The following is a 115,343-nucleotide window of genomic DNA, read 5'->3' as shown; positions in this document are numbered from 1 at the left end:
TACCATATAATAGCCCTGCTGGAACATAATTTTCATTCCACCAGGGCTATTACATCTTTAATACTTCCCATTCACAACAAAAGAAATTGGGTAAAATATAGTATTACTTTTATTCTTTGAATTCTGTTCGCAATATATTCATACCAATTAATTGAAAAAAAAAGAAAGGAAGAATCCTTCCTTTCTCCTATAACCTTCTACATTTAGCGAGTATATCCGCCACCAAGCTGTTGTTCTGCCATCGCTACTAGGCGTTTTGTGATTTCACCGCCTACAGAACCGTTTGCACGTGAAGAAGTATCAGCTCCAAGTTGTACACCGAACTCTTGTGCAATTTCATACTTCATTTGATCTAAAGCTGCTTGTGCTCCATGTGATGCTAATTGATTAGAATTACGATTTCTAGCCATTACCAATCACCTCCTTATTTATATATAAATTGTGTTAAATTCAAATTAAAATACATGGAAATTTTTGGTTATTTTTTACCATAAAAAAGAGCCTCTAAAACGAGACTCTCACATCATTTCACATTACGAACTTACTACTTCTAATTTTCTATTTATTAATACTTTCATTTCTTCTTTTAATATCTCTTTTGAATTATGTCCAAACCATTCTAAGGAAGCAAAAAGATCCGTACCTCTCACTTCCTGAATAATCTCATCATAATTTACAATACCTTCAAATAACGGAACCATACCAATACGACTTCCTGCTGCAGCATATACATTATTAGGTTCAAACACATGCAAATAATCCGCTGAAGATATATTCTTAAAATGGTAATGTAGTGTCCACGGCTTTAATCGATGGAAACTGTCTATTGGATCTGCGCCAGACTCCCATATATGAAGAAAATCAAGATTTATTTTTAAATTCGGATGGTTTACTTCTTCTAATAGTTCTATAGTAGAAGGCAATGTGTCCGTTAGTGTATTGGGATGTGTTTCTAACAGCACATACATATTGTGCTGAGCAAATACATCACAAATCTTACGTATTCGCTTTACATACTCTTTTCTCTCTTGTTCCGAGAAGTCCTTGCTCCCTTTTTGCCCAGCAAACGTGCGAATTTTATTCGTATTAAACCAATTAGCTAGTACTACAAGTTGTTCACTTTTCTCTATCGTTTTTTCAAAATCTGCTGATAATGATATATCTAAGTAATCACTTATCATCGTAATTTCTAAGTTTTTATCCTTTAGAAAATTCAATTCTCGTTCTGTCGTTTCACGTTCTTGCATGTACAAATTTTGTGCATGCGTCCCCCATAATTCAATTCCTTCAAAACCGTTTTCATATGCAAATTGAAGAATATCAGTAAATGAAATTAATTGATGACGAAATGAAATGGTACATAGCGAATATTTCATAGCATTAAACTCCCCTATCTTAAATTCAGTTAGCTTATTAAAGAGTTGCGACAGATTGATTTGTTTTCATACCTTTCCATGATAGAAACTGTCTCTCTAATTCCTTCTTAATTTGCAGTTCAATTGCATTCATTTCATCCAGTTTTTCAATAATCGATACTAGCATACCTTTATTATTCGTCATTGCCATTTTAATTGCACGATACTGTACATTTGTAAATCCTTGTACAATATCCTCTACCCGATCACACCAATAATCAAATTCTTGCTCCGAATATTGCAACGTTTCACGGAAGTATGCAAAGGCATGCTCATAACTATATTTACGAATTGCAAGTACTGGTATTTGTTTTACTGCTGCTACAAGTCCAGAAAGCGCATATCCTTCTTCCTCATTTGCCATTTTTACAATTAAATTTTTCAGTTCCATAGTCAGTTCATTTTCGTTCTTTTTGAATGTTTCTGTGAAATAACTAGCTACTGTTTCTTGCGTTGGCTCCCCAATTCCTTCTATATCAATGAAATAACCTCCACCAAATGGGTTATCTTGAATAGAGTGAAGTACTTTTTCTCTTTCCATATTTCCTTCCCAACGAAAATCAGGATCTAGCATGAACCACTCTTCTTCTTTCTCTGTTTTTGATATCATTAAATAATGTGGAAACGGTTTTTGATGAAATTTATTTTCCCTCTCTGGTAATAGAGACATATCAACCATTACAATGACATAACGATTTTCCGGCTTGTTTTCTACTAATTCTAAAAACGTTTCTACATTGCTATCTTTATCTTTTGCATGATCATACCATTCGTTTACTTTAATACCGTACAATTTTTCAAACCAAAGTAAATAATGATCATGGTTAATGTTTTCAGAGTGATATGAAATAATTCCGCCTTGTGTTATATCAAAATCTCCATCCCATAGTCCAAAATAAAATGGACGAAAATCAATGTCGCTACGCCTTTTTATAATTTCACAAAAACAACTCACTAAACAGTGCACTTTAATTGAAGTCATACTCTCATCCACTTTCCTAAAGGTTAGTTATTCACATTTACTTCCTGTAACGGCTCTAACTCTTCCATAAAATCAAGCAAAGATCCTACAGTAAGAAATGCCTTTGGGTCTACCTCATCCTCTGGAACGCATAGCTTTACATCCATTTCTATGTATACAATAAGCTGTAACATCATTACCGAATCTATATATAAATCTTGATTTAAGCGCATCGTTTCTTCTAAATGCGGTACATTTTTCAGTTCCATTTTTTCTATCATAATTTTTAACACGGCATTCTTTAACGCTTCCCGTCTCATGTTGTAACCTCTCCCATCTCTAGTAACTTTCTACTTACTTTTCCAGTTTTATTTTTAGGAATTTCATTTACACTTTCAATTTCATGCGGAACTTTATAAGAAGGTAAGTGCTGAATACACCATTCTCTTATTTTCACTGGATCAACATGAGAGATCACTTTCGCTTTAACTATTTCGCCCATCACAGGATGTTTCCCCCGATATACAATTGCCTCTTGCACACCTTCCAATCGAAGCATCGTTTCTTCTACCTCTATAGGAAAGACTTTTAATCCTGAGACATTAATTACATCGTCCATACGCCCCATAAAATGAATGCCACGCTCAGATTTATACCCTAAATCCTTCGTGAAAATTTCCTTATCATTCATTTTCACGACGATTTCTTCCGGTGCATTTTCATCTGAACCTATGCTTATACTTGCATGAGGTAGAGGGTTTCCTAAATCTAAATGGCTTTTCATATCATGACATATACTAATACAACCTGCTTCAGAACAACCGTATTGCTGCATCATATATGTTGTCATTTTTTTTAGTTTATAAAATAGTGCTTCTGGCAAAGGCGATCCTGATGTCATAATTTTATGAAACTGGAACGTTCCTAATGGAAAACTCCCCATAATGTGTAACATAAGTGGTACTGCATATATAATATGTTTTTCTGTATTGCGAACTATATTTAATGCGAATTTAGGATTTTTGTTCGTAATGATTACAGGCTTGCTCCCCCTCGTAATTGCTGATAACGTACCACATATTAGTCCGTATGAATGTGAAACAGGAGCCATAACGATTGGCACTTCATCTACTTCACAGTTTAAAGCTTCATTATAGGCAGTAATTTCTGTATCAACTTCCGTCCATGCTCTACGAATCAGTTTCGGTTCTCCCGTAGTTCCCGAACTATATTGCAATAAAGAAGGCTCTTCTAGTAAAAAGTTCCCTACTTCTAATTTTGTAAAATCGCCATATTCTCCATATAAAATCCCTACACAATTCGCACGCTTTGCCATTTCAATAGCCGTTTCTTTTGGCGTATCTTCATGTATAAGTAATACTGATGATTTCTTTTCTTTTAAGAAAAACACAAGCGTAATAATATCGAATGGATCTTTCAGACAAAGTGCAAATCTATTTCCTTCTGCTTTTTGAAATTGTTCCATTTCCTCATAAACTTGTAATCTCAATTCAAAATCACTTTTGCTATACTCTTGTTTATTAACGATTAGCATAATTTCCCCCTGTAACAGCTGATTTTTGTTTCATAAGTTGTCTTACTCTATACAATGGATTTGGAACTTCATGAACAAGCGATTCCACATCCATATATAATCGACGTTTCGTTAATTGTTCAGCATAGAATGTAGGTGCATATAATTGAATATTTTCAAATCTACCTTTCAAATGTGGATATATTCTTAAATGATTTTCAATTTCTTCAACAACCATCATCCAAAAATGTTCTTCTTTCAATCCATACTCATCCGCAAGTACGAATGCTAATTCTCCTAAATTAAACAGAAATAGTGCATCTAACACCATCTCTTGCAAACATTCAATGCGATCCATTTCAAAGAAATCATTCATTTTTCCATTCGCATATGTTTTATGCATTTTAGTAAAGTCGGGACATTTGTCAACTTCTTTCAAATATGGACGATAAAACTCAAGCCCTTCATGAAAATCCTTTAACGCAATACGAACAGGCACCCCTTCTTTATGGACTAGAATCATATTTTGTCCATGTGATTCCAGTGCGATGCCATGCTCTACAACAAGATGTATAACTGGTATTATCGCTTTTTGAATAAGTAATTGTAGCCAATCCTTCATTCCATATTTATTCAACCACGCATCAATAATTGGTGTACCATCTTTCTCTTTAGCGTATAAACCATTAAAAGGAATTGCATCCTCTTGTGCATCTAAATACTTGTGAACGCTTTCGCGCCAAATGCATCCTAATGAACCATATATAGCTTTCTTATTCGTGTCATACGTTACACTTGAAAACTCACTTAACAAGATTAAACGTGCTTCATCCATTAAATAGGCGTCATTACTTACAACATCATTTAACCAATTTGATATTACTGGTGCACTTACAACAGAGTATGGTTTCAGCGTACGAAGTGTTGAAGTGTTGAGTAAATTCATCGATAATTTAACGTACGGTTTCTTTGGACTCGTAATATTTCTTAACGTTCTCATTGACTGTTGCGCGCAATAATCGTCCTCTGATGTTCCTAAATAAATAATAAATTTACCCTGTATATGATCCGCATAATTTGAAATGATGAAATTCTCCCACTGCCATGGGTGAACAGGTATAAACACGTACTGTTTTGGATTACATCCCTTATTACGAATTCGTTCCATAAACTCTTCTAATTTACGATCGCCAATCTCCTCTTTTAAAATGTTGTTATACATCACTTCATTCTCATAACCTACAGTCGCATAATTCTTATGTGCTGCAATCCATATGAGTTTTATTGGCTGCATAAATTCATAACCATATTGAAAATTGTCACGATATTGAAATCCAACACGTGCTTTATAACTAGGATGATATGGATGGCCATCTATTAATTGGCTTTCAAACTCATCGTAAGATTTTTGAGTATATTCTCTCTTATTATTTCTTTCATATTGTGCAATCGTGTCTTTAAATATTGTTTGTTCTAATTCGTGCATAAAAGAATCTAATTTAGCTTGTTCTACACTAGTAACCCGAAAAACTTCTTCTAGAAATTGCGAGACAGACTGTATTTCTTGCTGTTCATCTTGGACTCTTACTATTAATGAGTCTAAAGAAATACGTCCAAATGTCATCCGTTCCCTGCCATAGCATTTGTACGTGACACTTTTGTCTTCTTCATCAAGTCCTTGTATTAGAAAAAGAATTTGTTCTTCTTTTTCTATGCGAACCGGCGTAATAATCCCCTCATAAATTAACGATTCTACTAATTGACGTAGCACTCTTCTTCGTACTGAAATGCAATCTTCTGATTCGAGCGCCTTCAATACTTTCGTATGATACATGTCCACTCTCATAAAACCCTCCACCTTATGACAAAATACCATTATTTGTATTACGTGAAATTTTAACGCTATTTATGAACGAACAGCCACTTCTCTAACGAGCGGATTATGTACTTGCACATAAATTGCTTGCTCTAATGGATTACTTAACTCATCGACATCGAAAAATCTCGTTAGTAAATTTGCTTTACACGCTAACTTATCTTCGTCCAATAATTCTCTTAAAAATGTTGAAGGTTCCCGGTTAGACGGAAGGAATGATTCAAGTACAGACCTTAATTCCGAGAGAAGAATTTCCTCCTTAATTAATCCTGCTGTGCCAAAACCATTAATGAGGCCAAACATATGATTGAAAATTAAGTAGTAACGAAATCTCTCATCCACAATATAGTCGTCATATAAATTTCCAGTACGTTCTCCAATACCAGCTAATTCATTATTAAGCTTTTCTTTCATTGAATTACAGAAATAAAATCCTTGATTATCACGGAAATAATATTTGACCGGATAACCATCTTTTAGCTGAACAACGCTATTTTGCTGATGAGCTTCTAATGCAACACCATACTGTAAATACATCCATACCATTGGCTTTAAAGAAATATTCATATATCGTCTAAACCACTCTAAGCTTACTTCTTCACAGCTTTTACTTTCTAAATCTGCTAGACGATGAATAATATTCGATAACCGCGTACGCTCTCCAGGTATAGCGTCTTGAACTAGCCCAGCAATTAATGTTGCGTCGTTTGCATGTTCACTATAAAAAGGATTCTCACGAATAATTACTTCAAATCCAGATTCTTGTGTTCCATAATTTAATGTAATAAAGGCTGGATCACAAATAAAATCAAATCCTGGAAATCTTTCTCGTACTTCACCAATAGCCGTATTTAACATTTCCTTCCCTTCAAGACCACTCTCAAGTTCTTTCAGTTTATTAATACGCATTGAATTCGTTACTTTCACCGGAAATGAAAACTTAAGCATATACTTCGAATCGGGATGATACAGTGTCCTTAGTGATGATGTTGCCATATAATACTTACCTACAGGTCCAATATACTCAAGCAATTCTTGAACTATCCAATCTTGTACGTAAGCTTGATGCAAGAGCCATTCTGCCTGAAGCGGATGAATTGGAATTAATGCATATTGATCTTCCTTACAGTACTTCGCTATAAATTCCTTACTAACCGTCTCATCATTGCTTAATTCTTCTTTTATAATCATTGTTGTAGAATCTGATAATAATGATTTTTCATTTACTATACTTTTATGTGCCCGAAAATAATGAAGCTGACATTCTCCTTTTAATTCTGGAGAATACATTGCACTTTTCCAATCCAATATCCCCTGTCTACTCTTTGGTGTAGGATGAGTTAAATGCCCAAATAATAAAGACTGCTCCGCTTCTATAAAAGTTGTATGGAAACCGTATAATGCGGATTTATCTTCTATTCTCTCTTTTGTAAATTCCTCAATATTTTGACAACTACGAATGACTCGAAGCATAAGTTCCGCAGGATTCGTTCCTTCTCCGTAGTTGATAGACATCTCTTTTATTAAAAATGTAATAACTGTAACGTAATCTGCTGTAATAACAGAATTACTATCTCCAATTTGATAATAAAATTGTTCTCCAAACAAATGGCGATCTGTTGATGATTTATATATAACTTCTCCATACAAAGTAACGTTCTGTGCCGATAGCCGACAACATAAATATGTGGGGACTGTATCTCTATTCAACGTATTACTGAAGATACTCTTCATTCTTTCATCCTCTGTAATCCATTCTCCACTCCCTGTTTCTCTTAAATAACAGTTTAAAAAGCTTTGTAATGTTGCATGTTCTGCGATTTGTTTCGCATGCTGCATGTTGGTCCTCCTCTTTATATTAACGCTATGAGAATTTCATATTACAATTGATAATTGAATATCGTTATCAACTATGATTCTAATTGATAATGATATTCAATTCAATAGTATATTTCAGAATTTTTTTATCAAATTAAATTTTTCTTTTTTTCTTTCTTTTCTTTAATCTAGTTAAAAGTACACTAGAAAAATTCTTGCTTTCAAACTAATTACCTACTATTTTTTATTAATCCACCTTTTGATGGATTAATAAAAAGGTACACCAAATGAGGTATACCTTTCTATACGATATGTTTACATAATATTATTATATGCATCAATCTATATAGCTGTTTGTTTTTGTAACAAATTCAAATCTCTCCAACAATACGCTGTTTCTTCTACCCTTACTCTCTCTAAAAATTTCGTATCAATTTTTTCAGGGTTGAATTTTTCATAAAACTTTTTAGAAGGATTATTCGTAACAACCCAAACTAAAAGTGATTGCATATCATTATTTATACAATCCGATAATAAAGCTTGAAATAACTTTTGTCCTATTTTCATTCCTTGATACTCTTGTAAAAGGTAGATTGCATATAATTCTCCATCACAATTATATGTACCAGTTCTTTCTACTCCCCCATCGATGAATCCAACTATTTCTCCATTTAAATTCTCTGCTACAAATCTAAATTGATGATTACCCTCTTTTTGAAAAATATCTTCCCATTGTTTTTCTCGTTTCTCATATGCTATATTATCTAGAATTTCGTCAGCAAATATCCCTTTATACGTTGCTTTCCAACTATCGACATGCACCTTTGCTATACCTTGTATATCATCCTTTATTGCTCTTCTAATATGTATTCCCATCATTTCTCCCCCTTTATTACTCATCATTATATTAATTTCATTCCTTAAAAATCCAAATAAAAAAGAGTGAATTCACTTCACTCTTTTTTATCACAATTATCTACTTTCCACTTCAACTGAAACTACTCGATCAATCTCTTTCAGGGAACTATATAATTCTGTTGTATATAAATCTTCTGGAGCTAAAATAACCATCTCTAGTTGCTGAAATGCTCCACTATCTATATCTTTAATTTTCACGCGTTTCACATGCATGCCTAAATTTTTAATTTGCTTAAATATACCATCTAACTCATGATGCTCTTTAACAGTAATTTTTATAGATAAATCCTTTTGTCTTAATGAATACGGTCCTGCAATTTTCACAAGTTGCGGAAGTACATTAATCGCTAAAATAATTAAAACCATAGCAACTGTCGCTTGTAAATAAAATCCCGCACCAATTGCGATTCCTAAAGCTGAAGCAGCCCACACCATAGAAGCTGTTGTTAATCCAGAAATAACGTCATTACTTCTTCGTAAAATGACACCTGCGCCAAGAAAACCAATTCCACTAACAATTTGAGCGGCCAGTCGCATCGGATCCATATTTGTATGTCCTGGAACAGAATATACATGCACAGATTCAATTGAAACCATCGTAATTAAACAACTTGCTACAGAAATAACCATACTTGTTTTCACACCAAGTGGTTTATTCTTTAGCTGCCTATCTATCCCGATGAATAATCCTAAAAAGAGTGCTAAACCTAATTTGAGTAAAAATTCATATGACATATTCCTATTCTCCTTACTTTACAATGTTTCCCTTAGAATAACTCACTATAACTCTTTTATGATATCAATTCCAGTCTTTTCTATTCATTTAACGTAAAAAACCGAAAAAACATTTATAACGATGTTTCTCCGGCTTTTTATTACACTTTAGATTCTTCTTTATTTCTGATCTTTAATCTTAATTTCTGCACCTTTGTAGAATGCTAATTTACTGTCATTATACTCTTTTGTAAATTTGTTAAACTGCTCTTTCGACTTTTGTGCTTCCACATTTAATTCATTAACAGTTTTAACTTTTTCACCGATTTCTTTTAATTTCGTTTCTTTTACTTTTAATTTTTCATACAGTTCTTTTTCAGTCGCTAACACTTTCGTGTAATTTTCATTCATCTTTTGGAATGCATCATAACGATTCTTATACGACTCTTCTACTGCTTTTGCTTGTTTTTGTAACTTCTTATCTTCAATCTTCTCTATATTACTTTGAACAGATTTCGTTTCCTTCTGTGCTTTTTCTAGCATTTCTTTCTCACTTTTCAATACTTTTTCACGATCATCTACATTTGCAGTAGCTTGCTCTATTTTCTTCACAACTGCTTCATTATGATCTTTACCTTCTTGCAAAATTTGAGCATATAATTCTTGCCCTTGTTTCTCTAACTGCTCTAATTTTTTTGCTTCATCCACTAAAGATTTTTCTTGTGTTGCTGCTGTTTCAAAAGCTGTATATAGATTTTCTTCTGGCTTTTCACCGAAACAACCTGTTAAAAGTCCTACTGATAATGCTCCAACTACTGCTACTTTTCCATACTTCAACGTTCATTCCTCCATTACATACGGTTATCATGCCAGAAGTTCACTGGGAAGTGACTCTCTTCATGATAAGCTTCAAACTCATAACCTTTTTCTTTTAGCCCCTTTAAAATTGCTGGCACAGCAGCAACTGATTGCGGGTGAATATCATGCATTAAAATTACTTCTTGTGGTTTTGTTGCGTTTGTTAATACGTTTTGAGCAATTTGTGCTGCAGCTGCATCAACTGGCATTTTATTGTATCTCCAATCTAATGAATCAATTGTCCAATCCCATACTTTAAATCCGCCTTCTACCACTTTATTTCGGAGACCTTCATTCAATCCAGGCATCGAACCATATGGAGGACGTGTTAATTTAGGTGATTTCCCAATAATATTAGCGATTAAACCTTGATCTTCTTTCATCTCATTTACATACTCGCCATTTTTATATAACTTTGCGAAATTATGTGTCATACTATGCATGCCTACATAATGACCCTCAGCATTTTCACGTTTCACTAAATCAGGAAATTCTTTTACATTCGCTCCAATTAAAAAGAACGTCGCCTTCGCATCATGTTGTTTTAGCGTATTTAATAATTCAGCCGTATATTTCCCTGGCCCATCGTCAAATGTAAGATAAGCAACTTTTCTTTCTTTTCCATTAAAACGACTTGGTGCCGTTTTATTCATTTCAACTTTCGGCTGTTCACTTGCAAGCTGCACTACATTTTCTTGTTTCGCAACAGCTTTTGCTGGTGAAGTAATTGATTGAAACATGTAATACCCAATAGCTACTGCGGCAATCGCTATTAAAACGACTACTATTTGTTTAATTTTTAAAGCTTTTTCCATTCTATCGAATTCCTCTCCCTATTAATCTTATATATAAATCGCCCAATATAATTATACATCTATTTATTTTTATTTCACCATATAAATAGATTTTATTTGTATTATAATGGGAGTTTTATCAAAATTGTTGTTCCTATTCCTTCTTTGCTTGTAACACTAAGCACACCGCCATGAAGCTCTACCATTTTTTTAACGATAGCTAAACCAATACCTGCACCTGCAGCATGATTATTAATTTGGTAAAATGATTGCTCAATATATGGTAAATGTTCTTTAGCAATTCCAATCCCTTCGTCTCTTACCTTAATCACTGCTTGTCCTTCTATTTTAGTCGCTTCAATGTGTATTGTACTTTTTTTATGTGAATACTTAATTGCATTTTGAACAATATTCAAGAAAACTTGCTTTAACCTATTTCGATCTCCCATCAATTCAATTCGGTCTATAGTAGTAATAAATCGAATTTCCTTCTCTTCCGATTTAGGAGTTAATTGCCAAATCGTCTCCTCTAGTATATCGTACAACTGCACCTTTTGTTTATATAAATTAAAATGATTTGATTGTAATCTTGAAAAATCTAGCAATTCTTCTACTAAATGAATCAATCTATCTGTCTCACCTGAAATAATGCCCATACCTTGCTTTATTTCTTCTTCTGTTAAATGATCTACTGTTTTTAACGTCTCACTCCAACCTTTAATTCCTGTTAAAGGCGTTCGTATTTCGTGCGAAATAGAAGCAATGAATTCATTTTTCATCTGCTCAGCCTTATCTATTTTATAGGCCATATAATTTAAACTATGTGCCAATTCACCTAATTCTCCAGGATAATCTTCTTTAATTTTTTGCTTTAATGTGCCTTCTGCAATTTGTGAAGAGGCTTGAATAATGGATTCAATTGGCTCAACAAATGAATTTGCCAAACGTCTACTAATTAAGAAGGCGACTCCCGAAATAACAATACCTACAGAAATAGTAAACGTAATAATTTCAATAATCTTTTTATTTACATTTGTTAAAACAGTCGTATATTTTAAAACACCAATAGTTTGTCCTTGATGTATAAGTGGGCTTAGCACCTCTAGTTGTTTTTTATTACCTTTCGTAGTAACTTGATTATACATTTCACCTTCTAATAATGATGGTGGAATATTCACTTTACCTTTTACCTTTTCACCACTTGAAGATTGTATAACCGAGCCGTGACGATCAATTAACTGTAATTCTGTTCCTTCTAATTGAAAGCTACTAATTATGTCACCACTATATTCTTGTAATCGAATAAAGTATAGTGAATTGTATTCTGAAAAAAAACGTGTACTCGTTTTCGCATGAGACTCTATATATTGCACAATACCATTATAATAGTATCGATAAATTGAGACTGAAAATACAACTTCAAATAATACAAGCATAAGTGTAATGACCGTCATAAAATATAAAGTCACTTTCCGTTTCATCTTATACTTTCCTTCCACACATATCCTTTTCCCCACACCGTAAGAATAAATTCAGGTTCTGATGGATTACATTCTATCTTTTGACGTAACCGTCTCATATTTACATCTACTACTTTCGTCTCACCTACGTAATTGGTTCCCCAAATCATATTTAAAATTTCATCACGCGAAACTGGCTTTGAAGCCTGATTCATTAAATACTGTAATATCATATACTCTGTAGGTGTTAAATCGACTAATTGTCCATCTTTATACAATCTTTCTTCTATAATATTTAACGAAAATGGACCTGACGTAACAATATTCGTTTTTTCTTCATGTACTTCTATTCTTCTTAATAAAGACTGTATACGTGCAGTTAATACTACTGGACTAAACGGTTTTGCAATATAATCATCTGCACCTATTCCTAGTCCTTGCACCTTATCTTCATCTTGTACACGTGCGGTTAACATAATAATACCCATTTTTTCATTTTCTTTCCTGATAGCCTTACAAACTTCTAAACCATCAATCCCCGGTAACATTACATCCAGCAGTGCTATATCAACAGTTTGTTCACTCAAAATTTGTAACGCTTCTTCTCCAGTAGTAGCTTCTATTACATAAAATCCAGCACGTTTTAAATTTAAAACAATAAAGCTACGGATCGTTAATTCATCTTCTAAAACTAAAATTTTTGACATAATTCCCACCTCCTACTCTTGTTGATAATCCGCTAGCGGTTTTATATATGCTTTCACTTTTTCAAATTCCGATTGCTTCGGTACTGCATATACGTGAGAAGCCGTTTTAATTGCTGCGCTGTAGCCTTTTATATTGAACCATTCTTTCCGCTTAAAAATATGAACTTCAAGCCATATTTTATTTGTTCTTGTATCCAAAAACTTTTGAGAATTTGATTCTTTTTGCTGATCTGGTATTGTAATTTTCCCTATTAACTCTTTAGGAATTTTCACATAATACCCTTTTTCTATATCTATATATCGTTCTTCAATTGGTTTAATTCCAGATTCACTCCACTGTATGTAACGTTCAAAAAGCGGACTATCACCATGTGATTTATCTTCCCAACCTTTTGGGCGTACAGTACGAACAAATTCAATAATGCCGTCTTCATTAACATCTTTACTTTCTACAACATATTCATTAAATAAATCTTCTTTCCCATCTATAGGTAATACTTCATAATGATCCTGATCAAATTTTGCTACATAAGTTATACCTGAATGAGCCCCTGTTCCCGCATCGATTACAACTGCCTTTAATGATTTAGAAATACGACCCATTTGTATTCTTTGAATACTATTTATATACGGATCAAATGTAACCTCTGACAATACCTTAAACTTTTCAATGAACTGAACCTTCAACTGTTCATCTTTCATATGCGAAACAAGGCTTATGTCTTTAAAACCATTTTTGTTTAAATCATCTATAAATAACTTTGTATACTTCTGTCTATAAAATTCCTTTATATCGTCACTCTCATCGGAAAAAACATACATTGTGTTTTCTAATAAATCACGATTGGTAGTTATTCCTATCAATAGTTCCCTTTTCCCACTCCCTGTGAAATCTCCTACCTCAACAATATCTACTTCTTCCCCATCAAATGTATAGGTTGACTTCATATTCCATCCATTATTTTTCTTCTCATATACGGCTAAATATATATGATAATCTTCATTAGGTATTTTATATACGATGACAGCTTCTTTTTTATTATCTCGCTCGAAATTCATTGACCATGTCGTCTGTTTATCTCTATTAGACATTGGAGTAAGTAAGCGATAATTAACAGGTAAATCTTTATCAATTTGTTCCTTTAATTCATCAATCCATTTTTCATTTGTAGGAGCTTCCATTAGACTTGTTGGAGCTTCAGACATTTTACATCCAGTCAATATAAAGATAATTCCCATCATACTTAACCATTTCTGCATATGATATCTTTCCTTACCACAAATTTTGAATATGTCCTTTTACTTTTTTACCTATCCATTATACTCATACATATGAGTATAATTTTTCTAAACTAAAAAATCGTTACAGAAAAGTTACAAATACATTCCAAAAAAAAAGATTGGCAAAAGCCAATCTTTTTTTATTATTCATTTCGGACTGATTTTGGCGTTACACCTAAATGATCATTTAATTTTTTTGAAATATCTTTTACATTTTTTTCATTTGGAATGTAATAATAAATACCACCGATACGTTTATCTGTGCCTTCTATTTGCAATTTTTCCATTTCCAAATTAGATCCTGCCATATTTTTTGTGATGGCAAGCATATCGTCAAATGTTAAGTTCGTTTTCATATTTTTATCAACCGCATCTAGTAAAGAGCCCATTTTGCTAATTGATTGAACAGACATCGCTTTTTTGGCAATTGCTTCTATTACAAGTTGCTGTCTCTGTCCACGCATTGCGTCACTATCAATTTTACGCGTTCTTGCAAGTGCAAGTGCTTGTTCTCCATTTAAATGTTGGTAACCTTTTTCTAAATGGATCATACCAGCTTGGTCTTTACTATCTTGTTCAGTGAAAGTAACTGGTACATCAATATCAATACCACCAATTGAATCGACAATTTGTACGAATGATTCAAAGTTAAACTTCACATAATAATCAACAGGGACATTTAAGAATCTTTCCACCGTATCGCGTGTGCTTTCTACGCCACCAAATACGTGAGCATGAGTAATTTTATCTAATTTTTTTCTAGTTGGAATATAAACACGTGAATCACGTGGAATACTTACTAGCTTAACAGACTTATCATCTTTATTAATTGTTGCTAATAAAAGTGCATCTGTTCGAACTGCTTCGCCATATTGGCTTTTTCTCATTTCACTTCCATCTACACCCATGATTAATATTGAAATATTATCCTTTAAAGGTTCAACTTCTTTATCACGCTTTGATGACTTTTCAATTTTCGCATACGCATCATTTACAACAGCTTTTGCTTTATTATATATAAACGAACCATATCCTACTCCTCCAAAAATAAGTAGGAAAAATGGAATTAATATGAACCATTTTATTGACTTTCTTTTAGAACGCTTTTTATTACTTCTCGTATTTTGTTCTAATTCAGAGCTCATACCCATTCGCCTCTCTTTCTCTTTACCAAGTATAATGTAAGTCTATTTATCTTCATATTGAATTTCCTTTCAGTAACCTTACAATTTTGTAAGGTTACTACTAAAACCCAATATGTATTCCATTTCACATTATACTCTCGTACTTATTTTTGGCAAGTCACTATTTACCAATTTCAAAAATTTAGCACTTCGCAACATGCAAATTTATAAATTCATTAACTCTTTCATTTTAAATTAGGATATCTTTTTCCAGATAAACGATATGAATAAAGAGTCCAGCTAATGATAAAACCTCTATGAATACAGTATATTTCACGTTATTATTTCTCAAACGGCGTATACATGCTTTTCTTCCCCTGATTATCAATAAAAGCCGACTTTGCTTTTATTTTCGTTTTTTCTACTTCCATGTCTTCATTTGAGAAGTTCACAATGATTTTAATATTTTTTCCATAAGAAACAGATTGTACTAGCTTATCTTCTGACAAATACGCAAAATTCGTCATCTCTTCTTTTACTGCTTTTTCATGAACTTCATTCCAAACTTTTAGATGCTCTGTAATTTCTTTTTTATGTTTATTCCACTCTACTTCATCTAAATGGTACAACGGAGGAACATTATACAATAATTCAGACAGCATTCGATTTCCAACTTCATCTTTTACCTTTAAACTTCCCCATTCCCAATGGTGCGTTGTAATAACGGAATCATTGTATACTAATTTATATAATGGTACCGAATATACTGGGTTTAAATACACTTGTTTATATTCTTCTTTCAATGGTACTTGTTTTGCATATTTTTCGGGAACATTTTGATTTGGTGACCAATATCCACCGACATAATACGGACTTGTTTTATTTTTCCGCATATCTTCATCGTCCCATTTAATAACAGGTGTTTCAATTCCGTGTGCAAATGCAATCGTACTACTAGCAAAATCATTTCCACCTTCAGAACCAACGACCATACCCTTTTCTTGCGCAATGTAGTCCATTCGTTTTAAACGTGCTTTTAAATCTTGCTCTTGTGTCGTTATATGTTTCGCTGAATAGTCATCGTAAATTTCACCTGTCGCATCACAATCAATAAACCATGAATTATATTTAGGACCATTTTGTAATATATCATTCATGCGTTCCTTTACACTAGGCAGCGATAAAGTCGGGTTTAACTTGCGACCTCTGCCTAAAAAGCCTTGCACCTTTTCTCCGTTTTTCTTCGTTACAGTAGCCTCTTCATATAATGATGGGTCATTAAAGGATGCTGTGTTCCAATTTTTATCACTTTTTTCGTGAATGGAATGATATGAATCATACGGACCAACTAAATACCCCATTTCCTTCGCTTTTGTCACGAAATTAGGTTGCATAAATCCTTGTTCCCAGTTCGGCAGACCAATCCACGCTTTTTCTATTCCTACCTCTTTCATTTCCTTTAGTATGTCCGTTCCATCTGCATTACCCCATTTACTTACCTCTTCAACCGCATCACCAAGTAGCGACTTTAATAAATGCTTATTTAAGCTATACAATTCTGTGTTCGTTAAGTGACCTACACCTTTCTTTAATAGCACACTAGCTTCCTGATCAACGTTTTGAAAAATATCCTCTTTATAAAATTCCTTCATGGATAATACTTCGTTTATATAACGTAAAATAACATTTTTTTGATACTTATCAATGAAATCTTGTTTACTTACTTGATCTAATACATTCAGTTCCCCAGGCTCTGAACTATTCTTTTGAATAAGTTCTTTTATATGACTAAACAGCGGGCTATTTATTTGCTCCCTTAGTTTTGGCCAATTTATATTATTTTCTGATAGACCATTTTGATTCCAAAAATAAAAATGCGCCGCTCCATATAACTTTTCGATTTCTTTATTTTTTCTAGCCTTTTCTTGTAATGTTTTAAATTCACCTTTTCGAACAATATCATCCTTATACAGTTTAGCAATGCTTACCGCATCATTATTTGTCACATATAATTGAAATCCATATGTTTTATTTTTATTTATGCTCGGAAATTCATGTGTAAAATCAAATCCTATTTTCGGATCCGAATGAAACTTCAATTCATTATTAAACATATTGTTTGCAATATATACAATTGAATATTTCGAACCATTTAATGCGAAAAACTTCATAGAAAATGATTCAGCAAATGAATATGCATCATCCTTTAAAAACTTCTTCCAATTCTCATCATTGCTCGGAATTTGCTTACCCTCCCATAACGGAAGTGTATAATTTTCAGCTTCTACTTTCGGCCATGTAAAGCTTTCTGCACCAGTCGATTCCACTTCAATGTTTAAGTGGTCTTTTTTCTTTTCTAATTTTATTTTTACTTTTTGATCTGGATATTCCCACGATGTACGATCCTTTTCTTTTTTTACATTCGATACCTTCATTTTCGGTAGGGGTCGTGATGCCTGTTCCTTTACCCCCTCATGTTCTACAGTTAATGTGAATGTTTCTGGATTTACATCATAAGTAAAATCTTTATACGTCGATTTCTTTATTTTAGACTCTTGTACAGCATTACTACCTTTTACGTCACAACCGACTAAAGTCGAAAATGGCATAGTTGTTAGAAGACATATCGCTATCATTTTTTTCATCCTCTGCACCTCCACCAATGAATATACAGGTGGTTTGTTACAGGAATGTGGCAAAAAATAATAGAGCTAGCATTTTGCTAGCTCTATTTGGAGTATTAAAAGTTGATATGAACAACTATAACTTGCTTAGAAGATATGTAATACAGTAACTGCGTTTTTTTCTCAATAATTATGAAACTAAACAAATCAAAATTTTAACAAGCATTCTTCAACTGAAAAAATAAGTGTATACAATGTATCCTAAAAATAGTACTAAAATGATTATTCCTGTGCCTTTCCAATTCATACCGCCTGCTATATCAACTGGACTACCTGTTTCCGCTCTATTGAGTCCGTCATGTAAAGAACCCGTAGGATTACTTTTTAATTCACTTTGTCTCATACGCTCTCTTTTTTCTTCTGGTGACTCTTTATTCATTTAATCACCTCCAAAATGAATGCACTCTTTACTTACATTATTCAAAATCAACATTTGTTTTATATTTTTTTCCGAAAAAAACCTAATTTAAAATAGGTTTGCAACGTAAAGAAAGCTAGCCATGCCAGCTTTCTTTACGATCCAATATGCTCTTCCTTATTTACAATAATACCTTTATGGTCGATTTCAAGCTCACATACTTTCATATCTGTAAATACTCTCGCTAATTGCTCAGCGATTTCTTGACGTTTCTCATATGGCGTTAATATAAAAATAGATGGTCCCGCACCGCTAAGTGCTGTACCGTACGCACCAAATTCTTTTGCGCATTTACGAATAGATGGTAATAACGGTACGAGTTCTAAACGATATGGTTCGTGAAAATGGTCTCTCTCCATCATTTCACCTACAACTTCCCACCGCTTTTGACATAATGCAGCTACTAATACGTTACTTATCGCACTAGCTTTAACTGCCTCATGAAACGGAAACATCTTTGGTAATACAGATCGACTTTCATCTGTATTTAATTCTGCATTCGGAATGAGAGAAATTACACCCAATTCCTTGCTCTCAATTCTTACGACGGAAACATCCTTTCCATCAAGTGCTCCAATTACAGTTCCACCTAATATAGAAGCAGCAACATTATCAGGATGTCCTTCAAAATTTGTAGCAATTTGAACTTTTTGATCAGCAGTTAAGTTCAAATTGCCTAGTTGATTCGCAAGCTCTATCCCAGCTACAATCGCTGATGCACTACTTCCTAGCCCTCTCGTTAATGGGATATTACTAGTAACTTCTATTATATGGGGTGATATAGAAGGACATACTTTACATGCCGTGCTAACGATTAAATTTTTATCGTCTGTCGGAATTGATTCTTCAAAGGAATGGATTACTTGCCATTTATCAGCTTTTTCTTTAACCACCACACCTAAATACAATGACAAAGCTATTCCAACTGAATCAAATCCAGGACCAACATTCGCCGTACTAGCAGGGACACGAACGCTAAATGGTATCACGACATAATCACCCCTTTAATATGATCTTTAATTTGTTCTATATCATTTGACACACTTGCGATGTCTAGTTGATTTGAAGAAATAGCGGTATCAGGATCCTTCAAACCATTTCCAGTTAATACCGCAACAACTGTTTCTCCCTTTTTGATTTTCCCAGATTGAACATGTTTAATTACGCCGGCTAATGAAGCATTTGATCCTGGTTCAGCGAAAACTCCTTCAGTTTTTGCTAATAACCTATACGCATGTAAAATTTCTTCATCTGATACCATATCTATTTCACCACGAGACTGCTCGGCAGCCTCTACTGCATACGACCAACTTGCTGGGTTACCGATGCGAATCGCTGTTGCAATTGTTTCAGGCTCTTCAATTACATGCCCTTTTACAATTGCAGCTGCTCCTTCCGCTTCAAAGCCATGAATTCTTGGCTTTTTATAACCTTTTTCTTTCTCATATTCACAGAAGCCTTTCCAATACGCTGTAATATTCCCTGCATTCCCAACAGGGATAGCTAGAACATCTGGTGCATTTTGCAATTGGTCACAAATTTCAAACGCTGCTGTTTTTTGCCCTTCAATTCGATAAGGATTTACTGAGTTTACTAACGTAATCGGCTCTTCTGCAGCAATATTTCTTACAGCCTTAAGTGCATCATCGAAATTCCCTTCTATTGAAATAATTTCAGCTCCATAAGCGACCGCTTGCGCTAATTTTCCATGTGCAATCTTTCCTTCTGGTATTACGATAATGCATTTCATCCCAAGACGTGCCGCATATGCTGCAGCTGACGCTGATGTATTACCTGTTGATGCACAAATGATTGCTTCTGAACCTTCTTCTTTCGCCTTAGCAACTGCCATGACCATACCACGATCTTTAAAAGAACCTGTCGGATTCGCTCCTTCGTACTTACCATATAGCTGAATCCCTAATTGTTTTGATATATTTAATAATGGAATAAGTGGTGTGTTTCCTTCCATTAAGCTGACATCAGGTGTATTTTCATTCACCGGTAAATAAGACGCATATTGTTTTAATAGTCCTTTATACATATTGTTTTTCCTCCTCAATAATGTAGTAACTGTTTATTTCACTTGCGACAGCTTCTATCGCTTCTAAAACTCGTTCAAATTGATACTTGGAAGTTCGATGTGTCACAACAACGACTTCTGCCAGTTCACGGTTTAAAGGTAATTGAATAACCTCTTTTAAACTTACAGAATAATTAACGAAACATTCTGTTATTTTTTGTAACATCCCAGGCTCATCTTGTAATGAAATGCGTAAGAAATATTTCGAAACTACTTCTTCATCACCTTGTAATTCATAAGGAACTGGTTCTTTTAACGCACTTTTATTTTTCGGAACTTGATTCATATTTTTAACGATTGAAATAATATCACTTACTACAGCAGAACCAGTTGGCAACTTTCCAGCTCCGGGTCCATAAAACATCACTTCTCCTACCGCTTGGCCATGGACATACACCGCATTAAATTCATTATTCACATTTGATAATGGATGCTGGCTCGGTAAAAGCGTCGGTTCTACACTTAAATGAATGGCTGGTCCTTGTTTTTCAGCTTTCCCAATTAACTTCATAGTAAATCCTAACTTTTCAGCCATTTGTAAATCTTCTTTTTCGACCTTTCGAATCCCTCTTACTTGCACATCATCTAATGAAACATTCATCGAAAAACCTAAGTTTGCAAGAATTGCTACCTTTCTCGCCGCATCTAGTCCATCTACATCTGCTGTCGGATCCGATTCTGCAAAACCTAATTTTTGCGCTTCCTGTAAAGCCTCTTCATAAGACCACCCATTTTGACTCATTTTTGTTAACATATAATTTGTTGTACCATTTACAATTCCCATTATTTTTTCAATTTGATCTGATGCTAGCCCGTCAGTTAGTCCTCTTAACACTGGAATACCGCCTGCTACGCTCGCTTCATAACATAAATCACAATCATTATCGTTCGCCAGTTGAAGAAGCTCTGCACCGTATACAGCCATTAAATCTTTATTTGCTGTCACGACATGTTTCTTATTTCGTAAAGCCTTAACAATATGCTGCTTCGCTTCTTCAATTCCGCCCATTACCTCTACTACAATATCAATATTCGAATCATTTAGAACTTCATCTGCATGACTTGTTACTGCAATCCCGTCAATACAAACATCGCGTTCTTTTTCCAAATCACGTACAACGACTGTTTTCACTTTCACTTCGTATCCTGTATCAAGAGCGATTTTTTTATAATGTTCTTTCAAAATATGAACAACACCACTTCCGACCGTACCTAAACCTAATACTCCAACATTTATAACGTTATTCATCTTCTAATCTCCTCCTAAAAGTTTAATTGTTACACCTATAAATCACCTTATTCTGCTTTTTTGTCATGCAGGTGGTGGTTATTTCCGTACTTATAAATCGTTTCATGTTACCGCACCTCCCTTCAAAGTAATAAAAAAAACACACCCATCCCTAGGAAAGGGACGAATGTGTTTTCGTGGTTCCACCCTTGTTCCAATCTAGACGTATTTCTCCCTAGATTGCTCAAGTTCAGATAACGGCTGATACCGTCAATAATTACTAGATTACTCGTTCACTATTGAAGTTCAAAGGTGGTAAAATCATTTCTCGTGTTAGGAAGCTCACACCCTTGGCTTCCCTCTCTGTAAACCGTAAAAATGATTTCTTGTCCTTATCGTTACTTTTTCGTTCATGTTTATTTGTTAACTCATTATACTCGCATAAAAAACAAAATCAATACTATTTTTAAATTATTTTAAATTTTCAATCTCTAAATCCGTAAAAAAACACACTCATCCCTAGGAAAGGGACGAATGTGTTTTCGTGGTTCCACCCTTGTTCCAATCTAGACGTATTTCTCCCTAGATTGCTCAAGTTCAGATAACGGCTGATACCGTCAATAATTACTAGATTACTCGTTCACTATTGAAGTTCAAAGGTGGTAAAATCATTTCTCGTGTTAGGAAGCTCACACCCTTGGCTTCCCTCTCTGTAAACCGTAAAAATGATTTCTTGTCCTTATCGTTACTTTTTCGTTCATGTCTATTTGTTAATTCATTATAGTTATCAACTTTTTAAAAAGCAAGCCTATTTTTACTAACTATTTTCAAGAATTTTTTTTATTATATTTCACAATATCATTATGCAACCGCCACTCAATTTACCTATTTTGTTATTTCTCCAGTTTATAAATCAACGGTTCATATATAAAGTGAAACTTTAATCAGTGGGGATTTTGTTCATCCCCACTGATTATTAGCCTTCACCAATCGGGCTTTTACGGGCAGTTGATCCCCACCTAACTTCTTTGTTTTCGCTGAATTTTGAGGTAGGAGTCTTATTGCCCGTTAATGCGGGATAAATTCCCCATTCTAAAAACCGTACATATCCGCTCTACAAAACTATATTAATAAAATTTTTAATACAATCTTTTTGTATAACTTTCTTCTAAAGAACGTGCAACATCTTCTTCTGAAGTATTCACTTTCGCATGCTCCAGCAACATTTTTGCTGCTGATGGTAACTCTTTTTTATTTAACCAAGATTCTGGATCCCACATCTTAGAACGAATAAACGCTTTTGCACAATGAATATAACACTCTTCTATTTCAACAACAATTCCAAGCAACGGATTGCGTCCATTCGCCTGCATTTCTTTCAAAATTTCTTCGTCGTTTGTAATATACGCTCGGCCATTTATTCTGAGTGTCTCCCCAAGACCTGGAATAAAAAAGATTAGTCCTACACGTGGATTTGAAATAATATTCAAAATGGAGTCTATACGACGATTTCCTGGTCTTTCTGGAATGATAATTTTATTATTATTGAGTACGTATACAAATCCAGGTGCATCTCCTCGCGGCGAGGCGTCACACTCCCCCAACTTATTTCCAGTGGATAATACTAGAAAAGGAGATTTAGAAAGAAAATCTACGCAATGGTGGTCTAATGATGAAATGACTTTTTTCAACGCTCGCTCACTTGGTTGCCCCAATATTTTCCGTAACTCTTCCTCTGTTGAAATAATCGATTTTATTTCCGTACGCTCTATCCCCACTTATAACCACTCCTTTTTCTTTATTTTCCCAAAATTCAATACAAATATTGTATAATAAAATTTGAGGAAAGGGGAATTAAAATGACAGAGTGGTTAACAATATTTGATCCTGAAAGAAATACACTTGGGAAGAAATTACGTGATGAAGTGCATCGTGACGGCGATTGGCACGAAACATTTCATTGCTGGTTTGTAGAAAAAGATAATGAAGATATGTTTTTATATTTCCAATTACGCTCTAAAAATAAAAAAGAAGCTCCATGTATATGGGATATTACTTCAGCTGGACATATTATGCATGATGAAGATGTACAAATTGGTGGTCTTCGTGAAATTGAGGAAGAATTAGGGCTTTCCTTTCAAACTAATGATTTAACATACAAGGGAATCTTTAAAATAGATTATGAAATTTCAAATCTTACTGATCGCGAGTTTTGTCATATGTATTTTCACAACGTCATCAATCCACTTCCATTCGCACCAGGTGAAGAAGTAGACGATGTGATGAAAGTACATGCAACTTCTTTTCTACAACTATTAAAAGGAGAGATTTCATCTTTAACGACTATTTCAGTCTTAAACAATACACCGATTACGATAACATTTGAAGATATTTATCCGTATGATCTTGCATACTATGAATTTGTTATAGAGCAAGGAAAAGAATTATTAAAAAATAATAGTTTATAAATAAAATAGGACTCCTAGCATAATATTGCATAGAGTCCTATTTTTTATTATTGTTCAAGGATTTTTAATCTACTCTCTACTTGTATAAATAAACGAATCATTAATAACAGCATAACCACTATAATCACTATTATTGTATGTGGATATCTAAACAGTATACTAATAACACTTCCAATTAACATCATGATAAATCCGTTTTGCTTCATCACTTCTGCACTATACCTGTTACCCGCATCCCATAATTCCTTATTTTTCATAGATCGTTTCGTACGATAACCATATGCCGCATTAATATCGGTCGGTGGATTTTTTTGAAGAATAATTGCCGCAAGTATAAAAATAATACCAATCAATATGCTTATTCCTATGTTTACTAGTGCATCAATCAATTATATCCCCCCCTAACTTACACTTTCATTATACGACACAACCCTTATTTTCCCAATTTATAACACATTCACTTTCTTTCTTTTGATGTCTGGAACATTCTTGGAAGTGTTACAAAACGTGCCCCTTTCGTTTTTAACTGCGGAATGATTTTGTCTAGTGCATCAACAGATCCTTGTAAATGCCCACCTGGAGTAGAATGCTGCAGTATGACACTACCTGGAAATGAATTCCCTAACACATTATTTGTAATCGTATCGGCACTTACACCTTTCCAATCAACTGTATCAACACTCCACTGTACAATCATAAAATTTTGCTCAGTTGCCCAATTCAATTGATTTTCAAGTATTTCACCATACGGTGGACGTATAAATTTAGGGGCATAGCCGGCTAAACGTTTTAATATTTCTTCCGTTTTTATAATTTGATTACGGTACTCAGCGTCATTTACTTTCGCTAAATTCGGATGACTGTACGTATGATTACCAATTACATGCCCTTCATTTGCAATACGCTTTACTACATTCGGAAATTTTTCTGCGTTTTCACCAAGTAAGAAAAAAGTAGCTTTTACATTATGTTGTTTTAACTTATCTAATATTTTTGGCGTGAATTCTGAATCTGGTCCATCATCAAATGTAAGAGCTACTTCCGCTTTATTATACGGTCCTGAAAATGCGTACGCATATTTTTCAACCCATGTAAATGGTGTCCACGATCCACGATCATCTGCTTTCATTTGTACTTCATAGCTTTGAGGGATATATGCGTATGGCAATGCGCTTATATAATCTCCATAATAAAATGAGTTATATGGCATATAAGCATACGAAACATCTCGTTCTAGTCCCCATTGATATGGAGCAAACATTTCTGGCGAATAAAAATAATACATGATAAAAAACCTCCCTAAATTTTCATATGTGATTCATCTGCACTTTGTTAGAGAAATTGTTATTCATAAACAAAAATAAGACTGTCCTTAATTAGGACAGCCTTACTACTTTATATTATTAATAAATTGATGTACTATCTTTTGGCAAAGCTTTCACATGTTTTAAATAGTTCGTCACTTTATCATCATCTTCTTGCGGATATTGATATTCATACGTGTTAGCGATTTCGTTCGCCACTTCCCTAAATAAATCACTCATGACAAAGAATGACTCCCATATGTTTTCATATTCAGCATTAGAAAATGTCCTTTTAAATTGCTCCCACATATCTTCTTCAATATATTGCTCGAAATGCTTTCCAAACTTCCCTGTATTAACTGTAAAGTCTGTTTTCATACCAATATGCCATTCTAGCATTACGATGAACATATCTCGCACTGGTCCTTCAAGCATTTCTTTTGCATAAGAAAGTTCCTCTCTCCATAACCCTTTTGCCACATTTGTACTACACCACCAAAATTCATTACAGCAATCCAAAAACTCTTTTTCTGTAGGCTTTTTTATTAAGTAATCCTTATCGCTTGCTGGCGGGAATCCTTCCATACAATTATCTTTATCAAGAAGCAGTTTACTTAAACTATCTTGTCCAACGAACTTTTTTATTAACTCAACTGGAACTAGCGTTAAATCAATCCGATTCCCATCCATGAACTGCATTAAATATGGAAACTTCCCATCTTCATCTGGTTGAACTAACGACATTTCTTCTGGCATTTGTACTATCATTATTTCTCCAAATCTATGAACCCAATTATGATTAGACGTAAAAGATTGTATATCATTTACAACATACATAATATCATAGTCTTGAAAACAATCTCTTTTCACATTTGGATTTACACGCGATCCATTCATGATAACTGCTCGAATTCTTTCATCCTCTTTTGCTATATTTATAATTACGTCTAACATTTCTTTTTCAGTTCTCATCTATTTATATCCTCCAATTTTTTAATATATAATATAGTGTTATGTATATTGGAGGTCCACGAGCTAATCTCTTTATACACGATACATGTTATAATTTTTGAAACTTCTTTTTCATCCCTTGTTCCTCCTTACATCACTCTTTTACAACTGCCATCCCTTTCAATTTCCCAATGCTTTCTACCATTCACTTTTAATTATACCGAAAATTCTGTCTCGAATACAAAAAATAAAGAAGGGACATCTACCCCTTACAGAATAGATATCCCTTCTTTTAAAGTTAAATTTAATTCCTATGGATTAGTAGACCAAAGCCCAGCAGATTTAATAAATGTACGTTTATTTAATTTCAGCTGCGCTACGATAAATTCTGCAATATCTTCTGCTTGCATTACTTTATCAGGGTTTCCATCAGTTAATCCTAAATCTACAGCCATATCAGTTGCTACTGTACTTGGAGTTAAAGCTGTTACACGAATGTTATGTTTGCGAACTTCCATCGCTAACGATTCTGTTAAGCCAAGGACACCAAATTTAGAAGCACTATATGCACTTGTTACAGGTGCACCTTTTTGTCCTGCTGTAGATGAAATGTTAATGATATCACCAGATTGTTGTTCAATCATGCTCGGTAAAGCTGCACGAGTTGCATAGTATACACCCATTAAGTTTACTTGAATGATTTTTTCCCAATCAGCAACGTCTAGTTCTAAAAACTTACCGAATTTAGAAATACCAGCGTTATTAATTAAAATATCGATAGATCCTAAACCATTTTTTAACGTTTCAATCGCAGTTGTTACTTCTTCGTATGAAGAAACATCAGCAGTTGCAATAACGGCTTTTACACCTTCTGCTTCTACTTCTTTCGCTACAGCTTTTAAGTTTTCTTCTGAACGAGCTAATAAGCCTACATTTACGCCTTCTTTCGCTAATGCGATTGCTACAGCGCGACCAATCCCTCTACCTGCTCCTGTAATTAAAGCATTTTTACCTTGTAATAATTCTGCCAAGTATAACACTCCTTAATCATCTCAGTTATGTATTATATTAAAATTGTATCTATGTTTATGTAAAAAGGCAATGATGCACTTTCATGTGCGTAGGTTACTTGTAGGTAACTATAGAAAGTTTTTATTTATAAGTTTCATTTTTTTACCATTATTCATGTAAAATAAAAACAAATCCAGCATAGGGGAGTGTATGAGTATGAAAAGCGAAGGAAAAGCTTTTCAATATAATTGCAGTAACGGTAAATGCATTTTTAAAGAGAAATAGTGTTAGAAGGTTCTCCTTCTAACACTATTTCTCTTCATGATTCGGCATACGCACAATAAATTCAGTACCTTTTCCTTCCTCACTCTCCACTTTTATCTCTCCTTGATGAAGGTCGAGTACTTTCTTTACAATAGCTAAACCTAAGCCACTTCCTCCATAGGCACGATTTCGTGAAGAATCCGCTTTATAAAAACGCTCAAAAATATGTTGTTTCTGTTCTTCTGATATACCAATTCCTGAATCACGGATACGCACTTCCACTACTGTCTCATGTTCCTTTAACTGAATAGTAATCGTACCACCGCTTGGAGTAAATTTAATACTATTATGAATTAAATTAATCCACACTTGACTCATACTTTCTTGGTCAGCAATAACATATACTTTTTCTAAATCTAGTTCTAACTCAATTTCTTTTTCAGCCCAGAGTGGTTCACTATTTAACACAATTTGCTTTAATTGTTGATCTAATCGATAGCTCACTCTTTCTGGTGTATACTCTTCTGATTCTAAAAGAGTTAGCTTTAGTAAATTTTGACTTAGTTTAGATAATCTCGTTGTTTCAGTTTCAATAATGGTAAGATAATGCTTTCTTTTTTCCTCAGAAAGATTATCGTCTTGTAGTGCTCTAGCAAATCCTTTTATAGAAGTTAACGGTGACTGTATTTCATGAGAAACATTCGATACAAACTCTTGTCTCATTTTCTCCATCGTATTCAGTTCATCTGTCATATCATTTATACTTTTTACGAGCACGCCAATTTCACCATCATACTTTTCTTCATTTCTTATTTTTACGGAGAAGTCTCCTTTTGCAATTTTTTGTATCGGTTCAATAATAGTCCAAATCATCGCCTCTCGTTTTGGTCTCATTAATATTCCAATCAATGTCCAAATAAGAATAATAAAGACAAAACCGACCATATCACTAATTAGAAAAGCAACAAACGGCGATACGTTTACGTCAAAAGCATTCAATATACTAGTTGCTACATAAAATGCGATAGACCAAATTATAGTAAGAAAAGAAAAGAGCGCTAATACCGCTCCAAATACTTTCAGCATCTTCAACTTACTCATTCGTTTTCTTTTTCTCATTTACTTACCTCTAAGCGATACCCTAATCCTCTTATTGTTTTAATACTAAATTTCGACTGCTCTTCTTGAAACTTCTCACGTAACCGATTAATATGAACGTCTAGTGTACGTTCATTCCCTTCAAAATCATATCCCCATATTTCTTCAATTAATTGCTCTCTCGAACAAGTTCTTCCCGATTTAGCCCCTAAAGTAAAGAGCAGCTCAAATTCTTTTAACGGTAACGTAACCGTTTGTTCTCCAGATGTAACTTCGAATGTTTTACGATTTAATAATACATTTCCAACTTGAATCGATTGGGAAACTGTAATTTGGTAACGTTTCAATAATGCCTTTACTCTCACTACTAATTCTATAGGGTCAAATGGTTTTACAAGATAATCATCTGTCCCAAGGTGAAATCCTTTTACTTTTTGTGATGTTTCCCCTTTGGCAGTTAGCATCAGAACCGGGATATCATAGTATTTTCTTAATTCAAAACATACATCAAATCCATCCATATTTGGCATCATGATATCAAGAATAACCATATCGACTTTTACGTCATCCATTTTCTGAAGTGCATCTACTCCATCAATTGCCTCATATGTTTGAAAACCTTCTCGTTCTAAAAATACCGAAACGAGTTCTCTAATGTGTGGATCGTCATCTACTATTAAAATTTTAGGTATCAAAGGAACCATTTCCTTTCTACTTAGCATCTAATATATTTTTTAAAAATGAATCATCAGTGGAGTAAACTTCCCGCTGATGATTCATTTTATAATGCACCCTCTTTAATTTTCAATTGTTGCGTTGCAAACTCACGATACATATCATGCGTCTGTAATAATTCATCATGCGTACCACTACCTGTAAGATTCCCTTTTTCAATAAAGACAATTTTATCTGCATCTACAACAGTAGAAAGTCTATGCGCAATCACTAACGTTGTTCTGCCTTTCATTAAGTTATTTAACGCTTTTTGAACGACAGACTCAGATTTACTATCTAAGCTTGAAGTCGCCTCATCTAGCATAAGAATTTGCGGATTTCGAAGCAACGCTCGGGCAATGGCAATTCGCTGTCTTTGTCCCCCAGAAAGCTTCACACCGCGTTCTCCAACTTCTGTTGCATAACCGTTTGGTAAGTCATGAATAAATGCATCAACATATGCCATTGCTGCTACTTTTTCAATTTCTTCATCTGTTACTTCGCCCTCAACGCCGTAACAAATATTATCACGAATCGTTCCATCAATTAACGGACTATCTTGTGATACGTAACCGATTTGACGTCGCCATGACTCTAATGAATAACTCGTAATTAATTCTTTTCCTAATTTAATGGCACCACTAGTTGGCTCATAAAAACGTTCCAGTAATGAGAATAACGTTGTTTTCCCACTACCACTTGGTCCTACAATTGCTGTCACTTTTCCAGATTCAATTGTGAAATCAATATTTTTCAAAACTTGCTCTTCTTCGTTATACTCAAAATGTACATTTTCAAGAACGATCGGTTGCTTAGCATTTGTCACTTTCACACCAGTTTCATGATCTTCTACTTCATATTCTAAAATCGTACTAATTCTTTCCGTTGCACCAATTGCCTTTTGGAATTGTGTAAAGAACATAGATAATTGACTCATTGGCATTACAATTTGAACTAAATACAAAATAAACGCTACAAGTTCACCGGTTGTTAATGCACCGCTAGAAACTCGCATCCCGCCATACCCTACGATAATAACAAGTAGTGCCATTAAAACAAACGACATAACTGGCGAAATTAATGCTTGCACTTTTCCTTCTTTCAAACCAAATTGTAATAACTTTTGTATACCTGTATTACCCGTTTCATATTCTCTCTTTTCTGTATTTGAAGATTTCACTAAACGAATTTCTGATAACACTTGCGTTAACACACTTGTAAAAGATGCAGTTTCATCTTGAAGCGCTTTTGAAATCTTATACATTTTTCGTCCAAGTGGAACTAAAATTAACACAGACAACGGAATAACCGTTAAAAGTAACGCAGTCATTTTCCAATCTAAAACAAATAATACAATTAACGATCCAACAATTGAAATACCACCTGTTAATAAGTTTGACAAATGCTCAGAAATTAACGTTTTCACAACACCTGTATCATTCGTCATACGGCTAATCGTATCACCTGTTCTATTTTGATCGTAATAAGATACCGGCAAGATAAGTACCTTTTTCCACAAACGTTCTCTTAGTCCCGCTACAATCTTCTGCCCAATATAATTTAGTAAATATATAGACAACCCTGCCGCAATAGTTTGCATTACAAAGAAAGCAATTAACCCAACAATTTGTCCTACACTAATTGAAGAAAGCGAAAAATTATCTACTAATCCTTTTGTCAGCATAGGAATAAATAAACTCGCTCCCGTAGAAAGCAAACTCATTAACAACGCAAAAACTAAAATTCCTTTCGGAGGATTTGTATCTTGAATAAGGCGTAAAAACTGCCTCCAACTCCCTTTTTTCTTTATTTCATTTCTAACTTCCATTCCTGTTCATCTCCTCATGTTAAACAAAACTGTTCTTTCTAAAATTAGAATACGATACAAATGTAAACTGAATGTAAACACACTTTTTCTATTTTTACAAAATATACATAAAAACTCATCTTTACAACAGATATAAACATCTGATATTATTACCTGGTACTTAATATTATTCTATGTAAATGATAGATAAATAATTTACAACACGATATAAATCTCCAGTTAGTGAAAGGAGTATCCTTTTTGCAAACAAATATACATTCTAAAAAGGAAACAATTATTTTTATTCATGGATTAGTTGGCAATCGTCGCGCCTTCAAAAAGGAGCAAAAACGTTTTTCTTCCTCCTACAACATTATAACTTATGACTTATTAGGTCACGGTGATGATAAAGGAGAAGCAATCGACTTTTCATTACAGCGCCTCGTAGATCAATTATTAAACTTATATGAGCAAGAAGGTATTAAAAAAGCACATATTTGTGCGCTAAGTTACGGCTGTTACATCTCTACAATTTTTGCACAAATGCATCCAGAAAAAGTATTAAGTATTTGTCATATTGGAGGACATTACAATAACCCTTCTCGTTTATATAATGTATTTCAAAATTTTTGGGAGAAGCGAGGAGATGAATACTCTAAATGGCTCTCTCAATACGCAAATACTATTTTTCCAAGCGGTATATTAAAAGCAAATCCGTTCGCAGTCATTTCAAGAAATATTTACTACCGTTTCGGATTACAATTACATTCATCCATAATTGCCCAGTCATTACGACATCGGTTAGAATTCGATTTAAAATCTAAATTAAAATCACTTCCTCACCCTATACTATGGGTAATGGGAGAGCATGATCATCTCTATAAATCTTGTCTATTTGATTTGAAATCTATTTTGCCTAACGTTCTATATAAGGAAATACCGTTAGCGGGACATGCAGCGAACTTATTTCGTCCTAACTATTTCCATGACTTATATGATCGATTTTTAAATGGAAAGTTAAAATAAAAACTATTAAACTTCCAATTTATTCAACTATAAAAAGGCTTCCCAAGTTTCCTTGGAAAGCCTTTTCTCTATACGAAAAGTATATAAAACTACTTTTTCTTAGTATGCTTTTGTGTAACCTAATAGGTGCTTGCTCCAGTAAGAGTTACTTACAGAACTAATACGTACACCAGTTGCATCTGTTTCTGCACTAATGAACTGACCGTTTCCTAAGTAAACACCCATGTGAGAAGGACCTGATTTATAAGTATTTTGGAAGTATACTAAATCACCTGGTTGTGGATTGCTAGTTTTTGTTTTAGAGCTCCAGTATCCAGCAACTGTTTGACGAGCGCCTTTATGACCAGTTTGATTTAATACGTAGTGAATGAATCCACTGCAGTCAAAACCAGCAGGTGTTGTACCAGCAGTTCTGTATGGTGAACCATTTAAAGATCTAGCGAATCCAGCGATTGAAGATGTATCTCCACCTGTTGTTGGTTTTTGTACGTCTTTACCTGGTTGTTGAACGTTATTTGTAACATTATTGTTATTTGTAACGTTGTTTACTCCGCCTTTTACAAACTTAACGAAGTCTGCACTTACGTAACCTGTGCGGCCGTTATGGTTAATTTTGTACCAACCATTTTCAGCACCAGTAACGTTTAATACTTTACCATTTGTTACTCCACCGATTACAGCGTTGTATGTAGCTGGGCCTGTACGTACTTTTAAAGCACCAGTGTTAACAACATAAGAACCACCAGTTTGAACTGTTGTAGTATTGTTGTTTGTAGTTGGTTGTTTTGTTTCGTTAGATACAGCAGAACCACCTTTTGTTACGAAGTCTTTGCTTACGTATCCAGTTCCACCATTGAAGTTGATTTTAAACCAATCTTGTACTTCACCTACAACTTGTACTGTTTTACCTTTGTTTACAGAACCTAATACTGTATGAGATGTACTTGGGCCTGTACGTACGTTAAGTGAAGAAACGTTTACTGTGTAAGTACCTGTTCCTTGTTGAACAGTCGTTCCTGTTTTGCCACCAGTCGTTACGAAGTCACCACTTACATAACCTGTTTGACCATTTACGTTTACTTTGAACCAACCATTTTCTTGTCCAACTACTTGTAGCACTTGGCCTGATTTTACTTTAGAAATAACGTTATGTCCTGTACCAGCACCTGAACGAACATTTAATACATCAGCAGTTACTGTGTATTTTAATTCAGAAGTTGTTTCTACAGTTTTTGTTTCAGTTACAGTCGTTTGAGTTTGAGTTTGTCCATTAATTTCTTTTAGCGCTTCATTTGAAACTTGTGCATGAGCAGAATCCATTCCTGGAACTGCAACGCCAGCTACAGAAGCTGCTGCTAAACCTGCAATTACTTTTTTCATAAGTTGTCTTTACTTCCTTTCCCTACTATCCTCTTAAAAAAAACTTAAAACTTTAATACTTTACAATATTATCAAAGTAAAATATTCATCCAGTTCCATTTTTTAGCAAGAGTTTTATTTTTCACACGTAGTTCATTTTAAATGAACAAAGTGAAATCCGTGTGAACTTCATGTGAACTTTATCATTAAACATAGTGTTTTTGCAATGGTTTTTTCAAATTTCTTATATATCGCATAAAAATTCGACATTCTATTTAATATTTTAATATAAAATATCCCTTTTCTATCTATTATAAAAAACTCTATTAACCTAATACAAACTCAAGTATGTATTTCCTTATAAAGCTCCTTACATGACGTATACTTTCATCATGACAAAAATCACTCTATTTATCAATAGTATAATATTTTTAGAAAACTAAATTTCTATACTATCTACAATTTTGAAATAATTTGACGAATTGTAAGATTTATTTCACAAAAGCCATTTCTCCTTTAAAGAAAACACACACTATATCAACTGTTCTCTTTTTCCCATAATGGAATTTATAGGATATTTATAGTATTATATACATATCTTAATAAACAATAATTTTAGCGAATTGATTAAAGTTTCATTCCCTTATAAAATGAAACTTTAATCAGGAAGGGTTTTATACATCCTCCGCTAATTATTAACCCTCACCACTCGGGCTGCCCATTAATGCGGAGTTTTATTGGAATAAAAAGAGGAGGCATATTTGTGAGAAATATAATAGATGATCCAATACAAAAAAACATAGAGCTATACTATGCTTTTATTCAATTCGTTTCAATGATAACATTACAAAAAGTATCAGCTATTGAAACACGTAAAAACGAATTAAAAAATCAGATGAAAAATGCAGGACAAAAAAACCCTTATTACGTATAAAAAAAGGTGAACAGGTTATATTCCTGTTCACCTTTTTAAATTATTTATAAATTTTCACACGGTCCTCTAGCGGTTGGAATTCTTTTTCACCAGCATGTACTACCGGTTTACCAAATGGCATTTGCGCAATAAGTTTCCAATTTGCTGGAACATCCCACTCTTTTCTCACTTCTTCATCAATTAGCGGATTGTAATGCTGTAACGTAGCACCAAACCCTTCAATTTCTAAAGCTGTCCAAATTGCAAATTGTAACATTCCTGATGATTGCTGAGACCAAGTTGGGAAATTATCTTTATATAATGCAAAGTTAGCTTGAAGGCTTTCCACTACTTCACTGTCTTCAAAATATAAAACCGTTCCATAACCACTTTTAAATGCATTCATTTTTTCTTCAGTAGGTGCAAAGTTATTTTCAGGTACAATTTTTCGTAACGTTTCTTTCGTAATATCCCATAATTTATCATGTTGTTCTCCTAATAAAACAACAACGCGAGCACTTTGAGAATTAAAAGCTGAAGGTGTATGTTTTACAGCATGATAAATCACTTCTTGAATTTTCTCATCAGAAACTACTTGCTCTTTACTAATTGCATAAATAGATCTTCTGTCTTCAATTGCTGAGTAAAAATCTTTTGCCATCATAATTCCCTCCAATTTTCAATTGAGGCTATTTCATATGTATATATCATATTACGCCCCCTCAAACTTATTATTAATAAGCTTATAACTTTATAATATCACAGCAACAAACAAACTCAAATAATAACACTTATATTTAGACCCTTTTTCCTTTTTAAAATGAAAATAAAAAGACTGTTTGTTGTTATCTAAAATTAGTAACAACAAACAGTCTTACTTATGTAGCGATCTAGATTCGTATTTTACTTACTTAATTAACTAATCCAAATGCATACGACATTAACTTATTTGTCTCTGTAAAACGTTTTGTTTTACTTGATGTCCCCATGACCACTGTAATAATTCGATTATCACCTTGCTTTGCAGTCCCAGTAAAACAGTATCCTGCACTATCTGTAAATCCAGTCTTTAGTCCGTCCATTCCTTCTATATATAAACTTTTATTATTTTTGTTTAACATGTCGTTTGTGCTTATAACATTAATATTATTAAATGCTAGCTGACTTTGGCGTAAGTGAGTCACTTCTAATATTTCCGGATAATCTTTTATAAGATGATACGCCAATTGTGCTACATCACCAGCCGTCATTTTTGTTTCACTTCCATCTGGCTCTTGTAATCCAGAAGCATTTGCAAATTTAGCATGTTCCGACATTTTTAACTGTTTCGCTTTTGCATCCATAAGCTGAACGAAATCTTTCTCCGATTTTGCCATATGTTCTGCTAAAGCCACAGCTGAATTATTAGCTGACTCAATCATTAATGCATGATATAAATCTTTAACAGTTAATGTGTCATTAACTTGTACTGGGATTCTCGCTCCCTCTGTTTGTGCCGCCTTCGCACTCATTTTCACTGGATCTTCCCAGCGAACTTTCCCGTTATGTATACTCTCTAGTAGAAGATACGCTGTCATCATCTTAGACATACTAGCCGGTGCAAAAGCTTCATTTTCATTATATTGATAAATAATATCTCCATCACTCGCATCGATAATCATAGCTGCTTTTGCGTTAATTTCTGGTGGGATGTACTTTGGCGGGACTACTTTTTCAGTAAATCCTGCTTTAGGTAGTTCTGCCACTTGCAAAGGTTGTCCCTCTACATTCGCTACGCTCTTTTGATTTCCTTGGAATAAGAACCAACATATCCCTAAAATAATGACTAATAGGACTGTCATCCTTCCCCATTTTAACCGATTCATTTCAAAACTCCTTTAGCAAACCTTTTATACACTCACATTTAACCTTATCAACAATTCCTTTATATAGTCAAGGTAAAAGGTATATTTATTCATATACAGCAATGATTATTTTAATTTATTTATGTTAAACTTACAATGTTGAAACGTAAGAATATTCAATAATAAAATCTCGTAAATAAAGCGAAACTTTAATCAGTCCCCCAATCGGGCTACCCGTCAAATAGCGAGATAAACTATTTAATAGAAGGGATTCATACAAATGCTACTTCCAAAATCATTAAAATACGGAGACACAATTGGGATTTACTCCCCTTCTTCACCAGTAACCTACACTTCACCAAAGAGATTTGAACGAGCAAAATCTTACTTACAACAGAAAGGGTTTCATATATTAGAAGGTTCATTAACAGGTCGATATGATTTTTATCGTTCTGGTAGTATACAAGAGCGTGCTGAGGAGCTAAATGTCTTAATAAGAAATCCTAATATTTCTTGTATTATGTCAACAATTGGTGGGATGAATTCAAATTCAATATTACCTTATATTGATTATGATGCTTTTCTAAAGAACCCTAAAATAATGATTGGGTATTCAGATGCAACTGCTTTATTACTAGCAATTTACACCAAAACAGGAATCCCTACATTTTATGGACCAGCTCTCGTCCCTTCCTTTGGCGAATTTGAACCTTTTGTTGATTGCACATACAAATATTTCGCTGAAACTTTACTACATGATCATTCTCTTCCTTATCATATAAAACAACCATTATTTTGGTCAGATGAATTTATTAATTGGGAAGAAAAGACAAAGGAGAAAGAACTTCGACCAAACGATTGGATTTCAGTAATTGATGGAAAAGCTACTGGGCGTATTATTGGCGGGAATTTAAACACGATACAAGGAATTTGGGGTAGCCCCTATATGCCACATATTCAAGAAGGCGACATTCTCTTCATTGAGGACAGTTCAAAAGATGCAGCTACTATTGAAAGAAGCTTTTCATTACTTAAAATTAACGGTGTATTCGATAAAATTTCAGGTATCATTCTTGGAAAACATGAGCAATTTGATGATTGTGGTACAAATCGAAAACCTTTTGAAATACTACTAGAAGTACTTCAAAATCAAAGAATTCCTTTTCTAGCTGACTTCGATTGTTGTCATACACATCCAATGATTACCATGCCTATCGGTGTTCAAGTAGAGTTGGATGCAACAAATAAAACGATACATATTGTAGAACCTTGGAAAAAATGAATGCATAGCTTCTATTGTTTTATAATAAAAGCCATGATACTATATAATTTGAAATGTGAAAGATTAAACAAAATACGTTCCAATATCTAACACTAGAAAAATTAGGTATAAATATATATTTATATGCAAAAGAGAGTGAATAAATGAAACCAACTATTAAAAATTACGTATTTTTACATGTAGCTTTTTTGATATATTCTATCATTATGGTTTACATGAAATGGGCAGCTAAATTCCCCATTGCTTCCATCTCATTTTTTGTTGCTTATTTCGGATTAGTTATACTTTTATTCGGATATGCAATTTTATGGCAACAAGTAATTAAACATTTCGAAATTTCAAAAGCATATTCACATCGCGGGATTATTATACTGTGGTCAATGCTTTGGTCAGTATTTCTATTTGGAGATACGATTCAGTGGAATCATTTACTTGGTGCAGCTATTATTATCGTCGGAATTGTGGTGGTGACAAAAGATGAATAGTTATATGTTATTATTTATTTTCGGGATAATTTTAGCTAATTACTCACAAATATTATTAAAAAAAGCTACTTTGCAACAATACGATTCTAGAATAAAAGAATATGTGAATCCTTATGTTATTATCGGCTACTCTTTATTTGTAATTAACGCCGGATTAAATGTTATCGCCATGAAGGGCATGGCATTAAAACAAGCATCAGCATTAGAATCCTTAAGTTATATCATCATATTAATTTTTGGTTGGTATTTCCTAGGAGAAAAAATAACGAAACGTAAACTCATCGGCAACATGATTATTATCGTTGGTGTAATCGTTTATTGTATCCAATAGTAAAAAGCTCCGTTTATCACAAACGGAGCTTTTTACTATTGACCTAAATTTTGCACTTTATCTTTCAAATCTCGAACTTGATCTACCGTCTGCATAAGCTCAGAGTTTTTAAATTGCTCTACATCCACTTTCCCTTCTTCTATCTTTGTCATCGCCGTATCAATTAACGTATTTAACTTTTCATTATATCCGACGATTTGTTGATGAAGATCCTTTGCTACATCAGGTGGCGTTAATTCATTGAATGCGGGTATATCTTGTTTAATTTCACTAAGCTTCGTTTCTAATTCTTTTCGAGCCTCGCTATCATTAACGGCCTTTTCTGCTAATGCTGGCGCATCATTTGCAAATGCACTTATTTCATTTACATAGTCTGTCGCCTTTTGAGCATAATCTATGGAGTTCTTTCCTTCTTCCACTATTGAACATCCCATTAAACCAATTGAAACTATAAATACTAATAAAATTGATTTTATTTTCATTTTAGACCCCCTTCGTCTTTATCATTGTCTGTAATTTTCTCTATACATAACTTCTAGCTAAATTGTTTATAACCTTTTTCAAATAGCTATTTATCCTCTTACATGCCCTATTATCGTTACAACATCTATTTCTATATGTACGCTTATAATATCTTCAATTATATCCATATATCCTTGTCCTATAGCTGTTCCATAGTGTAATGTAAGCCCCTTCTTTTCATACACTGACTTTGGCACTGAAAAAATAAATCTCCTCAAGTTTCTTTCATCAGCTGGTTCCATAATTAAAACAATCCCATCCTCATCAAACATATACGCTCGCCCTCCAACTTTACATTCACTATGGCTCAGTATTGCCTTGGTCAGCAAAATTTAAAACACAATAAGTTAAGATACTCTCTGCTCTATCATAAAGTGAAACTTTAATTAGCCCTCACCAGTCGAATCTTTATCGGCAAATAGCGGGATAAAGTGAAAGTTTAATCAGTGAGGATTTTGTTCATCCCCCACTGGCTATCAGCCCGATCCCCACCTAACTTCTTTACTTCCGCTGAATTTTGAGGTAGGGTCTTACTGCCCGGCAAATAGCGAGATAAAAATAAAAAACATTCATTCTTTTTTGTTAAGAATGAATGTTTTTTAAAAAATCAATTTCTAACTCTAGCATCTTTTTTTGACGAGGTTTTACTTTTCTTACGGGAACTCCAGCGTAAATATACCAATCATCTAAACTCTCTTTTACCATACTCATCGCACCGACTGCCGTACCTTCTCCTACCGTTACATTTGGAAAAATAATAGAATTAGCACCAATAATCACATGTTTTTTTAAAATAACTTTTTCTGCTTTCACATTCCTATATTGATTCGGGACGGTTGGACCCATTAATGTATTTCCACTGAAATCATCAAGTACTGCATATATGATTGTTTTAGCTGAGATGTTTGCAAAATCATGCATTTCAATCCCAACTTCCCCTCCATATAACGCTGTATACGCTGATATGTGCGAATAACTTCCAATTGTGATTTTACCACTTAAAATGCAAAAATCATCAATTCTTACATGATTGCCAACTGATATAGCACTCGGATTATATATACTTGCTTTTTTACTAACCAATACATTTTTCCCAACAGATAAAAATCCAATTTGCTTTAGTTCTTCTTGACTATAAAAACTATTCATCTACCGACACCACCTTCTGCTCTAAACAGATTACAATTTGCTCTACTAGTTCTTTCGTCATTCCTTCCCATAAAGGTAAACTTACGATTCGTTTTGCTATTTTATTCGTCTTTGTTAAATCTGTAGACTTATAGTTTTTAAAAAGAACTTGTTGGTGGCAAGATGGTGAAAAGTATAATCTAGCTTCTATTTTCTGTTTTTTCAGTTCTTCTATTACTTGTATGTTGCGAACTTCTTCTGGACAAATGATAGGCATAAATTGGTGAATAACTGCTTCTGTCTTTTGGACTTTCCACCCTTTTTTCATTAACCCAGTATTTTGTAACAACTGTTTATACCATTCAGAAATACGGCTGCGTTCTTTTAATTTTTGATCCCACTTTTTTATAGTCGCAATCCCAATAGCGGCTGCGTATTCAGACATTTTACAATTAAACCCCATCATCGTGCATTCACGATTTTTATCAAATCCGAAATTCCCCATTCTTTTAATATGTTGTATATCTTCTTCGTTTTTACTATATATGAGCCCTCCTTCACCAATTCCGAAAGGCTTTGTTGCATGAAAGCTATATACGATCATTCCACTAAAATCTTGACCGTAATGCATCCCTCCATTCATTAAACCAAATCCCGGCGCCGCATCTACGACAACCGGAATCCCCTTCTTCTCTAATTCTTCATATTTTTCTAAGTTCATCCATGATCCAAAAGTGGCGTACGGGACAACAATCGCAACCTCTTCTTTTAATTCTTCTATCTTATCCAAAAGTACGGTTTTATCCATATACCAATCATCTATTGAAATATCAATAAAGTAAGGTTCCAGTCCACACCAAATAGCGGCTAAGGCAGTCGCAGGGAATGTAAAACTAGGCATGAGAGCATACTTTCCCTTTCTTCTTTTCTTTAGTTGAATAGCCGCCATTAACCCTAACGTTGCGTTTGCTACTGTTGTAACAGCTCCCCTGTTTTGAAAAAATGACGACATAATTGTTTCCTCAAAACGTTGATTTATAGGTCCATAATTCGTATATATGTGAGATGTATCAATTTCCTTCAATTCGTCCAAATACTCACTTACAGGTACAGTTGAAGCACGTAAAAAAGGAATATTCTCCATATATATCTATTCCTTCCTATCATTTTCGGACAATATAGAGCATATCTGTTTCAGATAATCCAAATTTCCTAGCACTTTTCATTCCTTGTTTTTCCGCTATGTTATATAATTCTACCTTAAATCCTGCATTCATTAATCGTTGAATAAATCCCGATTGATTGTAAATTCTCACATGATCTTCTTGACCAAAAGCTAATTTCCTCAATTGTGGTGTTACAATTAATTCATTCTCTATAATAAAATCTACATTCATTACGATCGGTACTTGAATAATTCCCCATCCATTTGGCTTTAACACTCTATATAACTCTCGCATTGCTTTGTCATCATCAGGAACGTGTTCTAACACATGGCTACATACTATTACATCAAAAGTATTACTATCATATGTAATCCTTGTAACATCAATTTCCTTCATTAATGGATCCTTTGGTTCTAAGTCACCACATACATACGTAATATTTTTATACTCGTTAAACCAATCTCTTAACTTCGCTTCAGGTGCAATATGAAGCATTGTATAGTTTCTATTTAACAAGTCCGTTTCCGTTTCAATGTACGCACGATACAATCTTTCACGATCCATCGAATTGCAAACTGGACATATCCCTGTATCTTTATTCCACATCTCAAATTTATATTTCGGAAAATCATAATGCGCTGGCCAAGGTGAAAATTTTTCAAATTGTTGATTGCAATATTGACAATAACAAGATTCTTTCTCAAACATATGAGCAACTAACTTGTTTAACCCTTTTTTTATCTTTTCATTATAAATTTGATCTAGTTCGCCATTTCTTACTGCATCCTTAACTATAAATCCCGCATTTTCTAAACAATAAGATAAACTCTCTTTATACTCACTTTCGGAGCTTAAAAATCCACTATTATATGCATCTATAATTAATTCAATCCACTCTTCAATTGTCATTAAAATAAAATGCATTTGTTTTTGATTTTGTCCACTATGTTGTCTAAAATAACTAAGAGGTTCTTGTATATAAACTACTTTTCCTTTCCTCATCATATCTAGCCAAGTTGCAATGTCATTAATAGCAGAATAAGCCTTTCCTTTAAAATATCCAAACTTCCCGTCAAACAAATCCCGATTAAACAAAACAGTTGTCGGCTCACCAACTACATTTTTTAAGTTTTTTAACATATAATTTCCTAATTCTTTTCCTTCAAAAAGTGTAGTTTCTTTCGCGATTTTCATATTTAATGTTGAAGGTGGTAATATCTCTCCATTCTCATCAATCAGTTCACGATATGACGTCACAAATGAAATATTTTCTAACGTCAAAAAGTATTTCATCATTCTCTCGATCTTTTCATGATGAAATAAATCATCATCTAATAAAAAGTTTATATAGTCCCCATTCGCAAGTTCTACACACTTATTAAAGTTTTCGGCAACTAACGGCGTTTCATTTTTAACATATGTAATACACTCATATTCACGTAAGTACGGTTGAATCATAGCATTGACTTCATTATTTGTACTATCGTCAGAAATAATAATTTCAATATTTTCATATGTTTGATTCAAAGCGCTGTTGAGTGCTAATTCCAAGTAATAAGGTCTATTGTATGCAGGAATAAGTATACTTACTTTCGGTAATGAAGAATTATTATTTATATGTTGTTTTTTCTTTTCTATGTTTATTTTCTTCGCTCTAATTTTTTGGTAATAGTCTAATGTATATAATATTGATGATGGAACTATCCTTCTTGCATAATCTAGAAAATTAGTTATCGCTTTGTCTAACTCTTTTTCGGTGGATAAGAAACCATATTGTTCTCCTGCTATAATACTGTGTGAAAAATCTTCTAACCCATCCATCATTTTATTAGATTCATTTAACTGTTGATCTGGATGTAATCGAAAGTAACTAAGTGTCTCTGCTATATATACTGCTTTTCCTTTACTTAATAAAGATAACCATGAAGCTATATCTACGTTACATAAATACCGCCTCTTATCAAAAATCCCATATGGTTCTTGTAAATCATTTTTACGAAATAAAACTGTTGTCGGTTCTCCAATGTAATTTTTTTGATCCACAATTACCTTATTTCCTAATTCTGTTCCCTCTATAATGGTATCCTCTTCAAATAAACGGACAGTCGAATAAATATGTCGCAGTTCTTTCCCTTTATCATCAATTACTTGACGATGAGATGTTACAAGCTTAATTTCATTATCTAAATCATTGAAAAAATACTTCATCTTTTTTTCAATTTTATTCACATGAAATACATCATCATCCATTAAAAAATTTATATACTCACCGTTCGCTTCATTAAATAACATTAACGCATTTTCAAATTGTCCGAGAGTTGATCTATTTTTTATATAAATAATATTTGAATGATCACATAAGTATTTTTGTAACAATTTTTCTGTTTCATCATTCGTGCTGTCATCTCCAACTATAATTTCTATATTAGGGTACGTTTGTTCTAACACACTACATAACGCCTTTTCAAAGTAACGAGGACGATTGTACGTAGGAATTAATACACTTACCAACGGAAGTTGCTCTACCACCTCTTCATTTCTTTCAATACGAGTTCTCATTTTAACTCTCTCACCTCTTCGCATATTATTTATATACGCGACACAAAAATCACATTACTTTAACTGTATGGAGCCTATATACTTTTATGCAAACATGAAACAAAATATCATACTTTTCGTTCCTAAATAAACATATTTAATAACGCGGACATTTTATTTGCACCTTTTTTATTCATATGATCACTATCACAAAAATCATCATCACAAAATAATGGTGAATCAAATAGATCTATAATTTGAAAAGAATATTGAGTTTGAAAATCATTTATAACTTTATAAAAATCTTCTTTTAATTTCTTACTACTACAATTGAAATAATGTGAAGTAACAGGGAACACAACAATTAATGGCTTTATATCATTTTTCAACAGTAATTCTAAATATTTCTTAAAAATCATTTTATTTTCAACTAAAGTATGAGGATACGCCAATTTAGCATGTGAAGCTGCTCTTATTTTCCCGTGTTCTTCAAAAGGAATATGAAGAGAAGTAGTATTCCATTCAGCATTTATCCAAGGCAGTATCAATGATTCATCTTTTAGTTCGTCTAATAAAATATATTCAAAATGCAAATTAAAAATAGAAAGAAGTGGTTTCGGAGTATTTAGATGTGAGAATCCATCAGTGGGTAGAGGAGAGTGAACTACAGTATGATGACCATCTTGAAACAATGGATAATATACTTTGTGAATTCTATATGATTCAGATGATAACGACATATCAAAGTAAAACGAGAAATAGGCTATTCCTATTAAACAATATTGAAATGAATGATTGTTTGATAAAAGTTGTGACGCTATTAAATAATCATAGTATAGATCTTGCGATGGAAGTGTTAATTTTATTGACTTTTTTGAGAGAAGCTCCGTACTTATGCCACAATGTGGATAAGACAAACCGGTAGCAAACAATTCATACGTCGGATCACTCTTTGCTTTTTTCATAGAAATGTATAAAGACATAAGATCCGGATTTATTTGATAGATAGAAATTAATTTATCCTTCCATTCATACATGTATTTTGTTAAATTAATAATTTTTGAACTTTGCACGCCCCTATTTATCAAGTCATTTGTAAGTTTTTCTGCGTCCCCTCTCCAAATGACTATATATTGAAAAGAACTTTCTATACGAACAACATCTGAAACGTCTACAACATGAACTATTGTTTTACATTTATTTTTGTCTAACGTATTTCGAATCCTCTCCCCTGATAACTCATCACTTAAAACAATGATTTTATATTGCTCCTTCATGTACATCCCCTCCACTATATGTATAATATGAAATTCATTTTTAATTCGTAACAATCATATACACCTGCAATCTAACAAAAAAATAGCTCCACCATTAGGCGTAGCTATTTTTACAATTATTGCTTATTCAAATCATATTCCTTTATCTAACTCATAAAGTTTACGATACTTTTCATTTTCTTTCAGAAGTTGTTTATGACTACCTTGCATGACAATTTGGCCACGATCAAGGAATATAACTTCGTCTACATGTTCTATTCCTACAAGATGGTGCGTAATCCAAATAACCGTCTTTTCTTCCGTTGCAGAAAACATTGTTTCGATTAAAGACAATTCTGTTTTTGGATCTAAACCGATAGTCGGTTCATCAAGTACAATAATTGGTGTTTCTTGCATAAGAGTTCTAGCAAAAGCAACCCTTTGTCTTTCCCCACCAGAAAACCGCTTTCCCATTTCATGCATTTTTGTTTGTAATCCGTCTGGAAGAGAAGTAACATGTGAAGCTAATTGTGCTTTCTCTAAAGCTTTCCATATCTCTTCATCCGTCGCCTCCGGTTTGCCAATTCGTACATTATTTCCAATTGTCGTATCAAACAAATGCGGCTTTTGATTTAATACAGAAATATATTTAGCTAAAAGATTCGTATGAGCTCGTTCACCATTCAATACAACTTGTCCATTTACTGGGCTTAACGCCCCTGTTAACAATTTTAGTAAAGTAGATTTCCCTGTCCCACTTCTCCCTAAAATAGCAATTTTCTTCCCTGCTTTTATTTGTAATGATACATCTTTTAATACAATCTCATTACTATCTGGATAACTATACGATACGTGATTCAGTTCAATATCTACATGTTTTGGTTCAATATAATCTTTCTCTCCATGCAAATCCGTTTCATCATGTAAAACACTATCACTTTCTACGCCATTAAGACGATGGGTAGATTCTACGTACGACGGTATTCGATCGATGGCATCTGCAATAGGAATAAGCGCGTTTGTTACAGATAAAGTCATTAATACGAAAGCTGCGATAACTGTAGGAGCAATTTGTTCACTTGCCGCTTCATTCCCAGTCCATATGATCATCGAAATAACTACAATACCTACTACTAATTGAATGATACTGTCCCGAATATGATACCAGCGTTTCACTCTCTTTTCGATTTTTAACAACTGATCATTTTGTTTTACATACTCATTAATAAATTCATCTTTACGACCACTTGCTTGCCAATCAGATAATCCAAAAACAGCATCTGTCAGTTGTTGATACAAACGGTTTCTTCCTTGCTTTAAAGTAACATGATGTTTCTTCATCAAAAGTAATGATACAAACGGAAGAAGAAAAACGATAATAGCTAACATACAACCTACAATAAGTGCAAAAACAAAATCAAATGCACCGATAACAAGTACGAAGATACTATAAACAACTAGCGCTAATATGCTAGGAAATATTGTACGTAAATATAGGTTTTGCAAATGCTCTATATCTTCGGATAACACTCCTAACATATCACCCGTTTGAAATCGAGAACGGAAAAATAACGCCTGTGGTTCTACTATTCTATATAGCCTCGTTCTCATTTTTTCTAATATACGTAGTACGACATCATGTCCGACTAGGCGCTCTATATAATGAAATACAGCTTGCCCTATACTAAACGCTCTTGTTGCAACAATAGGAACATATACAGCCATTACATTTTCTGGTCTAAGGGCAGATTTTGAGATCAAATAACCTGAAATAAAAAGTAACATCGCTCCTGAACTAACTCCAAGAAGACCAAGGAAAATAGTTAAAGTCATTCTACCTTTATTTTGTTTTATATAAGGTTTAACCCAGTTACTCATTTCTCTCCCCTCTCTTCCCTATGAAAATGTAATGTCTCATTCTCTAAAAGTTCTTCATACGTCCCACTTTCTTTCATTTCCCCTTTATTTAGAATAAGAATATGGTCCATTTGTTTCATCCAATGTAGACGGTGAGTTGCTAAAAATACTAACTTTCCATTAAATAGACGTAACATCGCTTGCTTTATTTCAAATTCGGTTTCAATATCAAGATGTGCCGTAGGCTCATCTAATAAAATGATTGGTTTTTTACTTAAAAGCGCACGCGCCATAGCAACACGCTGTTCTTGTCCGCCACTTAGCATACGTCCACCTTCTCCAATTCTTTCGTGTATCCCATTTGGAAGTGATGTAACGAGTGAACGAAGGCCGACTTCATTAATAACTCTTTCAACTTCTTCATCTGTTGCATTTGTTTCATAAAAACGAATATTATCCTTTAATGAAAGCGGAAAAATATAAGGTTGCTGCGGAATATAAGCAATATTTTTTTGCCAATCTTCACGAGTAGATCCATCAACTTCTACACCATTTACTAACATCTTTCCACTCGAAGGAGATAAAAAACCTGCTAATACGTCGATTAACGTCGATTTCCCTGCACCACTTTCACCAATAACACCAATAGCACCGTTACCTTCCCAAGTAAAATTAATTCCTTCTAATATAGCCTTTTCAGATTCAGTATTATTAACTTTGATATCTTGTAATTTCAAGCTACTAGAGGCATTCCATACTATATCTTCATTTAAATCTTTCTTTTGTATTCCTTTTTGTTGTTGCAAAATCTCTTCTATTTGCTCCATCGCAATTTGTCCATCTAATGTCGCATGATAATTTGCTCCCACTTGTTTAATCGGCAGAAAATATTCCGGAGCTAAAATCAAAATTGTAAGGGCTGGTAATAGTATAATCGTTCCATCTATTAAACGTATCCCTAATCCAACTGCCACAAACGCAATTGATAAACTCGTAAAGAAATCTAATGCAAAAGAAGAAAGAAAAGCAACTCGCAAAGTACGCATCGTTGCTTTTCTATATCTTTTACTTACTTTTTCAATCTTTCCTTCGTGCTGTTCACTTTTCCCTAAATACTTTAATGTTTCTAAACCTTTTAACGTATCTACAAAATGATTCGAAAGTACACGATATATCTCATACTGACTATCTGCCATTTTTTGCGCTGCTAATCCGAGAAGAATCATAAATATGATCACGATAGGAATCGTTACAACTAAAATGATTCCAGACTCAATATCTAGCGTAAAAACGTATAGTACAATTAGACCTGGAACGATACTACTTCTAATCATTTTAGGAATCGTTAATTCAATATATGTTTTAAATTTCTCAATCCCCTCAATTGATAAGGTAACCAGATGACCAGTTCCAACAGTTTGAACATACCTTGGACCTAATGTGAAATATGCCTCTATCAATTGTTTTCTTAGTAACGACCCTGTTTTTTCAGCAAAACGTTCCACTAATATTTGTGATGTTCGAACTACTATGTTACGCGCTGCAAACGCGATACCAAAATAAACAACTTCACTTAATATTGTTTGTACTGTCTCTCCATGAAATAAAAACGTAATAGCTCGTGCTAAAAAGATTGTTTGCGCAATAATACTAAAAGCTTCTAAAATACTAATAATCGTTAACGCTACATATAAAATACGGCTACCGGGATAAGACGGAAGTCCTCTTTTTCTTTTCATTAGTACTCCAAATCGTTGTCTGACTTAACAGGTTGTCTAAATACATAATAACTCCATATTTGACTTCCGATAACGAAAGGCAAAATAGCAATCGCAAAGTAAGTCATAAGTTTTAATGCATAAGCTCCTGATGCTGCGTTGTAAATTGTCAAATCATTCATTGCTCCTAAAGAGCTAATCATAACACGTGGGAACATACCGATAAATACACTCGCACTTAGTAAAATGATCGTTAAACTCGTCATAAAGAAAGCCCAACCATCTCTTCTTCTTTTATTTAATAAAGTGGACACTAATAGTGCTACAAAAGCTCCGATTGGTACCATAATCCATTCTGTTCCATGAGCAGTGAAAATGTCGGTTTTCCATAACCCCACACCAGCAAAAACAAGAAGTGTAATTAATGAAAATGGTGCAATTTTTATTGCAGCAATTCGTGCACGTTCTCTCAATTTACCAGTTGTACGTATCGTAAGAAATTGTAATCCGTGAACAATACATAGTAGGAGAAACATTACTCCTCCAAGTAACGCAAATGGATGAAGTAATTGCAAGAATCCACCTACAACATTTTTACTCTCATCAATAGGTACACCTACCATAAAGTTTGCAATCGCAACTCCCCAAAGGATAGGAGGTAACATACTTCCAATAAACATCCCCCAATCCCATGCACTCTTCCATTTATGATTATCTATTTTCGCACGAAATTTAAAGGAAACACCTCTTAAAATTAAAGCAAGAAGCATAAATACAAATGGAATATAAAAACCACTAAATAAAGTTGCATACCAGTGCGGAAATGCCGCAAACATGGCTCCACCAGCACAAACAAGCCATACTTCATTCGCGTGCCAGAACGGTCCTATTGTATTTAAGTAAACTCGTTTTTCAAAATCATTCTTTCCTAAAAACCTCGAAACCATTCCTACACCAAAATCGAAACCTTCCAGTACGAAGAATCCAACAAACAAGATTGCAATAACTAAAAACCACAACTCATTAAGAGATAACATACTCTTCCTCCTTATCAAATGGATCATGGCTTTGATAATCCTTTTTCGTTTTCTTATTCGTGTGGCCCTTAATGGTACGAACAAATAAGTACACACAAATTCCACCCATAATTAAATACATTGATGTGAATGAAATAAGTGAGAATAATACTTCACCGAATGTTACATTTGGTGATACAGCATCTTCTGTTTTCATTACACCAAATACTACCCAAGGTTGACGACCCATTTCAGTCATAATCCACCCTACTGTATTACCGATGAATGGAAGAGAAATTGCATACACCATTAATTTTAAATACCACGTTTTTTCAGCTAAACGATCTTTTCTTGATAAGAACCATCCGTAAGCTCCTAGAAGAAGCATGAATGTTCCACTCATTACCATCGCTCTAAAACTCCAAAACATTGTATGCACTGGAGGAATATAATCCCCAGGTCCATATTTTTCTTCATATTGTTTTTGAATTTGATTCATTCCTTCAACTTGACCGCTAAACTTATCATACGATAATAGACTTAGCATATAAGGGATTTGAATCTCAAACGAATTTTCTTTCTTCTCTGTATCAATTTTCGAAAATACTGTAAATGGTGCTGGATCCTCACTTGTATTCCATAGTGCTTCAGCTGCCGCCATCTTCATTGGATGTGTCTTAATTAATTGTTGCGCTTGTGCATGACCAAAGAACAATACAAGCGCCGTTGTAATTGTTCCAACAATGATAGAAATTTGGAAAGATTTTTTAAATACTACAGTTTCTTGTCCTTTTGTAATTTTCCATGCACTTACACCAGCAATAAAGAATGCACCTGTTGCAATTGCCGCTGTAATTGTATGCGGGAATTGTACCCATAGTTGTGGGTTTTGAATAATGGCTAAGAAATCATTCATTTGCGCACGACCATCAGCTGCCATTTCATACCCGACAGGTGACTGCATAAATGCACTTGCAGTTAAAATCCAGAATGCTGATAACATCGTTCCAATTGAAAGGAGCCAAATACACATTAAGTGAATTCGCTTCGGTAATTTGTCCTCACCGAATACCCATAAACCTAGGAATGTAGACTCAATGAAAAATGCCAGTAATCCTTCAATTGCAAGCGAGGGACCAAATACATCACCTACAAAACGTGAATACGTTGACCAGTTCATACCAAACTGAAATTCTTGTAAAATACCTGTTACTACACCTACTGCAAAGTTAATAAGGAATAATTGCGTCCAAAACTTTGCCATCTTCTTATATACCTCTTGCCCTTTTACCACATACAACGTTTGCATGATCGCAATAATAAAAGCTAAACCAATTGACAGCGGAACAAAAAAGTAATGGAAAATCGTTGTTGATGCGAACTGTATTCGTGCCAATTCGAGCGTTTCCATACTAAAATCACTTCCTTCATAGTTTTTATAATAAAAGTTAATTGAGCAATCTTATCAAACTCAATTATTAAGAAATACGAAAAGACAAAAACATTTTGTATGTATTGTCGAAAAATATGAAGTTTCAGTTTTTCAAACTATTGTAATGCTATTTTTTACCTTTTCACTATTTCTGTAGTGTTTTATTCGTTAATCGAATTGTATAATATACCTGCATAGTAAATTCAGGTTATTTTTGACGTATTATTGACATCATTTTGTCTGAAATATGTCTTTTGTCATTTTTTTGAATCAGATTTTTCTCATTAGCAAAATGTGTTTTTTCAATATACTTCTTACTTTTGTATCTATAAAACAATCGTTTTTTCTTCATACGCTTGACTTTTACTCGGAAAAATGTCCTCGAAAGCACCCACGATAAATGCTTATTTTTTGTCAAGAGAAAAATGTATTTTCAAAATTCAAACTCGAAATAATGTTATTCAAAAATAGAAAACAACTTCCCTCTTCCTCGACTAAAAGTTCATTTTTTTGTCATTTTTCCAGAACAAATAAAAAAACTGAGAGTCGATTAAACTCTCAGTTTTTTTATTTATTTTGCTGTATGTTTTCTAACGGCTGGTAAAATTTCAGTAGCAATTAATTCAATATTTTTCTCAATTTTATCAAATGGTACACCGCCAAAATCAATTTGTGCCATAAAGCGTTGTTGGCCAAACAATTCATATTGGTAAAGCATTTTCTCAATGATTTGTTGTGGGCTACCAACCATTAAAGCATCACGGTAATCTATTGCATTTGTAAATTGCTGTTTCGGATACCCATCACCGCGCAGTGTAAGCATACCAGCATTAATGTGAGGGTAATATTCACTAAGTGCATCTTGTGAATTTTTTGCCGTATAAAATAAACTAGTTGTCGCAACTGGTAAACTAGCTGGATCAAATCCGCTTTGCTGAGCAGCCTCGCGGTAAGCATCTACTGACACTTTAAAGTTAATTGCTGGACCACCAAGTGTTGTTATCATCATTGGCACACCTGCACGTCCTGCTTTAATTGCACTAGCTGGTGGACCTCCAACTGCACGCCAAATTGGTAAGTTATTATTTTTCGCTCTTGGAATAACCGATGCATGTGCGAGCGGTGCTCTGAACTGTCCATTCCATGTTACATGTTCCTCGTTATTAATTTTTAATAAAAGATCCATCTTCTCTTCAAATAATTCTTCATAATCATTCACGTCATAACCAAGTAAGCTATATCCTCCAATACGAGATCCACGACCAGCCACAATTTCTGCACGTCCATTAGAAATCAAGTCAATGGTAGCGAAATCCTCATATACTCGAACTGGATCAGATGTACTTAATATCGTTGCGGAACTTGCAATTTTTATATTTTTCGTAGCTTGCGCGACCGCACCTAAAATAACTGTATGAGCTTGCGTTGTAAAATGTGTTTGGTGACTTTCGCCGACAGCAAACACATCAAGTCCTGCCTCATCTGCTAACTTAGCTGTTTCAATTAGTTCGTGAATTCTTTTTTCTGGCGTAATTTTGTCCCCATTATGTGGATTTAAAACATGATCACCAATTGAATATAATCCAAACTCAATTCCTTTTCTTGTATCTATACGGTATTTTTCCATAGTTACTCTCCCCTTTAATAAAGTAGTATTAGTTTTTTTCTAAAAACGTTGGTAAGTCAAGTTTATCTCCGTATTACCTACACCATCACTTGATTAGTCAATTGATGGTGTAAAAAAAATTACTCTTGCGGTAATTCTTTTTTTTCACTATGCTTATGAACTTTCGTCATCAGCTCATATAATATTTTCTGCTCTTCTTCATTTAATACATCATCAAAAAACGAAGATTGAAATGCAAGTTGCTCTGGCAATGCTCTCTCTAAAGCCGCTTCTCCTTGCTCTGTAAGACTAATTGTTTTCGTTTTCCAATCTTGTTTTCGTACAATATATCCTTCTTTTTCAAGACGAGTTAACATTCGAGAAATGCCACCTTGTGTAACAGTTACCTTTTCAGCTAACTCCATTTGTGTTAGTGGTTGATACGTACGTATTTGCAAAAGCACATCAAATTGAGCTGTCGTTAAATCAAAACGTTTTAAAAACTCATTTGACATTTGATTACTTTGGTTCGTAAATCGTATTAAACGTAACCATATTAATGATCCTATCGTATTATCGCGCATGTTTTGTCACTTCCTAGCGTTAATCTTACTATCACTTTACTACGCAAGTGATAAAAAAGCAAGAGAAAATGTAATAAATATAGCGATAGAGTATTGCATAAATAATGATAAGTAAGAATTCATATAAACATGAATTCTTACTTATCATTATTCTTAGCTTTTCATTTCATTCATTACTATATTTAAAGCTGACATAGCTTTTGGCCAACCAACGTAAAAAGCCATATGTGTTATTAATGCAACCAATTCATTCTCCTTAATCCCATTTTGTTTAGCTAGCTTCAGATGAAATTGTAATTGTTCTGTATTACCGAGACTGATTAGTGCTGACACAGTACACAAACTTCTTTCCCTTAATGTTAAAGTGGCATCCCGCCACACTTCCTCAAATAATATCTTTTCACTATAATGAGCAAATGCAGGTGCCATTTCTCTCATTTTCTTTTTGATATGTACTTCAATAAGTTCATTTTTCATTTTTTTCTCCCTTTATTTTCACCATTTGTGCTATTCCTTGACCAAATGACCAGTTTTCAGCAGCTGTCTCATTTAGTGTAATAAAAATATCCGAAGTTTTAATGTCGGAATATTCTGCGATTTTTAAAGATACCGATTGATACAAATCTTTTTTCTGTTGCACCGTTCTTCCCGGTCCACATGTAATAGAAACATATATCATATTCTCTGTTCTCTTTTCTCCTCTTTCCAACAAATAATATGGATTATATAAAAATTTATTTTGTTGGTAAGGTAAGAACATTTGAAAATAATCATTTTCAGGGATGTTAAAATGTTCAATTAACGAAAGATGGATACATTCCCCCATTTTTTCCAACTCTTCTTCATTTAATATGTTTTCAGGATAATAAATCTTCACAAAAGGCATAGACTTTCATTCCTTTTCTTATTTTTAATATACAACAAAATTTCATCGTGAAATGTGTAAAATCTCATATACTGTAGCACCTTTATTTACTATAATATCAGGCTTCTCTTCATAAAACTCAAACCTACTATATCCCCATTTATCCGGATTATAAACGATTACATTCCCTAAACACTTTTCATTGTTTTGTACATTTTCATTCATCATGTTTAATTGAGTCCCAATCAGCGTTTTACTTTGAGCAATACTTCCTGCATATTCAACAACATATCTACTTTTCTTAAATCCATCACTTAGATTAACAACTAATGGAACACCTATATGTATTTGTTGCCAACCAAACGATTGTAAAATATTATCGTAATACCCTTCAAAGATAAATTTATTCATCCCTTCATGCCCATTCCAAATATATAAAGGTGCATAGCAGTTATAAAAATTCCCGTCTTTCTCCGTTTCCGTAATTAAATAAGCTTTAAAATTTAGTGCTTGGAAACCATCAGTTTTATAACCATTATCCTTTACCCTTTTCTTAATAATTTCCATGTCATAATCCTTTGGCAAAATGACCTTATATTGCATTCCAATCATGTTTATCACTCGCTTTCAATCTTATATACATTATGATAAATCGATAAGTAGCTAACGTAAAATAGGTATAAATTATGTTTGGTATCATTTATAATGATAGTGCATAAGGGGCTGAGATATATGGAAATAAATGATCTTATTATATTCAAAACTGTAGCCAGTGAGGGTTCTATTAGTAAAGCTGCTAAAGAGTTAGGTTATGTTCAACCGAACGTAACTGAAAGAATTAAAAAATTAGAACAAGAATTAGAAACACCCTTACTACATAGAGATAACAAAGGCGTTTCCTTATTACCTTCTGGTGACATTTTATTAGATTACACGAATCAAATATTAACTCTATTAGAAGAAGCGAAAGATAAAATTAAAACAAGTGGGTCTTCTTATATAATCGCGACGTCACAATCGATTTTGACTAATTATTTAAGTAAGCGTATTAGAGAAAATTTCATGAATTATCAAATATATGTAGAAAATAGTAGTCATTTGCCAAAATTACTGCAGCAACAAAAAGTTGATATGGTCATCACTTATGAGGATGATTCTGGTGCAGGTTTTAAAAAAGTATTTACTACTTCAATTTCTATAGGCTTACTAAAAGATCAAGAAAAATGTATCATTGACTATTCAAAGGAACTCTTCTTCGTTAGCAATGACAAAAAGTGCCCTTTTAGAAATAAGACGATACAATTTCTAAAAGAAAATAATTTATCTCAGCGTCAACTTCAACAATTAGATTCTTATTCGCTTATGGAAGAGTTTATTCAGGACGGAAAAGGGATAGCCTTTTTGCCGATTAAAAATGATAAATTGGTACCAATTGAAGATGTTCCAGTTGAAAAATTAGCTGTTCATTTTTTTACAAATCAAAACTCTTTCAAACAAATCCCTGATGAACTATTCGGTTAATAAAAAATCCCTCCTTTATGAATCTAAAAGAGGGATTTTCATATTCTATACAATTGATTTTTCACACATTTTGCTCCACTTCTGCACTTTTCTCCTTCTTATTCCGCTTCATATTCTTCAGTCCCTTAACCGTGCCAACTAATCCTTTCGGGAAAACTAGCAATACGATAATGTACAATAAACCAAGAATAATCGTCCATCGTTCAAAGATCGGATACTCTGTAGCTAGTTCTGATAAATAATATTTTAGAGATTCAATAATTCCAGCTCCTGCAATTGCTCCAATTAACGTTCCAACCCCACCAATCATCGTCATCAATAATGCATTTAATGTCATTTCAATTGAAAATACAGTCGTATTAACAAAACGCAATGTGATAACAAATAAACCACCGCTAATCGCAGCTACTACTCCTGCAACAATGCTAGCAATAATTTTATAATGAAGCACTTTATATCCTAGTGCTTCAACACGTTGCTCATTTTGGGAAATTGCCTTTAATACTTTTCCAATAGAAGATTTGGTGAAAAGACGTAACAGAACAAAAATGATAAGTAAACATATAAGTGTTACATAATAAAACGTAAAACGATCACGGAATACGTCTGGTACACCAAATGTAAAACCATCTCCTCCGTGAGTAAGCCCACGCCATTTTTCAGCAAGTACAAAAAATAACTGTGAAATAGCAAGTGTTAACATTGCATAAAAATGACTTTTCAATCGTAAAGAAAGCAAACCAATTATATAACTAACGATTGCTGAAACGATAATTGCAGCTACTATTCCAATTAAAAAGTTCGTTATTGATACGCCTTGTCGATCAAATAAAAGCGCTACCCCATATGCTCCTATCCCAAAGAACATACAATGACCGAACGATACAATTCCTGTATACCCAAGTAATACATCAAAACTCATTGCAAAAATAGCAAAGATGAAGATTTGAGTGAACAAAATTAACAGGCTCCGTGAATCATTTACGAACGGAAATACACTTAAACAAATGAGCATACATACTCCGAAGTATACTTTAATTCGGTCCGATGTGTTGTTCACCATTTCACCCCTTTTCACCAACAAGTCCAGTTGGCTTCACTATTAAGAAAAATAGTAACATTAACATATTAATTGCAAGTGATAAATCTGGTATAAAATACGCTGTAAAAGCACCAGCTAATCCGACAATTAAAGAAGCAATAGCTGAACCTTGAACGCTTCCTAATCCACCGATAATTACTACTATAAAAGCTAAAATTGCATACTGCATGCCCATCTCGGCGAAAATAACGCCCGAATACGGTGCTAATAAGAATCCTCCCAAAGCTGCCATCCCTGCCCCTAATAAAAAGACGAAAGAAAATATCGCTTTTACATTAATACCAAGCGCTTGAACCATTTCTTTATCCATTACACCTGCACGGATCATAAGACCTATCTTCGTCTTTTTGAGTAATAGTAGTAGTGCAATGTAAATAATTATCCCAATCAAAATAACAAATAGACGATATTTAATTAATATAATACCTCCGAATGTAAAACTTCCTTGTAACCATAACGGTAATTTTGCACTAATAGGGTTTGGCCCCCAAAATATTTTAATACACTCACTAAGAACGAGCATTCCTCCAAGCGTAACGAGCAGCTGTCGAACATGATTTCCATATACCGGCCTAATAAGAAACCTTTCTAAAATAAATCCTAGGAACATTCCCATGGCTACTGCTCCAACTAAAGCTAATATATAACTTCCTGTCACATTAAATAACCAAACACCTGTAAATGCTCCCCATGCAAATAAACCACCGTGTGCAAAGTTTAAAACGCTCATTAAACCAAAAATAAGTGAAAGACCTGATGCTAACAAAAAAATGAGCATCCCTGTTGAAATCCCATTTACAAATAAATTGATTAACACATCCATCCTTTTCACCTCGGATTCATGTTAAGAGATTCCTAAATATTTATGACACATTTCCTTATCCTTTTTTAATTCATTCATAAAACCGTTATGAACAATTCGTCCGTTATCCATAATGTAAAAATAATCGCCAATTTGACTGGCCATCATAAAATTTTGCTCAACAAGTAAAACTGTTGTTTTCTCTTTCATCTTCAAAATAGCTACCATTAATTTCTCCACCATTATCGGGGATAGCCCTTTGCTCGGTTCATCAATAAGTAATAATCCATCACTATTAATAAACGCTCTTGAAATAGCCAACATTTGCTTTTGCCCTCCGCTCAAGAGCCCACTTTTCTTATTCCAAAACTGCTTTAAATCCGGAAATAGTTCCAGCATCCACTCTATTTTCCCTTCTACTTCCTCACCTTTTCCCCTAGCAAGAGCGAAAGTTTCTTCTACTGTCAAATCATGAAAAATACCTTGATTTTCTGGTACATACCCTATTCCTTTCCTTGAAATTAAATGTGTAGGTAATCCACTCACTTTTGCACTATCATAATAAATTTCACCATCTGCAATGCGGTGAAACCCCATCACTGAACGTAATGTCGTTGTTTTCCCTGCCCCATTTCTACCAAACAGTACAGTAATCGTCCCTTTCTCAACAGCAAGAGATACTCCTTGCAAAATATGAAACTGATCTAAATACGTTTCTATATTATTCACTTGTAATAGTGCCACTATATAATCCCCCTAAATAAGCACTTTGTACACGCTCATCTTTCATAATTTCTTCTGGCAATCCTTCAGCCAATAACTCTCCATGAAATAAAACGATAAGATGATCTGACAAACCTAGTATCATATCCATTTTGTGTTCGATAAGTACAATTGTGCTCTCTGGATGTTTCTTAATATTTTCAATCACTTGTAATATAGCAGGGACTTCCTCAACCGAAATACCTGCCGTCGGCTCATCAAGTAATAACACATCCGTTTTTAAAGCTAATAACATCGCAAGTTCTAGCTTCCTTTTCTCTCCATGTGCCAAATCTTTCGCTAATACGTTCTCTTTTTCATGAAGTAATACTGTTTTTAAGAAACGTCTCGCCTCTCCAACTTGTTGCTTTAATTTTGCTGAACTCGGGAAAAAACTATAGTAATCTTGTACGAATGATTGAACACTTAAACGGACATTTTCAAGTACCGTTAATTCTGGGAATATGTTTGTAAGCTGAAAAGAGCGACCGATTCCTAAGCGTGTTCGATCTGAAATCGATAGTTTTGTAATATCTTGCCCTTTAAAATACACTTCACCTGTTGTGGGTGAAATCTGTCCACTTAGTAAATTAAATAACGTTGTCTTCCCCGCACCATTTGGCCCAATAATAGAAATGAGCTTTCCTTTTTGGACAGTTAAATTTACATCTTTAATAACTTGATGTTCACCAAAAGATACACTAAGATTTTTCGTCTCTAGCAAATGTGTCACGAAATCCCTCCCTTTAAAGCCGTGAGTATGAAAGAAATATGTATAAAGAGGGTCCCCCCTCTTTATACAAAAACAACAGAAAATTCAGTCTATTTATTTTGAACTGGTGGTTCTGTTTCTTTCATCGTTAATTCTCGCTCTAACACTGGCACCGGATAATCAACACCGTCTTGCTTTTTCAATGTGATAGAATACAGTGTCTGCATCGCTTGGTGGTCCTTCTCTCTAAACTTCATCTTTCCTTTCGGTGTATCAAATTCCATTCCTTCCATTTTCTTAATCAAGGTATCTACATCTGTATCACCTTTTGTTTTCTTTAAGGCTTCTACAATAGAAATTGCTGCTGACATTCCTCCTGCTGTAAACAAATCTGGCACTGCACCATTAAAACGTTTTTTATGCTCTTCAACTAGCCAATCATTCACTTTATTTTTTGGAAGTGTGTGATAATATACAGAAAAACCTTGCATACCTACTAATGCATCCATTGTTTTTAATGCTGGTATATCTGGCGCACCTGTAGAAATTTTAATACCTTGCGCTTCCACATTCATATCTTTCAACTGTTTCCAAGGTGAATTTGCCCCTGCCCAAACGATAAATAAATAATCTGGTTTTGAACTAATGATATTTTGAATATTCGCTGTAAAATCTGTTGAATTTGTATCCGCGTATTGCTCATTCACAATGTTCGCACCTAATTTTTTCGCACCCGCTTTAAATGCAGCAATCCCTTCACGACCAAAAGCGTTATCTGGGGCAAATGTTGCAATCTTTACATCTTTTTTCGCAATTGCTGCTGCTCCTGCAATCGCATCTTGTGAGGAACTTCTTCCAGTTCTAAAAATATATTTATTCCAGTTCTTCCCGGTAATACTATCCGCAACTGCCGGTTCTACAACCATAATCTTTTCATATTCTTCAGCCAGTGGTAAAACCGCTAACGTATCACTTGAACTAGACGATCCAACTAAAAAATCAACTTTCTCTTCTTCTAATAACTTCGTAGCTTTTTTAACTGCTACATCCGCTTTCGTTTCTGTATCTTCTACAACAAACTTAATCTTTTTCCCATCTACTTTCCCAGTTCCACCAGTTGCATAATCTAACCCTAATTCAAATCCGTTCACTGTTTGTTTTCCATACGATTCTAGCGGTCCTGTTAAAGAAGCAAGGACTCCTACCTTAATCGTTTTTTCATCCTCTGTACTTGTTTTCTTTCCTGAACAAGCTGCCGTTATTAATAACGAACCTAAAACACAACCAGTAAACATTGTTTTTAGCCACTTACGTTTTTTCATCGACATTGTGATCCTCCCCATACTTTACTTTCTGATAGAATCAAACACGCCAAAATCCCCTGTCCGTAATCATGACTAACTAATTCGATAGATAATGGAAAACTCTTGTAGTACCCTCTACATTCGGCACAAATATATAATCACCTTCCTATGTAATGGAAACGGACATACAATCAATATATATTCTGCAATCCAATTGAAAATACTGTTTCATTTCAGTAATGACCATACAAAAAGACTAACTTATTTTTAAGTTAGTCTTTTCCCCTTAATTAGAGTTAAGTTCTACTTTCTCTAACCCTTCAGCCAATTGTTTCTTATCTAGTCCTTCTCCTATTACTACTAAGTTTGTCGGGAAACCGAAGTCTTGTTCTAATAAAGTTGGTACTCCGAACGAATATTGGAATAGGTGAGGGTATTTATCTCCATGGAATTTCACAAAACCTTTCACTCGATAAATACTATCTGGTAAATTCGAAAGCCATTCATATAATTTGTCTTGATCAATCGGTTTCGTAAATTGATATGTCATTGTTTGTATATGTAAATGCTGTTTGACATGTAGTGTCTCGTGTTCCTCATCATTTGGAAATTCTGCTTCTTCTATATCTTTTAAAGATATATTACAATACTTTGTCTCATACATTTTCGCATGATCATTTATTGCCTTTACTTCTTCAAATACTGTATTCTTATCTTCATCTGTTAGTAAATCTGCTTTATTAACAAGAATGTGACTACCAAATTTCAGTTGCTCATGCAATAGCTGTTGTACATTTGCACTTAATATACTTCGATTTAACCACCTTACTGCATCTAAAACGACTACAATTGATTTCACTTCCAGAAAAGGAGCTAAAATTGGCGAGACACACGCGTCTAACACTTCAATTGGATGCGCAACACCTGTCGTTTCTATATAAATTACATCTGGTCTTTCTTGTTGGTATAACGAATGTAATTGTATTTCAAGCTCTTCTTTTAACGTACAACAAATACATCCTTTAAGAAGTTCTCTTAAAACATTCTCTTTTCCAATAATATCTGTATCTACTGAGTATTCACCAATTTCATTCATTAATACTGCAACTTTTCTATTCTTCTTTTTCTCTGCTAACAATAAATTTTGTAATAATGTTGATTTTCCACTACCTAAAAAACCACCTAATATATGAATCTCCACTTTATTCATTCAACCGACCATCCATTTCTTTACTTCAAATGTATTCAAAGCGTAATAATTACGATTTATATTTATCATTTTATTAAAAGAATGACCATTTGTAAATATAAGAGATTCACTGTTCATTTACTTCATATGCAACTCTAACTCCAGACTCAATTGCCCCTTGCATCCATCCATGTGTTAATGTCGTATGCTCTCCTGCAAAATGTACTTTTCCAGATGGTGGTGTAATATACGGAAATAACTCGAGCTCTTGGCCTGGTTCGAAAGCTGTAAATGCACCGCAAGAATACGGATTTTTACTCCAGCTAAAAGATGTTCCAGTGACAAACTCACTATAGACGATATCACCGTATATTTCCGCTAAATTTTTTAATGCGTACCGAATACGATCTCTTTGCGGGAGACTATCCCATGTTAACGCCTCATCTGCCCACGTATAACTTGCTATAACGATAGCTGGTCCTGGAGTATGAATGCCATAACTCGGATAGTATGTAAACCGTATCGGTAAATCAGTAATAGATTTACCGCCACACTGTCCCGCTTTCTCCCAAAATCTACTTTTAAACTCTATTGCAATTTTAGTTGCAGCAATATAATTTAATTCACGAATTGCTCTTTTTTTAAAATAAGAGAATAAATAGTATGGCTGAACTTCTACAAATCTTAACGCTGAAAATGGAATTGTAATAATAGCAAAATCACTTGTTATTGTAAATTGCTCTAACGTTTGTTCATGATTTCCTTGTAACATTACTTTATTATCTTCTTGTATAATTTTATCAACCTTATACGGCATTAAAATATGTTCCCTTAATTGTGGTAAGAATGCATTCGATAACTTATCCATTCCACCAGTTATTTCATAATATTTCGTTGTTGAAGTAAAGAAAATCATTTCACGTAATACTTCAATTAAGGACATTCCCATATAAGCTTCCATATCAAGAAGTACCCCAATCATATCTATCGCACCATCTGAATAATACTCCATTAAAAATGAACCAAGCGAATACGTTTTATACTTTTTTTCAACGATAAGCCAGTTTTTATCAGGATCCTTCTTAATGTAATTTAGTATTGGTTCTAATACTTCAATCATTAGCTCTTCTGCCGTTTTTCCTCTTTCTTTATCCAAAACCGGATATTCAAGTACACTTGGATCATTTTCAAACACATTCAATCTCGTTTGAATGTTATTCGTATAAATGATATCTGCAAAAGTTTTATTTATAAAAAGGTTTAAAGGTAGTTTAAATTTATGAATATACGCTAAGGTTAACTTATGGGTGTCAGGGATTCTCATCGGTCCCACATTAAAATATAAACCCACACTAAATAGTTCCCGAATCGTATACACTCTGCCACCTATTCTGTTATTTGCTTCTATAATCGTTACTTCGTGCCCAGCCTCTTTTAATAAAGAACCTGCAACTAATCCAGAAATCCCTGCACCTGCAATCGTAATCCGTTTTGGGTTATTCTTTTTAACAAGCCCTGCATGAATAATATGAAGCATTTCTTCCATTGCTAATGGACTCCCCATGCCATTTCCCCTTTTACAAAGGATTTTACTGAATTATATTCGGTTCACTGAATTCCTATGTTTTGTTCGCGGATTTGCACGGATACATTTTCAAATACTTGAATATCTTTTATAAAATGTAATAAACTAGATATGACTCTATAGAAGTAAGACGTATTATCTTACATAATAAAATCAATGAAATTGCGAGGAATTTTGAAATGAAAAAAGGTATTAACCGTGTTGTATTAGTAGGAACAGGAGCAGTTGGATGTAGTTATGCTTACTGCATGATTAACCAGGCTGTAGCTGAAGAATTTGTTTTAGTCGATGTAAATGAGGCAAAAGCTGAAGGGGAAGCAATGGACTTAAGTCATGCTGTTCCATTCGCACCAGCTCCAACTAGAGTATGGAAAGGCAGCTACGAAGATTGTAAAGATGCTGACCTTGTAGTTATTACAGCTGGATTACCACAAAAACCAGGCGAAACACGTTTAGATTTAGTTGAGAAAAACGCTAAAATCTTCAAACAAATCGTTCGCAGTATTATGGATAGCGGATTTGATGGCATCTTCTTAATCGCAACAAACCCTGTAGATATTTTAACTTACGTAACTTGGAAAGAATCTGGTTTACCGAAAGAACGTGTAATCGGTTCTGGTACAACGCTTGATTCTGCTCGTTTCCGCTATATGTTAGGTGAGTACTTCGATATTGGTCCACACAACATTCACGCTTATATTATCGGAGAACACGGCGATACTGAACTTCCAGTTTGGAGCCATGTTTCCGTTGGTATCCAAAAACTACAAACACTGCTTGAAAAAGACAACACGTATAATCAAGAAGATTTAGACAAAATTTTCATAAACGTCCGTGATGCAGCTTACCATATTATTGAGCGTAAAGGCGCAACTTATTATGGTATCGGTATGTCACTTCTACGTGTTACAAAAGCAATTTTAAACGACGAAAATAGTGTATTAACTGTATCAGCTTACTTAGAAGGTCAATACGGTCAAAAAGATGTTTATATCGGGGTACCTGCTGTTTTAAATCGCGGCGGTGTTCGTGAAATTTTAGAGGTTGAATTAAGTGAAGATGAAGAATTAAAATTCGACCACTCTGTTCAAGTATTGAAAGAAACAATGGCTCCGGTTCTTTAATTAAGATAAAAAGCAATCCAATTTATTTTGGATTGCTTTTTATTTTCATTATCTCCTATGACTTTTTAGTGATTTTCTATCATTTCTTATTTTTTAGTCGCATCCTCATTATTTATATCAAGTACATCTAATAAAAAGATAAAGATTGGTATCCCGATAATAAGCCCCCATATTCCAAGGAAATGCTCTGAGAAGATAAGAATCATAAATGTGTAGAATATTGGTAAATTTGTTTTTGCAGACATAAACTTCGGATTTAAAAAATAACTTTCAAGAGCATGGATTACTGTTATGAATACGAGTATGTATACTACGTACATAACTCCGCCTACGTTGTAAGCAATGATACAAAGTGGAAACAAAGAAATAATCACACCTGCAACAGGAATCAACCCTAGTAAGAAAATCATAACAGCTAATACAAGTAGCTGTGGAAATCCTAAAACGATTAATGCAATGACAGTAAGAATACAATTTACAACGGCAATTAAAAACTGAGCCTCAATTACTTTGCCGAACGATCTTGCAAATCTTTCACCAAAATATGCAATTTCTTCATAAAAGATTTTTAACTTACTATCTTTAAACTTTGATGTAAATGTAATAATACGCTCTTTTTCTAATAAGAAAAATAAGCTTAAAATTAGAGATAATAATATTTGTAAACTTACCTTTCCTATATTTGCTATTGATTGATATATGACGTCTACACCTTGTTCTATATATTTTGATACTTCCATCCCATTAATTGTCGAAAGTGCATATTTAACGATTTCATTATCAGGTGGATTTTGAAAAAACAGTTTAAATTGATAAATTAATTGTGAAATTTGTATCGTCAGCACAGGTAAATATTTATATAATGTTGTGCCTATAAAGGAAACTAGTATTATATATAAACATGCAATAACAATTTTCCGGTTTACTTTCAATTTTCTTGAAATAAAACGTTGAAATCGATCCATTAAAAACGTCAGTATAAACGTAATTAATATTAAATTAATCATACTTTTTAATGCGTATAATACAAGCGCTACTATTATTAAAACGAGAAACCGTTGAAACCCTCTACTTCGAAAAAAACTCTTTACTTCATTCATTAAGAATTAACCTCCCCCTTCAATGGATGGAAATTGAATATATTACATTTTATGAACTCCTATAGACAATCTTTCTTACTAATTGAGAAGAATCCTTTTTTTCTTTTCATATTGTTAGATTCGTTTAACTGGAATCCACCAACATAATTTCGGTGGCAGTTATTTTTCATATAATCTTTTATAAACTAGGTGATTTTCTATTTTTAGACTGCTGTTCATACGCATATCCAATATTGAAAAGCTCTTTTTCACCAAACTGTTTCCCTACAAACACTACACCGATTGGTTCTCCATTTTTATCATATCCAGCAGGAACCGCTAATTCCGGATAACCAGCTACAGCTGATAGAAGGACTTCATCGTTATTAATCATAACTAGAGCATCCAAACCTTTTTCTACTAAATACCTATCTAGCTCTTTTCTTGCATTTTCTTGACTCGTTTGCACTACGTTTTCAAACTCTTCTTTCGTTATAGCAGATTTTTCAGACCCTTCAATTAATGTTTGTCCGTATTTTATTCGTCTTTTACTATCCTTTTTATTAAACGCTATAATCTCTTCTAACGATTTTACCGGTACATTCTTTTGCTGTGAAAGATAGTCGTTTACATTATGCTTGAACTCATATTCTAATGTTTGCAAATTATCTACACCCTCAGCACTTAACTGGATATTATCAGTTAATATCGCACCTGCATCTTGAAGGTCTTTTCTAATTTTTTCTACTACTACTTTTCTATTTTCATCTTGTTGGTCTACAGAAAAAAGAAGCCCTATCTTTTTCCCTTTTAATCCATCTATTGATAAATCCTTTGTATAATCAATTCTTTCTTTATCTTTCATTTTTTCTGTCATAACATCTTTTTCGTCATAACCTATCATTGCATTAAATAACGTTGCTACATCTTTTACTGTTCTTGCCATAGGTCCTGCTGTATCAAGAGTTTCAGCTAATGGAATAATTCCTGTTCTACTTACCATACCTAAAGATGGACGTAACCCAACTACTGATTGCTGCGCCGCTGGTGCAACAATCGATCCCGTCGTTTCTGTTCCAATTGCAAGCGGCGCAAAATCTGCTGCAACTACTGTAGCAGATCCTGAACTTGATCCTGAAGTATCGAATGTAATCGGACCGTACGGGTTTAAATTTTGTCCTTTCTTCCCGCTATACCCGCTTGGCATTGTAAAAGATAAATAGTTCGCCCACTCAGACATATTCGCTTTTCCTAAAACAAATGCTCCTTCTTCTTTCAACTGCTTCACAATTGTTGCGTCTTGATCTGCAATCCAATCTTTTAATACATAAGTTCCTGCACTAGTCGGCATCACTTTTTCCGTCTGTACATTATCTTTTACAACGACAGGAATACCATATAAATTCGAATTTTTGTTTCTACCCCGCTCTTGATCTAACTTTCTTGCTTCTTCCATCGCATTAGGATTTATCTCTGTAACAGAATTTAATGTTATTCCATTTTGATCATGTTCTTGTATTCTAAAGAGATAAATACTCGTTAATTCTTCATATGACAACTTTCCATCATCAATCATTTTTTGAAGCTCATCTACAGTCGCATTTACGACTTCTCTTTCTTTTATCTTTACATTTTCTATATTGATTCCTTTAAGCTGATTATGTATCGGTTGTAGCACTCTTTCTTTATCATATACAATACGCTCAGGTTCCTTTGGAAAATAATTTTTATACACGTAATATCCGCCGGCACACGCTAATAAGACAATGCCTCCAGTGATAGACAGCGTTACCTTTACCCATTTCTTCATGTTGCTTCCTCCACTCTATAAGATGCTTAGCTATACAAAAAAGAGAGTTACCTTTTACTTAACTCTCTCCAATCAAAATGCTAAATGAAAAAATGAAAGATTTCAATCTAATTACTTCTTTTTTTGCATTTGCTTTGCTAACATTTCTTTCACTTGATTATACGTTAACCCTGAATTTTTATTTAAACGCTTTACTTCCTCAACATCAGTACCTACCACTGTATATTTTTTCTCATCATTCATTTTTCTAATTCCCTTCTCACCGTATTATTTCTTATATTTCTTCCCTAAATGCGCATAAATTAACACCACTACAAAAAAGGAAGCTGTTTTTAAGCACAGCTTCCTTCTCGTTACATATTGTATTTCTTAATAAAACTTCACTACATCTTCAGTAGGCAAGAACGTTCTTTCTGCTGGTTGTTCGTTTGATTCACCAAATGGCATTTGACCTACTAAGCTCCACTCTGCCGGAATGTTCCAAGTTTCTTTCACTTCAGCATCTACGATTGGGTTGTAATGTTGTAATGACGCCCCAATTCCTTCAGCAGATAATAGCATCCACACAGTATGTTGTAACATCGCATTTCCTTGATGAGACCAGAATGGGAACTGATCTTTGTATAATGGGGCATTTTCTTGCATTTTTTCTACAGTTGCTTGATCTTCAAAGAATAGAACTGTTCCTACACCTGCATGGAAGCCTTTTAGTCTTTCTACAGTCGCTTCAAAGTTTTCTGCTGGTACGCGTGCTCTTAGTGTTTCTTTAACGATATCCCAAAACTTTTCATGCTCTCCATCCATTAATACAACCATACGACCACTTTGCATATTGAAAGATGTTGGTGCGTGTAAAGCTGTTTTTAACACTTCTTCAATTCTTTCTTTCGTAATTGCATCGTTTTTTGTTACTTTACGAATTGAACGGCGGTTCACGATTGCTTCTTTTAAGTTTGTTGTAGTTGCTGACATTTTAATTCCTCCAAATGTTTGTTTTATAATTTATTTTGTTATTTCATAACAAGCGAATTAGCAATATCCATCGGTATTACATTGCATACCTTCAAATGAATTTGTTTTATCCTTTTCAATTTCTTTATCAATGACCCTTTCTAGTGTTTCTTTACTAGCAAGCCCTTGAATGACTTCATCTCCAATCATGACAGTTGGAACAGCCATAATATTCGCTTCATCATATGCGTGTTGAATTGCTTCTTGATGCTTTTCTTTATATTTACGAGTTACTAAAGCATCTTTAAATTCCGCCTCAGGAAGTCCTACTTCTACCGCTAATTTTGTTAACACATCAATATCTTCAATGTTTTGCTCTTCTTGGAAAAATGCTGTGAATACGCGGTGATGATACTCATTACCTAGTCCACGTTCTTTCGCAAATTGACATCCTTCGAAAGCTAAATGTGTATATGGATGTGGTGAAACACGTGGCAAGCGCATATCAATTCCAAACTTCTTCGCTGTCGGAAGAATGAAAGCATCCCATGAACCTAATTTTTCTGGTTCATTCCATGGATCTATTTTTGAATATGGACTTGGACGTAATTCAAATGGCATCCATTCAATCTCTACACCTTTCTCTTTCGCTACCTCATCTAATGGACCTTTTGCTAAAAAACAAAACGGACATATAAAATCTGAGTATACTTTCATTTTTACAGTCATAACTTTTACACCTTACCTTATCGTTGTAATCAAATCAGTTACATTGATGATAAAAAAATATAAATATTATTTAAGCATTCATTTTTTCTTGCAAAGTTTCAAACAACTGCCCCATCGTAATATTTCTCAAAACTTCTTCCATCGCGGATTGTGCTTGAATTAAAATAATTTCTAACACCGCTTGAATGTTTGCCCCAATTGGACAATCTGGATTCGGTTGCTCGTGAATATGAAATAGCTTGTCTTCTTCGACTACGTTCACTGCATGATACACATCTAACAATGTGATTTCATGTAAATCCTTTAGTAATCCCGCGCCACCCGGTCCACGATTTACGTAAACAAAGCCAGCTTGTTTCAAGTACGACATGATTTTACGAATGACTACTGGATTTGTATTGACACTCTCAGCCATATAGTCTGAAGTACAAAGTGAAGATGGATTGTTTTTCAAAATAGATAAAATATGAACAGCTATGGAAAAGCGGCTACTAATTTTCATCGTAATCACCACCTCGATGTAACCATTATAGTTACAACTAAAAAATAAGTCAATCCTTTTCATAGATTTTTTATAAGCAAATTAAAAAGTGCCCCATTATGATATATGAGACACCCCTTTTTATTCTGCAAATAGCGCTTGAAATTCTTCAATAAATAGCTGTACAGCGATTGAAGAATCCTTTAATGAAGGAACAGCTAAAGCAATTTCTCTCCATACTTGCGGTTCCAATTCTCTCGTTTGCACATTCTGTGGTAAATTCGTTAAAGATAATTCAGCTAATATTGCAATGCCTAATCCTTCTTGAATCATATTTAAAGCTGTAGTAACGGTAGAAATTACATACTCAGCCCGAAGTGGTACGTTGGCTTGTTTAAACATATCAATGATGGGTGGTTCGTATCCGCCCTTACATAATATGATCGGTTCATTCTCCAAATCACGAATTGTAATAGAGTCCTTCTTACAAAGAGGATGATCCTCTCTTAAGATAGCAACCATTTTTCCCTTCGTTAACGGGACAATCTCCATCTCTTTATTAGGCAAAATAACAATTCCTATATCAACAACCCTCGATATTAACCAATCTTCAACTTCTTTAATTGTTCCTTCACAAAGAACGACCTCTAAGCTCGGATACTTCTCCTTAAAATGGTTTATCATTTTCGGTAAGAAATGTGCAGAAGCACTCGGAAAACTCCCAATTCGAATCGTCCCCACTTCGTGTCCTTTCTCCATCGCAACTTCTTGTTCAATCTTCTCTACACCGTTCAAAATCTCTCTAATATGTACAAGAATTCTGTTTCCTACATCCGTAACGAGTAATCCTTGTCGTTTATCACGTATAAGAATCGTAACTCCTAACTCTGACTCAATACTTGAAATGGCATGACTTACAGCTGGCTGCGTCATATTTAACACCCTGGCAGCCTTCGTAAAACTACCTAACTCAATAGTTTTTATTAATACTTGCAGTTGTGTAATAGTCATAACTAATCACTTATACTCCTTATAAAAAAGATTCATTTTATTTATTACATTCGATATCATATCATAGTGAAATGAATAACAACAAGGAGGTCTTACCGTGACACAGCTTTCTCGAACTAAGACGGCCATAATCCTTACCTTTCTCGTTTTCATGTGGGGAATCAATTGGCCTTTATCTAAGTTTGCCCTGCATTATACACCACCCGTTTTATTTGCAGGCGTTCGAACTTTAATTGGAGGATTCATTTTACTCCTTTTCGCTCTACCCAAATATAAAGAATTACATTTAAAAGAAACGTGGCATTTATACGTTATTTCTTCTTTACTTAACATCATTATATTTTACGGGTTACAAACTGTTGGTCTTCAATATATGCCTGCTGGGTTATTTTCCGCCATTGTATTTCTACAACCAGTTTTACTCGGTATTTTCTCGTGGATATGGCTTGAAGAATCAATGTACGGCTTGAAAATTTTCGGGCTTGTTCTTGGATTTATTGGTGTAGGTGTTATTAGCTCAAGCAGTTTAACAGGACATATTTCTGTTATTGGAATCCTTCTCGCGTTAGGATGCGCTATTGGCTGGGCACTTGGCACAGTATTCATTAAGAAGACTGGTCACCGTGTTAATGCCATTTGGATGGTAACAATTCAGCTTCTTATCGGTGGTCTTTGTTTAATCGGATTTGGCTCAGAATTTGAAAGTTGGTCTAGTATTGCTTGGAGTATGCCATTTGTTAGTGTACTACTCTTTATTTCATTCTTTGTTATTGCAATGGGGTGGCTTGCATACTTCACACTCGTTGGAGCTGGTGAAGCGAGTAAAGTAGGGGCTTATACATTCCTTATTCCCCTTATCGCTATTATTGTAAGTTCAATCTTCTTACATGAAGCCATTACAATGAGCTTATTTATTGGCCTATTATTTATTGTTGTGAGCATTTGTTTTGTAAATATAAAGCCGAAAACACTTGCTGTAAGGCAGCAGGTTGAAGTGAAATAAATATGAGAAAGAGCCTACTATTTGTAGGCTCTTTTTTATATCTTATTTTTTACGACGCACTACAAAAACACACGCACCTACCGAAGATACAATTGCCAAAATAGATAAAACAATTGCTATCAACTGCATATTACTAGTACCTTCATTCTTTTCTACATTAGATACTTCACCATGTTCTCCTGTTAATGACGTACCTTTTGCAATTGTAGTAAGTGAATGCGGTTTTTCAGCTTTCTCATCGCCTGTCCATTCAACAATTTCTCCGTCTTTATATTGTTGATATGCATCCCAAGCTATTTTTTGTTCTTTATCCGGATTTTTAGCGACGAAAGTAAATCGCTGGAACTGACCGGGTAAAATCCCTTCTCCTATTGCTTCCCATACTACAGTTTTCACTTTTCCGGCATTATCTTTCTGCTCTTCCATTTTCCACCCTGGCACTGGTTCATACTGTTGGAATTCCACACCAGACGGTATTTTCAGTGTAACTTTTGTTGTTGCTATATTCTTTTCAACTGGTACTTTTATCGTGTAAGTCTCCCAAGAACCGATGTCAGAAGTTGCTGGCTTCACAGTAACGTGCGCACTAACAGGTAACGAAAACATTCCCATTGTAATTGCTGTTGCGATCATTGTTGTTCCTAATTTTTTTATACGTTCCATTTTCAATTAGCTCCTTTTTATCTATACCTACTCTTTATCCCGCTATTCGCCGGGTAGCCCAATTGATGAGGGCTGCTTAAAGTTTCACTTTATCTGCCACCTACAATAAATTTATAATCCGTATCGAAGCTATCAAGCGATTTCGTTAATCCATGTACTTGTATATTCCAGTTTCCTGTCATGTTAATATACATACCTTCTGCTTCATATTCTCCCGGTGAAACTGCCGAAACTTTAAATGATCCTTTTCCCATATTCATATCTAACGATTGAGTCGTTAATATAATTTGTTCCATATCAGTAACGGGTTGTCCGTTCTCATCCTTTAAAGTAATATGGAATATATTTTGTCCTACTCTATTAGGACTTACATTTAGCGTCATTTCATATCCATTATCTAATTGTTTACTCTCTGTAAAAGGTCCAGTAGGAGGCATCGGTGGTGTTTGTACGTTTGTCATAAAAGCTACGATGACGAAAATGATAATTCCAATGATAAACTCTACTTTCACCGTAGCACCTAATCCTTGCTCCGCTCTCATTTTCCCTTTCACATAATGAATAATTCCCAATATCCCCATGAAAACGAATAAAAGTATCTTTGCTAGTAAAGCTAATCCATACTTCGTATCAAATAACGAGTGGATTGTTGGAATAAAAAATGTACTGTTAAAAAGACCTGTTATTAAAATCACAATGACAGCGCATGTTGCCCACGGTGAAAAACGCTTAATCATATCCCAATACATATTCCATTTGTTATCCTCTTTACGTAACAGAAGAATAATAGACGATAAACCACCAATCCATAATGAAGCTGCGAATAAATGTAAAAAATCCATAACAACAGCAATATCTTTAAACTTTAAACCATATGCGTGACTATTAAATGCTTTCATAACAAGTATTCCAATAAACAGCACTATTGGAATACTCCATACTTTAAAAGACGATAGCTTCTCACGCCTCATCGCAAAATACGTAACGATTATAAGCGAACTAATGAGAACCATTTGAGTAATCCAAACATAACTAAAAACAGAAAGCTGTAACGTTTCTTTTAATAGTAAAGGATTGAATGCTTCTAGCCATGAAACATCAGCATTTATTTTCGCTTGCAGTGGTAGATTGAATAACAAGCTAGTAAATATCCCTAATACGGAAATCCATATTATGTTCTTACTCCTTGATCGAACCGAGGTTGCATTCCCTTTATACATAATAAGATTAAAGAATAGCACTCCTATAAATAGTGAGAAACTTGTATATAAAATTCCACGTTCCATGATCATATCAATTTGCGGAACATATCCCATCTCTTCTACTTGTATATCATCTGCTCCAGCTTCCGCTAATCCAATACGGAATGGAATAACTCCTTGAATGGGATGTCCATCAGCTGAAATAGCTTTCCACTGAATAGAGTAGAGACCATTTTTAAGATTCTCTTTCAATCCAGCTTCTAATAGCTTTTTATTTTTTTTATCAATATGAGCATCTTTTAAATCGACCCTTTTACCTGATGTATCTCTCACGTACAATGTATTAAAACTTGAGATTTGTATGTCCTCATCGAACTCGATTTTCACAACAGATGGTGCTTTCTTCAATGTTTCATTTTCAGTAGGGTTTGATTTCACAACGTACGCATGAGCAGATGCACTTTGCGGGATCAATATGATAAGCACACACACAAGTAATAGCCATGTCCCTAATCTTCTCATTACTTTCACACTCATTTCACTTCTTTCTTCCTCATTGCTCTATTTTCATTACTTTAACTTCCAAAGTTTGATTCTTGGGCAAAATATTAACCTGATTAAATATAAACTTCTATAAAGTATAACTCTTTATTTCTCTTCCACCTCTAAACTTCCAATATAATAGTAACTATTATGATAGATACAACTTACATTTTTAAAGCCGATTGTTATTATATCATAAAATATATTTATGTAAGTTATCAAAGAAGAAAAGTTATCGTGAATCATTTGTGAAGAAAATGTGAAATACATAAATAAAAAGGTATTACGTTATTACGTAACACCTTTAAAAAAATATCCCTCTTCTATTTCTCTTCCGGATAATCACAATACTCGATAATCGTTCCTTCAGTATCCGCTGGGTTAAGATAAATTAACCTTCTACCGTGCTTATTAATGCGTAGTGTATGCTCTAATGTCCGAATACCTTGTTCTTTTAACTCTTCTAGAGCCACATCTAAATCATCGACACGATACGCAACGTGATGTACACCTTTACCTTTTTGTTTTATAAATCGGGCAATTGGTGAAGTGGTGTTATTTGTCGGTGCAAGTAATTCAATTCTATCTCCATCCACTTCAAGAATGGCTACTTCACTTTCTACACCTGTTGCCTCACTTACGTAACGATCTATTAATTCTCCTGATAGAACCTGTTCATAAAAACGTATCGTACTATCTATATCACGAACTGCGATTCCGATATGATCAATTGTTTTTTTCATTTTATTTCCCCTACTACTTTATTTTTTCTCATTATTAATAGTAACAAAAAAAGCTATAGAAACAAGTTCTATAACTTTTTTTATTTAACCTATTTTCTTATCCGCTCTAGTTGCTGGTTGAACTTGGTTTTTCACTTTTAAAATGCTAAGTCCATATCCGATAAATCCACCGATAATCGCTGGGAAGATCCAGCCTAATCCTACTTCCTGCATCGGAAGGAATTTAGTGAACACTTGGCTTACTACTTCAATGTTAACTCCAGCTGCACTTAATCCATCGAATAAGCTGATGATAAATGTTACGATTAAGCTCACTTGATAAACTTCAGCTCTTCCTTTGAATAATGAATGGAAGAATGTTAAGAAAATCAATACGATTGCTAGTGGATAAATTGCTGTTAATACTGGAACAGAAACTGCGATTAACTGTGTTAATCCTACATTTGCAACAATTGCACTAAATACACATAGCGTGATTGCAATTGCTTTGTAAGGAACATTTGGGAATAACTTATGGAAGAATGAAGAACATGCTGATACAAGTCCCACACTAGTTGTTAAACAAGCTACTGTAATCATTAATCCTAATAATACTCCGCCATATGATCCGAAATAGTAGTTAGAAACTTTCGCTAATACTTCTCCGCCGTTCTCTAAATGTCCAAGCTTTGCAACACTTGAAGCACCCATATAAGAAAGTGCTGTATAGATAATTGCTAAAATAGATGCTGCAATAATTGTCGCTTTTGCACAAACGACCATAATTTGTGTTTTCGTTTTCGCACCTTTTTCTTTAATAGCATTGATAATGATAATCCCGAATACGAATGATGCAAGCGTATCCATCGTTAAGTATCCTTCTTGGAATCCTTTAAAGAATGCATGTGATGTATAAGCTTCCACTGGTGCTTGCATATCTCCAATCGGATGTATAAAAGCAACGATTACTAAAATACCGATGAAAGTCAACTTAATTGGTGTTAAGATTTTTCCAACAATATCGACAATTTTCGCGGGATTTAGCGAAAAAAAACAAGTGATACTAAAGAATATAATTGTGAAAAGAATTAAAGGTGTAGAACCTACTCCTTCTGGCATAAACGGTTTAAGACCAATTTCATAAGAAACATTTCCTGTTCTCGGTATTGCAAATAACGGACCGATTGCTAAGTATAAAACTGTTGTAAACACAATCCCAAACACTGGGTGAGCACGACTAGCTAACGACTGCAAATCATCTTTACCTGAAAAACCAAATGCTAGCACACCTAGTAATGGTAATCCAACACCAGTTACTAAAAATCCAGCGTTAGCAATCCATACATTCTCTCCTGCTGATTGACCAAGCATCGCTGGGAAAATTAAATTTCCCGCTCCAAAAAATAGTGCAAATAACATTAATCCAATAACTACTATGAACGAAAACGGTACTTTATTCGCCATAATATAACCCCCATTCAAGTTTCCTTATCTCATTTTCCAATTTTAACTAATTGAATTTTCTGAATATTTAATTTAAGTATCAACTATTCTTGAACTCATTATAGTTTGCTATATAATATTTTGCAATACTATTTTCGAACTTTTCTTTTATTTTATAAATATACATTTTTTAACATGAAAAATAGACTAAAAAACCAACATGGTCATCCATGTTGGTTTTTCCATTTACTATCATGAATTAAAATTTTGCTGCTACTTTTTTAACGTTTTCTAGACCTTCTTCAACAATTTGTTGTGAACGATCTGGATATTGATTGTGTCCTTCAATTACAACTGTCTCTGGATTTGTAATTCCCCAGAATCCAAGTACCGTTGTTACGTAATTAACTGCCATTTCCATAGGAGCCATTTGCTCTGAAGAGTAATCTGAACCACGAGCACCTAACACAACTACTTTTTTACCACCAACTAAACCTTCTGGGCCATTTGCTGTATATTTAAACGTTTTTCCAGCTTGAGATAAGTATGAAATATATGTGATTAATGGCGCTGGTACTGTAAAGTTCCATAATGGGAATGCAAATACAACCTTATCAGCTTCTAAAAACTGATTTAAATATTGATCTACTGTAGCAACTGCCTTCTCTTCTTCAGCAGTTAACTCCATGCCTTGGCTACGTTTATATCCACCTGAAATCGCGATATTTCCGTAATAAGGAAGATCTAATGCAAATAAATCTAATTCCGTAATTTCTGTATTTGGATTTGCTTCTTTATAAGTACTTACAAATGTTTCATACATTTTTGAACTAACTGCTTGCTCCGCTGGACGATCGTTTGCTTTTACAAATAATACTTTTGACATTTTTTTATTCCCCTCTACATTCGTATTTTCTTCTTTTTTACCAAATAATGAGCTAAATAGTCCCATTTTCTTCACCTAATCTTTCTTTTCATATTCATTATTCATCATCATAAAAATTCTTATTCTAAGAAAAAGTTCCAATAGATACCTTAAGTTAAGCTATCAAAACTTTTTGTTATTTAATTACCTTATGTAAGTGATTGTAATATAGTCACTTACTTTAGTCAAGTAACTTTTAATAAAAAATAAAATCTCAATTTAAAAATATTAACTAAAATACAATTGAACACCAAATACATCTTTATTACTTGTATAATAAACTTAGAGAGGAAAATTCATATATAGAAAGGATTTATTCATGAGCACTATAGAAAAGATTCAAACTTTTATTATTCTTTTTGCTGTTACATGCGGCATCGTACTCGGACAATTTAATATGATACATACGTATTCAGACCAGTTTATTGTCCCCTTCTTATTTTTCATGCTATATGGATTATTCCTCAGCATCCCATTAAAAGAAATAAAAAACGGATTTCGTAATTTAAAATTTGCTGGAACAAGTCTTACTATTAACTTCTTATGGACACCTTTACTCGCTTGGGGATTAGGAGCACTATTTCTTTCAGATCATCCAGCACTTTGGGTTGGATTTATAATGTTAATGGTTACTCCATGCACAGATTGGTACTTAATCTTTACTGAAATAGCGAAAGGAAATGTAGCACTTTCTACTGCAATTTTACCTGTAAATTTAATTTTGCAAGTACTACTCCTTCCAATTTATTTATTTTTATTTGCTGGTGTCATGAAAACTGTAGCGGTTTCTGTTTTAGTAGAAAGTATTGTTATCGTAATCGTCTTACCATTTATACTTGCACACGCTACAAAATTCATTATGAATAAAATGAAAAAAGCTGAAACTCTCGAGAATAAACTCATTCCGTTTTTCAGCTCTGCTCAAATTGTATTTTTAAGTTTAGCAATAATAGCGATGTTTGCATCACAAGGTAAATATTTACTGCAAAATATGAATGTCGTTTTATTATTACTCGTTCCTGTTCTATTGTTCTTCATCATTAATTTTTTACTAGGACAATTTATCGGGCGCATCATGCATTTATCTTACAAAGATACAGTAAGTCTAAGCTTAACAACGTTAGCAAGAAACTCACCTGTTGCACTCGCTATCGCTGTAACAGCTTTTCCAGACGAGCCTCTTATCGCACTTGCACTCGTTATTGGACCGTTGATTGAGTTACCGGTACTAGCTTTTGTTTCACAAGTTTTGTTGCTTATTAAGAAAAAACGGCAATACGCATAATAAAAACCGTCCCATTTTGGGACGGTTTTTATTATGGAAAGATTACATACAACACTTGCTTCTTATTTATCAATACAAATGAAATTACCGAAACTACAAACGTAATAATACCAATTGTAATAAAGTGAAACTTTAATCATTGGGGGTTTTGTTAATCCCCCAATGATTATTAGCCCTCACCACTCCCGCATTAACAGATCCTTTCTAATTAAAAATGATAGGAAACGTAAATATAACGAAAGCTGCCCAAAGTCCGTATATTGGCAAATACTTCGTAACGGCATCTTGGATAGCTTTTAGTCCTGATTTATTTTGCAAGAAACGCATATAGGCAAACATAATCCAAATGAGATTTGCCCAAATCAGTATGTTTACTCCTAAAACAGCAAGTCTATTAGGTGTAATCCCGTAAGAAGAAAGTCTGAATACTATGGCTGACAATGCGACAGTGTCAATAATAAGCGCCAGAACAATTAAGGAAAAATTTATATAATCTGAAATGTTCTTTTTCTCGTCCGAGTCACTCTCAACGATAGAAAATATAGTAACAGCCAATACGCCAAGCAGTATTCCGTTGAAGGCCATTAGGAAATTGCGATCCAAGAATGGATTTTTCCCGACCCAAATTACCGTTATAAGATAGATAAGCAAGGTAATCAGGACGAGAGGACTAAAAATTTTAGATATGTATGGTGTAATATTTTTAGCAAGCTTAAGATTCATTGATACTAAGTATGCAGTCACAATAGCGAGAGCCGCTGCTCCAAATAAAACAACATTACTAAAATAGAATTCTCCTATATCTAAGTCAACAAAGCTAAATAAACGCATGGTGAATACCGCAAGTATCATTCCGCTCACTGCCATGCTCCCGTAGAGAAGACAATATTCTAAATTAAATTTAATATAGGCTAATCTTGTACTGCCTTTTGAATATTCATTTCCTGTAAATGCAAGCCCTACTAAGACCCATAAAAATATAGGAAGATGTAAATACGCAAGTATGGTACTGTCTTTATAATTTACTGGCAGCGTATTAAGATAATACCCGGAAATTAGGAACAACGCTGCAAGGGAATAAATAATACTTTTTTTCGGAGTATTATTGTAAACAAAATAAGCAGCAATAAAGGGAATTACACCAAAAGCCAAGTTAATTGGAGCAATTGCTTCCTGCTCAACAAAGTGGAAAATGATCCTGGTGCTTATGCCGGCCAGAATAGCTAAAAGGCCCATGAATAAGAAACCTTTTTGAAACAAAGATGTTTTTTCTTTATTTACTTTCTCCTTGAAATGCAACCTTTCATACCAAGCAGCTAGAACCTGGGAATCAGGATTTTGGTCCCATGCTTGTGAGAATGCTTTTTTAAAAGCTTTCGGATCTTTTCTATACATCTTCTCCAACTCATGGGGGTTATCCATATTTTTAACAATCAAATTGTTAATGTTCATAGTTATACCTCCTCTAATTTTAAAAATAAGGTTGTTACCTTTTAACAAAAGCACCTCACTCATTTATTATGATTTTGATTTTAATACAAGTTTTATCGTTTTACAATAAAAAATTATTATTTAAAGGATTTTTTTTATCGTTAAATTTTATATAAAAGAAAAACAAAAGAGCATGACAGTTTTATGTCATGCTCTTTTAACAAATTAATTCTCAAATACAAAATTAATCTTATTATCTTTCCACTCTAATTTCGCATCAAACGTTTTCTCGCCCTTTTTAAAGCCTTTAATTAAGTCAGTCTTTTCACCTTTTAAGAGCTTTGTCATATTCTTTTGCGAAATTGTTTTACTTAATATCTTCTTTGAAATGGTGAAATCACATTGCGTTGTATTATAGTTAGAACAACCGTAAAACGTTGACTTATCAATTACATCGCCATCACATTTTTTACAGCTACCAACCTTTTTACCCGTTGTAAATTTCGATCCTTTTCGTTCAATCGATTCAACATGTAGTCCAGTGAAATCCCACTTCTCAGACATTTCCACTGCATCTTCAATAATTTTAGCTGATAGCTTTTTCGTCTGTTCCATAAATGTAGCTGGTGAAGCTGTACCTTCACCAATTTCCGCAAGACGTTGTTCCCATTTCGCAGTCATTTCTGGTGAAGCTAGTATTTTATCACCAATTGCGGTAATTAATACTTTTCCTTTATCAGTCGCATACACTTGGTTTTTCTTTACATCTATATACTTACGGTCTTTCAGCATCGTAATAATACCTGCGCGAGTCGCTTCCGTACCTAAACCTTCTGTTTTCTTTAATACTTTCTCCAGCTCTTCATTCTCTAAATACTTACCAGCTGTTTTCATTAACGTAATAAGTTGTCCTTCTGTATAGCGCTTCGGTGGCTGTGTTTTTCCTTCTTTCACTTTCACCTTTACAACTTTTCCTTCTTCGCCTTCAGCTACAATTGGAAGAATGGTTTCGTCATCTTTATCGTCTTGGAAAATAACTTTACGCCAACCTTCTTGAATTTGCTGTTTTCCTTTTGAAATGAATTCAGCACGTTCATCTACAAGCGTTACAATCGTTGTATAGTCAAAGATTGCAACTTCATAATGAGCTGCAATAAGCCTTCTTACGATCATATCGTATATTTTCTTTTCATCACCTGAGAGTCTGCTTGGGTTTGTAACTTGCTCTGTCGGAATAATTGCGTAGTGATCTGTTACTTTCTTTTCATTTACATAACGCTTGTTATTCATAATGGATTCAACCGGAGCCGGTAATAAGCCTTTATATTCATCAAACTGACTTAACTTCTGTAAAATATCAGGGAACGTCGCTGCTTCTCCTTGTGTAACATAGTTAGAATCTGAACGTGGATAAGAAACAATCCCTTTTTGATATAGTGCTTGCGTTATATCAAGCGTCTTTTTCGGTGAAAACTTAAAGGCTTTATTTGCCGTTGCTTGCAGTGATGATAAGTTAAATAAAAGCGGCGGCTGAAACTCTTTACGCTCCGTTTTCATTTCCTTCACAACAGCCGGTTTCCCTTGGCAAAATGCCGCAATTTTATTCGCCATATCAGGGTCTTTTAAGCGGGATTCATTATCCTTTTCCCATTTTCCGTCATATTTCTTTCCTTCTATATTAAAGGTTGCAAACACTTCCCAGAAAGGCTCTGACTTAAAGTTTTCAATTTCTTTCTCTCGCTTTACAATCAATGCTAACGTTGGTGTCTGGACACGACCAGCAGAAAATACATCATTCATTCCTTTTTTCTTTAGCAAAATACTAAAAACACGTGATGCATTCATACCAACGACCCAGTCCGCACATGACCTTGTATACGCCTCATAATACGTATTAATTGTATCTGCTTCATCAAGTAGATTTTTAAACCCTTGGTAAATAGCTTGCTTCGTTAAAGACGAAATCCATAGACGCTTCATCGGCTTTTGCACGTTACAAAGATTAATAATATTTCGTACGATCAGTTCCCCTTCACGCCCAGCATCGCCTGCGTGAATAATTTCTGTTACCTGTGGATTATGTAACAGCTGTTTCACAACGTTAAACTGTTTATACTTCGACTTTGTTACTTCAAATTGAAAACGCTCTGGAATCATCGGTAACGTATTAAGTGACCATTTTTTCCACTCTGCGTGATAATGCTCTGGATTACATAACTGCGCTAAATGACCAATTGCCCATGTACAGTACGCTCCATTTGGAAATAACTCATTCGCTTCTACTTCTAAATATCCATCTTTCCGGCGATATTTAAACTGTGAAACAAGAGCCAACCCTTGATCTGGTTTCTCGGCAATAATTAATTTCATTTTATAACTCCCTATCTGTATTCCAGTGTTACTTTCATTGTCTATATGTTTAGAAGCGATGATAAAACAACAATCTTATTTATCATTCGCGGTTTGTCTCGCAAATGTGAGACCTATAATATTATACGCTTATTCTTTATGGCTTCACAATAGAAACTCATAATATAACAATTTCTTTCACATGCTTATAATTAAAAAAGACGCCCTAAAAAATCAAGCGTTCCTTTGCTTACATCTATGAAATTGTGCAGATAATATGCAGATATTAATAAGCATAAGTACCCTCCATATAAACATATGATGAAATGAACGATAGGACAAGGAGGTATCATAATGTTTGCTTATACGTTAACTACCTTAACACTTTGCTGTACTTCGATTCTTATTACATCCTATATTTCTAAACGTAAGGGTACCCTAATGGAGTATATGGTATTTATTATGTCTTTTAGTATGAGTATTGGTTTAAGTATTGGTTTTTACTTAGGCATTCTCTTTAAGGGGGAATTACTATATTCTACTTTGCTTGCTATTTTAATTAGTGGTTTTATCGGTTTCTTAATCGGTCTACGTTTTCACCTATATACTGCTTTAGAAGGAATGTTCTCTGGATTAATGGCAAGTATGATGGGAGCAATGATTACAGAAATGTTAAACGCTCAACAAGCTCATAGTATATTGTTCATTAGCCTTTTACTTACTATAACGATTACTATGTCCTGTGTGATTCAATTGTTATCGGAGAACTTTTCTACTTTTATCCAACAGCGTTTTTTGTTATTACTTTCAATTAGTGTAGTAATTATCGTTGCCGTATTTACGACATTCCCAGATCATACTCCTGCACCTTCACCTGGGCATAACCAACATATACATTAGTACTTGCAACAAAAATGAATAAGCAGCTATCCATAGGATAACTGCTTAATATTACTCTGGCTTATTAGGAATGTTTCGGTTTGGAACATAATCCGATTTGTAATCTGTATATTTTACTTCTGTTACCATCCCAGCTGAAGCATGGTGTAAATCATGACAGTGGAACATCCAATCGCCCGGATTATCTGCTACAAAGGCTACTTCATATTCTTCACCCGGTTTTAAGTTTAATGTATCTTTTACAATGGGAGAACCTTCTATCGGTTTTCCATCTTTACTCAACACCTGGAAAAAGTGTCCGTGTAAATGCATTGGGTGATCATCCATTTTAGAACGATTTACCAATCTCACTTTTACTAAATCACCCTTTTTCACTTGAATTGGGTCAATATCCGGAAATACCTTTCCGTTAATTGTATATACCATTTCATTTCCATTCATTTGCGTATTTAAGTCCATATTATATGTGGCAGTATACTCTTGATTTAACGTGAAACTACCTAATTTTTTAGTACCATATTTCATTATATCTACTTTCGGTAATTTTTCTTTTTCGTCTGTTTTATCTTTCATCTCTTTGCTGCCATCATACTCAATAACAGCTTTCATTCCTTTTGCACCTTTATTTTTCGAATGGTCTTCAACATACCATTTCCCAGGATTATTAGCAGTAAATTCAATATCATAACGTTCACCCGGTGCGATTGAAATTACTTTATCCTTTATAACTTTTGGATCGTTTATTGGTTGACCATCTGTCGCAATTACTTTTATATCATGGCCATGAACATGTATATCATGTGATAGATAACCAGCATTGACGAGTCTAAGACGAACGTTATCTCCCTTATTCACTTTTAATGGCGCTACTAAATCACCGCTTTTTCCATTGATTGTGAATAAATCGTACATACTCATATCATGACCTTCCATCTTCATATTTCCATGGTCCATTCCTTCCATATTACTAGAGTCTTTTTTATCACTGCCCATGTTCATATCAGAATGATCCATGCCGTTCTTATCATCATTCTTTTCCCCATTTTCATTACCTTTAGATTTATTACCTATTTGCCCTTTTGTCATTTCTTTTAACTGCTTATTCATTTCTTCTTTATCTGTAACCCATTCATCCAACATTAATGTGTAATCTTTATCATATTTTTCCTTTGTATCTTCTACAATGAGCGCTCCATACAAACCTCTATCTAATTGATTTACAGAATCTTGATGCGAGTGATACCAGTACGTTCCTGGTACGTTCGCTTCAAATTCGTAAGTGAAACTTTTTCCTGGTTCAACTGCATCTTGTGTCACGCCTGGAATTCCATCCATGTTATTTGGGACAGGATATCCATGCCAATGAATAGATACTGGTGCAGATAATTCATTTTTTAATGTCACTTTCACCTTTTCACCTTTTTTCACCCGAATTTCTGAACCAGGAGATGAGCCATTAAATGTCCAGACTGGAACAATAACACCGTTACTTAATTTTTGCTTTTCTTCTTTCGCTATTAAAGTAACTTCTGGTCCTTTTTCAACTTTCAATGGTGTTGTAGCTGTTTCAGTCTGTAGTGTTTTTTTATCATTCATATTTTTATGATCAGTTGTTATATTTGTCGTCACAGAACAGGCAGCAATTAAAAATATTACAGAGACTGTAACGGCTGTTAATACAAATCGCTTCATGGAAAATCCCTCCTTTTTCTTTTTCAAAATCATTATAGAAGTTGATTTTCAAGAAAATAAGGAGATGTAATTAGATCTTACGTAAGCTAATTGGAAGATTACTAAAAGCGGAGACATTACAAGGAAAATATTTTAGAAATACAAAATATTTTCCTTGTAGCGACTATACTAGCCGTTCTCGTATTTGTTTTGACGTTATTTCTTAAGAAACAATAACACTGCTATTATTAAATAAGAAAAATGTAGCTAAAATGCTCTTCACAAAAGAACTTACATTTTTGTATAATAAGAACTAATGTTCCTTACAAGAAGACAATAGACTCAAATTACACAAATATATCAAATAGAAGAGGATTGATATACGATGAAAATTGATAGACCAAAAATTTCACCAGAGTTATCTTCAAAGAATTTTCAAGATATTTTTTATGAAGAAGATCCAACATTGGAAGTGTGTGAAATTATAGACTCCACTTTCGAAAATGAATCTGTAGATAGAGTGCGATTATATGATGCGGTGATAAAAAACTGTAAGTTTACTAATACAGACTTTAGCAATATTGATATTACAGATGTTTGTTTTGAAAACTGTGATTTATCAAATGTTAATTTAAGCAATTCTTCTGTTCACAGAGTCGAATTTAAAAACAGTAAATTAATCGGAGTAAATTTCACAGAATCTAGCTTAGGAAATGTTAAATTTGAGAATTCAATTTTGAATTTAGCGGCATTTGGAAATTCCAAACTAGAAAAAATCATCTTCAATGAAACTTCATTAAATAATGCAGATTTTTTTGACTGTAAACTTAAAAAAGTTGAATTCCAATTATGTAGTCTTGATGAAGCTAATTTTGATCAGACATCACTGAAGGGGATAGATATTAGTTCTTCTACCTTTGATACACTTACAGTTTCAGTGAACGATTTAAGAGGATGTAAAGTATCAACATATCAAGCTGTTCAGTTTGCTACTTTATTAGGATTAATAATTAAAGATTAGTATTTCGAAGAAAAGAACCCTATCCCGAATCATGGATTTTTTAATTGTCCACGGTTCGAGATAAAGTTCAAATAAATTAGTGATGACTCTTTTATTATTTAACTACAGCTTGGTTTCCTTTTACATGTTCATTATTTACACTCATAAATTCTTCAATTTCTTCAACTTCCCTAATGATATCTTTTGACAAGTTTTCATACCCGTCTTTCGTTACAAGAATGTCATCTTCAATACGAATTCCAATTGATTCTCCTTCAATATAAAGACCAGGTTCAATTGTTATAACCATACCTTCTTCTAACACTCTATCTTTATATGTTCCTACATCATGTGTATCTAAACCAAGGAAATGGCTGACACCATGATAATAGTATTTTGATAACTCTTCATCTTCTTGAATTAAACCAATTGCTTTACACTCTTCTGCCATTATCTTTTTTGTATGCTCATTTAATGCAGCGAACTTTAATCCTGGCTTAATAAGCGCTGTTGTTTCTTTTAATGCTTTTAATACAATATTATAAATTTGTTTTTGACGACTAGAGAATGTTCCATTTGCCGGGAATGTATAACTAATATCAGCGTTATAGTAGTCTTTTTGAGCACCTAAATCTAGTAATACTAAGTCACCATTTTGAATTTGTGCATCATTATCTTCATAATGAAGAACTGTAGCATTTTTCCCACTCGCCAAAATTGTATTGAACGCATGGTGCTTAATGCCAGATGATTTCAGTGTAAAATCAAATTGAGCTTCTAATTCATACTCCATCATGCCTGCTTTTGCATTTTTTAACACATTGTAAATACCATCTTTCGTTACAGCAATCGCTTCTTTAATAATTTCAATTTCTTCCTCTGTTTTAAATACTCGTAATTCACAAATGTTCGGATATACATTACCAATTGTTACGTGTGGGTATTTTTCTCTTACATGTTTAGCAAATGCTAATGTTTTTGTCTCCGTACCATTCCAATCACGACGTTCTATATCTAAATATAGATGCTTCGCATTTTCTGTAAAAAGTATATTTGACATTGTCTTTTCAAAGCTATCTAAATATACAACTTTCTTTATACCTGAAATTCCCTCTGCTTCTTCGCTAGAAACTGTCTTCCCAACCCATTTTTCCATTACTGGATCTGATTTTTCAATGAAAAGTGTCTCTTCTACACTATTCCCAAACTTTTTCAGCATAAAAATAACATTTGGTTCATCGATTCCCGTTAAGTAGTAAAAATTACGATTCGGTACAAATTTATAATGTGCATCAGCTGACATATGCGGTGCTTGTCCCGCAAATAAAATCGTAACGGATTCATCAGGTAATGTTTTCGTTAGTCTTTCTCTATTTTGAGCAAAAAATGTTGATTTCATAATAATCCCCCTAGTGTTCTATGTATGCTTGTGAAACTAATCATCAATACAATTCATTCTATTATTGTTATAATTTTTCGTCAATTAATTATACTCATAGTGAAAGGAGAATTTTCATTACTCGGGCCTCTTCCACGCTAAATTATGCATACCACTCCACAATTTCTTGATATTTATTCCATATACTTAAAATCTCATATATAGGAAAGGAGCCATAACTTTGAAACATTATGTAGCAACAGGGTTAGCAATTACTTCTTTATTAATAATTTCAGGATGTTCTAGCAACGTCGAAACAGCAACAGTGAAAAAAGAAACGGCGCAATCTCAACCAAAAAATATAGAAACAGCAAATACGAGTCCGCAAGACTTCTATAAAGAAATTACATCTGGAAAAATCGAGCACATTCACGGAATTGGCTATGCAGGAAATATGTCTGGGGTTTCTATCGCCACTCATAGCGGGATAAAAGTTTATCAAAATGGCAAATGGCTTGAAGCTAAAACTGGACTACATGATTATATGGGCTTTCAGGCAACGAAGAACGGGTTCTTTGCCAGCGGTCATCCTGAACCAGGAGCAAATTTAAAAAATCCTTTAGGATTAATGAAAAGTTCTGATGGTGGTAATACTCTCGAAAAGCTAGCTTTTTATGGAGAATCTGATTTTCATAACCTTGCTGTCGGATATAATACGGAAACAATTTATTTATACAATGAACGTCCAAATTCTAAATTGCAACAAGGTTTTTACTTCAGTACGAACAATGGACAAGAATGGAAAACTAGTAAATTGAAGGGGCTTTCAAGTGCAATCCACTCCTTTTCAGTACATCCAGATCAATCTAGTGTAGTCGCGGTAAGTACTAAAGATGGTGTTTACTTATCTACAGATTACGGAAATACATTTGAACTATTCTCTAAATCACTTGAATCGACCGCAATTACATTAAGTAATGAAGATGTTATTTACGCCCCTATTAATAAGCAAATCGTAACGAAGAAATCAATTGCTACAAATGAAGAAACAAACATACAAATTCCACCTTTAGATTCTAAAGATGCAATTATGTATATTTCACAAAACCCTCAAAATTCAGCCGAAATCGTATTTGCTACAATGAAATCAAATGTATTCCTCTCTACAGATGAGGGTAATACGTGGAAGCAGATTGCTAATGAAGGAACATTCCAATTTAAGTAGAAGGGTGAATATAACGTGTTTTCAACAATTAGTGAATGGAGCTATCAACTCATGTCTCCTTTAATGGATGCCGCGAATGCTACGAAATCTGTACCTCTTTTATTTTCGTTTTTATTAGGCATAGTAGGTACCCTTGCTCCTTGCCAATTAACAGGAAACATTAGTGCTATTACACTTTATAGCAACCAATCTTTACAAAAGGAACATGTATGGAAACATATACTTTTATTCATTTTAGGAAAAATAATGGCTTTTACGACGCTTGGACTATTAGTATGGTTTTTAGGAAAAGAGATTCAGCAAATATTGACTTTGTATTTTCCATGGTTACGAAAAATGATGGGACCCCTATTAATTTTAATGGGGCTACTGTTGTCAGGTATTATAAAAAGAAGATATTTCTTCTCGATTAAATTTATACGAAATCAAAATGAAGTTGGTTCATTTTTACTCGGATTCTTCTTTTCCTTAGCTTTTTGTCCGACTATGTTCGTTCTATTTTTTGGAACGTTAATCCCTTTATCTTTATCATTTAATTACGGGTACTTGTTTCCAACGTTCTTTTCGATAGGAACTGCTCTTCCTATCGTCGTATTAATGTCCTTCATCTCCTATCTGGGATTAAACGGGGCATTACTAAAGAAGAGCAGGAAAATAGGAAATAGCATTCAGCGTATAGCTGGTTTTCTCCTTATTTTAATTGGATTTTATGATACTGCTCTTTATTGGTAATACATACAAAAGATAAGCTCTAGTGAAATGAGCTTATCTTTTGTAATATTATATTCATTTTTTCTTTTGCTGTAGTTGAGCTAATAAATTCTTAACAAACGCGAGAAACAGCGGGTCATTCTCTTTTTTAGGTGACCATTGCATAATAAGTTGTCGTGGAATTGTAATTTCTATCGGCTGTACAATGAAGTCATGAATAATTTGCTTATGTAGTCCTGATAACGGAACGATTGTTATGCCATTAACTTGTATAGTAAGTGCTAATGCTGAACTAATTGATTCTGACTCCATCACTTTATTAACTGTTATTTCATTTTTCATCAAATACGGTTCGAGCACTTCTTTGCAACCAGAAAGCGGCATAATAAAAGGATAATTTTTTATATCATTAATAGTAAGGTTAGGCGGAACTTTTTTTGAAGAAACCATAACATACGGATCTTCACCAATGACATCATAATGAAATCCTTGTATTAAATTTTCTTTTATAGAAATAGAAAAATCTGCACTACCTGATGATAGCCAATCTAACACTTCTTGATAGCTTCCTTCTCGAACTGCAAGTACATATTGACTATGATCAATATTCCCTAGTTGAATACACTCCGCCAAACAATATACAGTAACGGAAGGATACGTAGCTAGTACAATTTTATACAAGCTTTTATTCTTCAACTGGAAAGCTGTTTCCTCAAGTTTTTCATACTCCATTAGAAGTCGATTCACACCAACTAAAAATTCTTTGCCATTTTCAGTTAGAATCGTTCCTTGTCTAGAGCGATCAAATAACGTTATAGCATATCGTTTCTCTAATTTGTTAATAATATGGGTTATTGCTGGCTGTGTCATATGTAATTCCTTTGCTGCCAGACTAATACTATTTAAACGAGCCACATATGTAAAGACTTTAAAATCAAAAACATTCATTCTGTTCTCCTTATATAAAATATATTTATATCATCTATAAATAACCTTCATTATATTTATGAAACCACTTCATTTACACTGAGTATACATCATCAATATTACAAATAGATGAAACTTATATACCCTAGAGGAGTGTTGATTAAATGAGTACTTACATTTTAGTACATGGAGCATGGCAAGGTGAATGGGCATGGGAATTAGTAAAACCTCAACTAGAGGCTTTAGGTCACACTGTTATTACACTAGACTTACCTGGAAGTGGGAAAGATACAACTCCTTCACAAAATATAACGTTAGATTCCTATGTTGATGCAGTAACAGCTAATATAAATCAACAAAATGAAAAGGTTATTCTTGTTGGACATAGTATGGGTGGAATCGTTATTACTCAAACTGCTGAACTTATACCAAATAAAATCGATAAATTAGTATATCTTTGTGCTTTCTTACCACGAAATGGAGAAAGTCTTGGTAGTAAATTAGACGGAGAAGATGGCCCGCAATTCACTATAAATGAAAATGACTTGACTGCTGAACTTATACCTAATCTAATTGAACAAACATTTTTAAATGCTACAGAAGACAGTTCTATTAAAGAAGCATCTTTTAATCAAATGCGTCCTCAACCACTAGGACCCTTCCAACAAGAGCTGAAAATATCTGAAGAAAACTTTGGAGCCATAGATCGCATTTATATTGAAACGACTCTAGATAGAGCGATTCCAATTGATTTTCAGCGCCGAATGAATACAGAAACACCTTGCAAGAAAATTATTACTTTAGAAGCTGATCATTCTCCATTTTTCTCTAAAGCATCGGAACTTGTTCATTACTTAAATGAATTAAACTAAATTTTTCATAAAATAAATAGACACTCACAGGTGTCTATTTATTTTACTAATTAAAAGCTATCTTTACTCTATCTACATTGCCATACCCTTTTGCTTCATCTCCCACTTTTTATACAGTAGTACTGCACCAAATAAAAATACTCCCGCAACAAATGAAGCTACTGGTAACATCTTTATCATTCCATCTGGAAATACGAGCGGCAATAATGGAAATGCATACACTGCTGGAATACGTACACCAACAATTTTTAATAAAATAAGCATTAATATCATATTTAATAAAGTGACTACAATCCATGAATCAATTGCAAAGTACAATATTGTTCCAACAGTTGCAGATGTAGTTAATACTACTATTTGTTTAAAAGCCATTTTTTCATTGTACATCGGCCTTTGAAGTGATTCATATACAACAACTAATATTGGTGGAATAACTGCTAATTGTTCATAACCAGTTATCCAACATAAACTAATCCATACGAAATTTAGTATGAGAAATACAGTCATATATTTATACTGTATTTGCACTTTTCGCTTAATACCGTTATTCAATTTAAATATAAGAACACCAACCATTAAAATAAATGTTAAAGCGAATACCGCGATAACAAATGACCATTCCGTCGCATTTGTCACTAATGGTAATAAACCTGTCGCAATAGATGGTGCTAAATTGGATTGAATTACACGTAAAAAAAGCATCATGAATACAAGCGTTAAACTTACTTTCCCTAAATAAGCAATATCCATTTGATTCACCATAAAACCAATCACAGCTGTTATTGAAGGTGCAATGAAGATTTTTTCTGGTTGCCTTAACCATCCTGGCTCACGATACGCCCATAAAGCAATTGCCATCGCTGCTATTTCCGGCAGAATAACTTCCGGATCATTTAATAACACACCCGCTGTTACCATGGCTAAAATAAATAAAATAGCAATCGTATATGAGATGATTGTTTCTTTCTTTGAAATTACTGCATTCATTATTACATACTCCTTTGTGCTCATTTCTTTCATAATGTAAAACAACAATTTTATACCCTACTACGGTATTGTATATTAACATCTTTTCTATTTCAAGTATTAGTAGTCATTTACATTCTCTCTCACCCCATACACTTACAAAACAAGGCATTTTATAGACATTGACACTTATTAAAAGATAGGTTAAAATAACTATACATTAGTAAGTAGCTAATGTAATTAAATCTAACTAGAGGTGAAACAAATGAAAAATATTTTATTCCGTATTAACGAATTGTCCAAAAAAGAAAAAGCAACTGGATTAACAGTTGATGAAAAACAAGAACAACAAATGTTGCGTCAAAACTATACACAAACATTTCGTGGAAGCTTAGATTCCATTTTATTAAACACAAAAATTGTTGATCAAAATGGTCTTAACGTTACACCAGCCGCATTACAAGATGCTCAAATACGTTTAAAATTAAGCAAATGAGTTCCGCGCTAAAGAATTTTAATAAAACATAAACAGAGCTGGATTTCCTATATAGAAATTCCAGCTCTGTTTATTGTCTTTTCTAATTTAGTAAACGAGCGATACATCGCAATTCTCCACGACACAATCATCGCAAATGCAAGTAAGAAAAACATTCCGCTTAACTCTGCCAAATCAATTGATTGGCTTAAATATGACTTTAATGCCACGCGTACAGCTAATAAGCCTACTAAAATAAATATGAATGCTTTTGACGGTTTCATAAATATATGTTCGCCTTTTATTTCGAACTTAGTTGTTTTAATAAGAAAAATAGAGAAAATAAGCCCTATACTAATTGCCTCGACTATTTCTAACGATGTTAATCGAAACTCTGGTAAAAAGTACATCATTGCGCCTGTACTCATAAAAATTGGCGGCAATATAATTTTCTTTTTCGTTACCGGCTTTTTTGCTGCTTTAAAACGTAGAAACATTACCCCAACAGCCATACAAACTGCTACGACACTTGATAAAAGTGCTATCATACTTTCCACTCCTATCTATTTAAATGACTTTTTTAACAAAATCATAAACCAATAAGTAACTACATGCCGCATTATAGAATTTCTTCATTATATTCCTCCTGCTGTAAACTTTCCATATTCGCTGCAATCATTTTACGCAAAGTTTATGAACGGAATATGAACAAAAAAACCATTCTGCAATTAATAATTGCAAAATGGCTTTTTAACTTATTTTAAATCGTCAATTGTGAAAGCACCTGGAAGTAATTGCTCAACAGTCACTTCTTTTTCATCACCTTTTACATTCGTTAGTAATACAGGCATTTTCGGATCACAGAATTCAGCAATTACTTGTCTACACGCACCACATGGTGAAATCGGTCCATCAGTTTCTCCTGTAATAACTAAGTAACTAAAATCGCGCTCCCCTTCTGATACCGCTTTAAATATTGCTGTTCTTTCTGCACAGTTACATAAACCATAAGAAGCATTTTCTATATTACAACCAGTATAGATTTTCCCTTCTTTCGTAACTAACGCTGCGCCAACAGGAAATTTAGAATACGGAATATACGCTTTCGATAACATCTTGTTTGCTTCTTCAATATATTTTTTCTTATCCATATTATTTCCCCCTCAAAGTAAATGAAATGATCATTAGTCAGTAATAACTGTATGAACTAATTTAGGAGCCACTGCTGTTTCAGCGATAGAGATGTTCTCATAAATTTTTGCTTTTACATCTTCTACATTTTCACGATTTGCGTAGATTGTTACGAACGGCTCGCCTTCTTTTACTGCATCGCCAACTTTTTTACGTAACATTAATCCTACTGCTAAATCGATTTCATCTTCCTTCGTTGCACGACCTGCACCAAGTAACATAGCTGCAATACCAATCTCATCTGCAACAATGTTAGAAATAACACCTGAAGTTTTTGCAGGTACATCAATTACATACTTCGCTTGTGGCATTTTTTCTGGATTGTCTACAATTGAGCTATCTCCGCCTTGATTGCTTAAGAACTCTTTAAACTTCTCAGTTGCTTTTCCGTTCTTCATCACTTCAATTAGCATTTCACGAGCTTCTTCTAATGTATTTGCTTTTTTCGCAAGTACGACCATCTGACTTCCTAATACGAGTACTAATTCTGTTAAATCTTCTGGACCTTCACCTTTTAACGTATCAATCGCTTCTTTCACTTCTAGAGCGTTACCAATTGCAAAACCAAGTGGTTGTGACATATCTGAAATAACAGCCATAGTTTGACGTCCTACATTATTTCCGATACGTACCATTGCATGTGCTAATTCTTTTGCATCTTCTTCTGTTTTCATAAATGCACCAGCACCTGTTTTTACATCAAGTACGATTGCGTCAGCACCAGCTGCAATTTTTTTACTCATAATTGAACTTGCGATTAAAGGAATTGAGTTAACAGTTCCTGTTACGTCGCGTAATGCATAAATCTTTTTATCTGCAGGTGTTAAGTTTCCTGTTTGTCCAATAACAGCTACTTTGTCACGGTTTACAATATCAATGAATTGTTCTTTCGTAATTTCAACGTGGAATCCTTCTACCGCTTCTAATTTATCAATTGTTCCGCCTGTATGTCCTAAACCACGACCAGACATTTTTGCTACTGGTACATCTAAAGCAGCTACTAACGGTCCTAATACTAATGTTGTTGTATCACCAACACCGCCAGTTGAATGTTTGTCTACTTTAATTCCTTCAATTGCTGATAAGTCGATCGTTTCTCCAGACTCAACCATCGCCATCGTTAAATCTGCACGTTCGCGATCTGTCATATCTTTAAAGAAGATTGCCATTGCAAGCGCACTCACTTGATAATCAGGAATACTTCCGTCTGTATATCCATTAATAAAGAATTTGATTTCTTCAGTCGTTAATTCTTTGCCGTCACGTTTTTTTGCAATAATATCTACCATTCTCATTACAATCACCATTCCTTTTTATATTATATAAATCTATTAAAATAATAAGCCAACGATTGTTGCTGATAAGAAACTTACTAATGTTGCACCGAATAGTAATTTCAAACCAAATCTTGCGACTACATTCCCTTGCTTTTCATTTAAGCTCTTAACTGCCCCTGCAATAATCCCAATTGAAGAGAAGTTTGCAAATGAAACTAAGAATACAGAGATAATCGCTGTCGTTCTATCTGAGAAATTAAAGTTTCCTTGTGCTAAATCTGTCATAGCGACAAATTCATTTGATACTAATTTTGTTGCCATAATATTTCCGGCATTAACTGCTTCATGCCAAGGTACACCCATAATAAATGCAAATGGTGCAAATGCATAACCAAGAATTTCTTGGAATGAAATACCGATTACACCTTTAAATACTGCATTAATGAATGCGATAAGAGCAACGAAACCGACTAACATAGCTGCTACTGTAATCGCAACTTTAAATCCATCAATAATGTATTCCCCTAATACTTCAAAGAAGGTCTTCTTCTCTTCTTCTTGTACTTCTAACATATCTTCTTCCTCAGTAACTTCATATGGGTTAATGATAGAAGCAATGATGAAACCACCGAATAAGTTAAGCACTAAAGCGGTTACAACATATTGTGGTTTTAATAACACCATATATGATCCAACGATAGACATAGAAACTGTAGACATTGCTGATGCACATAATGTATACATTCTTTTCTCTGGCAATAACCCTAGTTGTTTCTTAACTGAAATAAATACTTCAGATTGTCCTAAAATCGCAGATGCAACAGCGTTATATGATTCTAGTTTCCCCATTCCATTTACTTTACTTAATGCTAGACCGATAGATTTCACAATAATAGGTAATACTTTAATATGTTGCAAAATACCTATTAAGGCTGATATAAATACGATTGGCATTAATACACTTAAAAAGAACGAAAACTCTTTTTGATTTACTAATCCACCAAATACGAAATTCACACCGTCAGCGGCATATTTTAATAGCTCTCCAAAACCATCTGCTATTCCGCTAATTAATATATTCCCTACACTTGTATTTAATAATAGAAACCCCAAAATGAATTGTAATATAACCATCGTTATGATTGGACGATATTTGACTTTCTTTCTATCATTACTAGCAAGCCAAGCGATACCTAAAATCAATACGAGGCCAAAAACACCGATTAAGTATTTCATAAGCCGTTTCCTCCCATTCGTATCCGCTTACATTTTTTTCAATTATTAAAGCAATAGATATACTTTAAACGTATATCTATTGCTTTAAGCTTTTATCGATTAGTAGTTATCTGTAGCACCTTTTGCATCATTTAATACGATTGCAACACTAGCACTTGCTCCAACGCGAGAAGCTCCAGCAGCTACCATTTTGTCTGCATCTTCACGTGTACGAACACCGCCAGATGCTTTTACACCAACGTTTGGTCCTACTGTTTTACGCATTAATGCGATATCTTCAGCAGTTGCTCCGCCAGTTGAGAATCCAGTTGAAGTTTTTACGAAATCAGCACCAGCTTTTACTGATAATTCACAAGCACGTACTTTCTCTTCATCTGTTAATAGGCAAGTTTCAATGATTACTTTTACAAGAGCTTTTCCTTTTGCTGCTTGTACTACTTCATAAATGTCTTTTTCAACAAATTCGTTGTCGCCATCTTTCAAAGCGCCTACGTTGATTACCATATCAACTTCAGTTGCACCTTTTGCAATAGCATCTTTTGTTTCAAATGCTTTTGTTTCAGTAGTGCTTGCTCCTAATGGGAAACCGATTACAGTACAAACGTCTACATCATGTCCAGCTAGTTCATCAGCCGCTAATTTTACCCATGTTGGGTTAATACAAACAGAAGCGAATTTATATTCCTTTGCTTCTTCGATTACTTTCATAACATCTTCTTTAGTAGTATTAGCTTTTAAAATTGTATGGTCAATTAACTTTGCAATGTTCATTATCTTCACTCCTCATATCTTTTAACAACTTCATTCTAACTCTTAGTTGAACAAATGTAAATACACTTTTGAAATTTTGTTCATTCTTTTTTAAAAGGAATTTTCTTGTAGTAAATAAAGCGCATTCTAACAAAGAACAGTTCCTATATAATCAAATTTTCTATGTTAACAATGGTAGTATGTATCTCCATATCCATAATTATTTTTAAAAAGGCAAATTGTGTTCAAAAAAGACTCCTATCATTCATACATAACAAAATAAAAGGAGTTCTCAAAATTAACATTTTGAGAACTCCTTTTATTTCTAACCTTTTTGATAATGTAACAGTTCTTTTGCTGTATGCTGATCGATAATTAATACATTCGCATACCCGCCACGTAACGCACCATCAATTGCTTTTATTTTTCTATTACCACCTGCAACTAAAATAGAGCGTTTCTTTAATTTCAGTTCCTCTAACTCAATTCCAATGGTACGCTTATTGATTTCTTCGCTACTAATATTTCCGTCTCCATCAAAGAAACGTGAACAAATGTCACCGACCGATTGTTTTTTGAGTAAATTTGTTTCATCCTTATCGAAATAACCTAATCGGAATAATAACGCTTCGTCTCGCACTGTTCCTACAGTAAAAATTGCAATATTCGCTTGTTTTCCCATTTCGATAATGTGATGAATATGTCGATCCTGCTCCACTAATTCTTTTGTCACTGCATTATCAAATATAACTGGAAGAGGTAGATTTCTTGGCGTCGTTTGAAAAGCATCTGCAAATAAAGCTATCGTCTCATTCGCATATGTATTTACACTTGAATGACTAATACCACCTTTTAGCTGGACAACCTCTACCCCTTTTACATGTTGCGGTACGATTTTTCTAGCGATTTCATACATAGTCATGCCCCAGCTTACACCAACAATATCACCGTTTTTAACCGTCTTTTCCATATACTCAGCAGCATATTTACTTATATACTCTGTAATCGTTGCATATTCCGGTACTGGAGAAAATACAACATGTGCCTCTAACAAGTTGTACTTTTCTTTCAGTAAATTCCCAACGTTATCTAAATCCGCAAATGGATCGGCGATGCTAATTTGAACAAACCCTTTTTCTTTCGCGTACTTTAACAATCTAGAAATCGTCGGTCTTGAAATATTTAATTTGTTAGCAATTTCTTGCTGACTATAATCTGATTGATAATATAATCTTGCAACTTCAACGCTTAATTGTTGTTTATCTTTTTCCATAGTAACTCATTACAAATCCCTTCCTGTATTTCCCTTTCGTTACAAGCATTATACAGCTTTATGCAAAAAAATTCGACTACCGGATTTTATCTAACTAAACTTCTATTCCACTTATTATATACAATGAAACCTTATTGTGTAGATTTACAAACCCAATATAGAAACACTTAAAACATATAAATCGGTTTATATGTAATTCTTTATTGCTTTTTCTGTAGTAACGATAACAAAGCCGTTCAATAAGAAACATGAATATCGTCTAAAAAGCTATTCAAATACCCCTCATAAACAAAAGATACTGTTCATAAGGGGTATTTATTCAATTTAAGTTTATAAAAATCGGATGGAAACACTGCAAGTTCTCACTTATTTAGAATAAGTGAAAAGATGATGTTTTATTTGTTCAATAAAATAATGATGGTGTATATTATCGTTAGATACGCGACTTGCCATAATAGCTCCCTCCATTGAAGATGCAAGAAAAGAAGCGAGCGATATAATATCTATATCTTCTTTAAGTTCTTGTTTCTCTATTCCTTCTTTTATGAGAGAAGCCATTAACATTACTGTATCATCATAACCTTTTGCTGCTGCTTTTTGTAATTCTGGAAATACTCCAGTACTTTCAATTGCGCTATTAAGTAATGGACAGCCTCCAGCAATAGGAGGATTATTAGCTGCATCTTGATATACAAGGAAAATTGCAAGGATTTTATCAATTGCTGTCTTTTTATTTTCCATTGCTTTATGAAAATGACTCCACATAATCTCACCACTTTTGTCATAGGCAGCAAGGACAATTTCTTCTTTACTTTTGAATCTACGATAAATAGATCCTTTAGGTAGTTCAGTAGCTGTCATTATATCCTGTATGGATGTGCGAGTTATCCCATTAGTATTAAATAAATATAAAGATGTTTCAATAATTTTTTCTTTAATCTTATCAACTTTAGTCATACTTTGTAATCCTCCTAATAAAAACGAGCTTAATATTCCAGGTGATATTTACCATCTATTTTCTTGAATTTTTTTGTAAGTATAAATAAGTTTGGAACAAAAATATATTATCCATCCCTATATTATGTGAACCTCAAACAATACAGTTTGAAAAGAGGTAATCAAATTGTATTATCTATATCATTCAAATAAATTTTCTGTCAAAATTAACATGTCCAATTATTTAATTCAGTCCTGTTATACAACTAATTTCACCTACAATTGTAGAAGGTGTAAAAATATATAGTTAATTTTAACGTATAGACTATGATTATTATATATAATTTTTATTAATATGTTTAGCTAAAGTGTTTGAACCACCCCACTCTCACTTCATTCTATAAAAGATTAATCATTAATGATTATTGGAATTAAATTGTAACAAAGCAACTGAGATATAAATATATTTGCTTTTTACCATTTTGATTTCGTTAAAAGGGTTTAAAAAACTAGAAACTTGTAGTATCATTAGATTTCGATTCAGACCGAACCGTCCGGTTTTTAATATAAATATATTTAGAAGGAGAACGTTATGCAGAAAGAAAAATCAAAGATTATAGGTAATTTAATTACGGGGGCAATAAAGTGAACTTTATAAAAATGAATAAAAAAGAAATTATTATGCTAATAGTTTATACAATGTTTGCACTACTCCAAATTGGCTTGTTCATATTATTTGGCCTATCACTTTTAACTAACAGTAATTTAGTTGAATCAGAATTTGCTCTTAGTGCCATCGGTTTGACTGTACCTGCTATTGTAGGAATAATTTTCTTTAGGAAAGAAATTATTGAAAGTTTTACTTATTTTAAAGAGAAAACAATTTTGAAAATAGTAAGCATTCCTATGGTGGTTTTACTTATGGTAATTGTGGAAAATTCTATTATGCATTTTCTAAACATAGGTCAGCCAGAGAACCAAGAACAGGTCCTTACAAGGGGCGCAGAGGTGCCTATTATATTCACATTACTTCTATTTGGGATTATAGGGCCAATAATTGAAGAAATCATATTTCGTCATATATTAGTGAATCGTTTTTCGGAATATGTTGGTACTGCTATTGCATCCATCGTTTCGATTATAATTTTTGCAGGTCTTCATTCAAATCAACTTTCGGATCTTGCTATATATTTACCTGGCACGGTGATGCTTACTGCGGCTTATCTTATTTCTAATAGATCCCTTGCATATGTTATAGCGATACATATGTTAAACAATTTTATTCCTTTTATTTAATTGCATATGTCATAACAAGACATATGTAATTGAAGGTTTTGATGCAAAAATACTCTATGTTTCTATCGAGTATTTTTGGTACCAGAACCACTTTTTCTAAGGCATAAGAAATCTTATCAAAACTACAACTTATTAGGAGAGTGTCGGTCATGATTGTAACAACAACTTCTGGAATTGAAGGTAAAGAAATTATTGAGTATATTGATATTGTAAATGGTGAAGCTATTATGGGCGCAAACATTGTCCGCGATTTATTCGCTTCAGTTCGTGATGTTGTCGGTGGCCGTGCTGGTGCTTATGAAAGTAAGCTAAAAGACGCTCGTGATATTGCAATGGACGAAATGAAAGAACTTGCAAAACAAAAAGGTGCGAACGCTATCGTTGGTATTGACGTAGATTACGAAGTTGTACGTGATGGAATGTTAATGGTTGCTGTCAGTGGTACAGCTGTACGTATATAAGTAAATTAAAAAACGGTCCTCCCTTGGAATTTATACTTTGAGGAGGGGCCTGGTTCTGTTGCAGATTTTAAAGAATAAAAAGAGATGTTGATAAAGCATTATACGTCGAAAAAACACAGTTTGAGTGTAAACTGTGTTTTTTTATATAGAAGCCTCATCCCATCACTATCAAGCTAAAATTTTGTGTTAACTTGTAAAAAATGTACATTTTTTACTTTGGGGTAATTTTGAATCCTTAAGCTTATGGGCATGTGCTGGTACCCTCTAATACTGTACAAATTTTTTATAAATGGTTGTAAGGTTCTACGTTTTTGACCATTCTGTACAACGATAACTTTGGTTTATTGATTTCACCTGTAATCTGGTAGCCTATCCTCTGATACAATTTAATAGCAAGTTGGTTCTCTTTCTTTACCGTCAGAGAGCATTTGGCAAAGCCTTGCAGCGAAGCTTGTTCCTCAGCAAACTCAATTAATCTGGTACCTATCCCTAGTCCTCGACTTTCGGGCAGTAAGGCAATTGTTCCGATGTGAAACTCGTCATCTTCTCCCTCCTTCAAGGTAAACATGGAATAAAGCATTTTGATATTCAGAATGTTATAAACAACAAAACCCAGCTTTCGGAACGAAAGCAGCTGTTTAAAAGTGGGCCAGGCAAGACGATTTAAAACGGGTATGGGATAGCAAGTAATCATCCCTAAAGTTTTCCCGTCCATTTGAGCTTCATAGGCGTATTGATGACTAAAACGGTTGTTCTCCTGCCGCCATAGCTTACAAAATGTCCAATCGACTGTGTTCTTCTCCTCAGATCCTGCAAGTGGAAACGCCATGTATTCCAATGCCATTACATTTAGCTGGGCGCCGACCATGGATTGATGAACAGCCTTTACAATAGAGATTTTATTCATTATCCTATTGCTCCTTTTCACTTTCTATATTATTAATATTAATTATCATGGATTTGAATCAGTTCACTTCCCTCTCAATTCATCCTTAGCTTTGAAACCATAATAAAATGTATTTAAAACAAGCTCTGCAGCAGATTTTTTAGCCACATTTCCTTCATGTACCTGTTCCCAGGTATGGAAAAGCAGAGCATAAAGCGTATTCAAAATCCATTCACTGCTAACTGTTTGCTGAAAGTAACCTCTTTGTTGTAGCAATTCAATAACGCGTCTTAAGGGTTCCCTCAGCTTCTCTTCTGCTTCACCTAATTCTTTGTTGTTAAATACAGATGCATCATGACCTAGAAAATAGATTTTGTCACCTAAAGGGATTAACGCTTCAATAAGTTCTGGGATATAGTTTTCGCTTCTTTCCTCATCCAGTGGAATCTGGTTTACAGTATCACTTACCAGTTGTATAGCCCGATGGCCCAAGAACAGCATCAATTTCTCCCTGCTTTCGACGTAGCGATGGAGTGTAGCAATTCCAATTCCCGCATATTCCGCAATTTCATTCATCGAAGCAGTAGGATTTTCAACAAGCAATATAGTAGCTGAATCAAGAATTGCATTAAATCTCGCTTCCTTCAACGCTGACAAGTCTTTCTTCATCGTCAATCTCTCCCTTTTTCTGTATAAAGTCGTCATTTTTGATAGATAAATATATCATTTGATATTATAATAAACAATCTCAAATAAAGTGTCCAGCTGCTGAATGTAGCTTTTCAAAAAGAATTATATTCCTGAAACTGATAGTACTTTGAATGTTTCATTTTTAGCATTTCATTATTTAGATAACGATGAAGAAATTAAATTCTTTAATGTAATAAATACAAGAGCCAAAGGAAATGGTACGAGTTACTTTCTGCATAAAGTTATCGGTTTATTTTAAAATTCACTTCCGGGTATTGGGTTATCAGCCTTTTAAGGGTTGAGCCGTCATCCTTCTGTTTTACATACTGGTCAAAAAATGCCAGGCTGAATTCGTTAATAATACGATGAACTTCCTTTGGATTTTCACCTGGGCTCTGCAACAGAGGTGAGAACAAATGTAAATCGGTAAAGCTTGTATGATCCGTATGAGGAATGACCATTGACATACCACCGCCAGCTAACCCGCGTCCGTATCGCTCCCTCACTTCAAAGGGATCTGCTTCATCAGGCTCTTCTGCATTCATGAGCAGAAATGGTTTTCCAATGCCACTTTCAGGCAAGATTTCACCATACAATGTACCATCCATATTGATAGCTGCTTTGACACGAGAATCTTTTGCAAGTATTTGTGCTGCGGTAGCTCCACCGTAAGAGTGGCCAAACATTCCAATTCGCGAGGTATCCAGTCTTCCTGTAAAGAAACCGGTCTCATCGTTTTCGTTAAGTTTCTCTATCTGATTAAGGACAAAGCTGACATCTTCCTCCCATAATTTTATGTGACTATCTCCTTCATCAGTTAAATTGATGGGCTGTACGTAAGCAGTTCGACCACCTGGAAAGACGGTAGCTGCAGCATCAAAGGTATGATCGATACTTAGAACAATATATCCTTGACTAGCCAACTCCTCAACTTGAAACGTGTTTTGATTACGAAAACCATTAAAACCATGAGAGAAGAGTAATATGGGATAGTGATTCTCTGAGTCTGAGAGTTGTAAATCCATAAACGAATGAGACTTTACCAATTCCATGTGGCTGAATGCAAATGCAGGAATAGACAATGTTTTTTCCAATCCCTTGGAGAGCTCATTTATGTTACGAATATAAGGTTCTGGATCCCCCTTGCTTTTTTCAGCTGCAGGATACCAAATTTGCACCATCAGTTCGCGCCAATTATTTGGATTTTTCGAATATGGTTCATTTCTCTGATGATCAACCCAATGATATAGCTTCGTACCGATCCTATGTGGACCAGTTGGTTCTTCAAATGAAAATACTGGCATAAGTAAGGGTAGCGCAACTGCTACAAACAAATAGATACATAGTAACGAAGTCTTAACCATGAATATACCCGAACTTCTAAAGCCCTTTTTCTGCCCAGTTAATAAATAGCATAAAATTAAGATAACTGGGGATACATATGCCGGAATCATCTGCCACCTAAAACCTTCTGCCAATAACTGAACTGTAACCATTACAACGGCAATCAAAGTAGCTAATTTAGACCACTTTTTTGTTTCTCTGCCTATTAACAGTATCCAACTCAATAGACTAAAATTCACTACTATCAAAACAACTTCCCAGAAATTCATTGGCCTATCTCCTTTGCATGCATTTTACTTCTAATTAAAGAGGTAGTTTTCAGCCTAACCAAAAGCAGATGAAACACCTATATAGTTGCACCAATTATGCTTAACCGTTTCATCCACTCTACTCCTTTATTCAAATTAAAAACTTAAAATGCCCAGCTACCTTTACGGAAAATTGGTTCTACAGTTCCATCTGGTAGAATACCGTCGATGTCCATCTCACTGCTGCCAATCATAAAGTCCTCATGTGTTACTGAAATATTTGCCCCTAACGTTTCAAGCTGATCGTTTTCTAAATCTCTTCCACCCTCTAAGCAAGTTGGATAAGCTTTACCAATCGCTAAATGGTTCGATGCATTTTCATCAAACAATGTATTAAAATATAAAATTCCCGATGCTGAAATTGGTGATTCATGTGGTACAAGTGCTACTTCACCTAAATAGCAAGAGCCTTCATCCACATTAATAAGCTCTTGTAATAAATCATGTCCTACCTGTGCTTCAGCTTTGACAATTTTTCCTTCTTCAAATGTCAGTTTAAAGCCATCGATAATATTCCCTTGATAAACTAATGGTTTTGTATTGCTTACATAGCCATTTACACCTTGTTTCATCGGTAACGTATAAACCTCTTCTGTCGGCATATTAGCCATAAAGATAGTATCATCAGGAGTTTTACCACCTCCAGTAACCCATTTATGCTGTGGTGCTAATGCAATTGTTAAATCAGTACCTGGCGCTGTATAGTGAAGCTTCATATATTTTTTATCGTTCAATAGGACCGCACGAGATTCTAAATTTGTTACATGTTCACGCCATTTTTCAATAGCACTGCCGTCACCAATACGAACAGCTTTAAAAATAGCCTCCCATAATGCTGGTACTTGATCCTCAGTTGCTAAACCTGGGAACACCTTCGATGCCCACTTTGGTGAAGGAACTGCTACCATCGACCAAGCTATTGAATCCTTCATTACGGCGTTGCGATTGTTTCTCAGAGCAGCTCCTGCTACCTTTTGATAGGTAGCTAGACGATCAGATGAAATACCTGTAAATTTATCAGGATCTGTAGCATCTATCATTAATAGTGCTCCTTTACGTTCGATCAGCTCATCATTCATTTTGACTATCCACTCTGGGAAGCGATTAAATTCTTCATCTGAGGCATAATCAAAGTAAGCACGTTCCATTTCTTCATCCGAAAAATTAACATGAACAAGCCCTGCCCCAGCCTTATAAGCCTCTTTCACAACTATACGGGCGAAATCCAACGCATCCACTGATGTATTGACTAATAAGTATTGCCCTGGTTGAATATTGACACCGATTTTCACCGTAAGTTCTGCATATGCTTGTAATTTTTCTTCAAAAGTCATATTATTTACCTCGCTTTTATTAAATTGGTTTTGAATTCCCCTCACTAACTTACTTTCTGAACAGGTTTTCTCAGAATTTCCATTTCCCATTTTTTATTAGAACATGATAACAACTAATGGATTTTTTCTACTACTCATATATTTAATTTCTAAACTTTGATTCAATTAATATTGATTTGTTTTTCAAAAAATCTAATCGAAGGGTATCAAACACTACATAAAGTTATAGAGTTCTTTATTGTGAAAGCTCACTCAGTTCTTCCCAATCTTTTCAATGCTGCTGTACCTAAAGACTTACCATCAATGGGGCGTTTAACATTCTCAATCACTCCTTTATCTTTACAAAAGCATTTTTGATAGATAAACATATCATTTGATATAAGATTAAATCATTTTAAATGAATTATCAAGCCATAAAATTTAATTTTTAAAAAACTCGGTAAAAAACCATATAAAAATAGATTCTATCAAAGGGAGCGATAACGAAAAGATTTTTATACACACATGGATAAAACACATGACAAACTTATATATAATTGCAAGTTCAACTCTCACAAAAAACAGGATAAAAAAATAAACAGCAGAACTAGTCCACTGTTTACTTCGCCACGCCTTCATGTAATTTTTCTGTATAATCCTTTACATCTTTCCAGCTATCTTTCGCTGTATGTAAATCTTCTTTTATAAACGTAAACTCTTCCGGACTAATTCCTTTTACGTTTTGTAGTAAATTATTATATTTTGCACCTACTGTATACCATTGATTTGATATGTTTTGTAGTGCTGTAATTGCTGCATCAATTGTTTCTGTCATGTTTGTTGTTTTATTTTTTACATCAGTCAAAATTAAGACTTCTGCTTGCGCTCCTGAAATTCTATCTTTTAAATTAGCGATTTCTCTTTCTGCATTTGCGATATCTTTTTTCGCAACCGCAATCATCGGCCCGCCAGCAAGACATGTTATTAGCGCTACGCAAAGTACGCCACCAGCAATGACCATATCATTACTCTTTTTAATCGAATCGTTATATGTATTTATTTGTTGCTCTAGAGCTGGAATACCAGCATTCGTACTTGCCAATATCGCTGTTAACTGATTTGTATCCTCTTTGAAACTATTTGTATCTTTCGCCATTCTATCGCGAAAAGCTTTCAAATTTCCTAATAATCCATCTACCTCATTTTGATTCTTTACAATATCTGCATACAACTTTTCTAAATCCGCTTTTAATTTTCCGCTATCCTTTTGATCAATCGCTATTAACATGTCATTATAATACGATTGAAAAGTATTATTGTAATTTATAATATTTTGATCTGTTTTCATAATTTGAGGCTTCATATTATTTAACCAATATGCTGCATTAACTTTTGCATCTCTTTGATGCTGAATCATATTTCCTTTAAATTCACTATTAATCGAACTTATTTTACTTAAATCCGTCTCTTGTTGATTTTGAATTAATTTTGCATATGAATCCATTGCAAATATGCTTGATGTCGTTTGTGCCATTACATCTTGGAATCCTGCTGGTCCAAGAGAATAGTTTTTCACATTTTCTTGTAGCACCTTTACATTTTGTTCTGCTGCAAAAGGATGTAAAGGGAATGCGTTACTCGTTGCCACCCCAGCAATCATTACCGCTAAAAGACATTTTTTATAAAAACTTTTCTGCATATTTTTCACCTATTCTCCTTATAAGGATATCAAAAGCTCCTGCTCACAACTGAACAGGAGCTTCAAATCATTCATCAACACTTAACGCTCTAACGATTCGTATTCAATTATGCTTTTTTCGTATCTACTACTTTAATATCTTCAGCATAAATCTTTTCTGCATAGTCTTTAATGTTTTTCCAGCTATCTTTCGCAATGTTTAAATCTTCTTTAATGAAAACTAGGTCGTTTGGACTAATAGAATCTACATTTTGAAGTAAAGAATTGTATTTTGATCCCATTGTGTACCATTGGTTTGAAATATTTTGTAACGCTGTAATTGCAGTATCAATTGTATTTGTTAAATACTCTGTTTGTGTTTTAATGTTCGTTAATCCTGCTACTTCTAATTGCGCAGTTGTAACTTGTCCTGTTATCTTTTGAATTTCTGCTTGTGCATTATCAAGCTCTTTCTTCGCTAATACGATTCCAGCTGTACCACCGCCTACAGCTGCTGCACCACCTGCAATTAATGCTACTCCTAGCGGTGTTCCTGCACCCGTAGCAATAACTACTGCACCACCGATAATTGCAATTGGTCCTAGAGCTGTCGCAACAGATGAACCGATAATAATTGCATTATATTTACTAATCGCTTCATTGTACGTTGTAATTTGATTTTGCAGAAGCGGAATTCCTGCATCTTGACTAGCTAATATAGATGTAATTTGATTTGCATCACCCTTGAAGTTTTGCGTATCCGAAGTCATTTTATTTCGGAATTTCTTCAAGTCTTCTACTAACTGATCCACTTGCGCTTTATTTTCATTAATACTACTTGATAATCTAGTTAAGCCTTTCGTAAGAGTCGCTTTATCCTTTGCATCAACTGCAGCAACTAAAGTATCATAATAGTTTTGGAATTTCGTATTGTAGTTAATGATATTTTGATTCGTTGAAATAAGCTGTGGTTTTAATACATCTAACCATTGCTTCGCATTTCCTCTAGCTGTATCTTGGTGCTGAATTACTTTCCCTTTTAAAGCCGCATCAACAGACGATACATTTCCAAAGTTAACATTACCTTGTTTAATAATTGTTAAAGCGTACAGATCCATTACTAAAGCATTTGAACCTGTTCTTTCCATTGCATCTTTCAAGCCTTCTGGTCCTAATGAGTATTCTTCATAGTCATTATAAGCTTTTGCTACCGCATGAACTGGAGCTTGTTTCACTGTACTTTCAGCTGCATACGTATGAGCCGGCATAATATTTCCTGCTGCAAATACTGCCATCAGTGCTGATAGAGCCATTACTTTATAAGGTTTTTTTGTCATTTTTCTTCTCTCCCTATATCGCTAATTATTTTTCTGTTTAATGTACTTCAACGTTTGTAACGTAATCTTCAAATTGATTTGTTTGCTTATTCATTTCATCACTTACTTTTTTAATTTGATTAAAATGTTTTTGAAGTAAACTACTGTCTGTATACGTGCCTTCTTCAACATTCTTTTGAATTTGAATCATATTATTATTTAAAACTTTCCAATCCGTTAATAACGTTTCTAAAGTTGTAATTTGACGATCAATTAATTCTGTAAAGCTATTTACTTGATCTTCAACGAATGTAATTTGAGTCGCCTCTGCTTCAGTTTGTGATAACTTTTGAATAAGTGGCAATAACTCTTTTTGCTTTTGTTGAATGCGAAGAGCTGCTTCTCTCGTTTGACTATCTGCAGCATTTACAATTTCATTACTTAAAGTACCGATAGAAACAAAATCGATTGTTTTCGTTTGTGCAGTTTGATTTGTGATTGTAAATACTTGTTTACCGATATTAATAGAACCTTTAATGATTTCTTGAGGTCTATTCAAAATAGTAGTTAGTTCAGCTTGAATTTCCCCTTGAATTCTTTTAATATCTTCTCTTAATTTCACAATATCTCCACTTGATCCTTGCAGTGTTTTTATTGCTTCATCGGCTTTAATTGATAAGTTGTTACTATCTTTATCTAATACCGTTTTAAATCGATTTAACTCTAATAAATCTTGCTCCATACTCTCTTGGATGCTTTGTACTTGCAATTGTAATTTTCCATATGCACTCATAAAATCTGCTTTTGCTTGCTGATCTTCATTTACGTTTCCTGCTAGTTCATAGAGCTTACTATAATAGCTATTAAATCTAGTGCTGTATCTCATCATCTCTTGATTTAAGTCAATTAGCTTCGGATTATATTCATCAATCCACTCTCGTACATTCGCCTTTGCAAACTTTTGATGATTCGTTAAGCTACTCATCGCATTTACCTTAATGTCTGGCTGTTGCAAAATAATTAATCCGTATGCTTGAATAAGCGGTGATTGTGATCCTAACATTCTAATTGAATTGGATAATGTATTTGGAGCAATTACATTTTGCGCATATACTGTTTTCACTTCTGTTTGCCCCTCCTTAGCGTAAGCGCTTACAGGAATGAAGCAACTCGTAGATACTGCTGTAACCAATAACCCTGTAATTAAAGTCTTTTTCACTTTAACTCCTCCTATGTATTAGCAACTATTACTATCGCATTTTATTATTCTATTTTCTTGCCCATAATTTGAGATGGTTAAAATAGAGAACGTTCTCACCGTGATCTATGTATGAACCATCTCTCCCAACTGTTATTGCTACAGTACTTACTTATTGTTATAAAATTTTTCATATGTGCTTAGTATGAATAATATTGTATAAATTTTCTATTTCATCGAAATTCTCACATTCACACAGTGAATATATTACGTAAAAATATTATTCATTTCAAACTAAACAACATACGTAAATATGAAATTTCGTTTTGTTTTCATATAAGTTTTGTACTGTAAGGTCATTTAAACACAGCTGTTTATATAACGTAAAGAAGTATTTTCATTCCCTTTATTTTCAAGCTTTCATGTCCTTATTTCAAAATATAATCCGATTCACTTTATCGATTGAAATATCTACATATCACAACAGAAAACACTACTTGCAAACAACCGGTAAAATTATATTGATATAATTTTTAACCCCGTATGCAATTATGCATAGCATATACACAAAAAGGATAGCTTCATTTTCATGAAACTATCCTTAAAAAATCTTCTTATTTTTTCAAATGATATGGAACTGTCGTAATAACAACATTTCTTTTATAAAGTAAATACGCACGTATGAGTAAACTGGATTGATTATGAAGAATGTTATGCCAACCTTTTTTCGGAATGAACTGTGGTATAACGACCGTAACGCGGTAATTCGATTCACTTGCCTTATATTGCACTGTATCAATGAACTTCGTTAGCGGCTGAATAATACTTCTATAATGAGAATGTAATGTAACAAGCCTTACTTCAGGTTGCCACTTCTTCCATTTCTCTTCAAATTTCTTTTCTTCTTCTCTGTCAAAAGCAACATATACAGCGATAACTTGATCTGCCGAAAGAGACTTCGCATAGTTCAATGAATTTTCTACTACATGCGTCATACCTGCTACAGGAACGACAATTACATTCCCCTCAATTGGAATAAGAGGCTCGCAAGTTTTTAAACTTAATTGATCACCCACTGCATCATAATGCTTCTTAATTCGATGGAATAAGAAGATAATAACTGGTAAAAAAATAAGAATCGACCAAACTTGTGCAAATTTAGTTAAAAAGAACATGCTCATTACGATAAAACTAATAACTGCACCAATTAAATTAACCGTTAATCTTAAAGCCCATCCTTCAGGCTTTTCGCGAAGCCATTTTAATACCATTCCTGTTTGAGAAAGTGTAAATGGAATAAATACACCTACTGCATATAGTGGAATTAAATGTTCTGTTTGTCCTTGGAAAGCTACAATTAAAATAATCGAAGCAACTCCAAGTATAATAATACCGTTTGAGTAACCTAGACGGTCTCCTCTAATCGTAAACATTCTCGGTATGAATTTATCTTTTGCCAGGTTAACCGCTAATAAAGGAAATGCAGAATAACCTGTATTAGCAGCAAGAATTAATATTAAAGCTGTTGTACCTTGTATGAAATAGTACATGAAATTACGTCCAAATGTTTGTTCAGCAATTTGAGAAACAACTGTTACTTCTTTACTCGGAGTCACTCCGTAATAATAGGCTAAAAACACAATTCCTGAAAATAACACAGCAAGTAATGCACCCATTGCAAGCAATGTTTTTGCAGCATTGTTTGGCGCAGGATCTTTAAAGTTCGGAATTGCATTTGAAATTGCTTCAACACCTGTTAAAGCAGAACTACCTGATGCAAATGCTCTTAGTAATAAAAATAAACTAATCCCTGCAACTGGTGTACCAATCGGCGCATGTAAAGTGGGTGAAACATGACCAGTTAAAATATTATATATGCCTACACCAATTAATATAAATAATGCTAAAACGAATAAATAAACAGGATATGCTAAAACGGAAGCTGATTCCGTTACTCCTCTTAAATTTAAGATCGTAATTAATATAACAAATATAACCGCAATAATTACGTTGTGTGCATGTAAGCTAGGAAATGCAGACGTAATTGCATCTGTACCAGCGGACACACTTACCGCAACAGTTAAAATATAGTCAACTAATAAAGATCCTCCAGCAATTAAGCCTGGATTCATCCCTAAATTTTCTTTTGATACAACATACGCTCCCCCGCCATGCGGATAAGCAAAAATAATTTGACGATAAGATAAAATAAGGGCTGTCAATAATACTAATACCCCAACAGCGATCGGAATGGAATACCAATAAGCGATCGCTCCAACACCTGCTAAAGCAATTAAAATTTGCTCTGGACCGTAAGCAACTGATGACAATGCGTCAGAAGATAAAATAGCTAAAGCTTTCGTTTTATTAAGCTTCTGTTCTCCAAGCTCCGTTGATTTTAACGGTCTTCCAATTAAAAATCTTTTAATAGATGAAACCAATGCTGTCCACTCTCCAATAATTTTGTACGAACTTTACTGCTTGTTACAGCCAGTAAACGATTTCCTCAGAAAACAAAAAATGTCTACAAGCCATAGCGAAATAGACTTGTAGACATTATTTTTTTTGTCGCACAAGCTCCACCTTCCTTCTCAATATAACGCTTACGAGGTTAGCTGTCGGATTCGGGCCTATGAGTAGCCCTACCTTTTTTAAGGATTCACCCCATCGGATTATGTACTAATCCGTAAAAACGGGTCCCCCGTACCATGCGGTTTCAGCGATTTAGAAAATTGAAACTGTGGATTATAATACTCCTTTATTTTCAAAAAGTAAACAAAAATTTTTAATAAGAAAAAAATTAAAATGATTGCGCATAATCCACTGAGAAATATACATAATGAATACTAAAAAATCCGCAAAGGAGACCCATATGTCTAAAGAAAAGAAGCCTATTTTTTCCGATTCATATTTAGATGCAGTAGCAAATGAAATTAATCAGTTATATGGTAAACGTGAACAGGAAATAAATTTGACAGATAGAACGAAAAGAAATAAATAATTTGTCATACAAAAAATAAAAAAGATAGCAATACACTTATATATTGCTATCTTTTTTATTTTTTCATACATCTAATTCTATTACAGATCTGTTAAAGGTCATCTCTTCATACACCTTTAAATTTTGATATATAGTGCCTAATAATGGTGCCGCTATAGAAAATTGCTCTGCTACATCCAGTAAATATCCTTGCAAGTGCTTCCCTTCAATAAACGAACCCTTCTCCATATCACGTTGCATCGATGACTTCATATCATACGAAATTTTATCAATTGTTTTCATATGTTCCTGGACAATATTAACCTTTATTGGAGCTCCTAATACTCTCATGATTTGTACAGATTCCTCAAATACATTACGGATAAAATCACGGCCGCCTTCACTTTCACGGATTGGTCCAATTGGTGCACGCATTAACGTTGTCACACCGGACATTACAGTAATAAATAAATATTTATGCCACATATCTTGCGTAATATTTTCACTTAAAACAAAACTAGATTTCGTACCTGCAAATGCTTTAGAAATATGCTTTACTCTCTCTGAATTTTGAGACTTAATTTCTCCAAACACAAGTCTGTTGGCAGCGCTAGTTTGTACAATTTCTCCTTGATCGTTTAACGTCGTCTCGATAAAGCATAAACCGCCAATTACTTTTTCTTCGCCGAATTCTTTTTGTAATAGCGATAAATGAGCGATACCATTTAACAATGGAATGATTACAGTATTTTCGCCAACAAACGGCTTCAAATCTTGAATTGCCTCGTTTAAGTGATACGCTTTTGTTGAAAATAAAATGACATCAAATGGAGAAGTTCTCTCTTCTTTCGTTATTAATTTCGGTTGAAAGGAAAAATCCCCGTTAACACTTCGGATTACAAGTCCTCTTTCCTCTAATTGTTTTTTCCGTTTACTACGAACAAGAAATGTAACATCTTCTCCCTTTTCGACTAATCTGCCACCAAAAAATCCTCCGACTCCACCAGCGCCTAATACTAAAATCCGCATACAGCATCCCCCTTTTCAAAATAAAATTTTATAACTTTTAGTATACATAACATTATACATGTCCTCTGCTAAATAAGCTGAATTTTCACTCTCAATTGAGTATAAAAGAGTGGTTATTTTCAAATAAATTTGGGCATGTTGTTTCTATAGCATATATGGAAAGGACACAATGTAGATGGAGGCAATACAATCAATTGAGGAAAAAGGTGTAGCAACAGCTATATTTCAATTTATATTCCCGTTTTCGTTTAAAGCTGGATATGAACAAGAGATGTTCCCTTTCTTACAAAAAAACGATTTTCGTCCTTTTCGGCTCGATCATCTCGATGATGAAAATACATATTATGGGGAGTTTAAAGTTTCACATCAAAATATGGAAGCATACTATCTTTCATTTACAAATAAAATTCTCTTTCCTCACTCAGAGCATCAAAAGGGCTTGCAACGTTATTCAAAGGACCTTAACTTAACTGGACATTTAACAACAAACCTTATTTCAATTCCATTCAAGATACACTCTATTGATGTCACACTTTGTCCTTATGAACTTGGCTTCTTAACAATTCGAACAGAAGTAAACACTGCTCCAAACATGACTTTATCTGAAGCAATCGAATTCGCTGCTCGCTTCCGTGTACTTGAAACTAAAAATGATACAAATGAGACTATTTGTATTGAATGTAACGGAAAAAAGTATTCCCAAGTTGAAAAATTCATTTTTGGTTATTTATTTCATGGTGTAACTGATTTCTTTGAAAAGAAGAGATTAAGAAGTTCATACTTTCAAACCTTCCCTTTCTTCGAAGACCAAAGAATGTACGTCCAAACTTTATTGTCACTAAAAGAAGGTATGGAGCTTAATGAAGTGGATGTTTATCGTACTTCTAGTCTTTCCGGATTAACAAGTGATGGTAAGCCATATGTGAGCGCAAATAACCTTCCTTACATTCATGACTATTTAAAAAAACACGCTTACCAGAGATGGGCTCCAAATCGTTATTTCATAATGGAAGAACATATTTTTACATGTGTAACAAATGAAGGAGAACGTAAAATCGCTAAACTTGCTAGTCAAATGTACGGAGAATTTTATTACGCTTTATTATTAAACCTATTCCATAAAATTGTTTTATTAAAAATGGCTAACGCCTATGCTGAGCTAAACATTGAACAAGATACTAATGAAATAGAGAAATTAATTTATTCGATCAATTCCTTCACTGCTAATTATTTTTCTTTAGAATTAGTATCCCAATCACAAAGTGAAGATATTTTCTTTCGTTTAAGAAAACTTTTTAATATTGAGGTTCTATACTCGAACGCGAAACAAAATCTTGATAGTTTGTTTAAATATCAAGAAAATGTCGCCTCTAAAAAAGATAGCCTCTTATTATTAATTTTAACGCTCTACTCTGTAGTGGGCCAAATGTTAGGGTTTACTATGATTGACCTTTTAAGAAACACCGATTCAAACAAAATATCGTCACCTCTTGAATTTTTCGCTCTATTAATTGCGATTAGCGGCATTGTCATTTCACTTATTTTAGGAGCCCAAAGTTTATACCAATGGGGTCTACAGCATAAACGAAGAAAAGCTTGGGTAAAACAAACTGTACTTTCTGCCGTTAAAGAGAAAGAAGATAAAAATTAAAAAAGGTTATTTTCAAATTCTTGGCGCGCTGCATTAAGTGAAATTTTTATGAGCGATTTTCCGATTATATCGGCGCAACTCGAAATATATCAGCGATTTTTTTAATATATCGACTTACCGACAAATGACAGGACCGGATAATAAAAAAAGGGTGCTCCAAAATAAAACTTGGAGTACCCCTTTTATTATACGAATTCAGTTTACTTCCCTGCTTCGATTTGCTCTAATGCAGCAGCTACTTGCTCTTCCGTTAATTCAT

At 33.9% G+C, this 115,343-nt stretch carries 108 protein-coding genes, 1 pseudogene, 1 riboswitch and 2 other annotated features (1 of these 112 only partly in view); of the genes and pseudogenes, 21 read left to right on the top strand and 88 right to left on the bottom strand.

Annotated features, from left to right (window positions below; all coding sequences use genetic code 11):
• Nucleotides 1-203: 203 nt before the first annotated feature.
• The 21 genes from MR112_RS03805 to MR112_RS03705 form a co-directional block, all read right to left on the bottom strand.
• Entirely contained in the window at nt 204-410 is a 207-nt protein-coding gene (locus MR112_RS03805) for an alpha/beta-type small acid-soluble spore protein (protein WP_000113545.1), read from the bottom strand.
• A gap of 123 nt (nt 411-533) precedes the next feature.
• On the bottom strand, nt 534-1,376 hold the full coding sequence (locus MR112_RS03800; RefSeq protein WP_017656805.1) for a sugar phosphate isomerase/epimerase family protein: 843 nt from the start codon (nt 1,374-1,376) through the stop codon (nt 534-536).
• A gap of 37 nt (nt 1,377-1,413) precedes the next feature.
• A complete protein-coding gene (locus MR112_RS03795) occupies nt 1,414-2,397 on the bottom strand; it encodes a DUF6005 family protein (protein ID WP_000200730.1) in 984 nt (327 codons plus the stop codon).
• 23 nt (nt 2,398-2,420) lie between these two features.
• The gene (gene asbD, locus MR112_RS03790; protein WP_001250557.1) at nt 2,421-2,696 is read right to left on the bottom strand and encodes a petrobactin biosynthesis protein AsbD; all 276 of its coding nucleotides are present in this window, start codon (nt 2,694-2,696) and stop codon (nt 2,421-2,423) included.
• A complete protein-coding gene (locus MR112_RS03785) occupies nt 2,693-3,931 on the bottom strand; it encodes an AMP-binding protein (protein WP_000909573.1) in 1,239 nt (412 codons plus the stop codon). Before MR112_RS03785 ends, asbD begins: the two co-directional genes overlap by 4 nt.
• The gene (locus tag MR112_RS03780) at nt 3,918-5,756 is read right to left on the bottom strand and encodes an IucA/IucC family protein (RefSeq protein ID WP_001261812.1); all 1,839 of its coding nucleotides are present in this window, start codon (nt 5,754-5,756) and stop codon (nt 3,918-3,920) included. Before MR112_RS03780 ends, MR112_RS03785 begins: the two co-directional genes overlap by 14 nt.
• A gap of 60 nt (nt 5,757-5,816) precedes the next feature.
• Complete coding sequence (locus MR112_RS03775; protein WP_001163349.1) at nt 5,817-7,625, bottom strand: IucA/IucC family protein; 1,809 nt, start codon at nt 7,623-7,625, stop codon at nt 5,817-5,819.
• Nucleotides 7,626-7,946: 321 nt separating this feature from the next.
• On the bottom strand, nt 7,947-8,483 hold the full coding sequence (locus MR112_RS03770) for a GNAT family N-acetyltransferase (protein ID WP_031312783.1): 537 nt from the start codon (nt 8,481-8,483) through the stop codon (nt 7,947-7,949).
• Between the two features lie 93 nt (nt 8,484-8,576).
• Nucleotides 8,577-9,257, bottom strand: a complete 681-nt coding sequence (locus MR112_RS03765; protein WP_000119510.1) for an MgtC/SapB family protein — start codon at nt 9,255-9,257, stop codon at nt 8,577-8,579.
• A 159-nt stretch (nt 9,258-9,416) separates the two neighbouring features.
• The gene (locus MR112_RS03760) at nt 9,417-10,073 is read right to left on the bottom strand and encodes a YkyA family protein (RefSeq protein ID WP_000873566.1); all 657 of its coding nucleotides are present in this window, start codon (nt 10,071-10,073) and stop codon (nt 9,417-9,419) included.
• Between the two features lie 14 nt (nt 10,074-10,087).
• Nucleotides 10,088-10,909: a peptidoglycan-N-acetylglucosamine deacetylase gene (locus MR112_RS03755; protein WP_000409484.1), complete on the bottom strand. Its 822-nt coding sequence runs from the start codon at nt 10,907-10,909 to the stop codon at nt 10,088-10,090.
• Between the two features lie 101 nt (nt 10,910-11,010).
• A complete protein-coding gene (locus MR112_RS03750; protein WP_242244789.1) occupies nt 11,011-12,369 on the bottom strand; it encodes a sensor histidine kinase in 1,359 nt (452 codons plus the stop codon).
• The gene (locus MR112_RS03745; protein ID WP_000036068.1) at nt 12,366-13,055 is read right to left on the bottom strand and encodes a response regulator transcription factor; all 690 of its coding nucleotides are present in this window, start codon (nt 13,053-13,055) and stop codon (nt 12,366-12,368) included. The genes MR112_RS03750 and MR112_RS03745 overlap by 4 nt, the downstream gene beginning before the upstream one ends.
• A 12-nt stretch (nt 13,056-13,067) precedes the next feature.
• Nucleotides 13,068-14,315 carry a hypothetical protein gene (locus MR112_RS03740; RefSeq protein WP_001174859.1) on the bottom strand — a complete coding sequence of 416 codons (1,248 nt, stop codon included), beginning with the start codon at nt 14,313-14,315 and terminating at the stop codon, nt 13,068-13,070.
• A 164-nt stretch (nt 14,316-14,479) separates the two neighbouring features.
• A complete protein-coding gene (locus tag MR112_RS03735; protein WP_002182662.1) occupies nt 14,480-15,481 on the bottom strand; it encodes an LCP family protein in 1,002 nt (333 codons plus the stop codon).
• Nucleotides 15,482-15,801: 320 nt separating this feature from the next.
• Nucleotides 15,802-18,105, bottom strand: coding sequence for a glycoside hydrolase (locus tag MR112_RS03730; protein ID WP_000738105.1), 2,304 nt, complete (start codon nt 18,103-18,105; stop codon nt 15,802-15,804).
• A 208-nt stretch (nt 18,106-18,313) separates the two neighbouring features.
• Nucleotides 18,314-18,523 carry a DUF6366 family protein gene (locus tag MR112_RS03725; RefSeq protein WP_001031478.1) on the bottom strand — a complete coding sequence of 70 codons (210 nt, stop codon included), beginning with the start codon at nt 18,521-18,523 and terminating at the stop codon, nt 18,314-18,316.
• A gap of 134 nt (nt 18,524-18,657) precedes the next feature.
• Nucleotides 18,658-19,551, bottom strand: a complete 894-nt coding sequence (thrB, locus tag MR112_RS03720) for a homoserine kinase (RefSeq protein ID WP_000612105.1) — start codon at nt 19,549-19,551, stop codon at nt 18,658-18,660.
• Nucleotides 19,548-20,606: a threonine synthase gene (thrC, locus tag MR112_RS03715; protein ID WP_074553849.1), complete on the bottom strand. Its 1,059-nt coding sequence runs from the start codon at nt 20,604-20,606 to the stop codon at nt 19,548-19,550. The genes thrB and thrC overlap by 4 nt, the downstream gene beginning before the upstream one ends.
• Nucleotides 20,599-21,894, bottom strand: coding sequence for a homoserine dehydrogenase (locus tag MR112_RS03710; RefSeq protein ID WP_001066899.1), 1,296 nt, complete (start codon nt 21,892-21,894; stop codon nt 20,599-20,601). Before MR112_RS03710 ends, thrC begins: the two co-directional genes overlap by 8 nt.
• A gap of 155 nt (nt 21,895-22,049) precedes the next feature.
• Nucleotides 22,050-22,281, bottom strand: a binding site (T-box leader).
• Between the two features lie 115 nt (nt 22,282-22,396).
• Nucleotides 22,397-22,628: a binding site (T-box leader), on the bottom strand.
• 384 nt (nt 22,629-23,012) lie between these two features.
• Nucleotides 23,013-23,651, bottom strand: a complete 639-nt coding sequence (locus tag MR112_RS03705) for a pyridoxamine 5'-phosphate oxidase family protein (RefSeq protein WP_000510728.1) — start codon at nt 23,649-23,651, stop codon at nt 23,013-23,015.
• 81 nt (nt 23,652-23,732) lie between these two features.
• On the opposite strand from MR112_RS03705, the gene MR112_RS03700 reads away from it, so the two are divergent.
• Nucleotides 23,733-24,341, top strand: coding sequence for an NUDIX hydrolase (locus tag MR112_RS03700; protein WP_000141352.1), 609 nt, complete (start codon nt 23,733-23,735; stop codon nt 24,339-24,341).
• Nucleotides 24,342-24,388: 47 nt separating this feature from the next.
• On the opposite strand, the gene MR112_RS03695 is transcribed toward MR112_RS03700, so the two are convergent.
• From MR112_RS03695 to MR112_RS03680, 4 genes are all read right to left on the bottom strand, one after another.
• A complete protein-coding gene (locus MR112_RS03695; RefSeq protein WP_025687792.1) occupies nt 24,389-24,727 on the bottom strand; it encodes an SdpI family protein in 339 nt (112 codons plus the stop codon).
• A gap of 71 nt (nt 24,728-24,798) precedes the next feature.
• Nucleotides 24,799-25,626: a peptidoglycan-N-acetylglucosamine deacetylase gene (locus tag MR112_RS03690; protein ID WP_242244788.1), complete on the bottom strand. Its 828-nt coding sequence runs from the start codon at nt 25,624-25,626 to the stop codon at nt 24,799-24,801.
• 118 nt (nt 25,627-25,744) lie between these two features.
• Entirely contained in the window at nt 25,745-26,617 is an 873-nt protein-coding gene (locus MR112_RS03685) for an aminoglycoside 6-adenylyltransferase (protein WP_242244787.1), read from the bottom strand.
• A 290-nt stretch (nt 26,618-26,907) separates the two neighbouring features.
• Nucleotides 26,908-27,627, bottom strand: a complete 720-nt coding sequence (locus MR112_RS03680; protein ID WP_000818985.1) for a 3-ketoacyl-ACP reductase — start codon at nt 27,625-27,627, stop codon at nt 26,908-26,910.
• Between the two features lie 196 nt (nt 27,628-27,823).
• Here MR112_RS03680 and MR112_RS29040 point away from each other — a divergent pair.
• Nucleotides 27,824-27,892 (top strand): annotated as a pseudogene (locus MR112_RS29040) (DUF3139 domain-containing protein); the annotation flags it as partial.
• Between the two features lie 24 nt (nt 27,893-27,916).
• Here MR112_RS29040 and hitS read toward each other — a convergent pair.
• The 3 genes from hitS to MR112_RS03665 all read right to left on the bottom strand — a co-directional run bounded on the left by hitS (nt 27,917) and on the right by MR112_RS03665 (nt 31,511).
• On the bottom strand, nt 27,917-28,990 hold the full coding sequence (gene hitS, locus MR112_RS03675; protein ID WP_001231621.1) for an envelope stress sensor histidine kinase HitS: 1,074 nt from the start codon (nt 28,988-28,990) through the stop codon (nt 27,917-27,919).
• On the bottom strand, nt 28,987-29,664 hold the full coding sequence (gene hitR / locus MR112_RS03670) for an envelope stress response regulator transcription factor HitR (protein ID WP_000612413.1): 678 nt from the start codon (nt 29,662-29,664) through the stop codon (nt 28,987-28,989). The genes hitS and hitR overlap by 4 nt, the downstream gene beginning before the upstream one ends.
• Before the next feature lie 86 nt (nt 29,665-29,750).
• Nucleotides 29,751-31,511, bottom strand: a complete 1,761-nt coding sequence (locus MR112_RS03665; RefSeq protein ID WP_134266197.1) for an ABC transporter ATP-binding protein — start codon at nt 31,509-31,511, stop codon at nt 29,751-29,753.
• 240 nt (nt 31,512-31,751) lie between these two features.
• On the opposite strand from MR112_RS03665, the gene MR112_RS03660 reads away from it, so the two are divergent.
• The gene (locus MR112_RS03660; protein ID WP_001194314.1) at nt 31,752-32,516 is read left to right on the top strand and encodes an alpha/beta fold hydrolase; all 765 of its coding nucleotides are present in this window, start codon (nt 31,752-31,754) and stop codon (nt 32,514-32,516) included.
• 99 nt (nt 32,517-32,615) lie between these two features.
• Here MR112_RS03660 and entFM read toward each other — a convergent pair whose 3' ends face one another.
• Nucleotides 32,616-33,896 carry an enterotoxin EntFM gene (gene entFM, locus MR112_RS03655; protein WP_000755521.1) on the bottom strand — a complete coding sequence of 427 codons (1,281 nt, stop codon included), beginning with the start codon at nt 33,894-33,896 and terminating at the stop codon, nt 32,616-32,618.
• A 742-nt stretch (nt 33,897-34,638) separates the two neighbouring features.
• Between entFM and MR112_RS03650 the strand changes: the two genes are divergently transcribed.
• Nucleotides 34,639-34,809 carry a hypothetical protein gene (locus MR112_RS03650; RefSeq protein ID WP_001244279.1) on the top strand — a complete coding sequence of 57 codons (171 nt, stop codon included), beginning with the start codon at nt 34,639-34,641 and terminating at the stop codon, nt 34,807-34,809.
• Between the two features lie 40 nt (nt 34,810-34,849).
• Here MR112_RS03650 and MR112_RS03645 read toward each other — a convergent pair whose 3' ends face one another.
• Nucleotides 34,850-35,452 (bottom strand): nitroreductase family protein, encoded by a 603-nt coding sequence (locus MR112_RS03645; protein ID WP_002164567.1) that lies wholly within the window; start codon nt 35,450-35,452, stop codon nt 34,850-34,852.
• 247 nt (nt 35,453-35,699) lie between these two features.
• Nucleotides 35,700-36,653 carry a D-alanyl-D-alanine carboxypeptidase family protein gene (locus MR112_RS03640; protein ID WP_001080881.1) on the bottom strand — a complete coding sequence of 318 codons (954 nt, stop codon included), beginning with the start codon at nt 36,651-36,653 and terminating at the stop codon, nt 35,700-35,702.
• A 259-nt stretch (nt 36,654-36,912) separates the two neighbouring features.
• Between MR112_RS03640 and MR112_RS03635 the strand changes: the two genes are divergently transcribed.
• The 3 genes from MR112_RS03635 (at nt 36,913) to MR112_RS03625 (ending at nt 38,730) form a co-directional block, all read left to right on the top strand.
• On the top strand, nt 36,913-37,914 hold the full coding sequence (locus MR112_RS03635; protein WP_070179217.1) for a S66 family peptidase: 1,002 nt from the start codon (nt 36,913-36,915) through the stop codon (nt 37,912-37,914).
• Nucleotides 37,915-38,057: 143 nt separating this feature from the next.
• Complete coding sequence (locus tag MR112_RS03630; protein WP_000805125.1) at nt 38,058-38,399, top strand: EamA family transporter; 342 nt, start codon at nt 38,058-38,060, stop codon at nt 38,397-38,399.
• The gene (locus MR112_RS03625) at nt 38,392-38,730 is read left to right on the top strand and encodes an EamA family transporter (RefSeq protein ID WP_001089868.1); all 339 of its coding nucleotides are present in this window, start codon (nt 38,392-38,394) and stop codon (nt 38,728-38,730) included. The genes MR112_RS03630 and MR112_RS03625 overlap by 8 nt, the downstream gene beginning before the upstream one ends.
• 35 nt (nt 38,731-38,765) lie before the next feature.
• Here MR112_RS03625 and MR112_RS03620 read toward each other — a convergent pair whose 3' ends face one another.
• The 15 genes from MR112_RS03620 to MR112_RS03550 all read right to left on the bottom strand — a co-directional run bounded on the left by MR112_RS03620 (nt 38,766) and on the right by MR112_RS03550 (nt 55,030).
• On the bottom strand, nt 38,766-39,212 hold the full coding sequence (locus MR112_RS03620) for a DUF6376 family protein (protein WP_000695203.1): 447 nt from the start codon (nt 39,210-39,212) through the stop codon (nt 38,766-38,768).
• A 90-nt stretch (nt 39,213-39,302) separates the two neighbouring features.
• A complete protein-coding gene (locus MR112_RS03615) occupies nt 39,303-39,524 on the bottom strand; it encodes a hypothetical protein (protein ID WP_000459099.1) in 222 nt (73 codons plus the stop codon).
• Nucleotides 39,525-39,834: 310 nt separating this feature from the next.
• Entirely contained in the window at nt 39,835-40,401 is a 567-nt protein-coding gene (locus MR112_RS03610; RefSeq protein WP_078385882.1) for an acyltransferase, read from the bottom strand.
• Complete coding sequence (locus tag MR112_RS03605; RefSeq protein ID WP_088344169.1) at nt 40,394-41,524, bottom strand: DegT/DnrJ/EryC1/StrS aminotransferase family protein; 1,131 nt, start codon at nt 41,522-41,524, stop codon at nt 40,394-40,396. Before MR112_RS03605 ends, MR112_RS03610 begins: the two co-directional genes overlap by 8 nt.
• A gap of 19 nt (nt 41,525-41,543) precedes the next feature.
• Nucleotides 41,544-44,105, bottom strand: coding sequence for a glycosyltransferase (locus tag MR112_RS03600; protein WP_242244786.1), 2,562 nt, complete (start codon nt 44,103-44,105; stop codon nt 41,544-41,546).
• A 122-nt stretch (nt 44,106-44,227) separates the two neighbouring features.
• Nucleotides 44,228-45,361: a hypothetical protein gene (locus MR112_RS03595; protein ID WP_242244785.1), complete on the bottom strand. Its 1,134-nt coding sequence runs from the start codon at nt 45,359-45,361 to the stop codon at nt 44,228-44,230.
• Between the two features lie 132 nt (nt 45,362-45,493).
• Nucleotides 45,494-47,218: a thiol reductant ABC exporter subunit CydC gene (cydC, locus tag MR112_RS03590; RefSeq protein WP_000073643.1), complete on the bottom strand. Its 1,725-nt coding sequence runs from the start codon at nt 47,216-47,218 to the stop codon at nt 45,494-45,496.
• Nucleotides 47,215-48,936 carry a thiol reductant ABC exporter subunit CydD gene (cydD, locus tag MR112_RS03585; RefSeq protein ID WP_000824039.1) on the bottom strand — a complete coding sequence of 574 codons (1,722 nt, stop codon included), beginning with the start codon at nt 48,934-48,936 and terminating at the stop codon, nt 47,215-47,217. The genes cydC and cydD overlap by 4 nt, the downstream gene beginning before the upstream one ends.
• Complete coding sequence (gene cydB / locus MR112_RS03580; protein ID WP_000950083.1) at nt 48,936-49,952, bottom strand: cytochrome d ubiquinol oxidase subunit II; 1,017 nt, start codon at nt 49,950-49,952, stop codon at nt 48,936-48,938. Before cydB ends, cydD begins: the two co-directional genes overlap by 1 nt.
• A complete protein-coding gene (gene cydA, locus MR112_RS03575; protein WP_242244784.1) occupies nt 49,939-51,342 on the bottom strand; it encodes a cytochrome ubiquinol oxidase subunit I in 1,404 nt (467 codons plus the stop codon). The genes cydB and cydA overlap by 14 nt, the downstream gene beginning before the upstream one ends.
• Before the next feature lie 592 nt (nt 51,343-51,934).
• Nucleotides 51,935-52,990, bottom strand: a complete 1,056-nt coding sequence (locus MR112_RS03570) for an LLM class flavin-dependent oxidoreductase (protein WP_000417543.1) — start codon at nt 52,988-52,990, stop codon at nt 51,935-51,937.
• 119 nt (nt 52,991-53,109) lie between these two features.
• On the bottom strand, nt 53,110-53,553 hold the full coding sequence (locus MR112_RS03565) for a MarR family winged helix-turn-helix transcriptional regulator (protein WP_001205523.1): 444 nt from the start codon (nt 53,551-53,553) through the stop codon (nt 53,110-53,112).
• Nucleotides 53,554-53,706: 153 nt separating this feature from the next.
• Entirely contained in the window at nt 53,707-54,030 is a 324-nt protein-coding gene (locus tag MR112_RS03560) for a carboxymuconolactone decarboxylase family protein (RefSeq protein ID WP_000787196.1), read from the bottom strand.
• On the bottom strand, nt 54,020-54,439 hold the full coding sequence (locus tag MR112_RS03555; RefSeq protein ID WP_048538797.1) for a tautomerase family protein: 420 nt from the start codon (nt 54,437-54,439) through the stop codon (nt 54,020-54,022). Before MR112_RS03555 ends, MR112_RS03560 begins: the two co-directional genes overlap by 11 nt.
• Before the next feature lie 42 nt (nt 54,440-54,481).
• The gene (locus MR112_RS03550) at nt 54,482-55,030 is read right to left on the bottom strand and encodes a DUF4865 family protein (RefSeq protein WP_000579893.1); all 549 of its coding nucleotides are present in this window, start codon (nt 55,028-55,030) and stop codon (nt 54,482-54,484) included.
• Between the two features lie 120 nt (nt 55,031-55,150).
• Here MR112_RS03550 and MR112_RS03545 point away from each other — a divergent pair, with 120 nt between their 5' ends.
• The gene (locus MR112_RS03545; protein ID WP_048538798.1) at nt 55,151-55,939 is read left to right on the top strand and encodes a LysR family transcriptional regulator; all 789 of its coding nucleotides are present in this window, start codon (nt 55,151-55,153) and stop codon (nt 55,937-55,939) included.
• A 61-nt stretch (nt 55,940-56,000) separates the two neighbouring features.
• On the opposite strand, the gene MR112_RS03540 is transcribed toward MR112_RS03545, so the two are convergent.
• The 7 genes from MR112_RS03540 to MR112_RS03510 form a co-directional block, all read right to left on the bottom strand.
• Nucleotides 56,001-56,954 carry a branched-chain amino acid ABC transporter permease gene (locus MR112_RS03540; RefSeq protein ID WP_002040965.1) on the bottom strand — a complete coding sequence of 318 codons (954 nt, stop codon included), beginning with the start codon at nt 56,952-56,954 and terminating at the stop codon, nt 56,001-56,003.
• 49 nt (nt 56,955-57,003) lie between these two features.
• Nucleotides 57,004-57,864, bottom strand: a complete 861-nt coding sequence (locus MR112_RS03535) for a branched-chain amino acid ABC transporter permease (RefSeq protein ID WP_000382805.1) — start codon at nt 57,862-57,864, stop codon at nt 57,004-57,006.
• Between the two features lie 21 nt (nt 57,865-57,885).
• On the bottom strand, nt 57,886-58,587 hold the full coding sequence (locus tag MR112_RS03530; RefSeq protein ID WP_001196696.1) for an ABC transporter ATP-binding protein: 702 nt from the start codon (nt 58,585-58,587) through the stop codon (nt 57,886-57,888).
• Nucleotides 58,565-59,338 (bottom strand): ABC transporter ATP-binding protein, encoded by a 774-nt coding sequence (locus MR112_RS03525; protein WP_000149338.1) that lies wholly within the window; start codon nt 59,336-59,338, stop codon nt 58,565-58,567. The genes MR112_RS03530 and MR112_RS03525 overlap by 23 nt, the downstream gene beginning before the upstream one ends.
• A gap of 89 nt (nt 59,339-59,427) precedes the next feature.
• Nucleotides 59,428-60,645 (bottom strand): substrate-binding domain-containing protein, encoded by a 1,218-nt coding sequence (locus MR112_RS03520; RefSeq protein WP_000061996.1) that lies wholly within the window; start codon nt 60,643-60,645, stop codon nt 59,428-59,430.
• A 262-nt stretch (nt 60,646-60,907) separates the two neighbouring features.
• Nucleotides 60,908-61,831 (bottom strand): CobW family GTP-binding protein, encoded by a 924-nt coding sequence (locus tag MR112_RS03515; RefSeq protein ID WP_001044939.1) that lies wholly within the window; start codon nt 61,829-61,831, stop codon nt 60,908-60,910.
• Nucleotides 61,832-61,937: 106 nt separating this feature from the next.
• Entirely contained in the window at nt 61,938-63,374 is a 1,437-nt protein-coding gene (locus MR112_RS03510; protein ID WP_242244783.1) for a flavin monoamine oxidase family protein, read from the bottom strand.
• A 200-nt stretch (nt 63,375-63,574) separates the two neighbouring features.
• Between MR112_RS03510 and MR112_RS03505 the strand changes: the two genes are divergently transcribed.
• Nucleotides 63,575-64,519 (top strand): L-lactate dehydrogenase, encoded by a 945-nt coding sequence (locus tag MR112_RS03505; RefSeq protein ID WP_000715321.1) that lies wholly within the window; start codon nt 63,575-63,577, stop codon nt 64,517-64,519.
• Between the two features lie 86 nt (nt 64,520-64,605).
• Here MR112_RS03505 and MR112_RS03500 read toward each other — a convergent pair whose 3' ends face one another.
• The 7 genes from MR112_RS03500 to MR112_RS03475 form a co-directional block, all read right to left on the bottom strand.
• Entirely contained in the window at nt 64,606-65,619 is a 1,014-nt protein-coding gene (locus tag MR112_RS03500) for an AI-2E family transporter (protein WP_001006597.1), read from the bottom strand.
• A 178-nt stretch (nt 65,620-65,797) separates the two neighbouring features.
• Complete coding sequence (locus MR112_RS03495; protein WP_000759479.1) at nt 65,798-67,408, bottom strand: amidase family protein; 1,611 nt, start codon at nt 67,406-67,408, stop codon at nt 65,798-65,800.
• Nucleotides 67,409-67,519: 111 nt separating this feature from the next.
• Nucleotides 67,520-67,651, bottom strand: coding sequence for a hypothetical protein (locus tag MR112_RS28755; RefSeq protein WP_000997344.1), 132 nt, complete (start codon nt 67,649-67,651; stop codon nt 67,520-67,522).
• A gap of 126 nt (nt 67,652-67,777) precedes the next feature.
• A complete protein-coding gene (locus MR112_RS03490; protein ID WP_001277023.1) occupies nt 67,778-68,380 on the bottom strand; it encodes a nitroreductase family protein in 603 nt (200 codons plus the stop codon).
• A gap of 57 nt (nt 68,381-68,437) precedes the next feature.
• Nucleotides 68,438-69,088, bottom strand: coding sequence for a DsbA family oxidoreductase (locus tag MR112_RS03485; RefSeq protein ID WP_017656790.1), 651 nt, complete (start codon nt 69,086-69,088; stop codon nt 68,438-68,440).
• 70 nt (nt 69,089-69,158) lie between these two features.
• Nucleotides 69,159-69,590, bottom strand: a complete 432-nt coding sequence (locus MR112_RS03480) for an Rrf2 family transcriptional regulator (RefSeq protein WP_000704073.1) — start codon at nt 69,588-69,590, stop codon at nt 69,159-69,161.
• Between the two features lie 120 nt (nt 69,591-69,710).
• Nucleotides 69,711-70,580: a LysR family transcriptional regulator gene (locus MR112_RS03475; RefSeq protein ID WP_000156743.1), complete on the bottom strand. Its 870-nt coding sequence runs from the start codon at nt 70,578-70,580 to the stop codon at nt 69,711-69,713.
• Between the two features lie 97 nt (nt 70,581-70,677).
• Here MR112_RS03475 and MR112_RS03470 point away from each other — a divergent pair, with 97 nt between their 5' ends.
• Complete coding sequence (locus MR112_RS03470) at nt 70,678-71,583, top strand: DMT family transporter (RefSeq protein ID WP_000192812.1); 906 nt, start codon at nt 70,678-70,680, stop codon at nt 71,581-71,583.
• Between the two features lie 42 nt (nt 71,584-71,625).
• Here the strand turns inward: MR112_RS03470 and MR112_RS03465 are convergent, their stop codons facing one another.
• The 5 genes from MR112_RS03465 to MR112_RS03445 form a co-directional block, all read right to left on the bottom strand.
• The gene (locus MR112_RS03465) at nt 71,626-72,246 is read right to left on the bottom strand and encodes a YcnI family copper-binding membrane protein (RefSeq protein WP_000439685.1); all 621 of its coding nucleotides are present in this window, start codon (nt 72,244-72,246) and stop codon (nt 71,626-71,628) included.
• An 89-nt stretch (nt 72,247-72,335) separates the two neighbouring features.
• Entirely contained in the window at nt 72,336-73,985 is a 1,650-nt protein-coding gene (locus tag MR112_RS03460) for a copper resistance CopC/CopD family protein (protein WP_063245898.1), read from the bottom strand.
• Between the two features lie 329 nt (nt 73,986-74,314).
• Entirely contained in the window at nt 74,315-74,734 is a 420-nt protein-coding gene (locus MR112_RS03455; RefSeq protein WP_000750856.1) for a VOC family protein, read from the bottom strand.
• Between the two features lie 84 nt (nt 74,735-74,818).
• Nucleotides 74,819-76,177 carry a branched-chain amino acid transport system II carrier protein gene (brnQ, locus tag MR112_RS03450; RefSeq protein ID WP_001284786.1) on the bottom strand — a complete coding sequence of 453 codons (1,359 nt, stop codon included), beginning with the start codon at nt 76,175-76,177 and terminating at the stop codon, nt 74,819-74,821.
• A gap of 238 nt (nt 76,178-76,415) precedes the next feature.
• Nucleotides 76,416-77,108 carry an FMN-dependent NADH-azoreductase gene (locus tag MR112_RS03445; RefSeq protein WP_000522528.1) on the bottom strand — a complete coding sequence of 231 codons (693 nt, stop codon included), beginning with the start codon at nt 77,106-77,108 and terminating at the stop codon, nt 76,416-76,418.
• A 292-nt stretch (nt 77,109-77,400) separates the two neighbouring features.
• On the opposite strand from MR112_RS03445, the gene MR112_RS03440 reads away from it, so the two are divergent.
• Nucleotides 77,401-78,366: an arsenic resistance protein gene (locus MR112_RS03440; RefSeq protein WP_025687212.1), complete on the top strand. Its 966-nt coding sequence runs from the start codon at nt 77,401-77,403 to the stop codon at nt 78,364-78,366.
• A gap of 204 nt (nt 78,367-78,570) precedes the next feature.
• On the opposite strand, the gene MR112_RS03435 is transcribed toward MR112_RS03440, so the two are convergent.
• Together MR112_RS03435 and topB are read right to left on the bottom strand one after the other, a co-directional pair.
• Nucleotides 78,571-79,818 (bottom strand): DUF4153 domain-containing protein, encoded by a 1,248-nt coding sequence (locus MR112_RS03435; protein WP_025687213.1) that lies wholly within the window; start codon nt 79,816-79,818, stop codon nt 78,571-78,573.
• Between the two features lie 204 nt (nt 79,819-80,022).
• Nucleotides 80,023-82,167: a DNA topoisomerase III gene (gene topB / locus MR112_RS03430; protein WP_242244782.1), complete on the bottom strand. Its 2,145-nt coding sequence runs from the start codon at nt 82,165-82,167 to the stop codon at nt 80,023-80,025.
• Between the two features lie 333 nt (nt 82,168-82,500).
• Between topB and MR112_RS03425 the strand changes: the two genes are divergently transcribed.
• Nucleotides 82,501-83,046 carry a hypothetical protein gene (locus MR112_RS03425; RefSeq protein WP_000458541.1) on the top strand — a complete coding sequence of 182 codons (546 nt, stop codon included), beginning with the start codon at nt 82,501-82,503 and terminating at the stop codon, nt 83,044-83,046.
• A gap of 51 nt (nt 83,047-83,097) precedes the next feature.
• Here MR112_RS03425 and MR112_RS03420 read toward each other — a convergent pair whose 3' ends face one another.
• A complete protein-coding gene (locus MR112_RS03420) occupies nt 83,098-84,738 on the bottom strand; it encodes a multicopper oxidase family protein (RefSeq protein WP_000820031.1) in 1,641 nt (546 codons plus the stop codon).
• Between the two features lie 364 nt (nt 84,739-85,102).
• Here MR112_RS03420 and MR112_RS03415 point away from each other — a divergent pair, with 364 nt between their 5' ends.
• Nucleotides 85,103-85,738: a pentapeptide repeat-containing protein gene (locus MR112_RS03415; RefSeq protein WP_000687270.1), complete on the top strand. Its 636-nt coding sequence runs from the start codon at nt 85,103-85,105 to the stop codon at nt 85,736-85,738.
• A 94-nt stretch (nt 85,739-85,832) separates the two neighbouring features.
• On the opposite strand, the gene MR112_RS03410 is transcribed toward MR112_RS03415, so the two are convergent.
• Nucleotides 85,833-87,116: an aminopeptidase P family protein gene (locus MR112_RS03410; RefSeq protein WP_063245901.1), complete on the bottom strand. Its 1,284-nt coding sequence runs from the start codon at nt 87,114-87,116 to the stop codon at nt 85,833-85,835.
• 220 nt (nt 87,117-87,336) lie between these two features.
• On the opposite strand from MR112_RS03410, the gene MR112_RS03405 reads away from it, so the two are divergent.
• Together MR112_RS03405 and MR112_RS03400 are read left to right on the top strand one after the other, a co-directional pair.
• Entirely contained in the window at nt 87,337-88,320 is a 984-nt protein-coding gene (locus MR112_RS03405; protein ID WP_000683848.1) for a F510_1955 family glycosylhydrolase, read from the top strand.
• Nucleotides 88,321-88,335: 15 nt separating this feature from the next.
• On the top strand, nt 88,336-89,052 hold the full coding sequence (locus MR112_RS03400) for an urease accessory protein UreH domain-containing protein (RefSeq protein WP_000493100.1): 717 nt from the start codon (nt 88,336-88,338) through the stop codon (nt 89,050-89,052).
• A 54-nt stretch (nt 89,053-89,106) separates the two neighbouring features.
• Here MR112_RS03400 and MR112_RS03395 read toward each other — a convergent pair whose 3' ends face one another.
• The gene (locus MR112_RS03395) at nt 89,107-89,979 is read right to left on the bottom strand and encodes a LysR family transcriptional regulator (protein WP_001100328.1); all 873 of its coding nucleotides are present in this window, start codon (nt 89,977-89,979) and stop codon (nt 89,107-89,109) included.
• A 143-nt stretch (nt 89,980-90,122) separates the two neighbouring features.
• Between MR112_RS03395 and MR112_RS03390 the strand changes: the two genes are divergently transcribed.
• On the top strand, nt 90,123-90,830 hold the full coding sequence (locus tag MR112_RS03390; RefSeq protein ID WP_242244781.1) for an alpha/beta fold hydrolase: 708 nt from the start codon (nt 90,123-90,125) through the stop codon (nt 90,828-90,830).
• Between the two features lie 72 nt (nt 90,831-90,902).
• Here the strand turns inward: MR112_RS03390 and MR112_RS03385 are convergent, their stop codons facing one another.
• Complete coding sequence (locus MR112_RS03385) at nt 90,903-91,817, bottom strand: hypothetical protein (protein ID WP_242244780.1); 915 nt, start codon at nt 91,815-91,817, stop codon at nt 90,903-90,905.
• A gap of 244 nt (nt 91,818-92,061) precedes the next feature.
• On the opposite strand from MR112_RS03385, the gene MR112_RS03380 reads away from it, so the two are divergent.
• Nucleotides 92,062-92,292 carry a DUF896 domain-containing protein gene (locus MR112_RS03380; RefSeq protein ID WP_000789783.1) on the top strand — a complete coding sequence of 77 codons (231 nt, stop codon included), beginning with the start codon at nt 92,062-92,064 and terminating at the stop codon, nt 92,290-92,292.
• Between the two features lie 47 nt (nt 92,293-92,339).
• Here MR112_RS03380 and MR112_RS03375 read toward each other — a convergent pair whose 3' ends face one another.
• From MR112_RS03375 to MR112_RS03345, 7 genes are all read right to left on the bottom strand, one after another.
• The gene (locus MR112_RS03375) at nt 92,340-92,819 is read right to left on the bottom strand and encodes a CcdC family protein (RefSeq protein WP_000561074.1); all 480 of its coding nucleotides are present in this window, start codon (nt 92,817-92,819) and stop codon (nt 92,340-92,342) included.
• 207 nt (nt 92,820-93,026) lie between these two features.
• Entirely contained in the window at nt 93,027-93,422 is a 396-nt protein-coding gene (locus MR112_RS03370; RefSeq protein ID WP_000358533.1) for a cytidine deaminase, read from the bottom strand.
• Between the two features lie 33 nt (nt 93,423-93,455).
• Nucleotides 93,456-94,757, bottom strand: coding sequence for a pyrimidine-nucleoside phosphorylase (locus tag MR112_RS03365; RefSeq protein WP_001983022.1), 1,302 nt, complete (start codon nt 94,755-94,757; stop codon nt 93,456-93,458).
• 36 nt (nt 94,758-94,793) lie between these two features.
• A complete protein-coding gene (locus tag MR112_RS03360; RefSeq protein ID WP_000876188.1) occupies nt 94,794-95,975 on the bottom strand; it encodes a NupC/NupG family nucleoside CNT transporter in 1,182 nt (393 codons plus the stop codon).
• Between the two features lie 99 nt (nt 95,976-96,074).
• Nucleotides 96,075-96,746 (bottom strand): deoxyribose-phosphate aldolase, encoded by a 672-nt coding sequence (gene deoC, locus MR112_RS03355; RefSeq protein ID WP_001017440.1) that lies wholly within the window; start codon nt 96,744-96,746, stop codon nt 96,075-96,077.
• A gap of 304 nt (nt 96,747-97,050) precedes the next feature.
• Nucleotides 97,051-97,998 carry a sugar-binding transcriptional regulator gene (locus MR112_RS03350; protein WP_000409781.1) on the bottom strand — a complete coding sequence of 316 codons (948 nt, stop codon included), beginning with the start codon at nt 97,996-97,998 and terminating at the stop codon, nt 97,051-97,053.
• A 366-nt stretch (nt 97,999-98,364) separates the two neighbouring features.
• Entirely contained in the window at nt 98,365-98,955 is a 591-nt protein-coding gene (locus MR112_RS03345) for a TetR/AcrR family transcriptional regulator (protein WP_025687223.1), read from the bottom strand.
• A gap of 624 nt (nt 98,956-99,579) precedes the next feature.
• Here MR112_RS03345 and MR112_RS03340 point away from each other — a divergent pair.
• Complete coding sequence (locus MR112_RS03340; protein WP_001009308.1) at nt 99,580-100,230, top strand: CPBP family glutamic-type intramembrane protease; 651 nt, start codon at nt 99,580-99,582, stop codon at nt 100,228-100,230.
• A gap of 149 nt (nt 100,231-100,379) precedes the next feature.
• The gene (locus tag MR112_RS03335) at nt 100,380-100,691 is read left to right on the top strand and encodes a heavy metal-binding domain-containing protein (protein ID WP_242244779.1); all 312 of its coding nucleotides are present in this window, start codon (nt 100,380-100,382) and stop codon (nt 100,689-100,691) included.
• A gap of 283 nt (nt 100,692-100,974) precedes the next feature.
• Here MR112_RS03335 and MR112_RS03330 read toward each other — a convergent pair whose 3' ends face one another.
• The 8 genes from MR112_RS03330 to MR112_RS03295 all read right to left on the bottom strand — a co-directional run bounded on the left by MR112_RS03330 (nt 100,975) and on the right by MR112_RS03295 (nt 111,865).
• A complete protein-coding gene (locus tag MR112_RS03330; protein WP_001033856.1) occupies nt 100,975-101,598 on the bottom strand; it encodes a GNAT family N-acetyltransferase in 624 nt (207 codons plus the stop codon).
• 63 nt (nt 101,599-101,661) lie between these two features.
• Nucleotides 101,662-102,246 (bottom strand): TetR/AcrR family transcriptional regulator, encoded by a 585-nt coding sequence (locus tag MR112_RS03325; protein WP_000710981.1) that lies wholly within the window; start codon nt 102,244-102,246, stop codon nt 101,662-101,664.
• A gap of 263 nt (nt 102,247-102,509) precedes the next feature.
• The gene (locus MR112_RS03320) at nt 102,510-103,880 is read right to left on the bottom strand and encodes an alpha/beta hydrolase family protein (RefSeq protein ID WP_063246125.1); all 1,371 of its coding nucleotides are present in this window, start codon (nt 103,878-103,880) and stop codon (nt 102,510-102,512) included.
• Between the two features lie 143 nt (nt 103,881-104,023).
• Entirely contained in the window at nt 104,024-105,253 is a 1,230-nt protein-coding gene (locus MR112_RS03315; RefSeq protein WP_000141967.1) for an aminopeptidase, read from the bottom strand.
• Nucleotides 105,254-105,851: 598 nt separating this feature from the next.
• Complete coding sequence (gene nheC / locus MR112_RS03310) at nt 105,852-106,931, bottom strand: non-hemolytic enterotoxin NHE subunit C (protein ID WP_063246126.1); 1,080 nt, start codon at nt 106,929-106,931, stop codon at nt 105,852-105,854.
• Between the two features lie 107 nt (nt 106,932-107,038).
• Nucleotides 107,039-108,247, bottom strand: coding sequence for a non-hemolytic enterotoxin NHE subunit B (gene nheB, locus MR112_RS03305; protein WP_000162968.1), 1,209 nt, complete (start codon nt 108,245-108,247; stop codon nt 107,039-107,041).
• A 37-nt stretch (nt 108,248-108,284) separates the two neighbouring features.
• A complete protein-coding gene (gene nheA / locus MR112_RS03300) occupies nt 108,285-109,445 on the bottom strand; it encodes a non-hemolytic enterotoxin NHE subunit A (RefSeq protein WP_000751827.1) in 1,161 nt (386 codons plus the stop codon).
• Between the two features lie 593 nt (nt 109,446-110,038).
• Nucleotides 110,039-111,865, bottom strand: a complete 1,827-nt coding sequence (locus MR112_RS03295; protein WP_000254887.1) for an APC family permease — start codon at nt 111,863-111,865, stop codon at nt 110,039-110,041.
• 144 nt (nt 111,866-112,009) lie between these two features.
• A riboswitch (cyclic di-AMP (ydaO/yuaA leader) is annotated at nt 112,010-112,156 on the bottom strand.
• Between the two features lie 140 nt (nt 112,157-112,296).
• On the opposite strand from MR112_RS03295, the gene MR112_RS28750 reads away from it, so the two are divergent.
• The gene (locus MR112_RS28750) at nt 112,297-112,425 is read left to right on the top strand and encodes a hypothetical protein (protein WP_000031873.1); all 129 of its coding nucleotides are present in this window, start codon (nt 112,297-112,299) and stop codon (nt 112,423-112,425) included.
• A 63-nt stretch (nt 112,426-112,488) separates the two neighbouring features.
• Here the strand turns inward: MR112_RS28750 and panE are convergent, their stop codons facing one another.
• On the bottom strand, nt 112,489-113,433 hold the full coding sequence (gene panE / locus MR112_RS03290) for a 2-dehydropantoate 2-reductase (RefSeq protein ID WP_001221903.1): 945 nt from the start codon (nt 113,431-113,433) through the stop codon (nt 112,489-112,491).
• Nucleotides 113,434-113,608: 175 nt separating this feature from the next.
• Between panE and MR112_RS03285 the strand changes: the two genes are divergently transcribed.
• Entirely contained in the window at nt 113,609-115,084 is a 1,476-nt protein-coding gene (locus tag MR112_RS03285) for a hypothetical protein (RefSeq protein ID WP_025710134.1), read from the top strand.
• A gap of 200 nt (nt 115,085-115,284) precedes the next feature.
• Here the strand turns inward: MR112_RS03285 and trhO are convergent, their stop codons facing one another.
• Nucleotides 115,285-115,343 carry the 3' end of an oxygen-dependent tRNA uridine(34) hydroxylase TrhO gene (trhO, locus tag MR112_RS03280; RefSeq protein WP_000246231.1) on the bottom strand. It continues 901 nt past the right edge of the window, so the window shows 59 of its 960 coding nt (coding positions 902-960); its start codon lies off the right edge, out of view; its stop codon occupies nt 115,285-115,287.

The sequence above is a fragment of the Bacillus cereus group sp. BfR-BA-01330 genome (assembly GCF_022663885.1).
GTDB classification, from domain to species: Bacteria; Bacillota; Bacilli; order Bacillales; family Bacillaceae_G; genus Bacillus_A; species Bacillus_A cereus.
This window is presented reverse-complemented; position numbering and strand designations above follow the sequence as displayed.

Bases quoted from the DNA above. Each gene is read 5' to 3' on its own strand.
- MR112_RS03805 (WP_000113545.1), bottom strand. From the start codon at position 410: ATGGCTAGAAATCGTAATTCTAATCAATTAGCATCACATGGAGCACAA.
- MR112_RS03800 (WP_017656805.1), bottom strand. From the start codon at position 1,376: ATGAAATATTCGCTATGTACCATTTCATTTCGTCATCAATTAATTTCA.
- MR112_RS03795 (WP_000200730.1), bottom strand. From the start codon at position 2,397: ATGACTTCAATTAAAGTGCACTGTTTAGTGAGTTGTTTTTGTGAAATT.
- asbD (WP_001250557.1), bottom strand. From the start codon at position 2,696: ATGAGACGGGAAGCGTTAAAGAATGCCGTGTTAAAAATTATGATAGAA.
- MR112_RS03785 (WP_000909573.1), bottom strand. From the start codon at position 3,931: ATGCTAATCGTTAATAAACAAGAGTATAGCAAAAGTGATTTTGAATTG.
- MR112_RS03780 (WP_001261812.1), bottom strand. From the start codon at position 5,756: ATGAGAGTGGACATGTATCATACGAAAGTATTGAAGGCGCTCGAATCA.
- MR112_RS03775 (WP_001163349.1), bottom strand. From the start codon at position 7,625: ATGCAGCATGCGAAACAAATCGCAGAACATGCAACATTACAAAGCTTT.
- MR112_RS03770 (WP_031312783.1), bottom strand. From the start codon at position 8,483: ATGATGGGAATACATATTAGAAGAGCAATAAAGGATGATATACAAGGT.
- MR112_RS03765 (WP_000119510.1), bottom strand. From the start codon at position 9,257: ATGTCATATGAATTTTTACTCAAATTAGGTTTAGCACTCTTTTTAGGA.
- MR112_RS03755 (WP_000409484.1), bottom strand. From the start codon at position 10,909: ATGGAAAAAGCTTTAAAAATTAAACAAATAGTAGTCGTTTTAATAGCG.
- MR112_RS03750 (WP_242244789.1), bottom strand. From the start codon at position 12,369: ATGAAACGGAAAGTGACTTTATATTTTATGACGGTCATTACACTTATG.
- MR112_RS03745 (WP_000036068.1), bottom strand. From the start codon at position 13,055: ATGTCAAAAATTTTAGTTTTAGAAGATGAATTAACGATCCGTAGCTTT.
- MR112_RS03740 (WP_001174859.1), bottom strand. From the start codon at position 14,315: ATGCAGAAATGGTTAAGTATGATGGGAATTATCTTTATATTGACTGGA.
- MR112_RS03735 (WP_002182662.1), bottom strand. From the start codon at position 15,481: ATGAGCTCTGAATTAGAACAAAATACGAGAAGTAATAAAAAGCGTTCT.
- MR112_RS03730 (WP_000738105.1), bottom strand. From the start codon at position 18,105: ATGAAAAAAATGATAGCGATATGTCTTCTAACAACTATGCCATTTTCG.
- MR112_RS03725 (WP_001031478.1), bottom strand. From the start codon at position 18,523: ATGAATAAAGAGTCACCAGAAGAAAAAAGAGAGCGTATGAGACAAAGT.
- thrC (WP_074553849.1), bottom strand. From the start codon at position 20,606: ATGTATAAAGGACTATTAAAACAATATGCGTCTTATTTACCGGTGAAT.
- MR112_RS03710 (WP_001066899.1), bottom strand. From the start codon at position 21,894: ATGAATAACGTTATAAATGTTGGAGTATTAGGTTTAGGTACGGTCGGA.
- MR112_RS03700 (WP_000141352.1), top strand. From the start codon at position 23,733: ATGACAGAGTGGTTAACAATATTTGATCCTGAAAGAAATACACTTGGG.
- MR112_RS03690 (WP_242244788.1), bottom strand. From the start codon at position 25,626: ATGTATTATTTTTATTCGCCAGAAATGTTTGCTCCATATCAATGGGGA.
- MR112_RS03685 (WP_242244787.1), bottom strand. From the start codon at position 26,617: ATGAGAACTGAAAAAGAAATGTTAGACGTAATTATAAATATAGCAAAA.
- hitS (WP_001231621.1), bottom strand. From the start codon at position 28,990: ATGAGAAAAAGAAAACGAATGAGTAAGTTGAAGATGCTGAAAGTATTT.
- MR112_RS03665 (WP_134266197.1), bottom strand. From the start codon at position 31,511: ATGGAAGTTAGAAATGAAATAAAGAAAAAAGGGAGTTGGAGGCAGTTT.
- entFM (WP_000755521.1), bottom strand. From the start codon at position 33,896: ATGAAAAAAGTAATTGCAGGTTTAGCAGCAGCTTCTGTAGCTGGCGTT.
- MR112_RS03645 (WP_002164567.1), bottom strand. From the start codon at position 35,452: ATGATGGCAAAAGATTTTTACTCAGCAATTGAAGACAGAAGATCTATT.
- MR112_RS03640 (WP_001080881.1), bottom strand. From the start codon at position 36,653: ATGAATCGGTTAAAATGGGGAAGGATGACAGTCCTATTAGTCATTATT.
- MR112_RS03635 (WP_070179217.1), top strand. From the start codon at position 36,913: ATGCTACTTCCAAAATCATTAAAATACGGAGACACAATTGGGATTTAC.
- MR112_RS03630 (WP_000805125.1), top strand. From the start codon at position 38,058: ATGAAACCAACTATTAAAAATTACGTATTTTTACATGTAGCTTTTTTG.
- MR112_RS03625 (WP_001089868.1), top strand. From the start codon at position 38,392: ATGAATAGTTATATGTTATTATTTATTTTCGGGATAATTTTAGCTAAT.
- MR112_RS03620 (WP_000695203.1), bottom strand. From the start codon at position 39,212: ATGAAAATAAAATCAATTTTATTAGTATTTATAGTTTCAATTGGTTTA.
- MR112_RS03615 (WP_000459099.1), bottom strand. From the start codon at position 39,524: ATGTTTGATGAGGATGGGATTGTTTTAATTATGGAACCAGCTGATGAA.
- MR112_RS03610 (WP_078385882.1), bottom strand. From the start codon at position 40,401: ATGAATAGTTTTTATAGTCAAGAAGAACTAAAGCAAATTGGATTTTTA.
- MR112_RS03605 (WP_088344169.1), bottom strand. From the start codon at position 41,524: ATGGAGAATATTCCTTTTTTACGTGCTTCAACTGTACCTGTAAGTGAG.
- MR112_RS03600 (WP_242244786.1), bottom strand. From the start codon at position 44,105: ATGAGAACTCGTATTGAAAGAAATGAAGAGGTGGTAGAGCAACTTCCG.
- MR112_RS03595 (WP_242244785.1), bottom strand. From the start codon at position 45,361: ATGAAGGAGCAATATAAAATCATTGTTTTAAGTGATGAGTTATCAGGG.
- cydC (WP_000073643.1), bottom strand. From the start codon at position 47,218: ATGAGTAACTGGGTTAAACCTTATATAAAACAAAATAAAGGTAGAATG.
- cydD (WP_000824039.1), bottom strand. From the start codon at position 48,936: ATGAAAAGAAAAAGAGGACTTCCGTCTTATCCCGGTAGCCGTATTTTA.
- cydB (WP_000950083.1), bottom strand. From the start codon at position 49,952: ATGTTATCTCTTAATGAGTTGTGGTTTTTAGTTATTGCAATCTTGTTT.
- cydA (WP_242244784.1), bottom strand. From the start codon at position 51,342: ATGGAAACGCTCGAATTGGCACGAATACAGTTCGCATCAACAACGATT.
- MR112_RS03570 (WP_000417543.1), bottom strand. From the start codon at position 52,990: ATGGAAAAATACCGTATAGATACAAGAAAAGGAATTGAGTTTGGATTA.
- MR112_RS03565 (WP_001205523.1), bottom strand. From the start codon at position 53,553: ATGCGCGATAATACGATAGGATCATTAATATGGTTACGTTTAATACGA.
- MR112_RS03560 (WP_000787196.1), bottom strand. From the start codon at position 54,030: ATGAAAAATGAACTTATTGAAGTACATATCAAAAAGAAAATGAGAGAA.
- MR112_RS03555 (WP_048538797.1), bottom strand. From the start codon at position 54,439: ATGCCTTTTGTGAAGATTTATTATCCTGAAAACATATTAAATGAAGAA.
- MR112_RS03550 (WP_000579893.1), bottom strand. From the start codon at position 55,030: ATGATTGGAATGCAATATAAGGTCATTTTGCCAAAGGATTATGACATG.
- MR112_RS03545 (WP_048538798.1), top strand. From the start codon at position 55,151: ATGGAAATAAATGATCTTATTATATTCAAAACTGTAGCCAGTGAGGGT.
- MR112_RS03540 (WP_002040965.1), bottom strand. From the start codon at position 56,954: ATGCTCATTTGTTTAAGTGTATTTCCGTTCGTAAATGATTCACGGAGC.
- MR112_RS03535 (WP_000382805.1), bottom strand. From the start codon at position 57,864: ATGGATGTGTTAATCAATTTATTTGTAAATGGGATTTCAACAGGGATG.
- MR112_RS03520 (WP_000061996.1), bottom strand. From the start codon at position 60,645: ATGTCGATGAAAAAACGTAAGTGGCTAAAAACAATGTTTACTGGTTGT.
- MR112_RS03515 (WP_001044939.1), bottom strand. From the start codon at position 61,831: ATGAATAAAGTGGAGATTCATATATTAGGTGGTTTTTTAGGTAGTGGA.
- MR112_RS03510 (WP_242244783.1), bottom strand. From the start codon at position 63,374: ATGGGGAGTCCATTAGCAATGGAAGAAATGCTTCATATTATTCATGCA.
- MR112_RS03505 (WP_000715321.1), top strand. From the start codon at position 63,575: ATGAAAAAAGGTATTAACCGTGTTGTATTAGTAGGAACAGGAGCAGTT.
- MR112_RS03500 (WP_001006597.1), bottom strand. From the start codon at position 65,619: ATGAATGAAGTAAAGAGTTTTTTTCGAAGTAGAGGGTTTCAACGGTTT.
- MR112_RS03495 (WP_000759479.1), bottom strand. From the start codon at position 67,408: ATGAAGAAATGGGTAAAGGTAACGCTGTCTATCACTGGAGGCATTGTC.
- MR112_RS28755 (WP_000997344.1), bottom strand. From the start codon at position 67,651: ATGAATGATGAGAAAAAATATACAGTGGTAGGTACTGATGTTGAGGAA.
- MR112_RS03490 (WP_001277023.1), bottom strand. From the start codon at position 68,380: ATGTCAGCAACTACAACAAACTTAAAAGAAGCAATCGTGAACCGCCGT.
- MR112_RS03485 (WP_017656790.1), bottom strand. From the start codon at position 69,088: ATGACTGTAAAAATGAAAGTATACTCAGATTTTATATGTCCGTTTTGT.
- MR112_RS03480 (WP_000704073.1), bottom strand. From the start codon at position 69,590: ATGAAAATTAGTAGCCGCTTTTCCATAGCTGTTCATATTTTATCTATT.
- MR112_RS03475 (WP_000156743.1), bottom strand. From the start codon at position 70,580: ATGACTATTACACAACTGCAAGTATTAATAAAAACTATTGAGTTAGGT.
- MR112_RS03465 (WP_000439685.1), bottom strand. From the start codon at position 72,246: ATGGAACGTATAAAAAAATTAGGAACAACAATGATCGCAACAGCAATT.
- MR112_RS03460 (WP_063245898.1), bottom strand. From the start codon at position 73,985: ATGAGTGTGAAAGTAATGAGAAGATTAGGGACATGGCTATTACTTGTG.
- MR112_RS03455 (WP_000750856.1), bottom strand. From the start codon at position 74,734: ATGAAAAAAACAATTGATCATATCGGAATCGCAGTTCGTGATATAGAT.
- brnQ (WP_001284786.1), bottom strand. From the start codon at position 76,177: ATGGCGAATAAAGTACCGTTTTCGTTCATAGTAGTTATTGGATTAATG.
- MR112_RS03445 (WP_000522528.1), bottom strand. From the start codon at position 77,108: ATGGGACTATTTAGCTCATTATTTGGTAAAAAAGAAGAAAATACGAAT.
- MR112_RS03440 (WP_025687212.1), top strand. From the start codon at position 77,401: ATGAGCACTATAGAAAAGATTCAAACTTTTATTATTCTTTTTGCTGTT.
- MR112_RS03435 (WP_025687213.1), bottom strand. From the start codon at position 79,818: ATGAACATTAACAATTTGATTGTTAAAAATATGGATAACCCCCATGAG.
- topB (WP_242244782.1), bottom strand. From the start codon at position 82,167: ATGAAATTAATTATTGCCGAGAAACCAGATCAAGGGTTGGCTCTTGTT.
- MR112_RS03425 (WP_000458541.1), top strand. From the start codon at position 82,501: ATGTTTGCTTATACGTTAACTACCTTAACACTTTGCTGTACTTCGATT.
- MR112_RS03420 (WP_000820031.1), bottom strand. From the start codon at position 84,738: ATGAAGCGATTTGTATTAACAGCCGTTACAGTCTCTGTAATATTTTTA.
- MR112_RS03415 (WP_000687270.1), top strand. From the start codon at position 85,103: ATGAAAATTGATAGACCAAAAATTTCACCAGAGTTATCTTCAAAGAAT.
- MR112_RS03410 (WP_063245901.1), bottom strand. From the start codon at position 87,116: ATGAAATCAACATTTTTTGCTCAAAATAGAGAAAGACTAACGAAAACA.
- MR112_RS03395 (WP_001100328.1), bottom strand. From the start codon at position 89,979: ATGAATGTTTTTGATTTTAAAGTCTTTACATATGTGGCTCGTTTAAAT.
- MR112_RS03390 (WP_242244781.1), top strand. From the start codon at position 90,123: ATGAGTACTTACATTTTAGTACATGGAGCATGGCAAGGTGAATGGGCA.
- MR112_RS03385 (WP_242244780.1), bottom strand. From the start codon at position 91,817: ATGAATGCAGTAATTTCAAAGAAAGAAACAATCATCTCATATACGATT.
- MR112_RS03380 (WP_000789783.1), top strand. From the start codon at position 92,062: ATGAAAAATATTTTATTCCGTATTAACGAATTGTCCAAAAAAGAAAAA.
- MR112_RS03375 (WP_000561074.1), bottom strand. From the start codon at position 92,819: ATGATAGCACTTTTATCAAGTGTCGTAGCAGTTTGTATGGCTGTTGGG.
- MR112_RS03370 (WP_000358533.1), bottom strand. From the start codon at position 93,422: ATGGATAAGAAAAAATATATTGAAGAAGCAAACAAGATGTTATCGAAA.
- MR112_RS03365 (WP_001983022.1), bottom strand. From the start codon at position 94,757: ATGAGAATGGTAGATATTATTGCAAAAAAACGTGACGGCAAAGAATTA.
- MR112_RS03360 (WP_000876188.1), bottom strand. From the start codon at position 95,975: ATGAAATACTTAATCGGTGTTTTTGGCCTCGTATTGATTTTAGGTATC.
- deoC (WP_001017440.1), bottom strand. From the start codon at position 96,746: ATGAACATTGCAAAGTTAATTGACCATACAATTTTAAAAGCTAATACT.
- MR112_RS03350 (WP_000409781.1), bottom strand. From the start codon at position 97,998: ATGGAAAAAGATAAACAACAATTAAGCGTTGAAGTTGCAAGATTATAT.
- MR112_RS03345 (WP_025687223.1), bottom strand. From the start codon at position 98,955: ATGACTAAAGTTGATAAGATTAAAGAAAAAATTATTGAAACATCTTTA.
- MR112_RS03335 (WP_242244779.1), top strand. From the start codon at position 100,380: ATGATTGTAACAACAACTTCTGGAATTGAAGGTAAAGAAATTATTGAG.
- MR112_RS03330 (WP_001033856.1), bottom strand. From the start codon at position 101,598: ATGAATAAAATCTCTATTGTAAAGGCTGTTCATCAATCCATGGTCGGC.
- MR112_RS03325 (WP_000710981.1), bottom strand. From the start codon at position 102,246: ATGAAGAAAGACTTGTCAGCGTTGAAGGAAGCGAGATTTAATGCAATT.
- MR112_RS03320 (WP_063246125.1), bottom strand. From the start codon at position 103,880: ATGAATTTCTGGGAAGTTGTTTTGATAGTAGTGAATTTTAGTCTATTG.
- MR112_RS03315 (WP_000141967.1), bottom strand. From the start codon at position 105,253: ATGACTTTTGAAGAAAAATTACAAGCATATGCAGAACTTACGGTGAAA.
- nheC (WP_063246126.1), bottom strand. From the start codon at position 106,931: ATGCAGAAAAGTTTTTATAAAAAATGTCTTTTAGCGGTAATGATTGCT.
- nheB (WP_000162968.1), bottom strand. From the start codon at position 108,247: ATGACAAAAAAACCTTATAAAGTAATGGCTCTATCAGCACTGATGGCA.
- MR112_RS28750 (WP_000031873.1), top strand. From the start codon at position 112,297: ATGTCTAAAGAAAAGAAGCCTATTTTTTCCGATTCATATTTAGATGCA.
- panE (WP_001221903.1), bottom strand. From the start codon at position 113,433: ATGCGGATTTTAGTATTAGGCGCTGGTGGAGTCGGAGGATTTTTTGGT.
- MR112_RS03285 (WP_025710134.1), top strand. From the start codon at position 113,609: ATGGAGGCAATACAATCAATTGAGGAAAAAGGTGTAGCAACAGCTATA.